This window comes from Streptomyces parvus (assembly GCF_032121415.1).
Lineage (GTDB): Bacteria > Actinomycetota > Actinomycetes > Streptomycetales > Streptomycetaceae > Streptomyces > Streptomyces globisporus_A.
Map to the genome: position 1 here is coordinate 6263544 of NZ_CP135079.1, position 115343 is coordinate 6378886.

The 115343-nt window shown below is 69.7% G+C and carries 90 protein-coding genes, 1 tRNA gene and 8 pseudogenes (2 of these 99 cut by a window edge); 55 read left to right on the forward strand and 44 right to left on the reverse strand.

Annotated features, from left to right (window positions below):
• A protein-coding gene (locus RNL97_RS29155) for a DUF309 domain-containing protein (RefSeq protein ID WP_030582229.1) crosses the window boundary here: on the reverse strand, position 1 shows a 1-nt sliver of it. The gene continues 479 nt to the left of window position 1, outside the view; a 1-nt sliver of its 480-nt coding sequence is all that appears in the window; the start codon is cut by the window's left edge — 1 of its three bases falls inside, at position 1; its stop codon lies beyond the left edge, outside the window.
• Positions 2-111: 110 nt separating this feature from the next.
• On the opposite strand from RNL97_RS29155, the gene RNL97_RS29160 reads away from it, so the two are divergent.
• Entirely contained in the window at positions 112-2763 is a 2652-nt protein-coding gene (locus tag RNL97_RS29160) for an ATP-binding protein (protein WP_030582226.1), read from the forward strand.
• A 50-nt stretch (positions 2764-2813) separates the two neighbouring features.
• Positions 2814-2887, forward strand: a tRNA-Pro gene (locus RNL97_RS29165).
• Positions 2888-2998: 111 nt separating this feature from the next.
• On the opposite strand, the gene RNL97_RS29170 is transcribed toward RNL97_RS29165, so the two are convergent.
• From RNL97_RS29170 to RNL97_RS29180, 3 genes and pseudogenes are all read right to left on the reverse strand, one after another.
• The gene (locus RNL97_RS29170; RefSeq protein ID WP_313751388.1) at positions 2999-3991 is read right to left on the reverse strand and encodes a tyrosine-type recombinase/integrase; all 993 of its coding nucleotides are present in this window, start codon (positions 3989-3991) and stop codon (positions 2999-3001) included.
• Between the two features lie 1559 nt (positions 3992-5550).
• Positions 5551-5813 (reverse strand): annotated as a pseudogene (locus RNL97_RS29175) (IS1380 family transposase); the annotation flags it as partial.
• 177 nt (positions 5814-5990) lie between these two features.
• Entirely contained in the window at positions 5991-7205 is a 1215-nt protein-coding gene (locus RNL97_RS29180) for an MFS transporter (RefSeq protein ID WP_313751389.1), read from the reverse strand.
• Positions 7206-7300: 95 nt separating this feature from the next.
• Here RNL97_RS29180 and RNL97_RS29185 point away from each other — a divergent pair, with 95 nt between their 5' ends.
• The 4 genes and pseudogenes from RNL97_RS29185 (at position 7301) to RNL97_RS29200 (ending at position 11159) form a co-directional block, all read left to right on the forward strand.
• A complete protein-coding gene (locus RNL97_RS29185; RefSeq protein WP_313751390.1) occupies positions 7301-8218 on the forward strand; it encodes a LysR family transcriptional regulator in 918 nt (305 codons plus the stop codon).
• Positions 8219-8341: 123 nt separating this feature from the next.
• Positions 8342-9103: a transposase family protein gene (locus tag RNL97_RS29190; protein WP_313751391.1), complete on the forward strand. Its 762-nt coding sequence runs from the start codon at positions 8342-8344 to the stop codon at positions 9101-9103.
• Between the two features lie 29 nt (positions 9104-9132).
• Positions 9133-9525, forward strand: coding sequence for a hypothetical protein (locus RNL97_RS29195; RefSeq protein WP_313751392.1), 393 nt, complete (start codon positions 9133-9135; stop codon positions 9523-9525).
• Positions 9526-9756: 231 nt separating this feature from the next.
• Positions 9757-11159 (forward strand): annotated as a pseudogene (locus RNL97_RS29200) (IS1380 family transposase).
• 484 nt (positions 11160-11643) lie between these two features.
• Here RNL97_RS29200 and RNL97_RS29205 read toward each other — a convergent pair.
• On the reverse strand, positions 11644-12180 hold the full coding sequence (locus tag RNL97_RS29205) for a hypothetical protein (RefSeq protein ID WP_313751393.1): 537 nt from the start codon (positions 12178-12180) through the stop codon (positions 11644-11646).
• Between the two features lie 463 nt (positions 12181-12643).
• On the opposite strand from RNL97_RS29205, the pseudogene RNL97_RS33140 reads away from it, so the two are divergent.
• Positions 12644-12790: pseudogene (locus RNL97_RS33140) on the forward strand (Tn3 family transposase); the annotation flags it as partial.
• Between the two features lie 189 nt (positions 12791-12979).
• Here the strand turns inward: RNL97_RS33140 and RNL97_RS29215 are convergent.
• Positions 12980-13360 carry a hypothetical protein gene (locus tag RNL97_RS29215; protein WP_050500085.1) on the reverse strand — a complete coding sequence of 127 codons (381 nt, stop codon included), beginning with the start codon at positions 13358-13360 and terminating at the stop codon, positions 12980-12982.
• Positions 13361-13660: 300 nt separating this feature from the next.
• On the opposite strand from RNL97_RS29215, the gene RNL97_RS29220 reads away from it, so the two are divergent.
• Positions 13661-14767 (forward strand): M23 family metallopeptidase, encoded by a 1107-nt coding sequence (locus RNL97_RS29220; RefSeq protein WP_313751395.1) that lies wholly within the window; start codon positions 13661-13663, stop codon positions 14765-14767.
• Positions 14768-14854: 87 nt separating this feature from the next.
• Here the strand turns inward: RNL97_RS29220 and RNL97_RS29225 are convergent, their stop codons facing one another.
• The 6 genes and pseudogenes from RNL97_RS29225 to RNL97_RS29250 form a co-directional block, all read right to left on the reverse strand.
• On the reverse strand, positions 14855-15259 hold the full coding sequence (locus RNL97_RS29225) for an SHOCT domain-containing protein (RefSeq protein ID WP_030584904.1): 405 nt from the start codon (positions 15257-15259) through the stop codon (positions 14855-14857).
• A 51-nt stretch (positions 15260-15310) separates the two neighbouring features.
• Positions 15311-15802, reverse strand: coding sequence for a nucleotide triphosphate diphosphatase NUDT15 (locus RNL97_RS29230; protein ID WP_030584901.1), 492 nt, complete (start codon positions 15800-15802; stop codon positions 15311-15313).
• 96 nt (positions 15803-15898) lie between these two features.
• Entirely contained in the window at positions 15899-16798 is a 900-nt protein-coding gene (locus RNL97_RS29235; protein ID WP_030584899.1) for an inorganic polyphosphate kinase, read from the reverse strand.
• Positions 16795-17808, reverse strand: a complete 1014-nt coding sequence (locus tag RNL97_RS29240) for an SPFH domain-containing protein (protein WP_030584896.1) — start codon at positions 17806-17808, stop codon at positions 16795-16797. Before RNL97_RS29240 ends, RNL97_RS29235 begins: the two co-directional genes overlap by 4 nt.
• A 68-nt stretch (positions 17809-17876) precedes the next feature.
• Positions 17877-18378: pseudogene (locus tag RNL97_RS29245) on the reverse strand (SDR family NAD(P)-dependent oxidoreductase).
• 206 nt (positions 18379-18584) lie between these two features.
• Positions 18585-19214, reverse strand: coding sequence for a TetR/AcrR family transcriptional regulator (locus tag RNL97_RS29250; RefSeq protein ID WP_030584893.1), 630 nt, complete (start codon positions 19212-19214; stop codon positions 18585-18587).
• 163 nt (positions 19215-19377) lie between these two features.
• Between RNL97_RS29250 and RNL97_RS29255 the strand changes: the two genes are divergently transcribed.
• Positions 19378-20250 carry a phosphatase PAP2 family protein gene (locus RNL97_RS29255; protein ID WP_030584890.1) on the forward strand — a complete coding sequence of 291 codons (873 nt, stop codon included), beginning with the start codon at positions 19378-19380 and terminating at the stop codon, positions 20248-20250.
• On the forward strand, positions 20247-21209 hold the full coding sequence (locus tag RNL97_RS29260; RefSeq protein WP_030584887.1) for a DMT family protein: 963 nt from the start codon (positions 20247-20249) through the stop codon (positions 21207-21209). The genes RNL97_RS29255 and RNL97_RS29260 overlap by 4 nt, the downstream gene beginning before the upstream one ends.
• A gap of 63 nt (positions 21210-21272) precedes the next feature.
• On the opposite strand, the gene RNL97_RS29265 is transcribed toward RNL97_RS29260, so the two are convergent.
• Both RNL97_RS29265 and RNL97_RS29270 read right to left on the reverse strand, forming a co-directional pair.
• Positions 21273-21806, reverse strand: coding sequence for a PadR family transcriptional regulator (locus RNL97_RS29265; RefSeq protein ID WP_030584882.1), 534 nt, complete (start codon positions 21804-21806; stop codon positions 21273-21275).
• Positions 21807-21862: 56 nt separating this feature from the next.
• A complete protein-coding gene (locus tag RNL97_RS29270) occupies positions 21863-23878 on the reverse strand; it encodes an NADPH-dependent 2,4-dienoyl-CoA reductase (RefSeq protein WP_030584879.1) in 2016 nt (671 codons plus the stop codon).
• Between the two features lie 216 nt (positions 23879-24094).
• Between RNL97_RS29270 and RNL97_RS29275 the strand changes: the two genes are divergently transcribed.
• Positions 24095-24622: a DoxX family protein gene (locus tag RNL97_RS29275; RefSeq protein ID WP_030584876.1), complete on the forward strand. Its 528-nt coding sequence runs from the start codon at positions 24095-24097 to the stop codon at positions 24620-24622.
• The gene (locus RNL97_RS29280; protein ID WP_199814207.1) at positions 24622-25146 is read left to right on the forward strand and encodes a DUF7144 family membrane protein; all 525 of its coding nucleotides are present in this window, start codon (positions 24622-24624) and stop codon (positions 25144-25146) included. The genes RNL97_RS29275 and RNL97_RS29280 overlap by 1 nt, the downstream gene beginning before the upstream one ends.
• 4 nt (positions 25147-25150) lie before the next feature.
• Here RNL97_RS29280 and RNL97_RS29285 read toward each other — a convergent pair whose 3' ends face one another.
• From RNL97_RS29285 to RNL97_RS29295, 3 genes are all read right to left on the reverse strand, one after another.
• Complete coding sequence (locus RNL97_RS29285) at positions 25151-27238, reverse strand: MMPL family transporter (protein WP_243315919.1); 2088 nt, start codon at positions 27236-27238, stop codon at positions 25151-25153.
• A 122-nt stretch (positions 27239-27360) separates the two neighbouring features.
• Positions 27361-27861, reverse strand: a complete 501-nt coding sequence (locus RNL97_RS29290; protein WP_030584867.1) for a MarR family winged helix-turn-helix transcriptional regulator — start codon at positions 27859-27861, stop codon at positions 27361-27363.
• A 40-nt stretch (positions 27862-27901) separates the two neighbouring features.
• The gene (locus RNL97_RS29295; protein WP_243315920.1) at positions 27902-28483 is read right to left on the reverse strand and encodes a fasciclin domain-containing protein; all 582 of its coding nucleotides are present in this window, start codon (positions 28481-28483) and stop codon (positions 27902-27904) included.
• Positions 28484-28696: 213 nt separating this feature from the next.
• Between RNL97_RS29295 and RNL97_RS29300 the strand changes: the two genes are divergently transcribed.
• A complete protein-coding gene (locus RNL97_RS29300) occupies positions 28697-29539 on the forward strand; it encodes a DUF1206 domain-containing protein (protein ID WP_078652057.1) in 843 nt (280 codons plus the stop codon).
• Here the strand turns inward: RNL97_RS29300 and RNL97_RS29305 are convergent.
• Positions 29524-30066 (reverse strand): DUF4383 domain-containing protein, encoded by a 543-nt coding sequence (locus RNL97_RS29305; protein WP_030584858.1) that lies wholly within the window; start codon positions 30064-30066, stop codon positions 29524-29526. The genes RNL97_RS29300 and RNL97_RS29305 overlap by 16 nt on opposite strands.
• A gap of 112 nt (positions 30067-30178) precedes the next feature.
• Here RNL97_RS29305 and RNL97_RS29310 point away from each other — a divergent pair, with 112 nt between their 5' ends.
• Positions 30179-31252, forward strand: a complete 1074-nt coding sequence (locus RNL97_RS29310; protein WP_050500084.1) for a MerR family transcriptional regulator — start codon at positions 30179-30181, stop codon at positions 31250-31252.
• A gap of 64 nt (positions 31253-31316) precedes the next feature.
• Here the strand turns inward: RNL97_RS29310 and RNL97_RS29315 are convergent, their stop codons facing one another.
• Entirely contained in the window at positions 31317-32528 is a 1212-nt protein-coding gene (locus RNL97_RS29315; protein ID WP_243315922.1) for a cysteine desulfurase-like protein, read from the reverse strand.
• A 552-nt stretch (positions 32529-33080) separates the two neighbouring features.
• Here RNL97_RS29315 and RNL97_RS29320 point away from each other — a divergent pair.
• The 6 genes from RNL97_RS29320 (at position 33081) to RNL97_RS29345 (ending at position 49241) form a co-directional block, all read left to right on the forward strand.
• Complete coding sequence (locus tag RNL97_RS29320; RefSeq protein ID WP_030584850.1) at positions 33081-34022, forward strand: sterol desaturase family protein; 942 nt, start codon at positions 33081-33083, stop codon at positions 34020-34022.
• Between the two features lie 59 nt (positions 34023-34081).
• Positions 34082-43480, forward strand: a complete 9399-nt coding sequence (locus tag RNL97_RS29325) for a non-ribosomal peptide synthetase/type I polyketide synthase (protein WP_313751396.1) — start codon at positions 34082-34084, stop codon at positions 43478-43480.
• On the forward strand, positions 43470-45215 hold the full coding sequence (locus RNL97_RS29330) for a phytoene desaturase family protein (RefSeq protein WP_313751397.1): 1746 nt from the start codon (positions 43470-43472) through the stop codon (positions 45213-45215). Before RNL97_RS29325 ends, RNL97_RS29330 begins: the two co-directional genes overlap by 11 nt.
• The gene (locus RNL97_RS29335; RefSeq protein ID WP_030584840.1) at positions 45212-46939 is read left to right on the forward strand and encodes a phytoene desaturase family protein; all 1728 of its coding nucleotides are present in this window, start codon (positions 45212-45214) and stop codon (positions 46937-46939) included. The genes RNL97_RS29330 and RNL97_RS29335 overlap by 4 nt, the downstream gene beginning before the upstream one ends.
• A complete protein-coding gene (locus RNL97_RS29340; RefSeq protein ID WP_030584837.1) occupies positions 46936-47991 on the forward strand; it encodes an MDR family NADP-dependent oxidoreductase in 1056 nt (351 codons plus the stop codon). The genes RNL97_RS29335 and RNL97_RS29340 overlap by 4 nt, the downstream gene beginning before the upstream one ends.
• Before the next feature lie 98 nt (positions 47992-48089).
• Positions 48090-49241 carry a cytochrome P450 gene (locus RNL97_RS29345; protein WP_050500091.1) on the forward strand — a complete coding sequence of 384 codons (1152 nt, stop codon included), beginning with the start codon at positions 48090-48092 and terminating at the stop codon, positions 49239-49241.
• A gap of 58 nt (positions 49242-49299) precedes the next feature.
• Here the strand turns inward: RNL97_RS29345 and manD are convergent, their stop codons facing one another.
• The 3 genes from manD to RNL97_RS29360 all read right to left on the reverse strand — a co-directional run bounded on the left by manD (position 49300) and on the right by RNL97_RS29360 (position 52401).
• A complete protein-coding gene (gene manD, locus RNL97_RS29350; RefSeq protein ID WP_243315925.1) occupies positions 49300-50514 on the reverse strand; it encodes a D-mannonate dehydratase ManD in 1215 nt (404 codons plus the stop codon).
• Positions 50515-50552: 38 nt separating this feature from the next.
• On the reverse strand, positions 50553-51398 hold the full coding sequence (locus RNL97_RS29355; protein ID WP_030584829.1) for a carbohydrate ABC transporter permease: 846 nt from the start codon (positions 51396-51398) through the stop codon (positions 50553-50555).
• Between the two features lie 130 nt (positions 51399-51528).
• A complete protein-coding gene (locus RNL97_RS29360) occupies positions 51529-52401 on the reverse strand; it encodes a glycoside hydrolase family 19 protein (protein WP_030584826.1) in 873 nt (290 codons plus the stop codon).
• A 622-nt stretch (positions 52402-53023) separates the two neighbouring features.
• Here RNL97_RS29360 and RNL97_RS29365 point away from each other — a divergent pair.
• The 6 genes and pseudogenes from RNL97_RS29365 to RNL97_RS33145 all read left to right on the forward strand — a co-directional run.
• A complete protein-coding gene (locus tag RNL97_RS29365) occupies positions 53024-54223 on the forward strand; it encodes an FUSC family protein (RefSeq protein WP_234313413.1) in 1200 nt (399 codons plus the stop codon).
• 75 nt (positions 54224-54298) lie between these two features.
• Complete coding sequence (locus RNL97_RS29370) at positions 54299-55108, forward strand: SDR family oxidoreductase (protein ID WP_313751398.1); 810 nt, start codon at positions 54299-54301, stop codon at positions 55106-55108.
• 240 nt (positions 55109-55348) lie between these two features.
• A complete protein-coding gene (locus tag RNL97_RS29375) occupies positions 55349-56917 on the forward strand; it encodes an FAD-dependent oxidoreductase (protein WP_313751399.1) in 1569 nt (522 codons plus the stop codon).
• Complete coding sequence (ligD, locus tag RNL97_RS29380) at positions 56914-57363, forward strand: non-homologous end-joining DNA ligase LigD (RefSeq protein WP_313751400.1); 450 nt, start codon at positions 56914-56916, stop codon at positions 57361-57363. The genes RNL97_RS29375 and ligD overlap by 4 nt, the downstream gene beginning before the upstream one ends.
• Positions 57364-57382: 19 nt before the next feature.
• Complete coding sequence (locus RNL97_RS29385; protein WP_313751681.1) at positions 57383-57601, forward strand: Fpg/Nei family DNA glycosylase; 219 nt, start codon at positions 57383-57385, stop codon at positions 57599-57601.
• Between the two features lie 33 nt (positions 57602-57634).
• Positions 57635-57703 (forward strand): annotated as a pseudogene (locus RNL97_RS33145) (hypothetical protein); the annotation flags it as partial.
• Positions 57704-57791: 88 nt separating this feature from the next.
• On the opposite strand, the gene RNL97_RS29390 reads toward RNL97_RS33145, so the two are convergent.
• Complete coding sequence (locus RNL97_RS29390) at positions 57792-58178, reverse strand: ArsR/SmtB family transcription factor (RefSeq protein WP_030584811.1); 387 nt, start codon at positions 58176-58178, stop codon at positions 57792-57794.
• Between the two features lie 95 nt (positions 58179-58273).
• Here RNL97_RS29390 and RNL97_RS29395 point away from each other — a divergent pair, with 95 nt between their 5' ends.
• From RNL97_RS29395 to RNL97_RS29410, 4 genes are all read left to right on the forward strand, one after another.
• Complete coding sequence (locus tag RNL97_RS29395) at positions 58274-60250, forward strand: heavy metal translocating P-type ATPase (protein ID WP_313751401.1); 1977 nt, start codon at positions 58274-58276, stop codon at positions 60248-60250.
• Between the two features lie 165 nt (positions 60251-60415).
• Positions 60416-61048 carry a hypothetical protein gene (locus tag RNL97_RS29400; RefSeq protein WP_313751402.1) on the forward strand — a complete coding sequence of 211 codons (633 nt, stop codon included), beginning with the start codon at positions 60416-60418 and terminating at the stop codon, positions 61046-61048.
• Positions 61049-61100: 52 nt separating this feature from the next.
• The gene (locus RNL97_RS29405) at positions 61101-61748 is read left to right on the forward strand and encodes a class F sortase (protein ID WP_030584805.1); all 648 of its coding nucleotides are present in this window, start codon (positions 61101-61103) and stop codon (positions 61746-61748) included.
• Between the two features lie 482 nt (positions 61749-62230).
• Complete coding sequence (locus RNL97_RS29410; protein WP_199814206.1) at positions 62231-62386, forward strand: DUF6131 family protein; 156 nt, start codon at positions 62231-62233, stop codon at positions 62384-62386.
• Positions 62387-62515: 129 nt separating this feature from the next.
• Here the strand turns inward: RNL97_RS29410 and RNL97_RS29415 are convergent, their stop codons facing one another.
• A complete protein-coding gene (locus tag RNL97_RS29415) occupies positions 62516-62986 on the reverse strand; it encodes an ATP-binding protein (protein ID WP_030584802.1) in 471 nt (156 codons plus the stop codon).
• A gap of 832 nt (positions 62987-63818) precedes the next feature.
• Between RNL97_RS29415 and RNL97_RS29420 the strand changes: the two genes are divergently transcribed.
• The gene (locus RNL97_RS29420; RefSeq protein ID WP_030584788.1) at positions 63819-64109 is read left to right on the forward strand and encodes an FAD-binding oxidoreductase; all 291 of its coding nucleotides are present in this window, start codon (positions 63819-63821) and stop codon (positions 64107-64109) included.
• Positions 64110-64377: 268 nt separating this feature from the next.
• On the opposite strand, the gene RNL97_RS29425 is transcribed toward RNL97_RS29420, so the two are convergent.
• On the reverse strand, positions 64378-64842 hold the full coding sequence (locus tag RNL97_RS29425; RefSeq protein WP_030584785.1) for an MSMEG_6728 family protein: 465 nt from the start codon (positions 64840-64842) through the stop codon (positions 64378-64380).
• A gap of 611 nt (positions 64843-65453) precedes the next feature.
• Between RNL97_RS29425 and RNL97_RS29430 the strand changes: the two genes are divergently transcribed.
• From RNL97_RS29430 to RNL97_RS29445, 4 genes are all read left to right on the forward strand, one after another.
• Positions 65454-66404 carry a HemK2/MTQ2 family protein methyltransferase gene (locus tag RNL97_RS29430; protein ID WP_313751403.1) on the forward strand — a complete coding sequence of 317 codons (951 nt, stop codon included), beginning with the start codon at positions 65454-65456 and terminating at the stop codon, positions 66402-66404.
• A gap of 22 nt (positions 66405-66426) precedes the next feature.
• Positions 66427-66576 carry a hypothetical protein gene (locus RNL97_RS29435; RefSeq protein ID WP_158709133.1) on the forward strand — a complete coding sequence of 50 codons (150 nt, stop codon included), beginning with the start codon at positions 66427-66429 and terminating at the stop codon, positions 66574-66576.
• The gene (locus RNL97_RS29440; RefSeq protein ID WP_030584779.1) at positions 66569-68848 is read left to right on the forward strand and encodes a catalase; all 2280 of its coding nucleotides are present in this window, start codon (positions 66569-66571) and stop codon (positions 68846-68848) included. Before RNL97_RS29435 ends, RNL97_RS29440 begins: the two co-directional genes overlap by 8 nt.
• Positions 68849-68922: 74 nt before the next feature.
• The gene (locus RNL97_RS29445) at positions 68923-70194 is read left to right on the forward strand and encodes a preATP grasp domain-containing protein (RefSeq protein ID WP_030584776.1); all 1272 of its coding nucleotides are present in this window, start codon (positions 68923-68925) and stop codon (positions 70192-70194) included.
• Positions 70195-70388: 194 nt separating this feature from the next.
• Here the strand turns inward: RNL97_RS29445 and RNL97_RS29450 are convergent, their stop codons facing one another.
• The 6 genes from RNL97_RS29450 to RNL97_RS29475 form a co-directional block, all read right to left on the reverse strand.
• Positions 70389-71918 carry a carboxylesterase/lipase family protein gene (locus RNL97_RS29450; RefSeq protein WP_030584774.1) on the reverse strand — a complete coding sequence of 510 codons (1530 nt, stop codon included), beginning with the start codon at positions 71916-71918 and terminating at the stop codon, positions 70389-70391.
• A 727-nt stretch (positions 71919-72645) separates the two neighbouring features.
• On the reverse strand, positions 72646-73695 hold the full coding sequence (locus RNL97_RS29455) for a YihY/virulence factor BrkB family protein (RefSeq protein WP_030584771.1): 1050 nt from the start codon (positions 73693-73695) through the stop codon (positions 72646-72648).
• 160 nt (positions 73696-73855) lie between these two features.
• Positions 73856-74497 carry a DUF3618 domain-containing protein gene (locus RNL97_RS29460; protein ID WP_030584768.1) on the reverse strand — a complete coding sequence of 214 codons (642 nt, stop codon included), beginning with the start codon at positions 74495-74497 and terminating at the stop codon, positions 73856-73858.
• Positions 74473-74925: a phage holin family protein gene (locus tag RNL97_RS29465; protein ID WP_030584765.1), complete on the reverse strand. Its 453-nt coding sequence runs from the start codon at positions 74923-74925 to the stop codon at positions 74473-74475. The genes RNL97_RS29460 and RNL97_RS29465 overlap by 25 nt, the downstream gene beginning before the upstream one ends.
• A 13-nt stretch (positions 74926-74938) precedes the next feature.
• Positions 74939-75649 carry a YtxH domain-containing protein gene (locus RNL97_RS29470; protein ID WP_050500080.1) on the reverse strand — a complete coding sequence of 237 codons (711 nt, stop codon included), beginning with the start codon at positions 75647-75649 and terminating at the stop codon, positions 74939-74941.
• A 312-nt stretch (positions 75650-75961) separates the two neighbouring features.
• Positions 75962-76444, reverse strand: coding sequence for an acyl-CoA-like ligand-binding transcription factor (locus RNL97_RS29475; RefSeq protein ID WP_313751404.1), 483 nt, complete (start codon positions 76442-76444; stop codon positions 75962-75964).
• Positions 76445-76737: 293 nt separating this feature from the next.
• On the opposite strand from RNL97_RS29475, the gene RNL97_RS29480 reads away from it, so the two are divergent.
• The gene (locus tag RNL97_RS29480) at positions 76738-77064 is read left to right on the forward strand and encodes a zinc-binding dehydrogenase (RefSeq protein WP_313751405.1); all 327 of its coding nucleotides are present in this window, start codon (positions 76738-76740) and stop codon (positions 77062-77064) included.
• A 311-nt stretch (positions 77065-77375) separates the two neighbouring features.
• Here the strand turns inward: RNL97_RS29480 and RNL97_RS29485 are convergent, their stop codons facing one another.
• On the reverse strand, positions 77376-77603 hold the full coding sequence (locus tag RNL97_RS29485; RefSeq protein ID WP_030584754.1) for a hypothetical protein: 228 nt from the start codon (positions 77601-77603) through the stop codon (positions 77376-77378).
• 424 nt (positions 77604-78027) lie between these two features.
• Between RNL97_RS29485 and RNL97_RS29490 the strand changes: the two are divergent.
• From RNL97_RS29490 to RNL97_RS29505, 4 genes and pseudogenes are all read left to right on the forward strand, one after another.
• Positions 78028-78325: pseudogene (locus RNL97_RS29490) on the forward strand (site-specific integrase); the annotation flags it as partial.
• Between the two features lie 436 nt (positions 78326-78761).
• Positions 78762-79889 carry an ABC transporter permease gene (locus RNL97_RS29495; protein WP_313751406.1) on the forward strand — a complete coding sequence of 376 codons (1128 nt, stop codon included), beginning with the start codon at positions 78762-78764 and terminating at the stop codon, positions 79887-79889.
• A complete protein-coding gene (locus tag RNL97_RS29500) occupies positions 79886-80602 on the forward strand; it encodes an ABC transporter ATP-binding protein (protein WP_030584744.1) in 717 nt (238 codons plus the stop codon). The genes RNL97_RS29495 and RNL97_RS29500 overlap by 4 nt, the downstream gene beginning before the upstream one ends.
• 62 nt (positions 80603-80664) lie before the next feature.
• Complete coding sequence (locus RNL97_RS29505; protein ID WP_030584741.1) at positions 80665-81246, forward strand: TetR/AcrR family transcriptional regulator; 582 nt, start codon at positions 80665-80667, stop codon at positions 81244-81246.
• A gap of 175 nt (positions 81247-81421) precedes the next feature.
• On the opposite strand, the gene RNL97_RS29510 is transcribed toward RNL97_RS29505, so the two are convergent.
• Genes RNL97_RS29510 through RNL97_RS29520 form a run of 3 tightly spaced genes read right to left on the reverse strand, consistent with a single transcriptional unit; the run spans position 81422 to position 83745 of the window.
• Positions 81422-82276, reverse strand: a complete 855-nt coding sequence (locus RNL97_RS29510) for an IS5 family transposase (protein ID WP_030584739.1) — start codon at positions 82274-82276, stop codon at positions 81422-81424.
• Positions 82277-82335: 59 nt separating this feature from the next.
• On the reverse strand, positions 82336-82764 hold the full coding sequence (locus RNL97_RS29515) for a hypothetical protein (protein ID WP_030584736.1): 429 nt from the start codon (positions 82762-82764) through the stop codon (positions 82336-82338).
• Positions 82765-82767: 3 nt separating this feature from the next.
• Positions 82768-83745, reverse strand: coding sequence for a DUF6192 family protein (locus RNL97_RS29520; protein ID WP_398867037.1), 978 nt, complete (start codon positions 83743-83745; stop codon positions 82768-82770).
• Between the two features lie 941 nt (positions 83746-84686).
• Between RNL97_RS29520 and RNL97_RS29525 the strand changes: the two genes are divergently transcribed.
• Complete coding sequence (locus RNL97_RS29525; RefSeq protein ID WP_243315941.1) at positions 84687-85187, forward strand: cupin domain-containing protein; 501 nt, start codon at positions 84687-84689, stop codon at positions 85185-85187.
• 97 nt (positions 85188-85284) lie between these two features.
• Positions 85285-85466, forward strand: a pseudogene (locus tag RNL97_RS33150) (IS5/IS1182 family transposase); the annotation flags it as partial.
• 194 nt (positions 85467-85660) lie between these two features.
• Here the strand turns inward: RNL97_RS33150 and aztA are convergent.
• Positions 85661-86404: a zinc ABC transporter ATP-binding protein AztA gene (gene aztA / locus RNL97_RS29535; RefSeq protein WP_313751407.1), complete on the reverse strand. Its 744-nt coding sequence runs from the start codon at positions 86402-86404 to the stop codon at positions 85661-85663.
• Between the two features lie 15 nt (positions 86405-86419).
• Between aztA and aztB the strand changes: the two genes are divergently transcribed.
• The 5 genes from aztB to RNL97_RS29560 all read left to right on the forward strand — a co-directional run bounded on the left by aztB (position 86420) and on the right by RNL97_RS29560 (position 92616).
• Positions 86420-87280 carry a zinc ABC transporter permease AztB gene (gene aztB, locus RNL97_RS29540; RefSeq protein ID WP_313751408.1) on the forward strand — a complete coding sequence of 287 codons (861 nt, stop codon included), beginning with the start codon at positions 86420-86422 and terminating at the stop codon, positions 87278-87280.
• A gap of 21 nt (positions 87281-87301) precedes the next feature.
• Positions 87302-88537 (forward strand): hypothetical protein, encoded by a 1236-nt coding sequence (locus tag RNL97_RS29545; RefSeq protein WP_243315944.1) that lies wholly within the window; start codon positions 87302-87304, stop codon positions 88535-88537.
• Positions 88534-89511: a zinc ABC transporter substrate-binding protein AztC gene (gene aztC, locus RNL97_RS29550; RefSeq protein ID WP_243315946.1), complete on the forward strand. Its 978-nt coding sequence runs from the start codon at positions 88534-88536 to the stop codon at positions 89509-89511. Before RNL97_RS29545 ends, aztC begins: the two co-directional genes overlap by 4 nt.
• A 104-nt stretch (positions 89512-89615) precedes the next feature.
• Positions 89616-90818: a zinc metallochaperone AztD gene (gene aztD / locus RNL97_RS29555; protein ID WP_030584713.1), complete on the forward strand. Its 1203-nt coding sequence runs from the start codon at positions 89616-89618 to the stop codon at positions 90816-90818.
• Between the two features lie 685 nt (positions 90819-91503).
• Complete coding sequence (locus tag RNL97_RS29560) at positions 91504-92616, forward strand: tyrosine-type recombinase/integrase (RefSeq protein WP_151510194.1); 1113 nt, start codon at positions 91504-91506, stop codon at positions 92614-92616.
• Between the two features lie 464 nt (positions 92617-93080).
• Here the strand turns inward: RNL97_RS29560 and RNL97_RS29565 are convergent, their stop codons facing one another.
• Positions 93081-93377, reverse strand: a complete 297-nt coding sequence (locus RNL97_RS29565) for a PASTA domain-containing protein (protein ID WP_225994815.1) — start codon at positions 93375-93377, stop codon at positions 93081-93083.
• Between the two features lie 194 nt (positions 93378-93571).
• A complete protein-coding gene (locus RNL97_RS29570) occupies positions 93572-95065 on the reverse strand; it encodes a lipase/acyltransferase domain-containing protein (protein WP_179222318.1) in 1494 nt (497 codons plus the stop codon).
• 43 nt (positions 95066-95108) lie between these two features.
• Here RNL97_RS29570 and RNL97_RS29575 point away from each other — a divergent pair, with 43 nt between their 5' ends.
• Positions 95109-97214, forward strand: coding sequence for an ATP-binding protein (locus RNL97_RS29575; protein ID WP_192806644.1), 2106 nt, complete (start codon positions 95109-95111; stop codon positions 97212-97214).
• Between the two features lie 119 nt (positions 97215-97333).
• Here the strand turns inward: RNL97_RS29575 and RNL97_RS29580 are convergent, their stop codons facing one another.
• Entirely contained in the window at positions 97334-98047 is a 714-nt protein-coding gene (locus RNL97_RS29580; RefSeq protein ID WP_192806643.1) for a hypothetical protein, read from the reverse strand.
• Here RNL97_RS29580 and RNL97_RS33155 point away from each other — a divergent pair.
• Together RNL97_RS33155 and RNL97_RS29585 are read left to right on the forward strand one after the other, a co-directional pair.
• Positions 97928-98554: pseudogene (locus tag RNL97_RS33155) on the forward strand (WD40 repeat domain-containing protein); the annotation flags it as partial. The gene RNL97_RS29580 and the pseudogene RNL97_RS33155 overlap by 120 nt on opposite strands.
• Before the next feature lie 348 nt (positions 98555-98902).
• Positions 98903-99541 carry a WD40 repeat domain-containing protein gene (locus tag RNL97_RS29585; protein ID WP_313751409.1) on the forward strand — a complete coding sequence of 213 codons (639 nt, stop codon included), beginning with the start codon at positions 98903-98905 and terminating at the stop codon, positions 99539-99541.
• 599 nt (positions 99542-100140) lie between these two features.
• On the opposite strand, the gene RNL97_RS29590 is transcribed toward RNL97_RS29585, so the two are convergent.
• Together RNL97_RS29590 and RNL97_RS29595 are read right to left on the reverse strand one after the other, a co-directional pair.
• On the reverse strand, positions 100141-100524 hold the full coding sequence (locus RNL97_RS29590; protein ID WP_151510175.1) for an effector-associated constant component EACC1: 384 nt from the start codon (positions 100522-100524) through the stop codon (positions 100141-100143).
• Positions 100525-100526: 2 nt separating this feature from the next.
• Positions 100527-102173 (reverse strand): caspase family protein, encoded by a 1647-nt coding sequence (locus RNL97_RS29595; protein WP_151510174.1) that lies wholly within the window; start codon positions 102171-102173, stop codon positions 100527-100529.
• A 360-nt stretch (positions 102174-102533) separates the two neighbouring features.
• Between RNL97_RS29595 and RNL97_RS29600 the strand changes: the two genes are divergently transcribed.
• The 3 genes from RNL97_RS29600 to RNL97_RS29610 all read left to right on the forward strand — a co-directional run bounded on the left by RNL97_RS29600 (position 102534) and on the right by RNL97_RS29610 (position 104584).
• Positions 102534-102920, forward strand: coding sequence for a hypothetical protein (locus RNL97_RS29600; RefSeq protein ID WP_128844696.1), 387 nt, complete (start codon positions 102534-102536; stop codon positions 102918-102920).
• Positions 102917-103360 carry a hypothetical protein gene (locus RNL97_RS29605; protein WP_128844695.1) on the forward strand — a complete coding sequence of 148 codons (444 nt, stop codon included), beginning with the start codon at positions 102917-102919 and terminating at the stop codon, positions 103358-103360. Before RNL97_RS29600 ends, RNL97_RS29605 begins: the two co-directional genes overlap by 4 nt.
• Before the next feature lie 513 nt (positions 103361-103873).
• Positions 103874-104584, forward strand: coding sequence for a DUF6308 family protein (locus RNL97_RS29610; RefSeq protein ID WP_128844693.1), 711 nt, complete (start codon positions 103874-103876; stop codon positions 104582-104584).
• 1020 nt (positions 104585-105604) lie between these two features.
• On the opposite strand, the gene RNL97_RS29615 is transcribed toward RNL97_RS29610, so the two are convergent.
• From RNL97_RS29615 to RNL97_RS29625, 3 genes are all read right to left on the reverse strand, one after another.
• A complete protein-coding gene (locus tag RNL97_RS29615; RefSeq protein WP_151510173.1) occupies positions 105605-106921 on the reverse strand; it encodes a hypothetical protein in 1317 nt (438 codons plus the stop codon).
• Positions 106922-107398: 477 nt separating this feature from the next.
• Positions 107399-108529 carry a hypothetical protein gene (locus RNL97_RS29620; protein WP_151510172.1) on the reverse strand — a complete coding sequence of 377 codons (1131 nt, stop codon included), beginning with the start codon at positions 108527-108529 and terminating at the stop codon, positions 107399-107401.
• 1104 nt (positions 108530-109633) lie between these two features.
• A complete protein-coding gene (locus tag RNL97_RS29625; protein WP_151510171.1) occupies positions 109634-111439 on the reverse strand; it encodes a sigma-70 family RNA polymerase sigma factor in 1806 nt (601 codons plus the stop codon).
• Positions 111440-111649: 210 nt separating this feature from the next.
• Here RNL97_RS29625 and RNL97_RS29630 point away from each other — a divergent pair, with 210 nt between their 5' ends.
• On the forward strand, positions 111650-114646 hold the full coding sequence (locus RNL97_RS29630; protein ID WP_151510170.1) for a hypothetical protein: 2997 nt from the start codon (positions 111650-111652) through the stop codon (positions 114644-114646).
• A gap of 81 nt (positions 114647-114727) precedes the next feature.
• A protein-coding gene (locus RNL97_RS29635; protein WP_313751410.1) for a DEAD/DEAH box helicase crosses the window boundary here: on the forward strand, positions 114728-115343 show its start. Its footprint extends 4079 nt past the window's final position; the window shows 616 of its 4695 coding nt (coding positions 1-616); it begins with the start codon at positions 114728-114730; its stop codon lies beyond the right edge, outside the window.

Here is a 115343-nt window from a genome sequence, read left to right on the forward strand (position 1 = left end):
CTACTCGATTGTGCCCCGTACCTGCGGGGAATCGTGCGAACCCTGTCGGCGAGCACCCGCGCACGACTAGGCTCGACCGTCGAGAAGACTGCCTCTGTGGGAAGGGTGGGCATGAAGCCGTCCCGGCCGTTGTACGAGCGTGAACCGGAACTCGCCGCCGCTGCCGAGGCGGTGGACGCCCTGTGCGGGGCGCAGGCCGTCGGTGGACTCCTGGTCTTCAGCGGAGAGGCGGGGCTCGGCAAGACGGCGCTGCTCGCCGAGATCCAGGCGATGGCGGCCGACCGCTGCACCGTGTGGTCCGCCCGGGGAGGCGAGACCGTCACCTCCGTACCGTTCCATGTCGTACGGCAGTTGCTGCAGCCCGCCTTCGACCGGTTCCCGCCCGACGAGACCCGGGCCCTGTTCGGCGACTGGTACGAGACCACCGCCCCGGCCCTCGGTCTCGCCGAGCCGAGCGGCCCGCAGCCCGATCCGCAGGGTGTGCGCGACGGCCTGGACTTCGTCGTCGGCCGGCTCGCTTCCCGGCTCAGCCACCGGCCGTTGCTCCTCATCGTGGACGACGCCCACTGGGCGGACGGCGAATCCCTCGCCTGGCTGGCCTCGTTCACCGCCCGCCTCGGCGAACTGCCCGTCCTGGTGGTGCAGGCCCACCGCCCGCAGGAGCTGGCCGAGCGCGACGCCAACTACATCGCCGACCGGGAGGCCGAACGAGGCGGCAGCCACGGCACCGTGACCCGGGTAGCCCTGCGGGCCCTGACCCCGGACGCCACCGCCGTACTGGTCCGCGCGGGCCTCGGCGAGCATGCCGACGACCCGTTCTGCCGCGAGGTGTGGGCCGTCACCGGAGGCAATCCGTACGAGGCGGTCGAGCTGGTCGCCAAGGTCCAGGACCGCGAACTGCCGCCGGTGGAGGAATCGGCGGGCGAACTGCGCGAACTTGGCGCGTCCGCACGGGGCAGCGGGCTCGTCGCCCGGCTGGAGCGGCTCGGCACGAACGCCAACCGGTTCGCCTGGGCTGCCGCGGTCCTCGGCACCGACATCTCCCAGGAACTGGCCGCCACCCTCGCCGGAATGAGTTCGGCGGAGGCCGCCGACTGCACGGCCCGGCTGCGCGACGCCCGTATCGTCAGCGGCTTCGACCCGCTGGAGTTCGTCCACCCGCTGATCGCGACCGCCGTCTACCGCTCGATCCCGCCGGCCACCCGCACCGCCATGCACGGGCGCGCCGCCTGGGCGATCACCCGTGCCGGCCTCGGTGCCGCCGCGGCCTCCCGGCACCTGCTGGAGGTCCACCCGGACGACGACCAGGAACTGGTCGCGCAGCTGCGGGAAGCCGCCGGCCAGCATCTCGCCGTCGGTGCGCCCGAAGCCGCCCGGCGCTGCCTGGAACGGGCCCTGGAGGAGCCGCCGCGCCCCAAGGACCGGGCCATCCTGCTGTACGAGCTGGGCTGCGCGACGCTGCTGAGTTCCCCGCCCACCACGGTCCAGCACCTGCGCGCCGCGCTCGACATGCCGGGGCTCGACGACGGGCTGCGGGTCGACGCCACGTTCCGGCTCGCCGCCGCCCTCGCCCACAACAACCAGCTCAAGGACGCGGCGCTGTCGCTGGCCGCCGAGGCCGCGCGCACCGCGCCCGGCCCGGGGCTGATGCGTCTGCAGGCGGCGCACTTCATGTGGGAGGGCATGCAGGCCGCGGAGGACGACGGACCGGCCCGCTCCCGTCGGCTCACCCGCAACGCCGACCACCTCAAGGGCCGTGACAACGCGGAGCGCGCCCTGCTCACGCTGCGGGCCTTCGACGCCATGTTGCGCGGGGAGAACGCCCAGCTCATCGTCGACCTCTGCGAACGCGCCCTGGTCGACGGCAGCCCCGCCCGAGGACTCGGCTGGACCGACTCCGAGTGGGGCTTCGAGCTGCCCACCATGGTCGGTATCACCTACACCTTCGTCGACCAGCTGGACCGTGCCGAGAGCCTCTTCGGCGAAGCGGTCCGGGCCTTCGAGATCTCCGGCTGGAGCGGCGCCCATCTGGCGTTCGCCCACACCCTGCTCGGCATGGTCCACCGGCGTCGCGGCCGTCTCGCCGAGGCGGAGGGCTTCCTGCGCGAAGGACTCCGCCTCGCCGACCGTGTCGGCTCCGGACTGCCCGTGCACTGGGACGCGGCCTGCCTGCTCATCGACACCCTGCTGGCCCGCGGCCGCACCGACGAGGCCCGCAAGATCGCCGACCGGTACGACTTCGGCCCGCCCTACCCCAGCGCCATGGTGCTGCCCGACGGACCGTGTGTGCGGGGCCGCCTGCTGCTGGCCGAGGGCCGCAAGGAGGAGGCGATCGCCGAGCTGGAAGCGGCGGGTGCCGCTCTGGAGTCACGCGAACGCTTCAACGGCATCTGGGCTCCGTGGGCCGGTGACCTGGCACGCGCCCTGGCCGAGGACGACCCGGCCCGGGCGGCGCACCTCGCCGCCCGGAACCGCGTCCACGCCGAACGCTTCGGCACGCCCACCGCCCTCGGCGAGGCCCTGCGCTGCGTCGCCCTCTTCGCACCTCCGGAGCGCTCCGCACAACTGCTCGCCGAGGCCGTGGGCCACCTGGAGAAGTCCTCCTCCGCCTACGAGCACGCCCTGGCCCGGGTCGACTACGGCATCGCGATCGGATCGCACCGGGAGCTGGCCCGCGCCCAGAAGCAGGCCATGGCCTGTGGGTCCGAAGGGCTGGCCGCCCGCGCCCAACAGGCACGTGCGTCGATACGGTCCTCGGAGTGAGGTAATGTTTGTCCTGCGCGACCACCGGGAGCAACCGGCGGGAAACGCAGCGGGACGTGGCGCAGCTTGGTAGCGCACTTGACTGGGGGTCAAGGGGTCGCAGGTTCAAATCCTGTCGTCCCGACTGGAGACAGTCGCAGATCAGGGGCCGGTTTCGGGGAAATCCGAAACCGGCCCCTGATCATTTTTGGGGACCAGTTGGGGACCAACTGGAGGTCCGACGTCCTTGACCGTGTCAACGGGTCATGACGACGGGGCCCGGCAGCGAGGGTGGTGCGCGCAGCACGTTGAAGTGGGCGGAGAGCGCCGCCCCGGCGGCCGTGATCTTGTGGACGTCCGGGTGCAGGTAGCGCTGGGTGGTGGTTGGTGAACCGTGGCCGGCGATCCTGCGGAGGACGTGTACTTGGACCCCGGCGTCGGCGAACCAGGTGAGTGCGGTGTGCCGGAGGTCGTGGTGGCGCAGATGCTCGTAGCCGAGCTTGGTGGCCACGTTGTCCCAGTGGGTGGCGTCGCGCAGGACGGCGGTGGAGGTACGTTCGCCGGGCGGGCCTGTGAACAGGTGGGCGTCCGGCTGGGGGTCGGCGGACAGGATGCGCTGGGCGACGAGAGGGCGGATCTCCTCGACGATGGGAACTCTGCGGGCTCGCGTGCCCTTGGTGCCCTTGTCGGTCAGCCCGCCGGGGGCGGGTGTGGTCTGACGGCGCACGGTCCAGATCCACTGGGTGGTGTCGATGTCTCCGATGCGGCAGCCGGAGATCTCGCCGATCCGTGCGGCGGTGCACGCGGCGAAGGCGACCACGTCTCCCCAGCCGCGGTACTGGTCGTGGGAGGCGGCCACGAGTGGGTCGGCCAGTGCGATGAGTGTTTCCCAGTCGGGCAGGGTGAGTGCGCGGGGGTCGAGGAGTTCGTCCTCGGCCTGCTTGTAGAGCTTCTGCCAGCCGGTCACCCGGGCGGGGTTCACTTTGATGATGCCGTCGCGGACTGCCTGCTCCATGACGCGGACCAGGACGGCGATGGTGTTCTTGACCGTTGAGCGGCTGAGCTCGTCGGCGATCCAGTTCTGCACGGTGCGGTCGACAGCACCGCTGGTGATCATCCGGACCGCGAGGTGGCCCAGGGCGGGCACGACGCGCATCCGCCAGCCTGACAGGTAGAGGTCGAGTGTTTTCAACTCCAGGCCGTGCAGGGCGAGGTCCATGTGCGCGTCGCCGTACTCGGCGAGCTTCATGGTGGCGAGCGACGGGGACAGCCCTGCCTCAGCCGCTTCGATGATGGACTGGAGCCACTCCTGCGCTTCGTCCTCGTCCGCCTTTCCTTCCGACAGGGACAGGGCCGCTTCGTAGCGGGGTCGAACCAGCGGACCCGGGGGCGGTAGGGGTGGGGACGATCAGGCCGGTACTCGATGTCCGTCGTGAGTCGGACACCGGTCGGCACAACGGCCTTCTCGGCCATCATGCGTCTCGGCGCGGGACGGTCCGGCGGCTGTGCAGCCATCCCCCAACGTCGACCGCGCTGTACATGACGACGCGGTCCGACACGGCGACGAACGGCGGGCCCTGGGGCGGCCGAGCGGTGCGCCAACGGCGCAGAGTCGAGGTGTCTGCACGCAGGCAGCCGGCGAGGTCGCGCGTCGACAACCAGGCGTTGGCCAGGAGAGACGACCGGCTGTCCTCTTGGACGAAAGGGGCACCATCCTCATTCTTCGTGTGCGTCTGACGGTCTGTGGAGGCTGCTATCGGTGCGATGGGCAAGGGCGTTGGATCTCCGGGGGTATGGGGAGCACCAGAGGGATACAGTGGAAAGCGGTCGGCGACAAGCGACGCGGCCCGCAGGTGGAGAACCGTGGGGTTCTGCATGCACAGAAACGGTGAGTCTCTTCTGTTGGAACTGACCCGCAGTGGTGCTCGGGGCAAACGGTAGACAACAATCGTCTGCAGAAGCGCCGGTTTGGCTAACCGGCGATGTTCGGCTATGTTGCCCTCATTTGCGACGCGGCGAGCATCACGTACTGTGTCGATGAGTGTTTCTCCGTGACGCATCATGTGGAGTGCGTCGCCATTCCGGAACCCGCCGCAAAGGGCGCCTGACCTGCAGGTTTGGGTCGTGTGCGCTATGTGCATTGTGGGCGTTACGGGCGATATCTTGACGCTGAAATGGCGCTCTCCGAGGCATCTTGACGCTCGTTCGGATGGGCCATCAGGTGCATCCCGTCGCTGGTCAGGCGGGCTCCTGACTGTACGGGTGCGGCAAAGTGCCGGGAATTTCGTGGTGCTGAGCGGTCCCGCCCAGTCACCTGCGCAGAGTTCCAGCAAGTTCTTCGGGTGCTGGTGGTACATGCCTCGCATGACTGCTGACCAGCGGAAACGGCTACGATTCGGCTAAGCTGCAACCGGCTGGTCCGTGTATGGCCCGGATCTTGGTCGGCAGGGAGTGGACCCCTGACCGGCGGCCCGGAGGCAATGAGCCGGCACACAAATGAGGGGCGGGCCGACAGATCTCCACGGAGCACGCCCCGACCCAACGCGCTACGAGAGAGGAAATCGCCAGGGCTTGGACCGCGGAGCGGGTAACCCACCAGCTGAAGAACTTCCACGCTGTCACGATCGGCCACGAGGCGTGCGGCTGCATCTCTCCCCCCCCCCCACACTGACTGAGCCCGGCCAGCCGCAGGCTGCGACCCAGCTGCACTAATTAGGCTGCTCCGCTTCACCGCGATCGGACGCAGCCAGTCCGATCGGGGAAAAGAGGGCGCGCGGCCGCTCTGCTCAGCCCGACACGTCTTCCTAGGCGCAGCACGGCCAGATCCCCGCTCGCCTCGCCGCCGTCAGCGAGCATCGCCGCGAGGTCGGCCGCGATCCGGCCCGGGTCATGGCCGGTGCCGCGTGGCCGGAGGGGTCTCAACGCGGTGGCGTCCGCGCTGGTCAGCCCGGTGGCATCGGTGAGATCGGCCAGTAGTCGTGCACCGGCGTGCCCCCCCGGCATACACCGTCAGCGGAGACGCGGAGCTTGGGACGCGAACCAATACCCTGCACGCAGAAAGTGTCTTGCACATGGACCGACAGAACCCCTCGACAAGGTTCATCGTCCCAGCTCAGAAGGCACTTCCGCGTTCCCGGCCCAGCAACCGGTCTCGCGCCAAGTGAACCGGCGAGGCCGTAGGGTCGGCGTGGTCGCCGACCAGCTTGAGCTCGCCACCGTGGTCGAAGCGCGTCGTTCGCGCCTTTGGATCATGGGGTGGCCCGTGTTGCTTGACTTGGCTCGTAGGACGCGTGTCGTGGCGTGAGCGTTGCAGCGAGGAGTTGAAGCAGCGCGAACCCAGCTCCGACCGTGCAGACCCCCGCCCATCCCCATCCCCATCCGCTGGCAGCGATGACCGCAGCGGAGCCGAGGGCTCCTCCCGCGAAGTATGCGGTCATGTATGCCGAGGTGATGCGTGAACGCGCGTCGCCGGGGAGCGCGTAAATCTGGCTTTGGTTCGTGATATGCATCCCCTGGATGGCGGCATCAAGGAAAACAATACCGAGCACGAGCGCTACGAGGTTGAATCCTCCGAAGGCAAGGGCTGCCCAAGACACGAGCATCACAATTGCCGTACCCCAGGTGGTAACTTGTGTGCGCCCAGCGTCTGCGAGTTTGCCCGCGAATCGTGCACCCACTGCCCCAGCTGCACCGATGACGCCGAACAGCCCGATGACGCTTTCGGAGTAGCTGTATGGCTCCCCGGAAAGCAGGCCAGTGAGAGCCGTCCACAGAATGCTGAATTGAGCGAATGCGATCGCGCCGAAGAGCATGCGGATCCGCAACACCTTCTGCTGGCGGACGAGTCCGAACACAGAGCCCAGCAGGTGAAAGTAGTTCCTGGTCGTACCGACGGATTGCTCCGAAGGGAGCCGACGAGCAAGCGCGACAGCAACGCCAAGCATGCTGGCCGCCGCCGCGACGTACACCGCGCGCCAGCCTGCGAGATCGGCGATGAAGCCGGCTGCGGTTCGTGCAAGCAGGATTCCGATGAGGAGACCGCTCATGACGCTTCCGATGACCCTGCCCCGTTGGGCGGGGGCCGTGAGCGAGGCGGCAAGTGCGACAAGTAGCTGGGCTACCACGGCCATCGCGCCAACCACTGGCGCGAGCCACAGCAGCCAGCCGCCGGTTGGTGCGAGGGCCGTGAGCCCGAGTGCCAGCGCGGAGAGGACGCTGAGACCAACGATGAGCCGCCGACGGTTGAGCATGTCTCCGAGCGGGAGGATCAGGAACAGACTGGCGGCGAACCCGAGTTGGGTGAGTGTCACGATCAATGGGGTCACCGAGGCAGGGATGCCGAGATCGCGACCAATCGCTTTGAGCAGAGGCTGACTGTAATAGGCGACGGCGACAGCAGTGGCGGTAGCGATAGCGAGCAGAGCGACGGTCGACCGAGGCAACGGCTGTGCTGAGCCGGTCACTGGCGCATGTCCCGAACTTCTCATAGCTTCAACTCTGCGTGCACGCACGCCACGTGTCGAAGACCCATCGTGAACGAGGCTGATACCTTGAAGGTATGCAGATCGAGTTGCGGTGGCTGCGCTACGTCGTGGCCGTAGTGGATGAGGGCGGCATGCAACGAGCCGCTGCTGCACTCCACATGACGCAACCTCCACTCAGCCGACAGATTCGCGAGCTTGAGCGGCGACTTGGGACCCCCCTCTTCACTCGACGACCCCTGTCCCTCACCCCGGCGGGTGCAGTATTCGTGGCGCATGCGCGGGAAGTGCTCTCATCGGTCGACGAGCTTGTCGTGGCGACGCGCGCTACATCCACAGGAGAGGTAGGCGAACTCGCAGTCGGCTACATCTTGTCCGGGGCGTACGACACCATCCCGCGACTGCGCGAGGCAGCAGAGGCCGCGTTTTCCGGAATGCGACACGATTTCAGGGAACTCTGGCCCGCCCAGCTCGATGCTGACCTGCTGAACGGCGAGCTTGACCTTGTGATCGCACACACCATGCCTGCCCGATCGGAATTCCGTCGCGAAGCACTACGCACCGACCCGTTGGTCGCTGTCACGCGCCCCTCTAATGCCGCGACTTCAAGCGGGGGCCCCGTGATGCTGGGCGAAGCATTCGACAGGCAGACGTTCGTCTTTTACGACCCGAAGTATGCGCCCGAACACTACGCGCTGCTCGCCAAGGCTCTTGACGCTGGCGGCGGATCACATCATGTACGTCTCGATATGACGCCAGGACTACGCAACATCGCCTTACCCGACGACTACAGCTTCACGCTGATCCCTGAGTCCATGGCCCCGTTCCTTCCCCGAACCGTCCGCGAGGTTCCGCTCGACACGAGTAATCTCCCCGCACTGGACGTTGAACTCGTGTGGCACCGAGAACGCGAATCCCCAGTCCTCTTGAAATTCCTCACGATTGCCCGCGAGGTGAGCGCCGACCACGGGTGGCTCCCCGCTCCGCGCCCCTGACTCACCACTGATCCTTTTCCATTCTCCCGCGTGAGATGGCCAGTTGGACTGACAGACGGACGAAAACCCCTGGTAGATGGGTTATCGATCAAGAGAACCGTCTCCACCAGGGGCTTCGCATGCTTGTCCACCCCGTCCGGCGTCGACGTGTCCAGCACTGCCCTGCGCTTCCTCGCCGCCCGTCTGAAGGAACGCCGGCGCACTCTCGGGACCCGGTGGCGGCGCCTGAGCGCGGGCCGACAGGCCCTGCTCGCTCTCGCCCACCTCCGCAACGGCCAGCCCTACGCCCAGCTCGCGGCCGGTTTCGGGATCGGTACCACCACTGTCTACCGGTACATCACCGAGGCCATCGAACTCCTGGCCGCCCTCGCCCCCACGCTCGCCGAAGCAGTAAGGGCCGCGTCGATGAAGGCGTACCTCATCCTGGACGGGACACTTCTGCCGATCGACCGGATCGCCACCGACCGGCCCTTCTTCTCGGGCAAATACCGAAAGCACGGCATGAACGTGCAGGTCATAGCCGATCCGAGGGGCCGACTGCTGTGGGCTTCACCGGCCCTGGCCGGAGCGGTCCACGATGTACGGGCCGCACGCGAGCACGGCATCATCGACACTCTCGCCCAGGCTGGCATCACCTGCTGGGCAGACAAGGGCTACCGGGGCGCAGGCGGGACGGTGCGTCACCCTTTCCGAGGCCGCTGGGAGAAGTTGTCCACTGGCCGGCAGGCCGTCAATCGGTCCCAGGCCAAGATTTGGGCACTGGTCGAACAAGCCATCGCCACCCTCAAGTCCTGGCGGCTCCTCCGCAAACTCCGCTGTTCAACGACCCGGATCACGAACATCGTCCAAGCCGTCCTCACCCTCCAACTGGCCGGCTCAGGCTGAGGCAGTCACCGAACTCATATGATCTCGCGGTGAGGACCTGGACGGAGCACCCTGCCAAGGCGGACGTCGAAGCTGTCGTTCGCCGCTACTTCAGCCTGCTCCGAGCCGGAAGGTTCCCTGAGGCCGAACAGCTCATCGACCACAGCCCGGTCCGTCATGTGCTCAAGTCGCTGTGGACCGGGTCCGTCGAAGCAGGCACCGATGGGGACGAGGCGAGCAGAAGCCCTGCTGCCGACGAGTTGGAGCAGGATCTGTCCTGGCTCGGCGAACTCAATCTCGCAGACTTCCACTGGGGCGACACCGGCAGCCATTTCTACGTTGAGATCACCTACCGCGCACAGATAATCGAGGTGGCATTGAGCTTCTGGGTCAAGCCTGTCGACGCCAGCTGGGTCATCGCGGGACCGGGCACGCTCTGGTAGGACACACGAAAGAGCAGCACGATCCAGGGGGCAGCGCAATCCACCTGCCGGCGGCCCATCACATGCTGTCGATCAAGATCCCGGCCAGCCCGAGCACTCCACCCCGGCCCACGCCAGCCCCGCGACCTGCAACATCAGGTTGAAAAAGGTCCAGTGACTTTCCGTCCCGTGACGCATTGGACAGCTCGACACATGCATGTGTCCTGACGCCCCACGGCGGGACTCGTGCGGGTGACGGCCTCGACTCCCGCCCGGCGTCGGGGCCGTCGTCATTCGGGCGTCGGATCGGTCGGTCGTGGTTGGGCCCCGGCCGGTTCGGCGCGCCCCGCCGTGCCGCTGGGGGTGGTCGAGACGGTCCGCAGGTGTGGTCTGGACACCGCAGTGGCGGCGGCACGGGAGCTTTGGCGCAAGCCACGTTTCGGTGCACGATCCGGGCAAGGTCCTGCTGGACGTCGCACTCGCGGCGGCTCTGGGCGGGGACTGCCTCGCCGATGTCGCCGTGCTGCGGTCCGAGCCCGACGTGTTCGGTCCGGTGGCATCCGACCCGACTGTCTATCGGCTCATCGACGCCCTTGCCGCCGCCGGACCGAAGGCGCTGACCGCGATCCGGGCGGCTCGGGCCGAAGTACGGTGCCGGGTCTGGGAACTGGCCGGGACGGGAAGTCCGGCCGCCGACGGCTCGGTGACCGTGGACATCGACGGCGTGCTCGTACTTGCGCACTCCGAGAAGCAGGATGCCACCGCGACCTGGAAGAAAACCTTCGGCCTTCATCCGCTCGTCGCGCTCGTCGACCACGGCCAGGCCGGATCCGGCGAGCCGGTCGCCGCGCTGCTGCGGCCCGGCAGCGCGGGCTCCAACACCGCGAGCGATCACATCGGAACCACCCGACTCGCTCTGGCCCAACTACCCAAGCACCTGCGGCGGGGCTGCAAGACGCTGATCCGCACCGACTCCGCCGGCGGGACCCATGCCTTCCTCGACCGGCTCTCCCGCCGGGGCCGGTGGCTGTCGTACTCCGTCGGAATAACCATCACCGATGCCATTCACCAGGCCGTCCTGAAGATTTTGAAGAAGGCATGGACGTCGGCCTACGACGCCGGCGGCACCGAGCGGCCCGGCGCCCGGGTCGCAGAGATCACCGACATGCCCGACCTCTCTTCCTGGCCGAAGGGAATGCGACTGATCGTTCGCAAGGAAGGTCCGCACCCCGGCGCCCAGTTGCGATTCACCGACCTCGACCGACTGCGGCTTACCTGCTTCGCGACCAACACAAAGCGCGGCCAGCTCGCCGACCTCGAACTGCGTCACCGCCGACGGGCTCGCTGCGAGGGACCGTATCCGAGACGCCCGAGACACCGGCCTGCGCAACCTGCCTCTGCACGACACCGCGCAGAACCGGATCTGGCTGGAGATCGTCTCCCTCGCACTCGACCTCCTCGCCTGGATGCCGATGCTCGCCCTGACCAGCAAACCCCGACGCTGGGAACGCAAGAAGCTCCGCCTGCGGCTGTTCTCAGCCGCCGCCCAGCTGGTCACCACCGGCCGCCGGCTCCGCTTCACCGCCCGATGGCCCTGGACAGACATCATCCCCCACGCAATCCAACGACTCGCAGCCCTGCCGAACCCCGGCTGACCAGCAACTCCGACCGCCCCGACGAACCACAGCAGTATCCCGGAGCCGTGGAACCCCGGCGCCCACGCGACGCGACAGCCGGGCCACCAACCTGCCCCAGCCCCAAATTCCGTACCTCGCAAGCACAGAGCCCCCGTCAGCGAACCGACGAGGACTCATGAACGATCGAGGCTAGGTTCCGCGGTCTCGTGAGCATTTCCGCGTGATCATGAGCAGCGGTGACGTCCGGTAGCGGTCAGTTGGTGGCTGTCGATGATCTTCTGTATGTGCCCGGAGATGCAGCCCAGTGAGCAGCCAGCGGTGGCTCGTTGATGGTGGTTGGCGCAGCCTGATGGGGACGGTGATGCCCGGAACGCTTCAGGGTTTCGGGCATCACCGCCAGCGGCGGGGGCACCGCATGAGTCAGTTGGAGACGTCAGCAGTGGCGGTCAGGGCCGGGGCGTAGGGCTCCAACTGTGAGGGGCCCGTGCCGCGCGCTCTGTCGTCAGCTGATGTAGTAGGAACTGGCCCTGTCGTTCCAGCTGCCGGCCGGGCAGTCGCCTGTTCCTCCTCCCCCGAGGAAGGAGCACTTGTCGATGTACGGGGTGGAGGCTCCGGTGAAGTTCGTCCCCTCGAAGAACTTGATGTCGCACTGGTTCGCGGTCTGGACGGACGTGATGGAGTCGTTCATGTTCAACCCGTTGGGGTACCAGGTGTTGTCGCCGAGGTTGCCGTCGTAGTACTCCGCCGTGTTGGTCTCCGCCGAACAGGCGTGGCTGCCGGTCAGGACCTTGTAGCCACCTCCCCCCTGGAAGTTGTACCAGTTGTAGAGGTAGACCAGATCCAGCTCCGCTGACGCCGACACGTGCTGCTTCAGGGCGGCTTCGCTCTCGAAGCAGGCGGACCGGCCTGTGCTCAGGCTTGTCGAGCAGTACGACCCGGTCGAGGCCGTCGATGCGGGTTCCGTCCCGGGTGAGGCCGAAGCCGGTGTCGCGACCAGCACGGCGCTGATGACGAACAGACTGCCGATGAGCTTTCTCATGGTTTCCCGTCCTTTGGTTGATGCTCCGTGCGAGGAATCTCGCTTCCTTCCTCGCCTGACCGGCGATCGACCACCGGCCGGGGTCGTGCGGGGCAGGGGCGGCGTGCCCCTGCCCCGCACGACCGGAGCTGGGTGGCGATGTCGATGACCTTCTCGCGTGCCGTCACCATGTCGTCATCACCGCGTCACCACCGGCCGTTGAGGGACCATTTTCCGCGCAGGCCATGCTCCGACGGGTTACCTCGGGTGACGGGGGCGATTCGGGGATGGACTTTCGCGTACTGGGCACGCTTGAGGTCCGGACGGGTCAGGAACGGTTACCGGTGCCGGGAGCGCGGCGGCAGCGGGTTCTGGCCGCGTTGCTGCTGGCACCGAACTCGGTGGCGCCGCTGTCCAGGCTCGCGGACATGGCCTGGGCTGACGAGCCGCCCGTGACGGTTGTGAAGCAGTTGCAGAACTCGGTGTCGGCGCTGCGTTCGCCGAGTACGGGCGCATCGACAAGACCATGCACCTGCTGCCCCTGGTCGACCCGGTGGACAACACCTACCGGCGGCTGATGAACCGAAAGCTCACCGTGCAGGAGTCCCGCCACCGGCTCGCCCGCGCGATGCCGGCCCTTGATCATTTTCGGGGGCCGGTCGGGGTCCGGCGTCCTCGGCCGGGCCGGCGGGTCATGGCGAAGAGGCTCGTCAACCACGAGGCGGCCCCCTGTCGCCTCCGGCGTCGCGCCGCTCAGCGCGCTGTGATCGTGATCCGGCTGCACCGGCGAGGTCGCGGGGGCCCCGGGTGTTGTGCCTGACTACGTCAGGACGAGAGGCACGGTGATGGTGAGGTGTTCATCGGCGGTCGGCAGGGCGGGGGCAAGAGCGTTCATACGAGCTGCTAGGTGGCCGATCACCCGGCTGGTCAGCTCTTCGTCCCACTCCGCTGTGCCTTCCGGCGGCAGGCACATCTCCTCCCTGGCAGGCGGGTTGTCACCGAAATAGCGCGCGGTGTCCATGTTGACGACCCAACAGGCCAGTGCGACCTTCACCTGCCCGGGTGCCGCCCACTGCGCCCGTACGTGGGCGCACATGCTGAAGTCGTCCCCGCCGAATGTGACCGTGGTGGCGAAGGGCCTGCCACGGGGGTATTGCCGTACCAGCTTCAGTACTGCCGGTTCCACAACGGCTCGCGCCATAGGTTCCGTATACACCGTCTGCCCCCCGTCGAGCCTGGCTTTCAGCATCCCAGACGGGGCCTGCCGCGAACAGACCGCCAGCCGGTCCCGACTGTCTCCGCTCCAGGGGAACGCCGGTCCTCCGCGGTTCTCCGCCGGCCGCTCTGTTGTGGTGAGGCGGGATCCCGCTAATCTATGCGCATAGATCTTGACGAAGACATGACACTTATCTGTTGCTGTCCTCCGTCAGGCATGGTCATGCCGTCATGCCTTCGCTCCTGTCGGTCCGGCAGGCACTCCTGCGCAGAAGGGACATCACCCATGCTCTTCAGGCTGTCCGTGAGAACCACCGTCGCCGCTCTCGCCGTTACGGGGCTGCTCGTCACCGCCCCCCAGGTGACGGCCGCCCCCCGGGAGTTCGGCGGGGCATCCGCCGGAGCGGCGGCGGACGCCGCCCCGCCACCGTCCTCCGGCGTCACCGTGAAGATGGCGCCCGCGGCCGCCGACGACCTCGGCGCCTCCCGGCAGGCCCTGGTGGACGCCGTATCCGCCGACGTCCTCGCCCGCTCGGGCGACGCCAAGGGACTCTCGGTGAAAGCCGCCGTCGACAAGCTCGTCGACGAGGGCCGCAAAGTCGTCGTCGACGTCCGCACCGCCACGGACGACTGGGCTCGCGGCGTCGCGTACGTCGAGGCGTCCCGCGCGCACCACGGCGATCCGGAGGGGTGGCTCTACATCGCCCACCGCAAGGCCGGGAAATGGCTCGCGGGCCTCGAAGGCGACCGCGAGTTCACCGACCACGTCGCCACGTCCCCGCTGGTCGGCAGGGCGGAGCGGCGCACCATGACGGCGTATGCGCAGCGCAAGGCGACGCCTCAGCCGGAGGAGCCGTCCGCGGGGGTGAGGGCTGCCAACACCAACGGCCTTCTGCTGCCCTGGATGCCCGACTACTACATGACCCTCACCGGCGGCGCGCACTCCCACACCGGCTCGACCGGCTACTGGAGCAGCCTCGACTTCGCCGGCGGCAACGCCGGCGGGCGGGTCCGTTCGTCACGTGAGGGCACCGCGACCTCCATGTGTGGCGCGGGGGGAGGCTGGACCCGGGTCATCCACCCCGGCGGCTTCTCGACGGACTACTACCACATGTTCAACACCACGTACTACAACGGGACGTCCATCGGCCGAAGTGCCCTGCTGGGCACCATCGGTACGGACACGTGCGCCGGCGGGGCCGCGACCGGAGCCCACGTGCACTGGAGCCTGCGCACGTACGACGCCAACTACAACGGCCAGTACACCTGGCTCAGCGGCCGCACCATCGGCGGCTGGCTGTGGTCGAGCGGCGCCAGTCAGTACTCCGGGTGCGCGACCCGTCTGGGCGTCACCGCCTGCCCCGGCACCGCGATCTACAACCGCACCAGCTGACAGCCGCGTTGCCGCTCCGGCCCGGAGCCCCGTGCCCCGGACAACGCCGCACTCCGGGGCGGCGTTGTCCGGGGCCGGAGTCCGGTCTCAGGCGAGCAGCTTCGCCTTCGCCTGTTCGTACTCCTCGGCGTTGATCGCGCCCCTGTCCTTGAGTTCGGCGAGTTTCGCCAGGTCGTTCACGTGGCCGCTGCCGCCCGAGCCGCCCTCCGTTCCGGCGGCCCGGCGTACGTAGTCACGGAACGCGGCCTCGGAGTCCTTGGCCAGCTTCTCGTCGCGCTCGTGCATGCTGCGTCCGCGGACGATGAGGTAGATCAGTACGCCCACATAGGGCAGCAGGATGACGAGGACCAGCCAGCCCGCCTTGGCCCAGCCGTTCAGCGAGTGGTCCCGGAAGAGGTCCGTGACCACCTTGAACAGCAGGAAGAACCACATGACCCACAGGAACAGGTACAGCATGGTCAGGAAGAGGTTCAACAGCGGGTAATCGTCCATGGGCCTACTCCGATCGCACGGATGGTCCCTTATTCATACAACTGGTCCGATTCATCCGCATCCGGCGATCCGCAGAACGTGCGCGGGCGGGGGGCTGATGCCCAGGTCCGGCCGCCAGGCCGCCAGGATCTGAGCCGACGGATCGAACAGCGGGGCCGGCAGCTCCTCGGGCGCGGTCCACCGCCAGGTGCTGATCAGGTGCGGCTCGGTCACCTCGGGGTCCCCGGCGGCGAGCCGTACGACGGCCGCCATACTGATGCGGTTGATGCCGCCGATCACGTCGTGGACCATCGCGATGACCTCAACGGACGCCTCGTCGACCACCAGGCCCGTCTCCTCGCGCAGCTCCCGGGCGGCCGCCGCGGCGATCGACTCGTGCGTCGCGTCGACCTTCCCGCCCGGAAGCTCCCACGTACCGCTGTGATGCCGCCCCAGCAGGACGCGCCCTTGGCCGTCCTCGACGATCACCCCGACTCCCAGGGCCGCCTGGGCCACGGGCGGGCGGGTGTTGCGGGCGGGCTCGGTGACGGGATCGGCCGACATGGTGCTCGTTCTCCGCTCTCCGGGGCGTGGGCGTGTCCGGTGCGCGTCCGGGGACGCGTGCGGACCACCGTAGCGAAACCGCCGGGCCGGGCACGCTCAGACCACCAGGCGCAGCGACCTCTCCGCGATGCCGAGCCGTACGCTCTGACCCCAGGTCAGCTCCAGGGCATCGGCTTCCATCCCGTCGCCGAAGACCACGATCCGGTCCGACTCCACGGTCAGCCGCAGCCCCTGTCCGCGCCCCAGTTCGCCCGCCACCCGCGACGTCCCGGTCGCCGGCGACGGCCAGGCCTCGCGCACGAACCACAGGAGGCGTGCGTCGCACGGCGCGGGCAGCGGCAGCGCGCTGCCGCGCTCCCGCCACAACGAGCGGAGCCAGCCGGTGGCGCCCGTGCCGGTGCCGACCAGCACCCCGGAGGAGGCCTGGGCCTCGCCGGGAGCGCTCTCGCCGTCTTCGCCCAGGCGGTAGCGGGCCGTCTGGTGGCCGGGTGGCCCGAGGTAGATCTCGTTGAGGGCGATGATGCGCTGCGTGTCGTCGGCGACGGCCTCGACCATGGTCAGCTCATCCGCTCTCCCCCCGGCGGCGGTCGCGGCGCGCAGCAGGGCCGCCGCGTCGGCGTGACGGTGGCGTACCAGGACGCCGGGGTTGCGCCCCGGGGCGGTGTCGATGCCCACCACCGGCTGTCCGGACAGGTACTTCGCGGTGTTGGCGACGAGACCGTCCTGACCCACCACGACCACCACGTCCTCCGGCGCGAACAGGAAGCGGTCCAGGTCCGCCCGCTCCACCCGGGTCGAGCGCCAGGTGAGCGGCACCGCCGCCGCCACCTCGCGCAGCGCCTGCCGGGTGTCCTCGTGGCGGCGGGCCACCTCGTCGATCGAGCGGCCCCGGCTGGACAGGAAGAACGCGGCCTGCCCGTGCGTCCCGTGCCGGGCGAGCAGCTCCTCGTACTCCGTCCGCCGGTGGACGAGCACCGCCCGGGGCGCCAGGCTCATGCGCTCGCTCCGCCTTCCGGGCGGCCGAGCTTGGCGAGCAGCCCGGTGAGGACGTCGGGGGAGAGGGTGAGGCTCTCGATGCGCGGCAGGTTCTCCGCGAGGCGGGTCGCCGCCAGCGCGTGCAGCGTGGCCGGATCGACCTCGCCGTGCACCCGCAGCCAGGCGGCCTGCGCCTCGGCCCGGGCCCCGCCCGTCTCGCGCGCCGCCTCGGCCTCCGCCCGGGCCAGGCGCACCTTGCGGGCCGCCTCCGCCTCGGTCCGTACGCCGTCGGCGGCGGCCTTCTCCTCCGCCTCGCGGCGGGCGTTCGTGCCGCGCTGGTCGACCAGCTGCTCCTCGCGCCGGGCCAGTTCGATCTGGCTGGCCAGCTCGTTCTCGGCGATGGCGCGCTCCCGCTCGACAGCCACGGCCCGCCGTTCGTAGGTGGCCCGGTCCGCCTCCTGCTGGATCTGCTCGCGGGCCGGGGTGCGCAGGGCGCGCTCGACCTCGGCCTCGGGGCGGATCGCGACGACGCGTACGGCCACCACGTCGATGCCGGTGGCCGGGAGGCGGGGCTCGGCGGCGAGACCGGTGGCGACCCGTTCGCGTACGGAGGCGACGCCGTCGACCAGGGCGGCGGCCAGCGGGGTGCGGGCCAGGACGTCCAGGGTGTGCTGCTGTGCGGTCTCGGTAAGGAGGGTGGCGATCTGCTCCAGCGGTGCGCCACGCCAGCTGCCGGTGTCCGGGTCGACGGAGAAGTCGAGCCGGTTCGCCGCCTCGGCCGGATCGCTGATCCGGTAGGTGACGGTGGCCTGGACGGTGACGTCCTGGAAGTCGGCCGTACGGGCGTGGAACGCCATGGCGAGCTCCCGGTCGTCGACCGGCACCTCGGACAGCGCCGCCGACAGCGACCGGTACCAGAAGCTGAGCCCCTGCCCGTCGTGGGCCAGATTGCCGCGCTTGTGGTGGCGGATGTGGGCGGTGGGCGCGGAGCGCAGGTGGCGCCAGCCGAAGCGCCGGGTGATGTCGGCCATGATGAGGACCCCCTTGATTTCGTCATGAAGACGATAAAGGGTGGGCCTGATTAGAGTCAAGGTGACTATTAAAGGGATGTGGGGCGGTGGGTGGCCGTGTACCTGGCCGGGATCTCGCCGCCTCCGTGTACGGCGAGGTCGGCGCCGTTGACGTACGAGGAGAGGTCGCATGCCGGCCAGAGGCAGGCCCGCGCCACATGGGCCCGCCTTGGCGGCGGAGTAGGCGGCGGTGCCCGGCTGCGGGGTGTGGGCGGAGACGCTGCCGATATTGATCACGCTCCCGCCGTCCTGCTGCTCCCGCATCGCCAGGTTCGCCGCCTGGGCCGTGTAGAAGGGGGTGAGGAGGTTGAGCGCGACCACCTTTACCGGATCCCGCAGGTCTGCCACCCGGAAACCGGCCTCGCGCCCGCCCGTCGACGGCAGGGCGGCCGGAGTCGAGCGTCCGCGGACCATGCCGCCCGCGCCGCTCGCCAGGAAGGCTCTCGCGATCGTGGCCCCCGGGCCCCTGGTGCCGCCGGTGACGAGCACGGCCCGTCCGGTGAAGTCCATCGTGTGGGGCTGCTCGTCCATGGTCGGACCTCCTGCGTCGAAATCTACCAAGCGCTTGTTTGGTTTGGCGGAGCGGACGGGGGCCGGGTCGTGACAGGGGGCGGATACACGGCCGGCCGGTGACCTTTGCAGAGGTCACCGGCCGGCCGGGCGGTGCGCCGCCCCCGTCCCCACGGTGCGGCGCGGGTGGACCGTCCCCATCCGCTGGGACAGGCGGTCCACGTCTGTCAGGACTCCGGCGCTCCCGCCCTGAGTCCGAGGCCCGGGAGGATCGCCAGCTCCACGAACCGGGTCAGATACGCGGCGTCGGCGTAACGCCCCTCCAGCAGCGGCCGGGCGCGCAGCACGCCGAGCAGCTGGGCCGCCACGAACTCGGCCGCCGGGAGGTCCGCCGCGATCTCGCCGCGCTCCTGGCCCCGCCGGACCATCGCGTCGATCGCCGCGACCTCCGGCAGGATCAGCGCCTCGCGCAGCGCGCACAGCAGCTCCGGGCTCTGCAGCGCGGCATGGCTGAGGGCGTGCATCAGCGGGGTGTCGCTCCCCGACGCTTCGCCGATCGCCCGCGCGGCCTCCATCAGGTCCCCGGCCAGCGTCCCGGTGTCGATCTTCGGGAGCCGCATCCGCCGGGTGCCGTGGAGCGCGGCCACCACCAGCTCCGGCTTGGAGCCCCACTGCCGGTAGAGCGTCGACTTCCCGCACCGGGTGCGCGAGGCGACGCCCTCCATCGTCAGTGATTCGTAACCGCTCTCCCGCAGCAGTTCCAGCACCGCCGTGTAGAGCTCCTGCGCCCGCTCCGGTGTGATCTTCGACCGGGGGGAGGAGAGGGCTGACTCCGGTACGGAATCGGGCGACGGCATGGGCTGTACCTCCAGCGGCGGTGCGGTGAGGTTCTCGATATGCCAGTGTACCGATACGGCCGTGTACCGATACGCCGACGTATCGGTACACTGGCGTATCGATACGGCGTGGATCGACAGGACCCAGCCGTCCCGCTACCGCTTCGCATCCAAGGGGGCACGGGTGAGACTCGCCCGCACCGAGCCCACGGACCAGGAGCCGGACATACGTGCCCGACCGCCCCTCGTCCGCGAGTTCCTTCTCGTGGCCGGACTCTTCCTGGCCTACAAGTTCGGCCGTCAGGCCGCCAACGGCCATGTCGAGGAGGCGTTCCGCAACGCGGGGAGCGTCTGGGACCTCGAACGTGCCCTGCACCTTCCCGGTGAGGGCGCCGTCCAGGGGCTGCTGCTGCACAGCCAGCCCCTGACCCACGCGGCGAACACCTACTACGCCGCCGTGCACTTCCCGGCCACGGCCCTCTTCCTGGTCTGGCTCTACTGGCGCCGCCCCGCCCACTACGTCCGGTCCCGCCGCGTACTCGCCGCGCTCACCGCCGCGGCCCTGGCACTGCACCTGTTGTTCCCGCTGGCCCCGCCCCGGATGCTCCCGGCCGCCGGGCTCGTCGACACCGGCCAGGTCTACGGGCCGACGGTGTACGGGCAGACGCCCGCGACCGACACGATGGCGAACCAGTTCGCCGCGATGCCCTCGCTGCACGTCGGCTGGGCAGTGATGGTCGCGGTCGGGCTGATCGCCGCCACCCGCTCACGGTGGCGCCGGCTGTGGCTGCTGCACCCGGCGCTCACCCTGTTCGTCGTCGTGGGCACGGCGAACCACTACTGGCTCGACGCGATCGTCGTCGTGGCCCTGCTCGCCGTCGCCCTCGCCGCGTTCCGGCTTCCGCTCCCGGCCCGGACCCTCCCGGCGCGGCTGCCGGAGCCGGGCGCGTGGGGAAGCGGTGACGGGGTTCCGGTGCCCGTGTACGCGAGTGGCGTGCGGTCTGCGATCTCCGAGGTGCCTGTGGCCTCCGGGACGTACGCGGGCGGCGCGCGATGAACGCCACGCTGCTCGCCGTCGCGCTCTCCCTCGTCTCCGCCGGCGCCTACGCGGCCGCCGCCGTCGCCCAGTCCCGGCTCGCCGGGCGTACCGAGCCCGGCACCGGGGTCCTGCGGATGCTGGGCCGGGGTGCATGGTGGTCGGCGGTCGGCCTCAACGCCGCGGGCGCGTTGCTGCACGTCGCCGCGCTCAACTACGGCCCGCTCACCCTGGTCCAGCCCCTGGGTGCGCTCACCCTCGTCGTCGCCGTCCCGCTCGGGGCGCGTGCCGCCGGGCGCCGGGTCGGCCCTACCGAGTGGCGGGGCACCGCCCTGACCCTGCTCGGCCTCGGCGCGCTGCTGCTGACCGCGGGAGGCTCCGCCCCGCACGAGACCCTCAGCCTCCCCGAGGCCCTCGGCGTGGGGGCGGCCACCATGGCGGTCGTCGCCGGGCTCAGCCGGCCCGGGGCCCGGCCGGGGCTGCGGCACGCGGCGGCGTCCGGGATCACCTCCGGTGTCGCCTCCGCGCTCACCCAGACCCTCACGGTCGCCGTCACCGACCACTCCGGCGGCCCGCTGTTCAGCTGGCGGCTGCTGACGGTGGCGCTGCTCGTCTCCGCCTTCGCGATGGGCGGCCTGCTGCTGTCCCAGACCGCGTACCGGGGCGGGCTCGGCGCACCGCTCGCCGTGGTCACCCTCGCCAACCCGGTCGCCGCGGCTGCGATCGGCCTGGCCCTGCTCGGTGAGCGTCTCCAGGGCGGGCCGGTCAGCCTGGTGCCCGCTCTGCTCGGTACGGCGGCGGCCGTGCGCGGGGTGGTCCTCCTCAGTCGGGCCCAGGCGCGGAACGCGGACCCGGGTGAGGCGCCTGGGGGGCCCGCGCCCGTGGCTCCGGTGCCCTCGCGGGTCGTCATCGGCAGCCCTCGTCCCGCGGCCGTCCCGGAACCCCTGGCCGTACGCGCGGGGGGCGCGCCGCACCCGTGACGCCGGGCCGCACCGGGCCCGCACGCGGGACGCCCGGGCCGCACCCCTGAACGCTCCGTGCCCTCAGGCGGTGTCCAGGTCCGCGATCGCCCGGGTCAGCCAGCCGATCCAGAACGTCTCCAGGTCGAGGCCTCCCCGCAGCACGAGATGCCGCAGCCGCCCCTCGTCGGTCGTCGGCGGCGGGGTGAAGTCCCGCTCCTCGATCTCCTCGTACTCCGCCAACTGCCGCTCGTGCAGCGCGAGGTGGCGGCGCAGCTCCGCGCCCATGCCGTGCGTCCCGACGACCGCGGCCGCCCGCATCCGCAGCAGCAGCGGATCGCGGACCGGCCGGGGGTCCTCGGGGTGCGCCACCCAGGCCGCCAGTTCCTCGCGCCCCGCGGGCAGCACCTCGTACTCCTTCTTCTGCCCCCGGGCCGGCGCCGCCGTGGGCAGCGCCCTGATCCGTCCGGCCTGCTCCAGTTTGCCCAGCTCGCGATAGATCTGCTGGTGGGTCGAGGACCAGAAGTAGCCGATCGACCGGTCGAACCTGCGGGTCAGTTCCAGACCCGAGGACGGCTTCTCCAGCAGGGCGGTGAGAATCGCGTGCGGCAGTGACATGACGTGCATCCTAAGGACGGGGGTGCGCGGTGGTACGGGCCCCCGGCGGGGTGGGGTCAGAGCGTGGCGGCCAGCTCCGTGCCCTGGCGGATGGCCCGCTTCGCGTCCAGCTCGGCCGCCACGTCCGCGCCGCCGATCAGATGGACCGGGACGGCCCGCGCGCTCAGCTCCTCGTACAGCTCGCGACGCGGCTCCTGGCCCGCGCACAGCACGACCGTGTCGACCGGCAGCACGCGCCGCTCACCGTCGACGGTGAGGTGGAGGCCCTCGTCGTCGATGAGGTCGTACGAGGCGCCGGCGATCATCTCGACGCCCCGGTGGCGCAGTTCGGTGCGGTGGATCCAGCCGGTCGTCCTGCCGAGCCCCGCGCCGACCTTGGTCGTCCTGCGCTGGACCAGGTGGACCGTGCGCGGCGACTCGGGGCGCTCGGGGGCGCGCAGCCCGCCGCGCTCCGCGTAGGCGGTGTCGACGCCCCACTGCCGGAAGAACGTGTCCGCGTCCAGGCTCGCCGCGTCGCCGCCGTCGGTCAGGAACTCCGCGACGTCGAAGCCGATGCCGCCCGCGCCGACGATCGCGACCCGGTCGCCCACCGGCGCCCCGTCGCGCAGCACGTCCAGGTAGCTCACGACGTTCGGGTGGTCCGTGCCGGGGATCGCCGGGGTACGCGGCTCGACGCCGGTGGCCAGCACGATCTCGTCGAAACCGTCCAGGGTCCCGGTGTCGGCCCGGGTGGAGAGCCGCACGTCGACGTCCAGCTCCGCAAGCCGCGTACGGAAGTAGCGCAGCGTCTCGTCGAACTCCTCCTTGCCCGGCACCCGGCGGGCCACGTTCAGCTGGCCGCCGATCTCGTGCGCCGCGTCGAACAGGGTCACCGCGTGCCCCCGCTCGGCCGCCGTCACCGAGCACGCGAGGCCCGCCGGACCCGCCCCGACCACGGCGACGCGCTTACGGGTCCGGGTCGGGCTGAGCACCAGCTCGGTCTCGTGGCAGGCGCGCGGATTGACCAGACAGGAGGTGATCTTGAGGCTGAAGATGTGGTCCAGGCAGGCCTGGTTGCAGCCGATGCACGTGTTGATCGCGTCCGCCCGGCCCGCCGCGGCCTTCGCGACGAACTCCGGGTCGGCCAGGAACGGGCGGGCCATGGAGACCATGTCCGCCCGGCCCGAGGCGAGGATCTCCTCGGCGACCTCGGGGGTGTTGATGCGGTTGCTCGTCACCAGCGGTACGGAGACCGCGCCGCGGACCTTCTCGGTCACCCAGCTGAACGCGCCGCGGGGTACGGAGGTGGCGATCGTGGGGATCCGCGCCTCGTGCCAGCCGATGCCGGTGTTGATGATCGTCGCGCCCGCCGCCTCGATCTCCCGCGCGAGCGTCACGACCTCGTCCAGCGTCGATCCGCCCGGCACCAGGTCCAGCATGGAGAGCCGGTAGATCAGGATGAAGTCGTCGCCGACCCGCTCACGGACCCGGCGAACGATCTCGATGGGAAGCCGGATGCGGTTCTCGTACGAGCCGCCCCAGCGGTCGGTGCGGTGGTTGGTCGCGGCGACGATGAACTCGTTGATCAGATAGCCCTCGGAGCCCATGATCTCGACGCCGTCGTACCCGGCGAACCGCGCCAGCTCCGCCGCCCGGACGAACTCCTCGATGGTCTCCTCGACCTGCTCGTCGGTGAGCGCGTTCGGGACGAACCCGCTGATCGGGGCCTGGATCGCGCTCGGGGCCACCAGATCCGGGTGGTGCGCGTAGCGGCCGAAGTGCAGGATCTGCATCGCGATCCGGCCGCCCGCCGCGTGCACCGCCGTGGTGATCTCGCGGTGCTGCTCCGCCTCCGCCTCGTCCGTCATCTTGGCCCCGCCGGGGAAGGAACAGGCCCGCTCGCTGGGGGCGATGCCGCCGGTGACCATCAGGCCGACGCCGCCCCGGGCGCGCTCGGCGTAGAAGGCGGCCATCCGCTCGAAGCCGCGCTCGGCCTCCTCCAGACCGATGTGCATCGATCCCATGAGCACCCGGTTGGGCAGGGTGGTGAACCCGAGGTCCAGCGGGCTCAGCAGGGTCGGGTACGGGCTCATCCGGGATCTCCTCCGCAAGGGGTCGTCGCGTCAGTTGTAGACCACGCCGAACCGCTTATGCAACAAGTTGCACAATGATCTGCGTCGCACGCCGGGGCGTGCGGCGTCCGGCCCGTGCCCCGTACGGCGTAGTCGGCCGCGCCCGTCGGCCACCCGCCCACGAGAGTGGGATCCGTATCGGAAATCCCTCGTCACCCCCTCGCCCCGGGAGTCCTCATGGTCTGCTTCAACCGGCGTGATCTCGGTCTGCTCGCCCTGCGCGTCGGCACCGGCGCGGTGCTCGCCGCCCACGGCAGCCAGAAGCTGGCCGGCTGGTTCGGCGGCGGAGGCATCCAGGGCACCACGGCGGCGATGGAGGCGATGGGGTTCCACCCGCCCAAGCACAGCGCCGTGGCCGCCGGGCTCGGCGAGGCGGGTGGCGGTGTGCTGCTGGCGCTGGGGCTCGCCACTCCGGCGGCGGGCGCGGCGGCCGCCGGGGCGATGGCCGGTGCGGTGGCCGTGCACGCACCGGCGGGCTTCTTCGCCCAGGGCGGCGGCTACGAGTACCCGGCGTTCCTCGGGTTCACCGCCGCGGCCATCGGTCTGGCCGGCCCCGGGCGCTACTCCGTGGACCACGTCACCTGCCATGTCTTCGACCGGCCCTGGATGGTCGCGCTGGCCTTCGCGGGCAGCGCGGCCGCGGCCGCCGCGGTGGTCGGCAGGCGGGCGAAGGGACAGGCGGCCCAGAAGCAGGAGACGTCCTGATGAGCGAGGACCCGTCCCGGGCCGCTGATCCGTCCGGCTTCGGGCAGGGGCCCGGTCAGGGCGATACGCCGTGGCAGCGCGGCGACGGTCCGGCCGGGCGCGCTCCCGCGCCCGACCCGGACAGCCTCTGGGTGACCGGCGGTGTGCTCTTCGCCGGGGTGCTGATGCTCTGCCAGGGCGCCGTCGCGGCCCTGGAGGGCATCGCGGCCCTGGCCGACGGTGACGTCTACGGCGACGTCGGCGAGTACGTCTACCGCTTCAGCCTCGACGGCTGGGGCTGGATCCACCTGGTGCTCGGCGTCTGCGTCGCCGTCACCGGGGCGGGACTGCTCAAGGGGGCGCGATGGGCCAGAGTGGCCGGCATCGTCTTCGCCTCCCTGAACCTCTTCGCGCACTTCCTCTTCCTGCCGTACGCGCCCCTCTGGTCGGTGATCGTCATCGCCCTGGACATCTTCGTGATCTGGGCGCTCGCCGCCTACCGGGACCCGGGCCGGGCGCCCGGGGACGCGCTGCGGCGGCCTTGATGCCTCAGGACCTCCCGCGGCTCAGCGCCCCCGGCCACCACGCCTTCGGCCCGATGTCCCGGACCAGCGCCGGGACGAGGAGCGACCGGACGACCAGCGTGTCGAGCAGGACGCCGAAGGCCACGATGAACGCGATCTGGACCAGGAACGCCAGCGGGATCACGCCCAGCGCCGCGAAGGTGGCCGCCAGGACGACACCCGCCGAGGTGATGACCCCGCCGGTCGTGGTCAGCCCGCGCAGGATGCCCTCCCGGGTGCCGTGGCGCAGCGACTCCTCCCGGACCCGGGACATCAGGAAGATGTTGTAGTCGACGCCCAGGGCGACCAGGAACACGAATCCGTACAGCGGAACCGATGAATCCGTGCCGCTGAAGCCGAACACATGGGTGAAGGCCAGCGAGGAAATGCCCAGCGTGGCCAGGAAGTTCAGCGCCACCGTCGCCACGAGCAGCACCGGCATGAGCAGCGACCGCAGCAGGAAGACCAGGATCACCAGGATGATCGCCAGCACCACCGGCACGATCAGCATGCGGTCGTCCTCGGCCGTGCGCTGGGTGTCGTACTGCTGCGCGGTGTAACCGCCGACCAGGGCGTCCGATCCCGGTACCGCGTGGACCGCGGTGCGCAGCGCGGCGACCGCCTCCTTGGCCCCGTCGCTGTCCGCCGCGTCCTCGAGCGTCGCGTCGATGCGGACCTTGCCGTCGACGACGAGAGGTTCGCCGCCCGGCCGCCCGCCCGCGCTCACCGGCACGGCCGAGTCCACCCCGTCGGTACGCTCGGCGGCCTCGGTCACCTCGGGCAGGCGGTCCGCCGCGGCGATGATCACCGCCGGATTGCCCGAGCCGCCGGGGAAGTGCTCGCTCAGCGCCTCCTGGGCGGCCACGGACGGGGCGTCGTTGACGAAGATCTCGTCGAGCGGCACCCCCTTGGAGGTGAGCGTCGGGGCGAAGGCGGCACAGGCGATCAGGGCCGCCAGGGTGATCGCCCAGACCTTGCGGGGCGCCCGGTCGACGAGGGCCGCGACCCTGTGCCAGATGCCGTGGCCACCGGACACCTGGTCCTCGGCGGGCTTGGGCTTCGCCGGCCAGTAGGCGGTCCGGCCGAGCAGGACCAGTGCGGCGGGCAGGAAGGTGAGAGCGCTCAGGACGGAGCAGACGATGCCGATCGCGCCCACGGGGCCGAGGGCCCGGTTGTTGGTGAGGTCGCTCAGCAGCAGCGCGAGCAGACCGGCCGCGACGGTCGCGGCGCTCGCCGTGATCGGACCGAAGGACTCGCGCAGCGCGACCCGCATCGCGGCGAACCGGTCGCCATAAACGGCGAGTTCCTCCCGGAACCGGGCGGTGAGCAGCAGCGCGTAGTCCGTCGCCGCGCCGATCACCAGGATCGACAGGATGCCCTGAACCTGGCCGTCCACGCGCACGATGTCGTGGTCGGCGAGGACGTAGACGATCGCACAGGACAGACCGAGGGCGAAGACCGCGCCGAGGATGATGACGAAGGGCAGCAGCACACTGCGGTAGACCAGCAGCAGGATGACCAGCACCGTGATCAGGGCGACCCCGAGCAGCAGCCCGTCGATGCCCGCGAAGGCGTCGGACAGATCCGCCTGGCTGGCGGCCGGCCCTGCGAGCTGGACCGTCGTACCGGACACGGACGCGCCCGCCTTCTCGACCTCCTCCAGCACCGTCGGCAGCTCGTCCCCGAGGTCCGGGCTCAGCTGCACGATGCCCTGGAGCGCGAGGCCGTCTTCGGCCGGCAGCGCGGGGGAGGGGGTACCGACGACGCCGTCGCTCCCGGCGAGCGAGGCGAGGGCGCCGGTGGCGGCCTCGCGCTGCTCGCCGTCGACCGGGGCGTCCTTCTTCGCCGAGGTCCAGACGAGGATGACCGGCAGGGTCTCGTTCTGCTGGAACGCCTTCTGGGCTTCGATGACTTGCGTGGACTCGGCGTTCTGGGGCAGGAAGGCTGCCTGGTCGTTGGTGGCGACCTCGCCGAGCTTTCCGGCATACGGTCCGAGTCCGCCGCCGATGCCGAGCCAGGCGATCAGCAGGACGACGGGGACCAGCCAGCGGACCGACCGTGCAGGGGTGGGCATGTCTCTCCCGAGGGGTGGAGATGTCTCATCGGTGAACAATCTCAATCGTTGAAATACATTACGCGACGGCTCGCCCGGGAGTTCGTACGGGGGGTGGAGGGGCCCGCGGGCGGGAGGGTTGTTCAGCGACGCGCCGGAGGCACCTCGGCCATTTCCTCGTTCATCGCGGCGAGGAAGCGCAGCACAGTCGTCAGTTCGCCCTCGCTGAACCGTGCTCGGGCCCGTGCCGTGGCCTCGGCGAGCGGCATGAAGTAGTCGCGGGCGACGGTCCGGGCGCTCGGCTCGTAGTACACGTGCACCACCCGGCGGTCGGCGCTCTCCCGGGCCCGGCGGATGTGCCCGGCCCGCTCCAGCCGGTCCAGGCAGGCGGTCACCGCACCGGAGGTGAGGCCCAGATGCTCCCGCAGAGCCCCCGGCGTCAGGGGCGACGGGGCGTCGAGGATGGCCCCGAGCGCGCTCACGTCCGTGGGGTGCAGTCGCTGGTTCACCGCGAACCCGTGGGTCATCCGGTTGATCTCGCCGTTCATCCGGCGCAGCTCGACCGCGAAGGCCTGGAGGTCTGCGAGCGGCGCCTCGGAATCCGAGGCGCCGCTCCGGTTCGGTCGGTCGTCGGCGTGTCTCACGCCTTCAGCGTATAGAACCCCCGTTCAGGTGCCCGCGGTGTCATGAGGACGGCGGCATGAGCACCGTGTCGACCAGGTTCACCGTGGCGTTGGCCGTCGGCACGTTGCCGCAGACGATCTTCGAGGAGTCGTTCACCGTGAACTCGGTGCCGGAGCCCTTCGTCGTGAGGTCGCTTCCTTCCAGCGTCTTGAAGGTGCCGTCCTCCATCTGCTGCGTGGTGACCTTCTCGCCCACCACGTGGTACGTCAGCACCTTGGTGAGCTGGGCCTTGTCGTTCAGGAGTGCCTCCAGATCCGCCTGCGGGATCTTCTCGAAGGCGGCGTTGGTCGGCGCGAACACCGTGATGTCCTTCGCGTTGTTGAGGGTGTCGACCAGACCGGCCTTCTTCACCGCCTCGACGAGAGTGGAGAGCTCGGGGTTGTTGGACGCGGCGGTGGCGACCGGGTCCTTCGCCATGCCTTCCAGGCTGCCCGCACCCTCCTTCGGTACGGAGGCGCATGCGGGCCCGTACGGCTCTGCTGGGGCCTCGGCCTGCGCCTGGGGGGCGAAGAACGCCAGAGAGGCGGGAAAGGCGAGGGCGGCGGCGGCCGCCGCGGTGCGCTGCAGGCGGGTGATCGTCATGATGTCTCCTCCGGCGAGCGAGGGGGCTTCTCCATCGCCCCGTGAGTCTTCTGCGTCCCTTCCACACTGACCCGCGACCTCTCGCCGCGCCTGTCGCGTCGTTTCTGCGTCGAAAGGGCCTCGGGGGACTTCACCGGGTCGGCCCGGGATCCTCACGGCATCGATCCGGGACCTTCACTGCATTGATCCGACGTACGGGGGCAACCGGGTGACATGAATAGCCGTTCAGTAACAGCGCAGGGGCGTGGCCAGGCACGGCGGGCCGCGAACAGTGACGCCATGGAGGCGGCGGGTCGCGCCGGGTTCGTCGCCCGCGGGGTGATCTACGTTCTCGTGGGCCTGCTCGCCCTGCGGATCGCGTTCCCCGGAGGAGATGAGAAGCAGGCCGACCGGGGCGGTGCGGTCGCGGAGATAGCCGAGAAGCCCTTCGGTACGGCCCTGCTGTGGGTGCTGGGCGTAGCCGTGGCGGGCATGGCGCTGTGGCGCCTTTCCGAAGCGCTGTTCGGCGGTGCCGGGCCCGACGAACACAAGCCGCGCAAGCGGGCCATGGCGGCCGGCCGTGCGGTCTTCTACGCCTTCGTCGCCTACTCGGTGCTCTCCTTCGCCGCCGGAAGCTCCGGCAGCGGCGGAGGCTCGTCCGACCAGCAGTCGCAGGACATCACCGCCAAGGCGCTCGGCTGGCCGGGCGGTCAGTGGATCGTCGGGATCGGCGGCGCCGTGGTGGCCGGCGCGGGCCTGTGGATCGCGGTCCGGGCGATCATGCGCAAGTACCGCAAGCACCTGAAGCTGTCGCAGATGTCCCGCCGGGTCCGCCAGGCCGTGGACGTCACGGGGGTGTTCGGCGGAGCGGCCCGCGGCAGTGTCTTCGCCGCGGCGGGGGCGTTCGCCATAGCCGCCGCCATCGAGCACAAGCCCGACAAGTCCAAGGGGATGGACGACACCCTGCGCTCCTTCGCCGACACCCCGGTCGGCCCGTGGCTGCTGGTGCTCATCGCCCTCGGACTGGTCGCCTTCGGCGTGTTCTCCTGGTTCAACGCCCGCTACCGCAAGGTCTGAGCAGACCCGTCACCCAGCGGGCCTCCCGCCGCCGCCCTCCTGCGGGCGGCGGCTTCGCGTGCGGCCTGCTCGGGGTGGCGCCGACGCCAGTACGGGTTGTCGTGCGGGAGGCCGCCGGTCACCCGCCCGTACATCCCGAACGTGAGGATCAGCAGCCCCATCACGAAACTGAAGATGACGTTCGCCATGCTGAAGTCCAGGATGTTCGCGGCCCGGTCCAGGATGAAGATGTGGACGAAGCCGCTGAGCAGGAAGAGCGAGCCGACGGTCATGTTCACCGTGGAGGCGACATTGCCGCCCACCACCGCACCGGTGATCAGCACCGCGCCGACGAGCAGCGAGATCAGGCTGAGAAGCCCGTTGGACGTCATCCCGGCGATCTGGCTGCCATCGGTGTCGAAGAAGCTCAGCTGGTTCGCGAAGCCGAGAGAGCCGAACACCATCAGGATCGCTCCGCAGAGCGCTGCGCCGATCCGGTACACCGCCGCCAGCCGGTGATCGGTGGGCAGCTCGTCGCTCAGTTTCATGGCCGTCTCCCGTTTCCTCGCGCCGCACGGCGGACGTGGTCCGTGATCAACAGCGAACCGCGCGCGTACGCGCTGAGCAACATGCGTCGTTTTTGCGCCGTATGTTTGCTATATGAGTGTATCCACTGGTATGGCTGCGCACGTCTTGTGTAACGGTGGTCTGACCACGGGTGCGGTGGCCCGCCTCCTGGGCGTCGCGCCGACGACGCTGCGCTCGTGGGACCGCCGCTACGGCATCGGGCCGGCCGCACGGGAGGACGGGCGCCACCGCCGCTGGACCGAGGCGGACATCGCCGTGCTGCGGAACATGTGCGCCCTGACGAGCGCCGGTCTGGCCCCGGCCGAGGCCGCCCGTACCGTCCTGGCCGGACCGTCCGGCGCGAGGCCGTCGGACGGCCGCATCGCGGGCGTCCGATCGTCCGGCACGGGACTGCCGGGCACCGGAGCGTCGCCACGGGCACTCTCGGGATCCGGATCGACGGGCGCCGGGTCGTCCGGAGTCCCGGCTGCGCCCCGCCCGGCGCCCGCTTCCCGGCCTCCCGAGCCGCTTCCGGTCGGCCGGGCCCGCCAGGAGTGCCGCGGTCTGGCCCGGGCCGCGGCCCGGCTGGACGCGCCGGCCCTGGACGAGCTGCTCACGGCGGTGCTCGACCGCTACGGACTCCCGGCCGCCTGGGACGAGGTGATGATGCCGGTGCTGCACGCGGTGGGCCGTAAGTGGGAGACGGCGGGGGAGCGGTACATCGAGGTCGAGCATCTGTTGTCGTGGCACGTCTCCGGCGCGCTGCGCGGGGTCGCGGCCGGCCGGGCCCCCGCCCCCGGCGCGGGCCTCGCCCTGCTGGCCTGCGCGCCCGGCGAGACCCATACCCTCGCCCTGGAGGCCCTCGCCGCGACCCTCGCCCAACAGGGCCTGCCGGTCCGCATGTTCGGTGCGGCCCTGCCCGCCGAGGCGCTGGAGGACGCGGTCCGGCGCACCGGCCCCGCCGCGGTGGTGCTCTGGGCGCAGTCCCGGAGGACGGCGAGCCCCGCGCTCGTGGCCCGGTTGGACGCGCTCGAATGGGGCGTGCGGGGCGCGCGCAGGCGTCCCGTCGTCTGCGCGGCCGGACCCGGCTGGGCGGGGCGGCAGCCGCCGGGGGCCCGGCGCCTGTCCGGGCTGGCCGACGCGGTGGACGCCCTGGCCGCGCTCTGAGGGGTCCGGTGGACGCTCCAGCGGACCCGGGGCCTCGCCCCGCCGGACACCCCTGTCCCCGCCGTCAGCCCAGGAAGTCCGACAGGCCCGTCAGGAGCCGCTCCACATCCTCCGCGTCGTTGTACGCCGACAGCCCGACGCGCAGGCCGCCGCTCTCGCCGAGCCCCAGGTGCCGGGATGCCTCCAGGGCGTAGAACGACCCGGCGGGCGCGTGCACCCCGGAGCGGGCGAGGGCACGGTAGGCGTCCCTCGCGTCCCGGCCCTCGAAGGTGAGCAGGAGGGTGGGGGTGCGTTCGGCGGCCCGCGAGCGCACCGTCACCCCGCCCAGATCGCGTACCCCCTTCTCCATGCTCTCCCGCAGCGCGGTCTCGTGGGACTCGATCGCCGCGTACGCCGACAGCAGCCGCTCGCGACGCCCCGCGAGCCCCGTGGCCGCTACGGTGCCCAGCTCCGCGATGAAGTCCACCGCCGCACGGGTCCCCACCATCAACTCGTACGGGAGCGTGCCGAGTTCGAAGCGCTCCGGTACGGCGTCGGTGGACGGCGCAAGCTTCTCCGGGCGGAGGGTGTCGAGCAGTTCCGGCCGAGCGGCCAGCACCCCGTGGTGGGGGCCGAAGAACTTGTACGGGGAGCAGACGAGGAAGTCCGCCCCGAGCCGCTCCAGGTCCACCGCGCGGTGCGCCGTGAGGTGGACCCCGTCCACGTACAGCAACGCGCCTGCCGTGTGGGCGAGTCGGGCGACGGCCGGGATATCGGGCCGGGTGCCGATCAGATTGGAGGCGCCGGTCACCGCGACCAGCCGGGTCCGCCCGGTGATCTGCGCGCCGACGGCCTCCGGAGGCAGTTCGCCGGTCGCCGGGTCGAAGTCTGCCCACCGCACCACCGCCCCCATCCGCTCGGCCGCCTGCACCCACGGGCGGATGTTGGCGTCGTGGTCCAGCCGGCTCACCACCACTTCGTCCCCCGGCTGCCATGTCCGGGCCAGCATGCGCGAGAAGTCGTAGGTGAGCTGGGTGGCGCTCCGGCCGAACACGATCCCGCCCGGATCCGCGCCCAGCAGATCCGCCATCGCCTGCCGGAATTCCCGGACGATCTCCTCCGCGTTGACCTCTCCGGGCAGAGTGGAGCCCCGGTTGGACAGCGGGCGGCTCATCGCCTCGCCGATCGCGGCGACGACGGAGGCCGGGGTCTGGGTGCCGCCGGGGCCGTCGAAGTGCGCCGTACCGGAGCGCAGGGCGGGGAACTGTGCGCGCACCGCGCTGACGTCGTACGACAAGGAGGCTCCTCGGTTCGCTGATGGCTGCCGGATCTCGCCGCGATCATCGCAGGGCGGAGCCCTCCGGCGGAAGGAGCGCGGGGCCATGCCGCCGCGCACGGGCTGGTGAGGAGCGCGCGGCGACACCGTTTGCGCGCGGGCGCGCGGCTCGCCGCTCCGACGTACGCCCGAGCGTGGGAATTCTTCTCCCGGCGCACCGTAATGCGCCGTCTCCCGGCATAGCGATGATCCTACGAAGAAATGTCCCCGAAACGTGACCTCGCTCGGTTGTGCGATCCTTTCCGTATGGCTTCCGGGAACAAAAGCGCCGGTCGATTTATCTCGGTCGGGCGTGGTTAAAGCCATGGGATCGGGAAATAGATGATCTGGGCTGATGGGGTCGGGGGCATCAGTTCACGCCACGGCCGAATTTCATCGGAGCCGGGTGTCTGAAAGGCGTCAGCGCGGGGCCATGGTCGCCCCGGAGTTCACCGAGGCTCTCAGGGCCGCGGCCTGCGCTGATGCGGAACAATTGATCTCTCTCCCAGTTGCGTTCCCTTGTGGGGGTCACGTATGGACGAGCGCGAGTGCGCCGCCGATGGCGAAATCCATTCGGCCGACTATTCGGTTTCCGGGACGGGGGTGGTAAGGAATTCGGCGTCCCGCATTCTCCGTGTCGTCGCCTACCCCGTCCTCCTCCTCGCGGTCGTGGGCGTTGCGGCGTTCGCATTGCGTCTGCGATGGGATCCGGCATGGGTGGGACCGCTTTTCCTCATCGGGGTGATCGCCTATCTGGCGCTCCTGGAGCGCTTGATTCCTTACGACCCGGACTGGCACCCCGGAAAGGACGAGTGGCGCTGGTACGGCATCTACTTCCTGCTCACCATGGCCGGAAGCGGACTGGCGCAGCTGCTGGTCGCTCTGGCCGTCGGCCTGATCTCGCCGGAGGAACCGGCCCGCCACCTCTGGGCCGAGATCCCCGGCGCCCTCCTCACCGGATCGCTGGTGAGCTACGCCGTGCACCGGCTGGGCCATCGGAACGCCCTGCTCTGGCGCCTGCACGGGGTGCATCACGTGCCGGAGAAGGTCAACGTCGCCAACAACGGGGTCAACCACGTGCTGGACATCGTCCTGGCGCAGAGCCTCGTCCAACTGGCCCTGGCCCTCGTCGGCTTCTCGCGCCCCGCCGTCCTGGTGGCCGGCCTCTTCGTCGCCGCGCAGGGCTACTTCGTCCACGCCAACATCGACGTCCGCATCGGCCCGCTCAACCATCTGCTGGCCGGCCCCGAGCAGCACCGCCTGCACCACAGCACCGATCTGTCCGAAGCCGGCCACTACGGCTCCGACCTGTCGTGCTGGGACCACCTCTTCGGCAGCTTCACCTGGCGCCCCGGCCGCGAACCCACCGCCGTCGGCCTGCACGATCCCGCCTCGTTCCCCGAAACCGGCGAGATCCTCGCAGCCCTTCTGCACCCCTGGCGACGCAGACCCGCCCCGCGCCCCGGACCGGAGTGACCGCCGCCCCCGCCTCGTGCTTCACCACGAATCACCGCACCACGACCTGAGGAGTTCGAATGGCCGACGCGAACAGCCGGGCGTTACGGGACAAGGTGGCGATCATCGGGATGGGCTGCCGCCTGCCCGGCGGCGCCTCGGACCACCGCTCGTTCTGGCGGAACCTGGTGGCGGGCAAGGACTGCATCGTCCCCACCCCGCCCGACCGGTACGACGTCCGCACGCTCGGCAGCCGGTTCCGCGACAAACCCGGGCGCCTCGTCGGCGGCCGCGGCGGATACATCGACGGCTTCGACGAGTTCGACCCCGCCTTCTTCGGCATCAGCCCCCGCGAGGCCGACCACATGGACCCGCAGCAGCGGAAGCTCCTCGAAGTGGCCTGGGAGGCGCTGGAGGACGGCGGCCAGCGCCCCGCCGACCTCGCCGGAGGCAACGTCGCCGTCTACGTCGGCGCCTTCACCCTGGACTACAAGATCCTGCAATTCGCCGATCTGGGCTTCACCTCGCTGGCCGCCCACACCGCGACCGGGACCATGATGACGATGGTCTCGAACCGCATCTCGTACTGCTTCGACTTCCGCGGCCCGAGCCTGTCCGTCGACACGGCGTGCAGCTCCTCCCTGGTCGCCGTCCACCTCGCGTGCCAGGCACTGCACAACGGGGAGACCGACCTCGCACTGGCCGGCGGCACCCTGCTGCACATGGCCCCGCAGTACACCGTCGCCGAGACGAAGGGCGGGTTCCTGTCGCCCGAGGGCCGCTCCCGTACGTTCGACGCCGCCGCCGACGGCTACGTACGGGCCGAAGGCGTCGGCCTCGTCGCGCTGAAGCGGCTGGACGACGCCGTACGGGACGGGGACCGGATCCACGCGGTGATCCTGGCCAGCGGCGTCAACCAGGACGGCCACACCAACGGCATCACCGTGCCCAACCCGGACGCCCAGGTCGACCTGATCCGCCGGGTCTGCGCCGAGGCGGGCATCACCCCCGGCGACCTCCAGTACATGGAGGCGCACGGCACCTCCACCCCGGTCGGTGACCCGATCGAGGCGAACGCCCTGGCCCGCGCGCTCGCCGTCGGACGGGCTCCCGGCGCCCGCGCCTATGTCGGCTCGGTCAAGACCAACATCGGCCACACCGAATCCGCGGCCGGGATCGCCGGGCTGATCAAGACCGTGCTGAGCATCGAGCACCGCACGATCCCGCCCCACATCAACCTGGAGAACCTCAACCCCGCCATCGACCCGGCGACCCTGCCCTACGAGATCCCCACCCGGCCCACCGACTGGCCCGCTCACGATGGGCCCGCCCGCGCCGGGGTGAACTCCTTCGGTTTCGGCGGTACCAACGCCCACGTCGTCCTGGAGGAGGCCCCGCCGCAGGTTCCCCCGGCCCCCGGGAGCACCGCGTCTTCCGGGCGGCGCTGGAGCATCCTGCCGCTCAGCGCCCGCCGCCCGGGCGCCCTCGCGGAGATGGCGGCCGGGATCCGGGCCGAGCTGGCGGGCGACAACGGCCCGGCCGTGGCCCTCGACGACCTCGGCCACACCCTGGCCCACCGCCGCCAGCACCTGCCCGAACGGCTGTGTGTCGTCCACTCCTCCCGCGCCTCTCTCGACGAGGCCCTGGCCGCCCACGAGCGGGGCGAGCCGCACCCCCGGGTCGTTCACGGCCGGGCCCGGGACGCCGCCGACCGCAAGCTGGTCTGGGTCTTCACCGGCATGGGCCCCCAGTGGTGGGGCATGGGCCGGCAACTCCTGGAAGCGGAACCGGTCTTCCGGGACGCCGTCACCGCGTGTGACCGCGCGCTGCGGGAGTTCGCCGACTGGTCCCTCGTCGAGGAGCTGACCGCCGACGCATCCCTCTCCCGGATGACCGAGACCTGGCTCGCCCAGCCCGCGAACTTCGCCGTACAGGTCGCCCTGGCCGCCCTGTGGCGGTCCCACGGGGTGCGCCCCGACGCCGTGGTCGGCCACAGCACCGGCGAGATCGCCGCCTTCCACGCGGCAGGCGTCTACTCCCTGCGGGACGCGGCCAGGATCGTCGTGCACCGCAGCCGCCTCCAGCAGACCCTGGCCGGCACGGGCACCATGCTCGCCGTCAGCCTGTCCGAGGACGAGGCGGAGCGCCGGGTGCGCCCCTACCGCGACCGGGTCTCCATCGCCGCCGTCAACAGCCCCACCGCGATCACCCTGGCCGGGGACGAGGCGGCGCTGACCCTGCTGGCCGAAGAGCTGCGGGCCGAGCAGCAGTTCGCGAAGTTCCTCACCGTGGAAGTGCCTTACCACAGCGGAGGCATGGAACGTATCAAGAACGAACTGCTGGCAGAACTAGCACCGTTGGAGCCGCGTCCCACCCAGGTGCCGCTGTATCTCACCGGGGACGAAGGGGTCGCCCGGGGCGAGGAGCTCGACGCCGCCTACTGGTGGAAGAACGTCCGTGACCGGGTCCGCTTCCGCTCGGCGATCGACCGCATCGCCGACGACGGCCACCGCGTCTTCCTGGAGATCGGCCCGCACCCGGTCCTCGGCCACGCGATCCGCGAATGCCTCGACGCGGGCGGGAGGCCCGCGCTCACCCTGCCCTCGATCCGCCGCCGGGAGGACGAGACCGAGCGCTTCGCCGCCTCGCTCGGTACGCTGCACACCCTCGGCGTCCCCATCGACTGGGACCTGCTCCAGCCCACCGGCCGGCCCGTCACCCTGCCCCGCCACCCCTTCCGGCGCGACCGCCACTGGACCGAGCCCCGCCCGGTCGCCCAGGTCCGGCTCGGCCACCGCGACCACCCGCTCCTCGGCCGCCGCACCGATGCCACCGAACCGACCTGGCAGGCCCGCCTGGACACCGAGGCCCTGCCCTACCTCGCCGACCACCGCATCCAGGACACCGTGGTCTTCCCCGCCGCCGGCTACCTGGAGATGGCGGCCCAGGCCGTCCTGCGGCTCACCGGCGGCACCGCGGCCGTCCTCGCCGACATCGACCTGCGCAAGGCGCTCTTCCTGCCCGACGGCGAGGACCGCACCGTGGAGGTGTCGCTCTCCCTGGAGAACGCCGCCTTCACCATCGCCTCCCCGACCGGTGAGGACGGCGAACGGGCCGTCCACGCGAGCGGAGTCGTCCGCACCGGCCAGCGCCGCCGTACCGCTCCACCGCTCGACGCCCCCGCGATCCGGTCCAGGACCCACCGCCACCTCGAAGGCCCCGACTGCTACACCGCTCTCGCCGCCCTCGGCTACCACTACGGGCCCGCCTTCCAGGCCGTGCAGGAGGTCTGGATCGGCGCCGACGAGATCCTCGCCCGGATCCGCCCGCCCCGGGCGATCGGCGACGGCGCCGCCGGCCACCACCTCCACCCCGTCCTCCTCGACGCCTGCTTCCAGGCCCTCCTGACTCCGCTGATCCCGGCGGCACCCGAGGACCGCCCCCCGGCCACCGGGATCAGGCTGCCGCTCTCCCTGGACGAGGTCGCCCTCGAACCCATCGGCGACCAGCCGTTCTGGGCCCACGCCACCCTGCTGCCCGCCGACGCGGACACCACCCTCGGCAACATCGCCCTGTACGCCGACGACGGCACACCCATCGGCCGCATCGAGGGCTTCCGCGCCGCCGACGTCGAGAAGGCCGCCACCGCTGTCGCCCGCACCACGATCGACTCCTGGCTCGCCGAACCCGTCTGGACCGACTGCCCGCCGCTGCCGGCCGAGGACGCCGAAGCCCTGCCGCGGGACGTGGACTGGCTGCTCCTCGCCGATGCCAGAGGCACCGCGGACGCCTTCGCCGCCCTGGCCGGCGCCCGGGGCGAACGCTGCCGCCTGGTGCGCCGGGGGGCGGCCTACACAGCCTCCGCCGACGGCCGCACCTACACCGTCGACCCCGGGTCCGACGCCGACCTGCGACGCCTCTTCGCCGACCTCGACCGCGACGGCGGGCCCTTCCGGGGGACCGTCCTGCACCTGTGGAACCTCGACGCCCCCGCCCTCGCCGCCTGCGACCGGACCGCCCTCGGCGACCACACCGGCGCGGGCGCGTACTCCCTGATCGCGCTGGCCCGGCTGCTGTCCGCCCGGGGCGAGGGAGGCCGCCTGCACATCGTCACCCGGGGCGCCCAGCCCGCCCTGCCCGGCGAAGCACCCGAACCCCTCGGAGCACCCGCCTGGGGCATCGGCCGCGTCCTGCGCCACCAGGAACTGACCGACCACCCCGGTAAGCTCATCGACCTCGACCCGCGGCGACACCCCGGCCCCGACGGCGTCCGGGCCGAGGCCGCCGCACTCCTGGCCGAAGCGCTCAGCGACGACGAAGCGGAGATCGCTCTGCGCGACGGCCGCCGCCGCACCGGCCGCCTCCGCCCCGCCGGGAACCTCACCCGACCGCTGCCGTTGCGCCTGCGAGCCGACGGAAGCTACCTGGTCACCGGTGCGTTCGGCGCGCTCGGACGGCTGCTGTGCCGCACGCTCGTACGCCGGGGAGCCCGGCGGATCGTGCTGGTCGGGCGTGCCCCCGTACCGCCCCGGGAGAAGTGGGCCGGCACCGACCCCGGCACCGTCGAGGGCCGGGCCGTGGCCCTGCTCCGCGAGCTGGAGGCGCTCGGCGCGCAGCCGGTCCCGGCGACGTTCGACATCACCGACGAGGACGCCCTGACCGGCTGGCTCGACGCCCATCGGCGCAGCGGAGCGCCGCCCGTGCGCGGAGTGTTCCACCTCGCCGGCCAGGTCCGCGACACGCTCGTCGCCGATCTCGACCGGGCCGCCTTCGACGCCGTCCACGACCCCAAGACCGTCGGCGCCCATCTCCTGCACCGGCACCTGCGGGACGAACCCCTCGAACACTTCGTGCTGTTCGCCTCGATCGCCTCCCTGCTGACCACGGCGGGCCAGACCAACTACGCCGCAGGGAACGCCTTCCTGGACGCCCTCGCCCACCACCGTCGCGCCCAGGGCCTGCCCGCGCTCAGCCTGGACTGGGGCCCCTGGGCCACCGGCATGATCGAGGAACTCGGCCTGGTCGAGCACTACTTGCACAGCCGGGGCATGAGCTCGCTCTCCCCGGACACGGGCATGGCCGTCCTGGAGCGCGTCATCGGCCAGGACCACGCCCAGCTCGTCGTCGCCACCGTCGTCGACTGGCCGGCCTTCCTCGCCTGGTACCCGTCCCCGCCGCCACTGGTCACCGACCTCGCTGCCGCCGCCGCCCCGCCCATGGACACCACTTCCGGCAACGGGTTCCTCGACACCTTCCGCGCCGCCGGTGACGAGGCCCGACGAGCCCTCGTCGCCGAGCGGTTCGCCGCCCTGGCCGCCAACGTCCTGCGTACCGGCGCCGACCGCATCGACTCCGCCACCGGCCTCGGCGAACTCGGCCTCGACTCGCTCCTCGCCATGGAGCTACGGGCCCGGATCCACGCCGAACTCGGGGTCGCCCTGCCCGTGGTCGCCCTGCTCAGCGGCACCCCGGCCGGGGAACTCGCCGCTCAGCTCCACGACGGACTCACCGCCCTGGCCGCGGCGGAAGACCCCGCAGGGACGGCAGGCACGGTCCAACTCCACAGCGACGAGCGGCAGTACCCGCTGACCCAGAACCAGAAGGCGCTCTGGTTCCTCAAGCACCTCAACCCCGAAGGTTACGCGTACAACATCGGCGGGGCCGTCGAGGTGAACGTCGCCCTCGAACCGGACCTGATGTTCGAGGCCGTCCGCCGGCTCATCGCCCGCCACCCCGCGCTGCGCACCAACTTCCACCTGGAGGACGGGCAGGCCGTGCAGCGGGTCTCCGAGGACGCCAGGACCGACCTCGCCCTCTTCGACGTCCGGGGCGAGGACTGGGAGACCGTCCACGCCACGATCATCGAGGAGTACCGCAAACCCTACGACCTCGCCCACGACCCGCTGATCCGCTTCCGCCTCTTCCAGCGCGGTCCGGACCGCTGGATCATCATGAAGGCCGTCCACCACATCGTCTCCGACGCCATCTCCACGTTCACCTTCATCGAGGAACTCCTGGCCATCTACGAGGCGTTGCGCCGCAACCAGGAGCCCCAGCTCCCGCCGGTCGAAGCCCGCTACCTCGACTTCCTCAACCAGCAGAACACCTTCCTGGCCGGGCCCGAAGCCGCGGGCATGCTCGACTACTGGCGGTCCCATCTGCCGGCCGAGGTCCCGCTCCTGGACCTCCCCGTCGACAAACCGCGCCCGGCGGTCCAGACCCACAACGGGGCCTCGGAGTTCTTCGTCCTCGACGACGCGCTGAGCGCCCGCGTCCACGCCCTGGCCCGGACGCACGGCGTCACCCCGTTCATGGTGCTGCTCAGCGCCTACTACCTCCTGCTGCATCGCTACTCCGGGCAGGACCACATCGTCGTCGGCAGCCCGGTGACCGGTCGTACACGGCAGGACTTCGCCTCCGTCTACGGCTACTTCGTCAACCCGCTCCCCCTGCACGCCGACCTGTCCGAGGACCCGAGCGTCGCCGAACTGCTGCAACAGGTCCGCCGGACCGTGCTCGGCGGCCTGGACAACCAGGAGTACCCCTTCGTCCTCCTCGTCGAGAAACTGGGCCTCCAGCACGACCCCAGCCGCTCCGCCGTCTTCCAGGCGATGTTCATCCTCCTCACCCACAAGGTGGCCACCGAGCAGTACGGCTACCGTTTGGAGTACATCGAACTACCTGAGGAGGAAGGGCAGTTCGACATAACGCTGTCCGCCTACGAGGACGAGGCGGAGGGCCGGTTCCACTGCGTGTTCAAGTACAACACCGACCTCTTCCTCCCCGAGACCATGCGGCGCATGGCCGCCCACTACACCCGGCTCCTCGACCGGATGACCCGCGCACCGGGTAGACAGCCCGCCTCCCGGCTGGCGATGCTCGGCGACCGGGAGCGGGAGCGGCTCGTGGGGGAGTGGAGCCGCCCGGCCCTGCCGTCCACCGCCGGACACCGGGACGACGAGCCGTTCACCCCGGTCCACGCGCTGATCGCCCGCGCCGCCGCCGAACATCCCACGGCCGTCGCCGTCACCACGCCCTCGGCGCACGGTGGAGCGCACCGGCTGACCTACGCGGAACTGGAGCGGCGGGCTGCCGACACCGCAGCCCGTCTGCGGACGCTCGGGATCGGCGAAGGCTCCGTGGTCGTACTCCGCCTGAACAAGTCGCCCGAGCTGATCGTCGCCCTGCTCGCCGTGCTCAAGACCGGCGCCGCCTACCTCCCGGTCCGGCCCGACCAGCCCGGCGACCGGCTCGCCCACCTCGTATCGGCCACCGGAGCGCAGCTCGTCCTCGTCGCCGACGACGCCGGCCCCGGGGCGACCGGAGACCTCGGCGCACTGACCGCGCCCACGCTCACCCTCACCGCCCTCGCCCGCACCGAACCACACCCGGAAGGACCGGCGGTCCAGGCCGCTCCGGACTCGCCCGCGTACGTCGTCACCACCTCAGGGTCCACCGGCCGCCCGAAGGCCGTCCGCGTCAGCCACCGCAACCTCGCCTCCGCACACGCCGCCTGGCAGCAGGCGTACCGGCTGGACACCGACGTGACGACCCACCTCCAGATGGCCGACCCCTCCTTCGACGTGTTCACCGGCGATCTGGTGCGTGCCCTGTGCTCGGGCGGCACGCTCGTCCTGGCCGACCGCGACCTCCTCTTCGACACCACCCGCCTCTACCGCACGATGCGTCAGGAACGCGTGGACTGTGCGGAGTTCGTCCCCGCCGTCGTACGCGGTCTGATGGACCACTGTGCACGGGAGGGGCTGCGGCTGGACTTCCTGCGGCTGCTGGTGGTCGGATCGGACGCCTGGAGTGTGGGGGAGTACCGCAGGCTGGCCGAGCTGTGCGGCCCCGGCACCCGCCTCGTCAACTCCTACGGCCTCACCGAGGCCACCATCGACAGCGCGTATTTCGAGGGGCCCATCGACGACCTGGAATCCGGCGTGATGGTCCCGATCGGCCGCCCCCTGCCCAACAGCACCCTCCACATCCTCGACACCCACGGCGAACCCGTCCCGCCCGGCGTGCCCGGCGAACTCTGCATCGGCGGCGACGGCGTCGCCCTCGGGTACGCCGGGGACCCCGAGCAGACCGGCGAGCGCTTCGTCACCCGTACCCTCTCCAGGGCCCCCGGCGCCCGCGCCGAACGGCTCTACCGCACCGGCGACATCGCCCGCTGGGACGCGCACGGCCGGGTTCATCTGCTCGGCCGGACCGACGGACAGATCAAACTGCGCGGTCACCGCATCGAGATCGGCGAGATCGAGGCGCACCTCGCCCAGTGGCCGCCGATCGCCCGCGCCGTCGTCACCGTACGCACCGACACCGGGGGAGACGCGGCCCTCTGCGCCTACTGCGTACCGCGGGCCGGCGCCGCCCTCGACGTCCGGGCACTGCGCCGCCATCTGGCCCGCTCACTGCCCTCGTACATGATCCCGTCCCACTTCACCGAGGTGCCCGCTCTGCCACACACCGCCAACGGCAAGGTCGACACGGCTGCCCTGCCCGCCCCACGGGCCGGGGCGGGCGACCGGCCGCACGAGGAGCCCGTGACGCTGTACGAGGTGAGCGTCGCCCGGCACTGGAAGACGCTCCTGGGATGTGAACAGGTCGGCCTGGAAGACGACTTCTTCGAACTCGGCGGCAGCTCGATCAAGCTCGTCGAACTCCTCCACCACCTGCGCACCGAGTTCGGCGTCGGCGTCCCCGTCAGCAGGCTCTACCAGGTCACCACCCTGCACGGCATGGCCGCCACGGTGCAGGACGTCCTGCTCGGGGCGAGCGCCGAGGAGCTGCCCAGCCTGACCTTCAACGCCGGACAGCACCCCGTCCTCTTCTGCTTCCCGCCCGCCGGCGGCCACGGGCTCGTCTACCGGGGTCTGGCCGCCCAGCTCCCGGACCACCGCGTCATCGGCTTCAACTACCTCCCCGGAGACGACAAGGTCGCCCGGTACGCCGACCTGATCGAGGCCGACCGGCCCGAAGGTCCCTGCCTGCTCCTCGGCTACTCCCTCGGCGGCAACCTCGCCTTCGAGACCGCCAAGGAGCTGGAGCGGCGCGGTCGCCGCGTCGCCCATGTCGTCATCCTCGACTCCCGCCGCATCCTCACCGCCTACGAACCGGACCCCTCCGGCATCGCCGCCTTCGAGGCCGAACTCGCCGACCACGTACGCAAGCACACCGGATCCGACGCCGTCACCCACGAGACCCTCGCCCATGCCGCCGAATACCTCGCGTTCTGCGGGCGCACCCCCAACACCGGCACGGTCGCCGCGACGGTCACCGTCATCACCGACGAGGAGAAGGCGGCCCTCTACGCCGCCGGGGAGCACGGCACCTGGCACGGCAGCTCCACCGGCGCGACCGCGGTCCTGCGCGGCTCCGGCGTCCATGCCGACATGCTCGACGCCAAACACCTGGTCCGCAATGCCCAGTTGGTCCGGTCGGTCATCGCCGGGGAGGCGGCCCATGTCGGCTGACGACACGACCGGGACCACCGGGGCCACCGACCCCTGCGCCCGCACGGAGTCCTCCGACTCCCGCGATTCCTCCGACTGGACGACCAGGGAACGCACGCCCGGCACCCCGCCCCGCGTCATCGTCGTCGGTGCGGGCGTGGCCGGCCTCTCCACCGGCTGCTACGCGCAGATGAGCGGCGCCAGGACCCGCGTCTTCGAGAAGCACGTACTGCCCGGCGGCTGCTGCACGGCCTGGTCGCGGGACGGCTACCTCTTCGACTACTGCATCGAATGGCTCATCGGCACCGCCCCGGGCAACGACGCACACCAGGTGTGGGCCGAACTCGGCGCGCTGGACGGCAAGTCCGTCACCAACTTCGAGCTGTTCAACAAGGTCGAGGACGAACACGGCCGGTCGGTGACGTTCTACAACGACCCCGACCGCCTGGAGGCCCACCTCCTGGACATCTCGCCCGCCGACGCCCCGCTCATCCGGGCCTTCACCTGGGACCTGCGGCAATTCATCGACATCGAGCTGTATCCGTTCCTGACCGCGCCCGCCCTGCGGACCGTACGGGAACGGGTCGAGACCCTGCGCACGGTGCTCCCGGCCTTCCGGCTGTTCTGGCGGACCGCGGCCACGCCGATGCACGTGTTCGCCGACCGGTTCCAGGACCCCCTGCTCCGCAAGGCGTTCCGCAACATCTTCTTCCAGGACCCGGAGGGCTTCCCGCTGCTGCCGTACCTCTTCAACATGGCCGCAGCCCACCACGGCAACGCCGGTTTCCCTCAAGGGGGTTCGCTCGGCCTCGCCCGGTCGATCGAGGAGCGCTACCGGAACCTGGGCGGCACGATCACCTACCGGGCCCGCGCCGAACGGGTCCTGGTTGAGAACGACCGGGCGATCGGCATCGAACTACGGGGCGGAAAGCGGTATTTCGCCGAGCACGTGGTCTCCGCCTGCGACGGGCACACCACCGTCTACGGACTGCTGGGCGGCCGGTACACCGGCCCCCGCATCGACAAGCTCTACACCGACCTCCTCCACCGGCCCGGCGCCCTCTTCCCCGCCGTCGTCTCCGCCTTCGTCGGCCTGCGCGGCGACCTGGACCCCGACGAGGCGCACAGCACCACCCACCTCCTCGGCCCGGACGACGCGGACCACCTCCCCGGCGCGCTGCAGGACAGCCTCGTCGTCCAGGCCCGCTCCCGCTACTCGGGAGGCTTCGCACCACCCGGCTGCTCCGTCCTGCACTGCACGTACTTCAGCGACTACGCCCACTGGAAGGACCTGCGCACCAGGAACCGCAAGGAATACCGTCGCCGCAAGCGTGAAGTCGCCCACTTCGTCCGAGACTTCCTGGAGCGCCGCACCCCCGGCCTCGCCGACCGCATCGAGATGATCGAGGTCGCCACACCCGCCACGACCCACCGCTACACCGGCAACCTGGGCGGCTCCATCCTCGCCTGGAAGGCCTTCTCCGACGCCGATGACGTGGCGGCGCGTCTGGTCGGCAGGGACCGGATGCGGCTGCCCGGACTGAGCGGCTTCTCCATGGCCGGCCAGTGGGTCGGCATGGGCGGCCTGATCCGTGCCGCCTCCACCGGCCGCTTCGCCGTCCAGTACCTCTGCCGCGAACTGGGGCTGGAATTCCGAGCCTGGGAGAGCAAGGGCGACGAACCGTGGCACCCCGGGAAGCTGGGGCACCTGCCCCAGCTCGACCGGTGGTCGGCGCGGGAGAGCGGGGGCTCATGAGCGGCGACGGGAACCGGCCCCCGCGTGGCGGCGGCGCGCGCGGAACCCGGGAGACGATGATCATCATCGGGGCCGGGCTCGGCGGCCTCTCCACCGGCTGCTACGCCCAGATGAACGGCTACCGCACCCGCATCCTGGAGATGCACGAGATCCCCGGCGGCTGCTGCACCGCCTGGGAGCGCGGGGGCTTCACGCTGGACGCCTGCGTCAGCTGGCTCCTCGGCAGCGGCCCCGGCAACGAGATGCACCAGATCTGGCTGGAGCTCGGTGCCCTCCAGGGCAAGGAGATCCGCCACTTCGACGTCTTCAACATCGTGCGCGGCGCCGACGGCCGGGCCGTCCACTTCTACTCCGACCCCGACCGCCTCGAAGCCCACCTCATCGGCATCTCACCGGCCGACACCCGCCTCGTACGGAAGTTCTGCGGGCAACTGCGCAGCTTCCGCGAGGCGTTGGCCGTCTACCCCTTCCTCAAACCCGTCGGACTGATGGGGCGCCGGGAGCGCTGGCGGATGCTCGCCTCGTTCCTGCCGTACTTCAACGCCGTGCGCACCACGATCACCGTCCTGATGACCGACTTCTCGGCGCGCTTCAAGGACCCGCTGCTGCGGGAGGCCTTCAACTTCATCCTGTACGAGAAGCACCCGGCCTTCCCCGTCCTTCCGTTCCACTTCCAGCTCGCCTCGCACGCCAACCTCTCCGCGGGCGTCCCCGAGGGCGGCTCCCTCGGTCTCGCCGAGTCGATCGAGGCCCGCTACCGGCGGCTCGGCGGCGAGGTCTCGTACAACACGAGGGTCGAGTCGGTGATCGTCGAGGACGACCGGGCGGTGGGTGTCCGGCTCAGCGGCGGCGGCGAACTGCGGGCCGACATCGTCGTCTCGGCCTGCGACGGCTACACCACCACGATGAAGTTCCTGAAGGGCGCCTACCTGGGCGAGGAGTACCGCAAGCTCTACACCGAGACCATCCACGAGCCCGGCATGGTCTTCCCCGGCTACTTCACCCTCTTCCTCGGCCTCTCCCGCCCCTTCCCCGAGGGCGACCCCTGCACGACGCACCTGATCGACGAGTCCCTGGCGGCCGAGCTGACCGGGATCCGGCATCCCAGCATCAACGTCCAGTTCCGCAGCCGCCATTACCCCGAGCTGTCCCCGGACGGCACCAGCGTCGTCTACGCCACCTACTTCTGCGACATCGCCCCCTGGCGCGCCCTGGACGAGGGCCCCGAACAGGTCACCCGTACCCGCGGCGGCCAGGAGCTGCACACCCTGCCCGTACGCCACGGGCGCGGCTACTACGCGGCGAAACGGCGAGCCCGCGAGGCGCTCGTCGGCTTCCTCGAACAGCGCCACCCCGGCCTGCGGGACGCGATCGTCGTCCGGGACGTCTCCAGCCCCCTCACCCAGGTCCGCTACACCGGCAACTACGACGGGACCGTGCTCGGCTGGCAGCCCTTCGTGGAGAGCGGCGAGAAGCTCGAAGAGCTGATCAAGAAGCACGGCCCCGGCCTTCCCGGACTGCGCGACTTCTACCAGTCCGGCGTCTGGGCCACCACCGGCGGCCTCATCCGGGCCGCCGCCGCCGGGCGCCACGTCATGCAGTTCGTCTGCCGCGACGACGGCAAGCCCTTCACCGCGTCGATCGACCTCACCGCACCCCCGCCGACCCACCGGGTGATCCCCGTGCCCGTCCGCCCCGCCACATCGATGGAGAGGAAGCCATGAAGATCGCCACATGGGTGGTCCGCGAGCACATGGAGGGCGTCCCCGACGTGGACCGCGTGTACGAGAAGGTCGTCGAGCACGTCGACGTCACGCTGGCCCCCGACGAGATGCTGTTGCGCACCCTGTACGTCTCCGTCGACCCCTACCTCCAGGGCATCGCCCTCGACACCCCCATCGGCCGGCACATGGGCGCCGACTCGATCATGGAGGTGGTGGAGGCCGGACCACGCGCCGCCCACCGCGTCGGCGACCTCGTCCAGGGCTTCGGCGGCTGGCGTACACATGTGATCTCGACCGGTGTCCCCGAACTCTGGCAGACCGGCACGTTCCCCATGGTCTTCCCGGCGTACCGCAGGCTCGACCCCCGGTGGTACGACGACGCCCTGCCGCTGTCGACCGCCCTCAGCGTGATGGGCGGTCCGGGTATGACCGCGTGGGGGACCCTCTCCAAGTACATGACGATCAACCCTGGCGAGACGCTCGTGGTCAGCGGGGCCTCCGGTGCGGTGGGGGCCCTCGTCGGCCAGCTCGCGGCGCTCGACGGGGCCCGGGTCATCGGCACCACCTCGTCCCCGGAGAAGGCGGACTACCTCACCGGGCTCGGGTTCGACGCGGTGGTCGTCTACCGCCACGGGGACGGCGAGGACACCGTGCGCGAGGCGCTGGCCCGGGCGGCCCCCCACGGCGTCGACCGGTACTTCGACAACCTCGGCGGCACGGTCACCGACGCGGTGTTCTCCCTGCTCAACATCGGCAGCCAGGTGGCGGTGTGCTGGCAGTGGGCGACCCAGGTCGGCAATGACGACACCGGCCCCCGGCTCCTGCCCTGTCTGATGTTCCCGCGCGCCACGGTGCGCGGCATCTTCTCCCTGGAATGGTTCACCGAACGCAACTGGCAGGACCTCCACACCGAGCTGGGCGGCCGGGTCCGGCGCGGGGAGGTCGTCTGCGACCACACCGTGTACCACGGCTTCGACGCCATCCCCGCCGCCTACGCCAGCCTCTACGGCGACCGGGCGGCCAACCGCGGCAAGGTACTCGTCGAACTCTGAGCGCCGCCGCTTCTCTCCCGCCGCTCCAACGCCCCGTCCCAGGAGGCACATTGACCATCGACCCCAAGGAACCGGCCCCGGCCCCGGCCCCGGAGCCGATGCACCGCCTGCGCTTCGAGGAAGCCGGGCCGCCCTGCCGCACCGAGCTCCCGGGCGGCACGCCCGCCTGGCTGGTCAGCCGGTACGCCGACGTCCGCCAGGTGCTCTCCGACCCGCGCTTCGGCCGGGCCCAGCTGTACGCCCCCGATGCCCCGGCCCTCTCCGGCGTACCGGACCTCGTGAACGACCCCGACCTGATGTTCAACCAGGACGGCCCCGCCCATCTGCGCCTGCGCCGCACCCTGCGGCGTGCGTTCACCCCGAGGGCCGTCGCCCGCTGGCGGCCGTGGATCGCCGCGATCGTCGAGGAACTGCTCGACCGGCTGGAGGCACGACCGCAACCGGCGGACATGGTGGCCGAGTTCGCTCTCCCCCTGCCGGTGGCGGTGATCAGCCGGTTGATGGGACTGGACGAGTCCACGGGGGACCGGCTGCGGACCTGGAGCGAACACGCCTTCTCCGACGGCACCCATGAAGGCGAAGAAGTGGCCTCGGTCCTCCGGGAGTTCAGCACGTTCGGCGCGGACCTCCTCGCGGAGCGGCGCCGGGCTCCGGGGGAGGACCTGGTCAGCGGGATCGTCGCGGCGGCCGACGAGGAAGGGGGCGTTCCCGAGGCGCAGTTGGTCAGCCTGGTGTGCGGGCTGGTCGTCGGCGGCCACGACAGCACGATGACCATGCTCGGCAACGCGCTGCTCTACCTCCTCGGCGAACGCCGCGAGACCTGGCCCCGTCTCGGGGCCGACGAGGAGGCCGCCGAGACCGTCGCGGACCGGCTCGTCCACCTCGTACCGCTCGGCGACGACCGGGGCAGTACGCGGCACGCCGCCACGGACGTCGAGGTCGGCGGGGTGACGATCCCGGCCGGCGCGATCGTGCTCGCCGACTGCGGCATGGCCAACCGCGACCCCGAGGTCTTCCCGCCCGCGACGCTCCACGACCTGTTCGCCCCCCTGGAGGCCCCCACGCTCTCCTTCGGCGCCGGGCCCCACTACTGCCTCGGTGCCTGGCTGGCCCGTACGGAACTCCAACTCGCCCTGCACCGCCTGGCCGCCCGTTTCCCGGATCTGCGCCTGGCCGACCCGGCGGACCCGGTCGTGTGGCGCACCGGAACGACCTCCCGCAGCCCCCGCTTTCTGGGCGTCAGGTGGTAGGCCCGCCCCCGGGAGGCCGGGGCGCCGGGAGCGCCGCCGGTACGCGCCGCACCGGGCGTCACCAGTCGTGCACGGTCCCGTCGTGGAGCCGGTTGACCGGCAGATACGCGGCCGCGTACGGGTGGGCGGCGGCCAGCTCCTCGTCCAGTTCCACCCCGATGCCGGGCTCCTCGCCCGGGTGCAGGTGTCCGTCGGAGAAGGTGTAGGCGTGCCGGAACACCTCGTCGGTGAGCGGGGTGTGGCGGGAGTACTCCTGGATGCCGAAGTTGTGCACGGCCAGGTCGAGATGGACGGCCGCGGCCATTCCGACCGGGGAGATGTCCTCGGGGCCGTGGATCGCGCTCTTGATCTGGTACTGCGCGGCGAAGTCGAAGAGCTTCCGCAACGGGGTGACCCCGCCGAAGTGGGTCACGGCGGACCGGACGTAGTCGATCAGCTGCTCGGTGACCAGGGCCTGGTAGTCGTACACCGTGTTGAAGACCTCGCCCACGGCCAGCGGTGTCGTCGTGGACCGGCGGACCAGGCGCAGCGCCTCCTGATTCTCGGCCGGGGTGCAGTCCTCCAGCCAGAACGGCCGGTAGGGCTCCAGGTCCTTGCCGAGCCGGGCGGCCTGGACCGGGGTGAGCCGGTGATGGGAGTCGTGCAGCAGCGGCAGCTCGGCCCCGAACTCCGCGCGCACCGCCTCGAACACGGTCGGCACATGGCGCAGGTAGGCCGCCGTGTCCCAGTCCTCCACCAGGGGGCGGGCCTGCTGGTGGAGGACCGGCGTACCGGTGTCGTCGGTGTCCGACACTCCGTACACCGCCTTGATGCCAGGGATGCCGGACTGGATGCGGACGGCCGGATAGCCTTCGGCGATCCGGGCCCGTACGGAGTCGAGCAGCTCGGGTATGTCCCGCCCGTTGGCGTGACCGTACGTTCCGATCCGCTCCCGGCTCGCGCCGCCCAGCAGCTGGTACAGCGGCAGCCCGGCGGCCTTGGCCTTGATGTCCCACAGCGCCACGTCGACGGCGGCGATGGCGGCCATGGTCACCGGTCCGCGCCTCCAGTAGGCGCCCCGGTACAGGGACTGCCAGGTGTCCTCGATGCGATGCGGGTCGAGCCCGGTCAGCAGCGGGGCGACATGGCCGGTGAGGTAGCTGACGACGGCCAGCTCCCGCCCGTTGAGGGTGGCGTCGCCGAGGCCGGTCAGCCCTTCGTCGGTGGTCAGCTTGAGGGTGACGAAGTTGCGGCCGGGGCTGGTGACGACGACCTTCGCGTCGACGATCTTCATGCGTGAGTGCTCTTTCCGCAGGTGGGGGAGTGGTGGGTTCAGCCCTTGGAGGCGCCGGACGTCAGCCCGGCCACCAGGTACTTCTGGCCGAGGACGGCTGCCAGGACCACGGGCACGGTGATGAGGGCCGCGGCGGCCATCAGACCGCCCCAGTCCGTACTCGCGTAGGAGATGAAGTTGAACAGGGTGACCGGCACGGTCCGGGTCCGGTCGTCGGAGAAGACCAGCGCGAACATGAAGTTGTTCCAGCTGAAGACGAAGGCGAGCAGGGACGCGGTCGCGGTGCCGGGCGCGGCGAGCGGCAGCGAGATCCGCCAGAACGCGCCGAAGGCGCTCAGCCCGTCGGTACGGGCGGCCTCCTCCAGCTCGACCGGCAGCCCGGCGAAGAAGCTGATCATGATCCATATGATCAGCGGGACCGAGACGAACATATGGCTGAGGACGAGCACCGTGTAGGAGCCGACCAGGCCCATCCGCGCGAACAGGTAGTACCACGGCACCAGCAGCGAGATCGCCGGGACGATACGCGCGACGAGGATCACCGAACCGGTGCGCTGCATCGAGAATCGCCCGACCGCCCAGGCGGCCGGCACCGCGATCACCGCGGAGAGCACGGTCGAAACCACCTCGACCAGCAGGGAGTTGCCCATCGAGCGCACGATCTGCCCGGCCTCGACGACGGCACGGAAGTTGTCCAGCGTCGGAGTGAACCACAACCCGACCGACGGATCGGTGACCTGCACGTTGGTCTTGAAGGCGGCGGCGAACATCCACACCACCGGCAGCGCGAAGACGAGTGTCACGACGGTGATGGCGATGCCCCGCAGCCAGGAACCGTGACGCCGGCCGCGCCGGGTCCGCGCGGGGGAGAGGGTGGCACTCATGTGTTCTTCCTTCCGCCCCGGCGGCGCAGCAGTACCACGGCACCGATGATGAACGGGCGCGAGGCACCAGGCGGCGGGGGTGTCGCGGGCCGGAGGTGTCGGCCCCGGCCCGCGACTGCTGTGAAGGGTGTCAGCAGCTCAGGTTGGAACCGGGCGTGGTGCCCAGGATCTGGGTGAACTGCTGGAATTTGGAGATGCGGCTCTGCACCTGGGCGGGGTTGCCGCCGTTGCACTCGATGCTGCCGTTGATGGCGCGGATCGTGTGACCGAAACCCTGGTTGTTGACGATCGCGTTGTGCGCGGTCATCCACCCCGGGCCGTTTTGGGTGTTCCAGTACCAGAGGGCGGTCTTCCAGGAGACGGACGCGTTGTTCTGGACGAGCCAGGGGTTGTTCAGCAGGTCGATGCCGAGTGCGTCGCCCGCGGCCTTGTAGTTGAAGTTCCAGGAGAGCTGGATGGGCCCCTTGCCGTAGTACGCGGCCTGTCCGGCCGGGCAGCCGTAGGGCTGGCTCCAGTCGCAGTAGTGCGGATAGTTGGCGGTGTTCTGCTCCACGATGTGGACGAGGCCGCCGGTCTCGTGGCTGACGTTGGCCAGGAAGGCCGCCGCTTCGCGACGCTTGATCTCGGTGCTGCCCGTGTTGGCGAACGCCGGGTACGCGCTCAGCGCGGAGACGAGTCCGCTGTAGGTGTAGAAGGAGTTCCTGTTCGGGAACATCTGGTCGAACTGCGCTTGGCTGACCGGGAAGCCGGTGGTGGGCGGGTTGCCGCCGCCACAGGTGTAGGGGTCCCAGTACCACGTGCTGATGGTCGGATCGTAGGCCGGGTTGTCGTGCTCGGCGATGTAGTAGGCCCCGTTGAAGCGGACGACGGTCCCCGCCGTGTACCAGGAACCCGCCTGCCAGTTGGGTGCCGTGTCGCACGGACCGGCGACGGCCTTGAGGGGGGCCGCCGAGGCGGCGGGGGCGAACGCCGCCGCGAGCCCGGTCACCAGCAGCAGGGTCATGAGCGTTCTCGCGATGCGATGTCTGAGCACTCGGTCACTCCTCTAAGCGCGACGGCCGCCCGGACCGGGGTGCGCGGCGTCCGGTCACGACCGTGATGGGGGTGTGACCACACTCAAGCGGCTTGGCATGATCCAGTCAAGGTATAGACCAATGGCCGAGTAAGGAGAATGTGGCGGGCATCGGCGCCGGCGCCGGCTCCGGGCCGATCCGGGGCTGCCCCGCCCCGGCCACGCTCGTCCCCGCTCCACTCCGGCTGCCGACGCCGAGGCGGACAGGTTTACTGGGTCCGAGGTGTTTACGTGCCGAGCACACGGGCACGCGAGCCCACGCGCTTCGGACAGCAGGCGCGCCCGTGGGAGTCGCGGGCGGCCCTGTCCAACCTGCGCCCCGCACTCCGACGGCGGCCCAACACATCGTCGACGAGGAGTGGACGCGTATGCAGGCTGCATCCGGCCCCGAACGGCGCCCGGACCAGGGCGAATCGCCCTCGCGGCAGGGATTGCGAAGGCTGCGGGAAACGCCGCCGGGGCGCGGGCGGGAGAGGCCGCGCAGTGAACTCGTCTCGCGCCTGCTCCACCGGTCCCGCCAGCGACTGCGCCACGACGTCCCGCACGAGGGGGTGTGAACGCCATCTCCCCGATCACCTCCTCCGGCCGGCGGACGGAAGCGCGGCGTGCCGAACCCGTCCTCACCCGTGCCACCTCCGTCGTGAAGGCAGCACGCGCCCGCCTCGCCCCTCGTCTGCACCGCCCCGACCGCTACCAGGTGGTGCAGTCCTTGAAGGCGGCCGCCGCGGCCATCATCGCCTGGGCCCTGACCGGGTGGTGGCTGGAGGCGCCCATGGCCCTGATGGCGCCCTGGGCGGCTGTCGCGCTGGTCCAGGGGACCGTCTACCGGTCCCTGCGCACCGCCGTCCAGATCGTCCTCATGATCACGGCCGGTACGCTGCTCGCCGCCGGTGCCGCCGCCCTCACCGGCAACACGATGATCGCCGTGGTCATCGCTCTCCCGCTCACGACGTTGCTGGGCAATCTGGCCCCCGTCGGCGGGCAGGGCCTGTACGCGTCGACCACCGCCCTCTTCGTCCTCGCGTACGGCTCCTACTCGTGGCCGGCCGTCGGGCACCGGCTCCTGGAGACCCTGGTGGGGGCCGCCGTGGGCATCGCCGTCAACGCCCTCGTGCTCCCGCCGGTCCACTCCCACCACGTCAGGAGGCTGGCGTCCGCACTGCCGCGCGACAGCGCACACCTGCTGCGGGACCTGGCCGACGGTATGGAGGACTACGACGCACCGCGCGCGGAGCAGTGGCACCGCAGCGCCAAGGACCTGATGGCCGCGCTCTCGGAGCTGTACGTCGGACGGGGGTGGGACGCCGAGAGCTCCCGGCTCAACCCCGGCCGCCGCCTCCGCCGCTGGACCCCCGCTCCGTCGACCGACTGGGACATCCTCTGGGCCCGGGTGGTGAACCGGCTGCTCGCGCTCACCCTCACGCTCTGGGAGACCGCTTCCGAGGACCGCGGACTGCCCCGCCCCTTGGACCGTGCCCGGCGCGAACTCGGCCGGCTCCTGTCGGCGGCGGCGGAGGTGTGCGAGGCGTACGAGTCCCTCATGGCGGACGGCACGGACCAAGGGCAGCGCGACCGGCGGGACACCGCGCTGGCCGACGCCCGACGGGCCCTCGCCGCCGTGAAGGAGCAGTTGCACGGCCAGGACCCCGACACGGGAGCCGCGCTCGGCAGCCTGATCGCCGACTGCCACGCCCTGCTGGACGACCTCACGCCCGACGCGGAGGACGCCGAAGCCGGTGAACAGCACGTTTGACGCCCGATGACCGCGGTACCCGCAGCACGGCCCGTGTGGGCCCGCCCCCTTCCCCGTACCGCCCCTGGAGGAGAAATGACCGACGCCACCGGGTTGAGCACCCCCGTCGCCCTGGTCACCGGCGCGGACTCGGGTATCGGCAGAGCGGTTGCCGTGAAGCTCGCGCAGCAGGGCATGGACGTGGGCATTACCTACCACCGCGACCGGCGGGGTGGCGAGGACACCGCGGCCGAAGTTCACGGCGTCGGCCGGCGTGCCGCCCTCGCCCGGCTGGATCTCACCGAGCTGCCGGACGCCGCCGAGGTGGTGGACGCCCTGGCGGGCGAGCTGGGCAGGCTCGACGTCCTCGTCAACTGCGCGGGCACCGGAACGTCCACCCGGTTCCTCGACCTGGACCACGCCACGGTCCAGCAGGTCGTCGACGTGGACCTCATCGGGCCGTTCCTCTGCTCGCAGCGTGCGGCCCGCCGCATGATCGCCCAGGGAGACGGTGGGCGCATCGTGAACATCACCTCGGTGCACGAGCACCAACCCCGCGTGGGCGCCGCCCCCTACTGCGCAGCGAAGGGCGGCCTCGGCCTGTTGACACAGGTGATGGCGCTGGAACTGGCCGAGTACGGCATCACGGTGAACGCGGTGGCTCCGGGCGAGATCGCCACGCCGATGACGGGCCAGGAGGACACCGACGTGGAGAGCGTGGACCGGCCGGGCATCCCGCTCGGGCGTCCCGGCGACGCCCGCGAGGTCGCCTCCGTGGTCGCCTTTCTCGCCGGTCCCGAGTCCTCGTACACCACCGGCGCCTCCTGGGCGGTGGACGGCGGAATGCTGCGGATGGGCCCGCAGGCGGGGTCCCACCTGCGCTCCGACGACTGGCGCCGCCCCTGACCTCGCTACCGGCCGACTCACACCCGTACGCGCTGAGGGTGGTCCGGACGCTCCTTTGGCGGAACTCCGCCCCGGGGCCCCCGCCCTTGTCCGTCCGGTGCGCGTGCGCTCCGGGTCCGTGGGGCTTCTCCGGCTGCCGTGCCCTCGTCCCGGCGCTGTCCGGCGGCGTTTGGCGCTCGGCCGCCGTGGTACCCGGCGACAGCAGAACGGCTCGCGCACCCTACGTGGGGAGAACACACCATGGCCGCCGCCCCCCGTTCCTTCTCGGGGCTCGAAGAGTCCTACTGGATGGAGACCGCGCCCATTCCTGATCACCCGCCCCTCACCGAGGACATCGAGGTGGACGTCGCCGTGGTGGGCGGCGGCATCGCCGGCCTGAGCACGGCATGGGAGCTGTCCCGGGCAGGCCGGAGCGTCGCCGTGCTGGAGGCCGACCGCATCGCCTCCGGGGTCACCGGCTACACCACGGCCAAGGTGTCGGCGCTGCACTCGCTCGTCTACGACCGGCTGCGACGGACCCGGGGCGCCGAGGCGGCACGGCTCTACGCAAGGTCGCAACTGGACGCGGTGGAGCGGTTGGTGGCGATCGCCGACGAGCTGGACGTCGACTGCGAACTGGAACGTGTGAGCGCCTACGCCTACGCGGCCGGGCCCGCTTCGCGCGATGCCGTGGAGGCGGAGGCCCGGGCGGCCGCCGACGCGGGCCTGGACGTCTCGTTCGTCACCCGGACGGAGCTTCCCTTCCCGGTCGGGGGCGCGGTCCGGCTCGACGGACAGGCCCAGTTCCACCCGCGTAAATATCTCGCGGCGCTGGCCGAGGACCTGTCGGAGCGGGGCGGCCTCATCCACGAACGCACCCGGGTCACCGGCCTTTCCGAGGGACAGCCGTGCCGACTGACCACGGAGGACGGACGACAGGTGGTCGCCCGCGACGTGGTCATCGCCACGCACTATCCCGTCTTCGACCGCGCCGTGCTCTTCGCACGGCTGTCGCCCCGGCGGGAGCTGGTGGTGGCCGCCCCCGTCGCCGCCGACGAGGCTCCGCGGGGCATGTACATCACCGAGGACGAGGGAAAGCGTTCGGTGCGAACGGCACCTCTCGACGCGGACCGGCGCCTGCTGATCGTCACCGGGGAGAGCTTCACCCCCGGAACGGGCGACCCGCAGAAGGGCTTCGAGCGTCTCGACGCCTGGATGCGCGAACGCTTCCCGGTGGGCCCCACCGCGTACCGGTGGGCGGCACAGGACAACGACCCCAGCGATACGGTGCCTCTCGTGGGCCCCTTCCACGTCGGGGCCCGCCACACGTACGTGGCGACCGGCTTCGGAGGCTGGGGGATGACAGGCGGCATCCTCGCCGGACGCCTGCTCACTTCCCTTATCACCGGCTCCGGCGCCCGTCCGGCCTGGGCGGAGCTGTACGACCCGCGGCGCGTCGCGGACGTGCTGCGCGAGGCTCCCGCGCTCCTGCGGCAGCAGGCCGACGTGGCCAAACACTTCGCGGGTGACCGGATGCGGGTGACGCACGTCGATTCGGTCGACGAGATCCCGCCGGGTACAGGCGCGGTCGTACGGGTCAAGGGGCGGCGCTGCGCCGTCCACCGGAGCCAGGACGGGACGCTGCGGGCCGTATCCGCGCGGTGCACCCACCTCGGCTGCCTGGTGTCCTTCAACGAGGCGGAAACGACCTGGGAGTGCCCGTGCCACGGGTCCCGGTTCGCCACCGACGGCGCGGTGCTCCAAGGGCCGGCGACACGGCCCCTGGAGCAGCTGGACGTCACCGGTGAGCCGGGGGAGGAGACCGCATGAGCGCGGAGGAGCGTCTCCGCGTGGGCCGTCGCACGGTTGTCGTCACCCGCCCCGACAAGGTGCTGTTCCCGGCCGACGGGATCACCAAGTCGGACCTGGCGGACTACTACCGCCTCGCCGCCGACGCGATGGTGCCCCAGCTGCGCGGACGGCCGCTCATGATGGAGCGGTGCCCCGAGGGCATCGAAGGGCAGTCCTTCATGCAGAAGGACGTCCCCGACCATTTCCCGGACTGGTTCCACCGGGTCGAACTGCCCAAGGCCGACGGCACGGTGACCTACGCGGTGGGCGACGAACCCGCCGCGCTCGTGTACCTCGCCGGACAGGCGTGCATCACCCCGCACCGCTTCGTCTCCCGGGCGGACCGGCCGCACCACCCCGGCCGGATGGTGTTCGACCTCGACCCGGCGGACGACGACTTCGGCGCGTCCGCACGGCAGCCCTGAGTCTGCGCGAACGGAGGCGCTGTCCGGTCGGCGGGGCACGGTCAAGGACGCGCTCGTGAACCAGTCCGTCCTCGCGGGCCTCGGGAACCTCCTCAGCGACGAAGTTCTCTGGCGGGCACGGATCGACCCGCGCACACCGGCCCGCCACCTGGACGCCGACGCCGTCCGCACGCTCCACGGGGCGATGAGGCGCACCCTGCGTACGTCCGTCCGTGCCGAGCGCGCCCCTCGTGGCTGACGGGGCGAGCCGGATCCCACGTGTCCTCGTTGCGCTCGGCGGCTGGAAGCGACCCGAAGGTCGGGGCGGCGCACGGTGGGGTGCCCGCACTGCCAGAAATAGCGCTCGAGCATCACCCCGGCGTCCTCGGGCGTGACCAGCCAGTTGAGGGCGGCCAGGGCACGCGCAGGTGCTCGGCCTGACCACCGGATCAGTCGGCGACGGCAGGTTCGGGGGTCTCGGCCGGTGCGTCGCGGACACCGAGCCTCAAGTGCTCGACGTGGTACAGAGCTTGGTCGAGGAGTTCGGCGACGTGGTTGTCGTAGAGCGCGTAGATGATCGACCGTCCGTGACGCTCGCCGGTGACCAGGCCCAGGTTGCGCAGGAGTCGCAACTGGTGCGAGCAGGCGGAGGATTCCATGCCGACCGCCTCGGCTAGGTCGCCGACGGAGCAGGGGCCCTCCTGGAGGCGGGCCAGGATGTGCAGCCTCGAAGGGGTGGCGAGCGCCTGGAGGGTGGCGGCGACATCGGCGGTGCCGACCGCGTCGAGGCGGTCGCGCGTGGTGGCGCTGCTGGGGGTGTCGCTTCCGTGGCCCATGGGACCATCTTACCGACGACACTTGAAGACCTCTTCATATGTTCTTGTATGGTGGAGATGTTGCCCCGCCCCCGCCCGTGAAGGGTCTCTTCGTCATGCCTTCTGCTCTGGACCAGCGGTCCGCGCCGTCCGTCGGTGGTCCGCGCCCGGCCCCGCCCCGGCGCCGTACCCGCGTCCTGGCACTTCCCGAGGCCCGCTGGGCGCTCGCGGCCCTGGTGCTGTTCGTCCTCGCCCTGCCGGTCCACCTGCTGGGCGGTCCGGCCTGGCTGTGGGCGCCGCTGTTCGCCGCGACGTACGTCACCGGCGGATGGGAGCCGGGGTGGGAGGGGCTGAAGGCCCTGCGGGACAAGACGCTGGACGTGGACCTGCTGATGGTCGTGGCGGCGCTCGGCGCCGCCGCGATCGGGCAGGTCCTGGACGGGGCGCTGCTGATCGTCATCTTCGCCACCTCCGGTGCCCTGGAGGCCGTCGCGACCGCCCGTACGGCGGACTCGGTGCGCGGCCTGCTCGACCTCGCCCCCACCACGGCCACCCGGCTCCTGGCCGACGGCACGGAGGAGAGCGTCGACACCGGGCGTCTCGCCGTCGGGGACACGATCCTGGTGCGCCCCGGGGAGCGGGTCGGCGCCGACGGGAAGGTTCTCGACGGGGCGAGCGACGTCGACCAGGCCACCATCACCGGCGAACCCCTGCCGGTGGCCAAGCAGGCGGACGACGAGGTGTTCGCCGGTACGGTCAACGGCACCGGCGCCCTGCGGGTACGCGTGGAGCGGGACCCGGCCGACTCGGTGATCGCCCGGATCGTGAAGTTGGTCGAGGAAGCCTCCGAGACCAAGGCGCCGACCCAGCTGTTCATCGAGAAGATCGAGCAGCGGTACTCGATCGGCATGGTCATCGCGACCCTGGCCGTCTTCGGCGTCCCGCTCGCCTTCGGCGACCCCCTTCAGCCGGCGCTGCTGCGCGCGATGACGTTCATGATCGTCGCCTCACCCTGCGCCGTGGTTCTCTCCACCATGCCGCCGCTGCTGTCCGCCATCGCCAACGCGGGCCGTCACGGTGTCCTCGCGAAGTCCGCCGTCGTCATGGAAAGCCTCGGCCAGATCGACACCGTCGCCCTGGACAAGACCGGCACGCTCACCGAGGGCACCCCGCGCGTCACCGACATCACCCCGCTGCCCGGCGGCGCTCCGGACGAGAACGCTCTCCTGCGGCTGGCGGCCTCCGCCGAGCACGCCAGCGAACACCCGCTGGCCCGCGCGATCGTGCGGGCCGCCCGCGAGCGAGGACTCGCCCTGGCCGAGGCGACCGGGTTCACCTCGGCCCCGGGCGCCGGTGTCACCGCCGCCGTCGGCGGCCGCCCCGTCCGGGTCGGCTCCCCGGCCCACCTCGCCCCCGCCGGCGGCGACGACCTCGACCGCGTGGTCCGGTCGCTGGAGGACAAGGGCCGTACCGCGGTCCTCGTCCTGCGCGACGACGTACCGGTCGGCGTTCTGGGCATCGCGGACCGGCTCCGTAGCCACGCGAAGGCGACGGTCGCCGCGCTCACCGAACTGACCGGCCGCCCGCCGACCCTCCTGACCGGCGACAACGAGCGCGCCGCCCGTCACCTCGCCGCCGAGGTCGGTATCACCGACGTCCGGGCCGGGCTGCTCCCGCAGGACAAGGTGGCCGCCGTACGCGCGTGGGAGGCCGAGGGCCGCCGGGTCCTGGTCGTCGGCGACGGCGTCAACGACGCCCCCGCGTTGGCCGCCGCGCACACCGGGATCGCGATGGGCAAGGCCGGATCCGACCTCGCACTGGAGACCGCCGACGCCGTCGTCGTCCGCGACGAACTCGCCACCGTCCCCGCCGTCATGGCCCTCTCCCGCACCGCCCGCCGCCTCGTCGTCCAGAACCTGACCATCGCCGGGGTGTTCATCACCGCCCTGGTCGCCTGGGACCTCATCGGCACACTCCCGCTGCCGCTCGGCGTCGCCGGCCACGAGGGCTCCACCGTCATCGTCGGCCTCAACGGGCTGCGCCTGCTGCGCGAGCACGCCTGGACCGGCTCCTCGGTGAAGGACATCGCGTGAACAGGCGGAAACCCTCAGTGCGGCCGATTTCCACCCGCGCGCTGTCCGCCGATCAGGGAACTTCTGGTGAGTTCTCGTGTCTTATCTGACTTTTACGACTTTTCATGGCATCTCTTAGGCGATCAGGTGATCAGTACGACAATCATCTCGGCTTAAGGAGCCTTCATGCGTATCTCCAGTTCTGTTCGCTCACGCAGCGTCCGTACGGGCGCTGCGGCGGCCGTCGCGGTCGCGGTCGCCGGTGCCACCCTGGCCGGCGCGCCCGCCGCCTATGCCGCCCCCGGCGACAGCGGCAACATCGATGTCCGCTCGGTCAGCTGGCACTCGAGCAGTGACCGCAAGGGCGTCGAGGTCTGCAAGTTCGTGTTGTCGGCGAGTAACTTCGAGTCGTTCCCCTCGGTCCCCTGGACGATCACCGAGCAGCCTCCGACCGTGCCGCCGGGCACCACCCTGATGGACAGGCTTCCGCTCATCAACGGCAGTGCGCGCAGTGAGACGTACCTGCTCCCGGAGGGCACGTACCAGCTGGTGTGGGTCGTCCCGGCGGGACCGAAGCAGAGGAGCTTCAAGGTCGAGTGCCCCGACCGCGGTCACGGCGGCAGCAAGCCTCACACGCCGCAGAAGCCCATCGGTGCGGTCCCCGCGGGCGGCGGTGGGGTCCCGGACATGGAGCCCATCAGCTCCGAGAGCGACTCGAACGCCGGAACCGTCACCGCACTGGCCGCCGGGGCAGTAGGAGCCGCGGGCCTGATCATGGTGCGCCGTTCCGCACGTCGCCGTGCCCGTGGCGAAGCGTAACGTCCGCTGCCGACGGCGACGAAGAGGCCCGACGCGCGCATGCCGTCTCACCATGACGCTGTGCGTGACGTTCTCTCTGGTGGCCGGCATCGTCTGGGTGTCCTCGGGCTCCGCCGAGGACACCCGGACGGCCACCGCCGCCCGCGGCGGGGACTCCGCGGGCGGCGGGCGGGAGCCGTTCCGGCGGGCACCGCACAAACCGGACAAGCACGTGCCCGCCTCGCACGCCCCCCTGGTGCCCTCCCGCCCACTGAAGGTCGCCATTCCCGCCATCTTCATCGAGGCGAAGGTCACCGGCCTCGGCCTCGACGCGAAGGGCCGGCTCGGAGCCCCGCCGTTGAGCAAGCCCAAACTCACCGGTTGGTACGAGAAGGGTCCGTCGCCCGGCGAGGACGGCACGGCGCTGCTCGTGGGACACCGGGACACCAGGACCGGCCCCGCCATCTTCCTGAACCTCAACGCGCTGCGCCGGGGCGACAAGGTCAACGTGACGCGCGCGGACCGGAAGACCGCGGTGTTCACGGTGGACGCGGTGAAGACGTACACGAAGGACAAGTTCCCCGACGACAAAGTCTACGGAGAGACCGGACGGCCCGAACTCCGGCTGCTGACCTGCGGCGGGCGTTTCGACGAGAAGGCGGGCTACTCGGCGAACGTGGTGGTCTTCGCCCACCTCACGTCCCTGAGGAAGGCGGCCTGAACGCCGCGTTCAGACTCGGCCGGTACCTCGGGGGCGAGGTACCGGCCACTCCCACGAGCGAGACGGGGCCGGCCCACTCGGACCCGCACCGCCCCGAACAGCCGCCCGGACTGCCCGACGTCCGGGCGTTCTCCCGCCCTCCTTCCGAGCGGGTGACACGCGCGTCCGCGCGAGCCGTGCCGGATCACGCCCACCGCTGAGGAACAAGCCGGGCTTCCGGGAGAGGCGGGGAGCTCTGGCGGTCGGCTGCTCCAGGTTCGACACGGCTCACGTCATCGAGTCCGTCGTCGCGGCCTCTCCCGACCCTCGGCTTCGGTCTGGCCCGGGGGAGTGCGCCGAGCCCGAGACCGTCGCGCTCGACGCGACGTATACCCCTGCGCCCGATCAGGGCGCAAAACTGTCGGCGCGGCAGGTTGCCACCGGTTGTGGGCCGAACCCTTCAGCGTGAAACTGATGACAAGGGGCAATGAGTGGGAGGCGTCATGATCATCCTCGGCCTCATTCTTCTGATCATCGGCCTGATTGCCGGTGTCGGGTTTCTGTGGACCATCGGCATCATCCTGGTGGCTGTCGGCGCGGTGCTGTGGGTTCTCGGTGCCCTGGGGCATGCGGTGGGGGGACGACGGCACTACTGGTGACAGGCTCATCCTCGGCGTGCCGCGCGAGGGGTCTGAGCGCGGCGAAAACAGCGTGCCCTGCAATCCGCGGTGTCTTCCCCTTGCCCCTCGCGGGGACCCGCTGCTCGTGATCAGGGCGGGTGGGTCCCGCTAGGCGGTGGAGGCCCCCAGATCGTCGCGAAGAAGGACCTGGACGCGGATGCGCTTGCCGACCGGCTCGCGGTGAATGGCGAAACTCTGACAGACCATGAGGACGAGTTCGAGGCCGTGCTGGCCGATGCGGGTGGGGTCGGCCGAGGAGGCGGTAGGCAGGACGGGGCCGGAGTCCCACATCACGATGTCCAGCAGATCGCCGTCGGTCTCAAGGTCGAGCAGGCAGGGGCCCGGGGCGTACTTGCAGACGTTCGTGGCCAGTTCGCTGACGACCAGTTGAGCGGTCTCCACCGCCCGGGCGGAGACGCGCAGGCCGTGCTGTGACTGCGCGGCGTCGAGGAATTCTCTGACGAATGCGCGGGCGCGCGCTATATCGCCGGATGCCATGTCGTAGCCGGTGCTGCCCCTGACGGTGCCCGTGGCGGCCGCCTCTCGTCGTTCCTGCCCGGTCATGGTCAGCTGCTCCATGAGATTCCCCCCGTTCAACGCGCGTCGCGGCCCGCCGCGACTGCTGGCTCACCTCGCTTACCCGGCCCCGCGCATTTCAGACAGGCCGAAATCGTGGGTGCCGGGTCAAGCGGTTTGGGCGGCTTCGACGGTGGGGTGGATCTGCGGGAAAGGTGTCGGCGCCCACGACGTCGAAGAGGCGGATGACGGTGGAAGAGGGGGCGGCGATGCGCAGGTCGGTCTGTTTCCGGGACGCGCTCGGCAAGCAGCGCGAGGAGTCCGGTCACGGCACGCAGGATGACGCGATCGAGCGCCTGACGCAGCTCTACGCGGAGAACCTGAGGCAGCTTTACACGGAAAGAAGACGACGGTGCCGTCGGTGGCGGCGGCACGTCGGGAACTGGGGCAACAGGCGGTCGAGGAGTGCGCGAAGCAGTGGCGTCCCCGGCAGCGCATGATGACGGACTCTCCACGAAGGAGTATGTCGACGGCTCGATCAAGGTGCAGATCGTGCCGCGTCTGGCGTTACGGAAGCTGAACTCGGTCACGCCGATGGATCTCATTCGCTCGTTGGCCAGGAAGCAGGTTCACCGACTGGAGCCGCGCAGAGACCACCAGCGTGAAGCATCTACTCCCGGTGCCGGCAGCCCGGGAGACGCGATCCGGGCCCGAGCGGGAGGGCTCCTGCTGCACCGCGACCTCCCCACCGACGTCCATCGGGAGAACCGGAGCGCGGAGAGGACGTAGACCCGCCGAGCGTTTCAGCGCCCACACCAGCGGCAGTGTCACCGCAACGTCGCCACCTCGTTCCGTCGCGTCCACCTTCCGCCCAACGCGGCGAAAAGCGCGCGAGGTGTCGGCACCCGGGGCGTCCCGGCTGGAGGTCACCGTCAAGCACACCGACGGCGGCCGCTTCTCAACCCATGTACACCGGAGCCTCCGGGCCGGGGACCGCCTCGCAGTGCGCGGCCCGTCGGGGTCCTTCCACACCGAGCCGCAGCCCCCGGACGAGATCGTGCTCGTCGCGGCAGGCAGCGCCGTGACACCGATGATGAGCATGATCCGCACCCGGCTCGCCGACCGGTCGGGCCGCGACCGTGTCGCGCTGCTCTACAGCAGCCAGCTGTTGCACCATTGCGGTTGAGCGGATGACCCTGGGGCGGAGCCGCTCATCGGCCTCCAACCCCATCGGTGGTGGAACCTCTCGGCGCTGCGCAAGATCGTGCAGGTGCGACACAGGGGGGCGGAGACCGGATGGCTCCACGCGTTCGCGGACCGCCGGCTCCCACCGGGACCGTGCCACCCGACGCCGGGCCCTGCCCGGCCAGTGACGGATGTTCCGAGGGAACGGTGTGAACCGGAACGCGCGGGCAGGTGGCCGCCAGGTCCTGGAGTCCCCGGGTCCCCTTCCGCTAGCCGGAGCGGTCGGAGGCCGGCCACATGTAGGGCAGGTCGTCCGGATCGTCGGGGAACAGAGGAGTGTAGAAATTCGGGTCCTTGCCCCGTAGCGCGGACCGGTGGCTGCGGTGGAAAGCGGGATCCCCCAGCCATGGCGGCAACTCGTGGTGCGCCGCGAGTTGTGCTTGCGTACGCACCCCCTCCGTCCCCTGAGCCGAGAACTCGGTCAGGAGCGAAGCGGCGCACGTATCCGCGCGTCCGGTCGCCGTCCACACGCGGCAGATCTCAAGCCCGTAGCGCACCAGCGCCTCCTGGTAACCCACCCACATGCGCACGGCCGGGTGGTGCCGCCACCCGTAGCCAGGGACCGTCAAGCCGCGCAGCACCTGAAGTGCTTCGACACGCTGTTTGCCCAGACGCCGGGGGTCCAGTGATGCGGCGGAGGCGACGAAGTCGGGATAGGGCAGGAACGTCTGCATGCCGGCCCACCTCTTGAGGTCGATGCCGCCGGTCATGAGGGAACGACTAACGGAATGCCAGGGGCTTCAATCTCGCACATCAAGAGCCACCCAGCACCCGGAGGTCTGGGGAACCCCGGGCTGACTGCCGGGCGTCCCGTAGCGGCCCGCGCGTCCTGCCGGATTACGCCGACCACGTGAGGGATGGGCCGGGACTTTCGGGACAGCCGGAGTAAGCCTCACCGGTTCCGGCAGCACGGAACGCACGAGGACTTGCCGATTCCCGGCGAGAGCAGTGTGAGTCGGCTGCGACGATCTGCGAGAAGGGCGGGCTGAGGACGGTGCTTTCCCTACTGCTCCGCCTACGCCAGGGCTGCGGTCCACGAACAGTGCGTCGGCGGCCGACCAGTCCGTGCCCGTCGAGAGGCTGCTCCGGGCGAGCTGACGACTGCCCGGGCATCGGGGGACGCGAGGTGTTGACCCAACCCGACGTAAGCCCGAATACGTTCCGTAACCGTTTGAATGGCGGTCCTCATTTCAGCAATACATCCTGGACGAGCGGCGGACAGTCGTCGCCACTGAGAGGGCGATCAGCAGACATGGCGGAGAGACTTCGCAGGAGGCCGCAACGGATGCTTGCCTTGCCGGGTGTTTATGCCCCGCAGCATGACACGCACCTCCTGATGCGCGCTGTCGGCAGAGAACTCGCCGATCCATGCAAGCGGGTGCTGGAACTCGGCACGGGCAGTGGAGCCTTGGCGGTACACGCGGCCCGCCTGGGTGCTCGGGTCACGGCTGTGGACATCTCCCGCAGGGCGGTGCTGTGCGCCGGACTGAACGCCGCTCTCCACCGCCGGCGCATCACTGTCCGCTACCGGGATCTGTCCACCCTCGACAGGGGTGGATACGACCTGGTGATCAGTAATCCGCCCTACGTGCCGGCCCCTGCCGCCCTGCCGCCTGTGCGCGGCAAGGCCCGTACGTGGGACGGCGGCCTGGATGGCCGCGCGGTCGTCGACCAGGTCTGTATGACCGCCGCAACCGTTCTGGGGTCGGGCGGAACGTTGCTCATGGTGCATTCGGCGATGTGCCGCGTCGATATCACGATCGATGCTCTCCACAGCCTCGGTTTCGACACGCAGGTCATCGACCGCGAGCTCGTCCCGCTCGGCCCGGTGATGCGCTCCCGGCTGCTGCGGCTGCGCGACCGGGGGCTGATGGACGACGAGCAGCAGGACAAAGAGGAACTGGTGGTCTTCCGTGCGCGACGCCGCCGACTTTCGTCCGGTTTCCGACGGCTCGCGAAGGCGACGCGACGCACGGGCGCCGGACCGGCCGCCGCACGTTCCTACGAGGAGCACGTCGAGGCCGACGCCGTGCGTGAGCAGGTCGTCCGGCATGAGGTGGTCGAACCGCTCCTGGCCACTGAGCCCGGTCCCGAGATCGACGTGGCGTTCGGCATCCACGCCACGGGTCTGCTCGAAGACAGGCTGTGCGAATTCCTGCCGGCAGGCCGGCGAACCGACCGCTCCGCTCTGCGCATACCCCTGGCGACGGCCGCGCAGCCGCAAGGCAGACCGTGACCGCCGCACGGAAGAGACAGAGGTGAGCGAGCGCCCCCTGCCCAGCTCGCTCTCCGGGGCGGAGCTCGTCGCGGTCAACTCCGCGGTCGCCGCCCCGGCATCCCCCTCACCACCTGTCCCGCCCTCGATGACAGACGACATCCTCCGCAACGATGGGAAACTCCATGAGTGAGAAGAAGAACCCCGTGAAGGCCGCCGCTGACAAGGTGGTCGAAAAGGTACAGGACGCCGTCGGGGCCGTGAACGAGATCCCCGGTGCGCCGGGGCCGGTGCCGCCGCCCGTGGAAGAGCCCACCGAGCCGACCGGTCCGCTGCCGCCCAAACCCGACCAGCGGGGCCCGGAGACGTACAGCCCGACCGGACAGGAGACCGGAGTCCCCCGGAAGAAGGTGGCGCAGGGCGGGGACCGCCTGACGACCGCGCAGGGGGCTCGGCTGTACGACACCGACCACTCGCTCAAGGCGGGCCCGCGCGGGCCGGTACTGCTGCAGGACCACCACCTGCGGGAGAAGATCACCCACTTCGACCACGAGCGCATCCCCGAGCGCGTTGTGCACGCCCGGGGCGCAGCAGCGCACGGCGTCTTCCACGGCTATGGCACTGCCGGGCAGATCTGCAAGTCAGCGTTCCTGGCCAAGGACGCCGAGACACCCGTGTTCGTCCGCTTCTCCACCGTTCTCGGTTCGCGGGGTTCGGCCGACACGGTGCGCGACACCCGGGGCTTCGCGACGAAGTTCTACACCGAAGAAGGTGTCTTCGACCTGGTCGGGAACAACATCCCGGTCTTCTTCATCCAGGACGCGATCAAGTTCCCCGACGTCATCCACGCCGGGAAGCCGCACCCGGACCGGGAGATCCCGCAGGCCCAGAGCGCGCACGACACGTTCTGGGACTTCGTCACCCTCCACACGGAGGCGACGCACCACACGCTGTGGAACATGTCCGACCGCGGCATCCCGCGGTCCTACCGGATGATGGAGGGCTTCGGAGTCCACACCTTCCGCCTCGTCAACGCCCAAGGCGAAACGACGCTGGTGAAGTTCCACTGGAAGCCCAAGCTCGGCGTCCATTCCCTGGTGTGGGAGGAGGCGCAGATCACCGCCGGAGTCGACCCGGACTTCCACCGCCGGGACCTCGCCGACGCGATCGAAGCGGGCGCCTTCCCCCAGTGGGAGCTGGGGGTGCAGACTTTCCCGGACACCGAGGACCAGATGTTCGAGGGCATCGACCTGCTGGACCCGACGAAGATCGTGCCCGAGGAGCTGGCGCCGGTGCAGCCGATCGGGCTGATGACTCTGAACGCCAACCCGTCGAACTACTTCGCCGAGACCGAACAGGTCGCCTTCCACCTCGGCCACCTGGTGCCCGGCATCGACGTCACCGACGACCCGCTGCTCCAGGGCCGCCTCTTCTCCTACCTCGACACCCAGCTCACGCGGCTCGGCGGACCCAACTTCGGCCAACTGCCGATCAACCGCACCCACGCACCCGTCAACGACATGCTGCGCGACGGTATGCACCAGACCGCGGTCCACCGCGGTGTTGCGCCGTACCGGCCCAATTCCCTGGACGGCGGCTGCCCGTTCCTTGCCGGGGAGGACACCGGTGCCTACATCGAGGTGCCCGCCGAGGTCCCCGCAGCCCGCAAGGTCCGGGACGCCCCTGCTTCCTTCGACGACCACTTCAGCCAGCCCCGCCTGTTCTGGCTGAGCATGACCCCCACGGAGCGCGAGCACATCGTCGCCGCCTACACCTTCGAACTCGGCAAGTGCTACGAGCAGGCGATCAAGGAACGTGCCCTGCTCGTGCTGGCGAACATCGACAGCGTGCTGTGCGAACAGGTGGCCGCCGGCCTCGGACTGCCCGCCCCGCAGGCAACCGTGTCCCTGGGCGAGCCGGACCCGAGCCCGGCTCTGTCGCAGTTGGGTGACAGGTGGCCGGCGGACGGCCGGATCATCGGCATCGTCACCGCCGGAGATCAGGACCTGGGCGGCGTTCGGTCGGTACGCCAGGCGGTGCTGGACGCCGGAATGGTTCCGCTGGTCATCGCTCCGACCGGGGGAAAGCTCGACCAGGACGGCGAGCCCGTCACCGTGCAACGCACCTTCACCACCGCACGGTCCGTCGAGTTCGACGCCATCCTGCTCGCCGGCGCACCGGCCCCCGGCCCTGACGCGACCGGTGCCCGCGATGCCAAGGTCGATGACGACGCGGTGGTGACCGCCGGCGTCGATCCCCGGGTCCTGCTGCTGATCACCGAGGCATACCGTCACGGCAAGGCCATCGGGGCCTGGGCCGACGGCCTCGACGCTCTGGAGACCGCCGGTATCGCTCCCGACGCTCCCGGCGTGGTCACTGCTGCCGAGCCTGCCGCGGTCCTGGATGGCCTCACCGGAATGCTGGCGCACCACCGAGCCTGGGACCGGTTCAACCCGGCTGTCTGATCCTGCCCGTCGGCTCCGGGCACCTTGCCGGGGGCCGACGGGCCGTGGCCACGTGAGGCGGAAGGCGAAGCACTGTGATCAGCGGGCACGAAGGTCCGGGCACACTTGTCATCCTGGCCAACTTCGTATCCCCGCTGGCAGTCGACCTCGCCGAGGAATCCGTCCTGCGCCAGTGGGCGGAGCAGGCTCCCCGTAAGCTGTGGCTCACCCGCCCCGGCGACGTGCTGATCACCCCCGTCCCTCTCAGCGCGGCCTTCCGACGCTACGTCTTCCACCGGCTCGGCGTGCCGGAGAACTCGGTGGACATCATCACCGTGCCCGACACGTCGCACCTGCCGATGGCCCAGGCGCTGGCCGAACACGGTCTGCTGGAGCCTCTACGCACTCTCGTCGCCGAGCGCCCGGCCGCCCGGTTGCTCCCGACCGCGTTGGACGAAGCGTCCGCCGTCCTCGCTGCGGACTTGCGCATCCCCGTCGTCCCGTACGAAACAGGCGTCCCGAGTACCGGCACCTTGCGGGCGGTCGCTGCCATGAACACGAAGTCGGGGTTCCGTGCGGTCGCTCGGTCCCTCGGGCTGCGCCTGCCGCACGGCCGGGCATGCACCGGTGCGGAACTCGGCCAGGTGACGGACGAACTGTTGGCCTCGCACCCACGGGTGGTTCTCAAGACGGACCGCTCCGCCGGCGGCCACGGCCTGCACTTCGTCAGCCGCGGCGCCCCGTCGCCGCCGTCGCCCCCGCCGCTCCCTGAAAGCCGGTGGGTGGTGGAAGAGTACGTGGAGCACACCCGCGCCGTCAGCGCCCAGGGACACGCCACAGCTACCCGGGCGGAGGTGGCGTACGACGGCGAGATGCGCATGAGCGGCGGCTCCTTCGCCGGATACTGCTCACCCTTGGAAGGTCTGCCCGCCAGGGCTCGCGAGGAGCTGACAGACTGGACCCGAGCGCTGGGAGGTCATCTGGCCGCTGAAGGCTATCGCGGGCCGTACAGCCTCGATCTGGTGTGCTCGCAGGACGGCACGCTGTACGCACTGGAGTGCAACGTACGACGCACCGCCACCACCACAGCCCACGCCATGGTGAGCCGCCTGACCAGCGCGGGCAGCTCGGCCTGGTCCACCGGCACGGCCACCGCCGTCGCACCGGTCTCCTTCGGCGATGCGGACAGGCGCCTGACCGAAGCCGGGCTGGACTTCCAGCCCGGCAGCTCCGAAGGCGTGCTCCTCTACGCCGACCGCCCCCTCGATGGTCGGAACTGGCGGTACGCGGCCCTGGCCCGCACCCACACGCGGCTCGCCGAACTCGAGGTCCGGCTGGCCGCAGCTTTCGGGCGTGAGGAACTCTAGGCCGGATGCCCGGGGTGGCCTACGGGGCGACCGGTCCTACGGGCGCGAGGAGGTCGCACGCGCCAAGGCTGAGCAAGGAGAGCGCGACCCGCGCGGGCATGGCGGCGGGCCTGCTCGCCGGCTCCGGGTAAGCCGGTCACTTCGCTTCTCCGATGTACCCGTCATCGATGAGGCGCGTGAGGCACGGGCCGTGGTCAGGTGCCAGTGATGACGGCATCGCGCAGGTTCTGCCAGAGCAGACGCTCGTCCGGTGACGGGTCCGTGAGCACGGTGGGCGCACCCTCGCCCAGGCGCATGACGGACCGGAGCCCGGAGTAGGCGGGCCAGGACGGCATCGCGCCAGGGGTGGAAGGGCCGGGGCGGCCGGTCCCGGCGAAAGAGATCCATGCCTCGCGCATCTGGTCGGAGAGGTGCTGCGGCGCGTCGGGGCCGGCATGCGGGTCGTCGAGGTGACCGAAAACGAAGCCGATCTCCGCCATGTGGCACGCGCCCAGGGCACCGTCCAGAGCAGGTGAGGAGCGTGCGAACTCGTACACGAAGGTGTCCGCGCCGTGGGCGGCACGCGCCTCGGCCACCCGTAGGGCAGGGATCCGATATGCGTGGTCGGTCATGGCCGCGGACAGCAGATCGCCCGGTGTCGCGCCAGGGTGAGCGGCCGCGTAGACGCTGTGAGCCTTGTCGGCGTCGAGACCGAGACCGGCCAGGAAACCGTGCAGGACTTCGTCCGTGATGCGCGGGGCAATCCCCAGCGGCACGAGGAAGAGGCGGAACTCGTCGCTGGTCGTGCCGGTGAGCAGGTCGATCTCACAGCCGATCCCGCCGGAGAGGGCGTCGATCGGGCGCTCGGGGAGCGTGGCTCCGTCCACGACGGGCAGCACGGTGGTGCCGCCGCCCGCGGATTCGCCCCACTCCCCGGGATCGGCAGCCTGTGCGATCTCCCGGCCCAGAGCGTCGTTGGCGGCGATGAGCCGATGGGGCGGCAAGGCGGCCAGACTCTCGCGGGTCGGCTCGGCACCGGCGAGAGCGGCCAGCCGATCGGTGAGGCGCCGGGCGACATCCTCGGTATGGGTGTGATGTCCGGCACCGCTCTGCGTGATCGCACGGTGGAACAACCCGCGGGCCCGGGGCATGGTCATGAGCGCGGTGATGCTGATGGCCCCGGCGGACTGGCCGAAGACGGTGACGTTGTCCGGGTCGCCGCCGAAGGCGCCGATGTTGTCCTGGACCCATTCCAGCGCGGCAATCTGGTCCAGCAGACCGAGGTTGGAGGTGCCATCGGGCAACAGCAGGAACCCTTCCGCACCCAGCCGGTAGTTGAGCGTGACGCACACGACACCGTCGGCGGCGAGCCGCGCACCGTCATAGGCGGCAAGGGAACCGGAACCGTTACGGAAGGCACCCCCGTGGATCCAGACCATGACCGGGAGCCGCCCCTGGCTGCGGCTCGGCGCAGGCGTCCACACGTTGAGATGGAGACAGTCCTCGCCCGGGTTGACGGCTTCTTCCAGCAACCCGGCCATGACCGGCAGATACCCGGGCTGTGGTGCTGAAGGCCCGGGGACGAGCGCGTCGCGCACACCTGTCCACGGCTGCGGTGCCTCAGGGGGCCTCAGCCGTCGCGGTCCGAACGGTGGTGCCGCGTATCGGATGCCTTTGAACACCGAGATCTGTCCCTCGAGTCGTCCGCGTACGCGGCCTGCCGTGGTGGGGACGGTGATGTGCATGGTTCCTCGCAAAGCTGTTGATCTTTCCCGGCCATCCTCATTACTCCTTCCACAGGCGGGCAACCTGTTTTCCGGAACCTGTCACACCTGCCATGGGAGGATCCGACGCGGGTCGCGCGGCGGACCCTCCGGAGTGGACATCCCGGCAACGGATCCTGATGGTCCAGAGAGGGCTGCGCAGGCGGCTTCGACCCCAGAATGAGCGCGAGCCTCATCGACGCCCCAGGAAAATCCCCAGCCGTTGACCCGGCGACCATGATCGTCGCTGCGCGGTTCGGCGCTCGGCCTCGTCGAGTGCGGCGCGCCGATCAGCGAGCTGCTCGCGCTCCCACTTCTTCACCGTCTTTGGGCTGCGGCCTCCGTCGGCGCCGAGCCGGTGGCAGAGGCCCCGGAGATCAACGACGGCGCCGTGGAGATCAGCGTGTGGGTACGGGACGGCGGGCAAGCGGGGGGCCCGCGGGTGCGAGGGCGTTCGCCATCGGTCGGACCGTACGGAAGGGAGGTGCGGCGCACGTGCGCAGCGCGTGTGACCTCGGCTGCGGCCCGGGCGGAAACCAGCGAGCCGACTTCCGGAGCGGTCGATCGTCGGCCGACTGAGGGACAGAGGGGCCGTATTCCCTTGAACCGGAGCGATGTCGGTGCCCGACAGGTCGGTGATGCGTCCCCACGTCATCCGTCCGTCGTTCCGCCCGGTGCCGAGGCGGGCAAGGAGGGCACCCGCGCCGTCCTATCTGTCGGGGCCGGTGTCGCCCATGGCTCTGCGGTCCTCGTCTGTCCACTTGCGGGTGTCGCGGGGGGCGACGTACGGCTCCTCCGTCTGAGGGTGGCCGCTGATGACGGCTCGCTCACGGGCCATTTCCGCGTCGAACTCCAGACCGAGCAAGATCGCCAGGTTCGTGATCCACAGCCAGACCAGGAAGATGATCACGCCTGCCAGAGCGCCGTAGGTCTTGTTGTACGAACCGAAGTTGGCCACGTAGAAGGCGAAGGCGGCTGATGCCGCCATCCAGATCAGCAGCGCCAGCAGGCTGCCCAGCGACACGAACTTGAAGCCCCGGCCCTTGGCGTTCGGCGCCGCCCAGTACAGGAGCGCCAGCATGATGGTCACCAGCAACACCAGGACGGGCCATTTGGCGATCGACCAAACGGTCATGGCCGTGTCACCGACCCCCAGAGCGGTGCCGATCTGACGGGCGATCCCGCCCGAGAGCACGACGATCAGCGCGCTCACACAGGCCAGCACCATCAACGCGAGCGTCAGGCCGACGCGGACCGGGAGCACCTTCCAGGCCGGGCGGCCCTCGGGCACGTCGTACACGGCGTTCGAGGTGCGGATGAACGCGGCGACGTACCCGGAGGCGGACCACAGCGCGGCCAGCAGACCCACGATGGCCATCACCCAGCCGGTCCCGCTGCTGGACTGCAACTGGGTCACCGCGTTCGTGAGGACGTCACGAGCCGCGCCCGGGGCGAGTTTCTGCATGTTGTCCAGGACGGTCTGCGTGGTCTCCTTGCCCGCGATGCCGAGCAGGGAGACCAGGACCAGCAGGGCCGGGAACAGGGCCAGGATGCCGTAGTACGTCAGCGCTGCGGCCCGGTCGGCCAGCTCGTCCCGCTTGAACTCGCTCAACGTGCGCTTCAGTACCGCGCCCCACGACCCCTTGCCGAGCTTCGCCGGCGATGCGGGCGGGGTGGTGTCTGCCTGCGCACGTGAACCGACGCCCGGCCGGGCCCTCTCCGGGCCCGGGCGCTCTGGATCGTGATGTTCGTTCGCCATGGGAATCACACAACCTCAGCGGTGTACGGCCAGCGACCTCACGGCCGGTCCATGCCGCCGACCGGAGGAGAGACCCGGCAGGCGAGGCCCCGGAAGGAAGGAGGGGCCGCGTCTTTGCCGAACGCTTCTTGCGCTCGGGCCGGTATGAGGAACGGCCGAATCATCTTCCGGCTTCGCGGGCGGCTTCCTGGCCGGCCTCCCGCAACCCCGTCCCCGCCTCTTGCCCGGCGTCCTGTGCTTTCTGCTTGGTGGTCTGTACCGCGTCCTGTGCCGAGCTCTTAACCGCTTCCACGGCTTCCACGGCAGGCTCGCGCATTTCCTCCTTGACGTCCTGCGCGATGCCCTGGGCGGTCTGCTTCACGGGCTCGAGGAGTTCGTCGGAGTGATCGCGCAGATGCGCGCCGACGCGTTCCTCGGCGTCCGTGGTGGGAAGCAACGCGGCTGCGAGCATGCCGGCGCCGAAGGCGATGATGCCCGCCGCGACGGGGCTGCCCTGCGTCTGTTGCGTGATGCGGTCGGGTGCCTGGCGTACGGATCGGCCCACTTGGTCGGCGGTGTTCTTGGCAACCTCGCCCGCCTGCTGCGCAGTGTCCGCGACGCCTTGTGTACCTGCGGCTGTGGTGTCGCTCGCCGTGCCCATCACACGCTCCTTCACGCGGGTGATCCGCTGTTGTGTGGCGGCCGCTTTGCGCCGGGCGACCTTGCCCGGGGTGACCTTGTCCGCTAGGCGGTCCACGTTGTGAGCGAGGTGGGCGCGGGTGTGTTCCACGTCGGACTTCAGCTCGTCGGGTTGCGTGCCCATCGCGCGTCCTCCTTCAGCGTTTCGACAGTGCGTTCGGGTTTCGCGCTGACGGCCTTGAGGCGCCTGCGGCCCACCACGAAGAGAAGAGCCGCCAGGAGTGCCCAGAACCCGGTCACGATGAGCGCGGCCCAGGCCAGGTCGACCACGTGCGCGAGTCCGAAGACGGCCGCCAGGCTGCCCATCAGCACCACCAGGTGACCGGCGTACCCGGAGCCGGCGAGCAGGCCAGCTGCCTTGCCCGCCCGGGTCGCACTTTCCTTGGCCTCGGCCTTGGCGAGAGCGACCTCCTCGCGCACCAACTGTGTGAGGTCTTCGCTGATCTCGCCGACCAGCTCTCCGATGGAGGGGTCCGCCGACGGTGCGCGGGTGGAGCCGGCGGCCTGGGCGTCCGATGGGGCAGTGGTGTGTTCCGAAAATGGTGTGACCACGGCTCGACCTCCCCTACCGCTGCTGCGGATCCGGATACGGGTCGCTCACCGGGGCCGGCCCCCGTGCTGGGTCTCCGCCGTAGGACGGAGTGGGGCTGGGCGAGGGCGGTGCCGGACGGGGGTCGGCGCCCGGGGCTCGCGACGCCTCACGGCCCGTACCGATCCGCGGCGCGTTTCGGACCTTACTGTCCTCCCTCGTGCTCGCAGGCCCCTCTCCTCCGTCTCCGGACTTGGCGCCCTTGGCGAGCCGGGCGGTGGCGAAGCCGGCGAGCGCCGCGCCCGCCAGGAAGGCCCCGGGACGACGACGTGCGAAGTCCTGCAGATCGCTGAGGAGCCCCCCTGGACCCCTGTCTTCCAATCGGGAGGCGGCCTGGTGGCCGCGGTCCGCTATCTGCCTTACCGCGCTCGCGGCGGAGGAGTCGCTGTCGCTGTGGCGGCTCATGTCGTGCAGATCGTCGGCCAGCCGCCGTACGTTGCCTGCCAGACGCTGGGTCTGCGAGCGCGCCTGTTCCTCCAGCTGGCTTCGCAGCTCGCTCACGAGGTCCTGGGCTCGTGCCGTAGCCTCACCCGCCACATCGGCTGTCTGTTCCTTGGCGGTCCCTGCCACATCACCGGCCTTGTCGGTGACCAGATCGGCACTTTCGCTCGCCTTGTCCCGTGCGGTCTGCGCCGCTGTCGTCGTCGTTCCACTGTCCGGACGGCTCAAACTCTCGAAGTCGCTCAAAGCTCCTCCTCGATCGGCCCTGCATTGGGAGGCGGGTCATCCCCAAAGACGTCTCCTCAATGGTTACAAAGGTAGTGAAAAGATGCGATAGGGGACACGTGATCGCCTTCTCGCTCCGCCGGCCACCACCACGACCAAGCTGCTGCACTGGTCCAGTTGGCGCCGGCACCGTCAGCCAGCGGCTCGACGCAGTCACTGCCGACGGCGCTCTCTCAAGGAACCCACCAGATGGACCAGGAAGCCGCACTGAGGTAAGGCCGCTCCCCGGCCAGCCGGATCTACGCTTACCTGCGAGGCATGTTTGCGGCCGACTCAGCCGATCGTCGGAGCTGGCGGCGCGACCACTTCGCGCAGCTCGGCGGCGGCCTGAGCCATGAGCTGAGCGAGGGTGGTGTCCGGCTCGGCCAGCCAGCGGGGCATGGCGCGCCGGTGGATCGCCAGCACCACGTCGATGATGAAGCGTGCTTTTCCGGGCTCGACGCCGCGGCGTTCGAGCGCCGCTGCCAGCACGTCGGCGATGCCTGCGAGCTTGATCAGATCGCGCTCGGCCAGTGCCGGGTTGGCGGCGATCACTCTTCCCCGGCGCCGCAGGAACTCGCGTGGGCGGAAGATCTCCTCCGCGGTTCCCAGCGCGGCCAGCAGCACCTCGATCGGCGTGAGGCCCGGGTCGGCTGCATCGACCTGGTCGACGAGGTGGGCCTCGAGTTCGTTGCCGGCGAAGTTCGGCCCGGCCACCTTCGACGGCCCGACGGCCGGCGCCGCCGAGTACGCGCTGATGCCGGCCTGGGCACGCATTCCCGAAGGCGTATCCGCCGAGCAGGCCGCCGCGCTGCCGATGGCGGCCGAGGCGGCGTGGCGCGCGCTCGACGACCTCGGCGTTCAGCCGGGTGAGCTGCTGCTCGTCCACGGTGCGGGCTCCACCGTGGGTGAGGCGGCGGTGCGCTTCGCGCTGCACCGGGGTATTCGGGTGATCGCCACCGCCGGGCAGACCCGGGCAGCAGCTCTGGATGAGATCGGCGTCCAGGTGGCCGCCTACGGCGAGGGCATGGCCGAACGTGTCAGGGCACTGTCCGGAGGCCACATCGATCGTGCCCTCGACGCGGCGCCGACCGGGGGGCCGGATCGACCGCGCCGACCAGCCCAGCCCGGCCGGCGGCTCGCTACCGCCCCTGATCGAGCTGACCGGGGATCCCGACCGCGTCCTCACCGTCTCGGACTTCGCCGCCGCAGCCGAACTGGGCGTCCGCATCACTACCGAGATCCGCTACGACCGGATGAACGAGTTCGCCGGACTCGCCGGAGAAGGCATCCTGGTCGTACCGGTTGCCCGCACCTACACCCTCGACCAGATCCAGGAAGCGGCCAAGCTCAGCCAGTCCCGCCGCCCCGGCGGCAAACTCGTGCTTGTCGTGTGAGCACCTTGCTGGCGAGGTCAGGCCAAAGGAGTCCACACACCCCGATGACCACACGGTGACCGCACCCGTTCCCGACCAGGGTCCCCACTGCTCCGCTTCGCTGCCACCGCCTCGACCGATGGCGACCGCCCGCCGTCACCGCACCCGGGCATGGGATGTTGGTCAAAGGACGTGCACGGCACCATCCCGCGAAGCGTGCTCCGGCGGCCGGCGCTGTTCGTCGGGGGCATGAGCGAAGGGCCTGTGCCGCAATGGCGCAAGCCCTTCACTCTCATCGGGAACTATGCAGTTGTGTGCGCCAGGTTGCGGGGTCAGCGGACGACCCAGCCGCGCTCCGCGTCGAAGTAGGCTGCCTGTCCCTTGACGGTGGTGATCCCGTACGGGCCGCCGAGGTTCTGGTACTCGCCGCTGGCCCAGCCGGCCTCGATGCCCGCGTGGCCGCCGGCGTGACCGTCCCAGTCGTTCGCGGAAGCCGGGGCCGCGGCGACGAAACCGGCCGCAGCGACAGCTGCCAGGGTGATCGCGATACGACGGATCATGAACGCTCTCCTTGTGTCATAGGCGTATGCGTGCAAAGCCACCCTGACCACAACACCGATCGACGGCACACGCGGCACGCAGAGAATCCAGACAAAGAACCTGATCGGCTGCCTGCGCCCCCGCCCGGACTACGGGTCCAGTGCCCAGGTGTCCGCGGCGAGTAGTTCGTACGCGGCCGCCATGCCGGGTACGAGCTCCAAGAACCGTGAGTGCCTGTGTCTGAACCTCCAGCCGGATTCTTCGCAGGTCAGGATTCGAACAGGGGCGGCTGGGTCCGTTTCGCGGGCAGCTTGAGGTGACCGGATCTTCGGTGCGGAGCCTCGCGGACGTGGAGGAGTGAGCCGGGAGTCCTGCCGCAGGGGAACGTGGTCTGAGGAACATCGGCGTCAGATCGTGCACTGAGCCTCCGTCCGCCCTGGTGGGCGGCTGGGGCCAGGCAAGGTTGCCAGCCCGCCGATGCCCGACCCGGACACCGGGTTCGCCCGGCTGTCGTACGGGCAGGCCCGCGCCCTGCTGGACGAGCACACCGCCGTACGTGGACCTGGAACGCGCTGGGTTCTGCGCGAGTGCCGCCACTCCTCCCTGACCCACCTCGGCGAGCAGGGCGCGTCGTTACTGATGCTGATGGCGAACCGGAGAACGTCCGGCGCTATTCAAGCCGCCCCCAGAGGCAATCGCCGAGCTCACCAGTCTGCTCGCTCCCGCCGGCAGCCGTCGCTGACCGCTGAGCAGGACCTCACCCGCAGCATGCCCGCGGCCTGGTCAGGCGCCGACTGCACGAGGCGGCGTCGGTGCTGTTCTCTTGACGCCGCGGTCCGGCGAGAAGGAACTCTCCGCGACGGCGATCCGCCGATTCCCGGGCCGTGACGGCGGTTTTCTCAGCCCGCTCCGACGTCATGATCAACAGCTCGGTGGCCGGGCCTTGTGAGCGATCCGGCCGGTCGGCGGACCCGGTACAAACCCCAGGCGAAGACAGGCCACACCCGCACAGGGGTGGTCGGGTGGGGAGGATCCGGCCGACGTACGCGACACAACATGCCGACGGGCGCGTCGGCAACATCCGATAAGATGCCGACAGCTGCGTCGTCAAGTTTAGGTAAAGCGGCGACGTGGCCAGTCTGTCGTGTCCTCATTCCCTTCATCGCTCGGAGAGCTCCGTGTTCCTTGCCCTACGCGATCTGCGCTTCGCCCGCGGTCGCTTCGCCATGATGGGCGCGGTGGTCGCGCTCATCGCCGTACTCGGTGTCCTCCTGTCCGGGCTTGCCTCCGGTCTGGCGGACGCCGGCATATCCGGCCTGCGCGCGCTGCCCGTAACCCACCTGGCCTTCGACGAGAAGGCGACCAGCGAGCAGTTCTCCCGCTCGACCGTGGAGCAGGAGGACTGGCAGACATGGTCCAGGGCTCCGGGCGTGGAGCGCGCCGAGCCGTTCGGGAACACCCTGGCCAATGCCCAGGTGACCCAGGGCGCCAAGAAGGGGGAGCAGGTCAATCTCGCCGTCTTCGGCATGACACCGGACTCCCCTCTGGCGCCCAGCCCCAGCACGGGTAAGGGCCTGAAGGAGGGCAGTGCAGGCATCGTGATCACCCAGGAGACCGCCGACCTGGGCGTGGAGATCGGCGACGTGCTGACCGCGGACAAGAGCGAGGTGCGGCTGGCGGTCGTGGGACTGGTCGACGAGACCGTCTCCTATGGCCACATCGGCGTCGTCTACACAGACCTCGACACGTGGCGGCATCTGCACTACGGCCTGCCCGGCGACCTGCCCGATGCCGCGAGCCGCCAGGCCACCGCCGTCGCCCTGACCCTGAAGCCGGGCGCCGACGTCGCCGTGGTCGAAAAGGCAACCGGAACCCTCGCCGAGACCAAGGAGGCCACGTTCAACGCGTCCCCCGGCTACGAGGCCGAGTCGAGCACCATGGCCCTGATCAAGGGGTTCCTGTACGTCATCTCCGCCCTGGTCGTCGGCGCGTTCTTCACCGTCTGGACCGTCCAGCGCAAGCCCGAGATTGCCCTGATGAAGGCGCTGGGCGCCCCGACCGGGTACATCCTGCGCGACGCGCTCACCCAGGTCGTCGCCGTGCTCGTCGCAGCCACGGCCCTCGGCACCGCCGTCGGCCTGGCCCTGGGCAGCGCGATGATCGGCAAGGCCCCCTTCTCCCTCTCCGCACCGGCCATCGCCACCTCCTCCGGCCTCCTCATCGTCCTCGGGACCGTGGGCGCTGGCGTCGCTGTCCGCCGCATCACCGCCGTCGACCCCCTGATCGCTCTGGGAGCCACCCGATGACCACACCCGCCCCCGACCACCAGGCCGCCGCGGACACCGACCGCTCCGGCGGGCTGCGCCTGGACGACGTCACCCTCACCCTCGGCGACGGCGATACCGCCGTCACCGCCCTCGACCACGTCGGCCTGACCGTTGCCCCCGGCGAGTTCGTCGCTGTCGTCGGCCCCTCCGGATCCGGCAAGTCCAGCCTCCTCGCCGTCGCCGGCGGCCTCCAGCGGCCCACCTCGGGCACCGTGCACATCGCCGGCACCGAGCTGACCGCCCTTTCGGACAAGGAACGCACCGCCGCCCGCCGCCGCCACATCGGCTTCGTCTTCCAGCAGTCGAACCTGCTGGCCTCCCTCACTGTGAGGGAACAGCTCCTGCTGCCCCTGCACATCGACGGACGCCTCGACACCACTGCCCGGGCCCGTGCAGACGAACTCATCGAAGCCGTCGGACTGACCCACCGCGCCGGCTCCCGTCCGCATCAGCTGTCGGGCGGCGAGCGCCAGCGCGCGGGCCTGGCCCGCGCCCTGATGACCTCCCCCGCCGTCCTGCTGGTGGACGAACCCACCTCGGCACTGGACCGGGTACGGTCCGCCGAGGCGGTGCGGCTGATCGCCGAGCAGACCCACGAGCGCGGCACGGCCACGGTCATGGTCACCCACGACACGGCGATAATGGACGCTGCCGACCGGGTGTACGAGATGGTCGACGGCCGCCTGTCCTGACGGGGGCCGCCAACCGGCGCCGCATTCCCGGCCCTGTCCACCCTTACAGGAGCCCGCCCCCCATGCCGAAGATCAACGCCTCCACCGTCGCCGAGCACCGCGCCCAGCAACGCGAGGCGCTGATCGGGGCGGCGATCGACATTCTGGTCAACGAGGGCGCCGCCGCCGTCACACCGGCGGCGGTCGGCGCCCGCGCGGGCCTGGCCCGCTCCAGCGTCTACCAGTACTTCGACTCCTCGCCAGCCCTCCTGGCCACCATCACGGAGGAAGCCTTCCGACGCTCCAACGAGGCACTCACCCGCGCCATGGCCACTGCGAAAGGCCCACTGGAACGCGTCGAGGCGTTCTTCGGGGAAAGCCTCCGCCTGGGCGCCGAAGGCGCACACCGGCCCGCCGTCGCCCTCATGAACGCCGGCCTTCCTCCCGCCTGCCAGCAGAGGCTGATGGAACTCCACCTGGACCAGGTCGAACCGTTCCGCGCCGCCGTCCGGGAGCTTGGCGCTCCTGAGCCCGCGCTCACGGCCGACCTCATCGCCGGAATGCTGCACACCGCCCTGGCCGCCGTCGAGAACGGCACCCCCCTCGATACGGTCACACAGCGCACCCTCACCCTCGTACGCCGCTGCCTCAGCGCCTGTGCTTAAAGGTCCGGCGTGTTCCTCGCAGGTTAGGATTCGAACAGGATCAGGTGAGGCCCGGGCGGCGGGCAACTGGATGTCCGGTTCGCCCGCGGTGAGCCGGGCCTGCGTGAGAATGTGGTCGAAGAGCCAGTCGTTGGACGAGTGAGGGTGGCGTTGCTGACCGGCAACGCCGTCTGGATCAGTCCCGGTGGGCTTCGCGGGAGTCGGGTTGGCCGCCGCGGCGGGATGACCGGCGGGTGATTCGCCTGGTCGTAAGCGTGATTGCGGCCCAAGTGATCAGCGATTCCGAATGCTGAATCAACCGCTCGTAGTCTCTCGCGTGGCGGCGCGCGTGCATGATCCAGGCGAGGGACCGCTCGACGACCCAGCGGCGGGGCAGGATCACGAACCCAGGGGTGTTCTTCGGCCGGCTCACCGTTTTCAGCGTGAGTCCGAGATACTTCTCGGCCCAGGTCACGAGCTGTCCGGCATAGCCCGAGTCGGCCCAGGCGATCGTGATCTCAGGGTGCATCAGCCGCAGGCGGAAGAGGACTTCCTTCGCGGCGTCGCGGTCGGTCATGTCGGCCGGGGTGACCATGACGAACAGCGGCAGACCCTTGGTGTCGACCACGAGGTGGCGCTTGCGTCCGTTGATTTTCTTCGCGCCGTCATAGCCACGGGAGTCACGGCCGACGGTCTCGGCGGCCTTGACCGACTGGGAGTCGATCACGGTCGCGACCGCTCCGGGCGACCGGCCGAGGTCGCGGCGGATGCGCTTGCGGAGCTGGTCACGGATCTGTCCGACGACGCCAGCGGCCGCCCATCGGGCCATGAATCCGTAACACGTGCGCCAGGGTGGGAAGTCGCGCGGGAGGGCTCGCCATTTGCAGCCGGTGTCCACGACATAGCGGATCGCGTCGACGATCTCGCGCCGCGGGTGCTTCTCCGGCCGGCCGCCGGTGGGGGTGTCGCAGGCCGGGACAGGCAGCAGCGGTTCGATCAGCGCCCACTCGTCGTCGAAGGTGTCGGAGGGGTAGCACCGTCTGCGCGGCAACGTGGCCCCTCCAGTGGGCGATGGGGTGGTCCTGGCCGCTTCGCGGCCAGGACCACCGGTCAGGCGTCGATGTAGTCAGCGATGACGTCGAGCGTCGATTCGACGCTGCTGAGCTGGGTGTTGAGGTGTTTGATCCACCGTCCTTTCGGCTGGAGGGTTGCGTGGGGGATGACGACGCCGGTGATGAACCGGCGGATCTCGGTGAGCTTGGCGCGGATGACCGCGACCTCGTATGCCTGGAGCTCGGTGGTGTCGGAGCAGAACTGGTAACCGTCGGCGCGGGTCCAGATCAGGGGCGGCCAGCCCTGCTCGGCGATGATGTCGCGCAGGCAGGCCAGCCCGGACCGGGCCTGGTGGGGGGAGAGTTCGCTGGATCTGACCAGCTGGGCGAAGGTCAATCCGGCGGGGCGGGCCTCGAAGAGGACGAAGCGGATGCTGTCAGCATGGCGCTGGGCGGCCGGTGGTCTGCGCGCGGAAGCACGGGGCACTGGCTATTCACCTTGCAGCAGGCGGGCCAGCTCGCCGTCGACGTCGACCTTGCCGGTGTCGACCGCGATCTCGATCCAGTCGAGCGTGGCCCGGACGCGGGCGACGTTCTCGTGGACCAGGACCTTCTCGTCGTTGCTGAGCTGGCGGTCTCGCAGGCCGGGGACAACCCGTCCCGAGGCGGCGACGAACGCGTGGCAGGCGGTGACCAGGTCGAGGAACTCGACCGACCGGTCGATGTTGCGGACCGTCTCGGCGGCGGGGCTGGTGTCCTCGAAGTGCTCGCGGGCCTGGCGGCCGCGCTCGACCTGGGCGTGGTTGACCTGGTGGCGGGCGGTGTCGTCCGACATCGCCTTGAACGCGACGTCGGGCCTGCGGAGCAGGCCGGTGGTGACCTCGGCCGCGACCTGTTCGTCCCGGGTGAGTTCCTCGACCACCCCGACGCGGTCGGCCTGCTTGACCTGGGCGACCACCGCCGGGCGCCGCAACAGGTCGCCGGTCACCGTCGCGGCGACACCCTCGTCGCGGGTCAGTTCGCCAACAGCCCGGACCTTGTCCTCCTTCCTGACCTGGGCGACCACGGTCGGCCGCCGCAGCAAGTCGCCGGTGACGGTGGCTGCGACCTCCTCATCAGCCGCCAGGCTGTGGATCGCGGAGACCTTCTCCTGCAGGGTGACCGGCTTGACGACCTGACGGCCTGCCCGTCGGTTGGCCTCGTCCGGAGTCCACCGGGACTTACCCTTCGGCGGGGTCAGGATCGTCGCGAACCGCTCCTCCTCGTCGGTGATGCTGGCGAAGATGCGGTGGACGGTGAAGGACACCCCAGCGACCCGGCGGTCCTTATCTCGTACGAGCCGGAGCCTCCGAGGACAGCGGCTCCCCGCAGCCCCCACAGAACCGTCTCGAGACTTCCCCGATGCCCTCGGACACCCGGTCAGCCTAGGAGGCAAAGCTACCCAAAACCGAGGTTCAGACACAGGCACTGATGGTGCGCCGGGCTGCCCGGGTCATGTGACCTGAAGGGCGCTGGGGCTCGCGCCGTTGAACTGACCTCCGGCAGGGGGCGACGCCCACCGGCTGCTTCCGGACTGGTCGCCGGTCGCCCTCCGGGTCCGCAGCGACCGCCTGGCGACGCTGCCCCAGCGCAGGGCGGCAGACGCGGCGCTGCTCGGTTCACTGTGGCGGATCTGCAGGAGCAGGCTGAGACGACCCGAGACAGCGAGCGATCATCCTGCGACTGTGGCGGCGTATCCGTGGCCGAGGATGGAGTGGGTGATGGAGTCGTTCCATTGGCCGCCGCGTTGGACGTGCTCGCGGAACCTGGGAGCGCCGCGGCGCGGGCCTCCAGCGACAGCTGACCGTGCCGTGGACCTGCTGATACGCAGCAGCACCCCGAATCGGCGCCCTCATGGCCGAGAGCACCGCCTTGTGATGCGACAGCGGCCTCGGGAGCTGGAGCCCATAACTGATCGATGCTGTGCCTGAACCGGGCCACCAGGACCCGGCGGGCATCGCGGTTGGGCAGCCGCTGCCCGTAGAACCAGGCTTCGGACGTCGGAGCCGTCGGCTCCAGCGTCGCCAGCTGGATGTCCCCATACCGCTCGGCCAGGCGGCGGAGCCTGTCGTCGCGCTGGTCGAGAGTGAGTTGGTGGACGGTGTTCCAGGCGGAGGGGAGGCGTTCCGCGCGCAGGGCGAAGGCGGGGGTGTGCGCTGTTGGTTCGGTGAGGCTGCGGGTGGTGCGGGTGCGGTCGGCGTAGGTGACCACGACTCTCCGGGACGGGCCGCCACGTTGCTCGTAGCATCGGTGGTGTGAGCACCCGGGATAGTTCCCGCCCCCCGCCCTCGCCCGCACGCGATCCACCAACTGAGGACGATCGCGCAGTCGAGTCTTTCGGGGAGCGGCTGTCCGGAGGAGGAGGACTGCATGATCACCGCTGAGCAGTGGATTCAGGCGCTCGGCCTGGAGGAGCACGTGGAGGGCGGGTACTTCCGCCGGACGTTCCAGGCAGATCACCGCCCACGCATCCCCACCCCCGCGGGCGACCGGTACACACTGACGTCGATCCACTACCTGCTGACGCGCTGGTCGCCCGTAGGCCACTGGCATCTCAACCAGTCGGACATCCTGCACTTCCACCACCACGGCGAAGCGATCACGTACCACCTCCTGTACCCCGACGGCCGCCACCACACCGCCGTGCTGGGCCAGGACCCTCGCCGGGGTCAGCTCCTCACGCTCGCCGTCCCTGGCGGAGTCTGGAAGGCGTCCCACCTCACCCAGGGGGACCACGGCCTGATCAGCGAAGCCGTGGCACCCGGCTTCGACTACGCCGACATGGCACTCGGTCAGGAAGGCGACCTCTTGGAGCGCTTTCCCGACCAGGCAGAACTGATCCGCCGCTACTGCCGGCCCGCCGCACCGTGACGGTCTGGAACTCCTAACGAAATGATCTTCGGGGTGGTTGGACCGCTTCGAAAAGAGTTCTTGGCCAAGCTCCCCAGTGAGGATCAGTGAGGATGCCCTTGATGTCTCCCTGGCAGCGGTCGACGGCTCCCACGCCAGAGCGTCAAAAGGGGCTCCAACCCGGGACGAAGCCCTGTCGACCGGGGCGGGACGGGCAGCAAACGCCACTTGATCACTGATGCCACCGGCATCTCGCTCGCCGTCACCCAGACCGGCGGCAACCGCAACGACGTCACCCAGCACCCCTCCCCGGGCAGCCGACGGCCGGCGGTCGCAATGTCACGCGCGCCATGGCCTGCGCGTCCGGCGTGAATGCCCGTCGGACAGGCGGGCGGGCGGGACTCGACCTGCTGGCTGTGCGGGTCGAACACCTGGGCCCTACGCACCGCTCGGCCGCGCCGCCATGGCCGTCGCGGTTGCGTGCGCCGGGCTCCTCAGAGCGTTTGCCAGATACGCGTCAGCGACGACGTGGTGAGGACCTGGTCAGGACGTCCCTGTCCGGCGAGGCGGCCGTCCTGGAGCAGCAGGCAGGCGTCCGCCGTGCGCGCGACCTCAAGGTCGTGTGTGGCCTGGACGATTGTCACCCCGTCGGCTACGAGCGTCGTCAACAGTGCCCCGATCCGGTCCCTCGCCTCCGGATCCAGGCCGGTGGTCGGCTCGTCGAGGAGCAGTAGGTCCGACTCCTGCGCCAGACCCTGGGCGATGAGCGCGCGTTGCCGTTGTCCGCCGGAGAGCTCGCCCAGTTGGCGTGAGGCGAGGTCGCCGATGCCGAGCCGGTCGAGCATCGCGTCCACGGTCGCGTGATCCCGTGCGGTCAGCCGTCGCCACGGACCACGCTCGCCCCAGCGTCCCATTTCCACGGTCTGCCGAACGGTGAGCGGGAGAGTGTCACCGACCGCCCCGCGCTGCGGCACGAAGGCGGGCGGGCGGTCACTGGTGCGGAGGAGGCCGCCGGATGTTGGTTTGATCACACCGGCGAGTACGCCGAGCAGGGTCGACTTGCCGCTGCCGTTCGGGCCGACGAGGGCTGTCGTGGTCAACCCCGTTATTTCTCCGCTGACTTGGTGGAGCACGGGGCGCCCTGGATAGCCGGCGCACAGTTCCGAGAAGCGGAGGGAGGTGGTCCGGCCGAGGGGCGGGGTGGGCGAGAGGTCTGGTGTGTTGAACATGATTTTCATTGTAGTGTCCGGGGCATGGAATGGTTGACGGTCCCGTTCGAGGTGACTTTCGTGCAGCGGGCCCTGTGGGGCGGGATGCTGGTGTCCACTATCTGTGCGCTGGCGGGCACCTGGGTGGTGCTGAGGGGGATGGCCTTTCTCGGTGACGCCATGTCCCACGGGCTGCTGCCGGGCGTCGCGGTCGCCGCGCTCCTCGGGGGCAATCTGATGGTGGGGGCGGTGGTCAGCGCCGCCGTCATGACAGCAGGCGTCACCGCGCTGGGCCGTACGCCGAGGCTGTCGCAGGACACCGGCATCGGGCTGCTGTTCGTCGGCATGCTCTCGCTCGGCGTGATCATCGTGTCGCGCTCGCAGTCCTTCGCGGTCGACCTGACCGGCTTCCTCTTCGGTGACGTCCTCGCCGTCAGGCAGCAGGATCTCCTCGTGCTCGCGGCGGCGTTGCTCGTGGCGCTGGCGGTGTCGGTCTTCGGCCACCGCGCCTTCCTGGCCCTGGCGTTCGACTCTCGCAAGGCCCACACCCTGGGACTGCGGCCGCGCCTGGCCCACGCTGTGCTGCTCGGCCTGCTCGGCCTGGCGATCGTCGCCTCGTTCCACATCGTGGGAACACTGCTCGTCCTCGGACTCCTCATCGCACCGCCGGCGGCCGCTCTGCCCTGGGCCCGCTCCGTGCGCGGCGTCATGGCGCTCGCCGCACTGCTCGGCACCTTGGCCACCTTGGGCGGCCTGCTGCTGTCCTGGCACCTGAGCACCGCAGCCGGCGCGACCGTCGCGGCCCTCGCGGTGAGCCTGTTCTTCGTCTCCCACGTGCTGTCCGGCCTGCGTGACCGTCGTACGCGGCAGATCCACTCCACGGCACCCCTACTCGAAGTCAACTGAAAGAAGCCAGAGGCGATCATCATGACCGTCCGCAGAAACGTCACTCCGTGGGCATCGGCCGCACTGGTGCTCACCGCGCTGTTCACCACGAGTTGCGCGGGGGAGGAGCCCAGCGCCGGACGACCCGAGGCGAAAACCCCGTCCGCCACTCCGCACGGGTACGTCGAGGGAGCGAAGGAGGCCGCCGAGCAGCAGTCCCGGCTCCTCCTGAACGACCCCGACAGCGGGAACACCAGAGTCCTCGATCTCGTCACCGGCAAGGTGCACAGGACGGCCGAGGTGAAGGATGCCGTGCGGGTGGGCATGGACGGCAGGTTCGGCTACCTCCATGCGGCCGGTGGCACCCATGTGCTCGACAGCGGCGCGTGGATGGTGGACCACGGCGACCACGTCCACTACTACAGCGCGTCGACGCGGGACGTGGGTGAGATACCTGCGGGCAGCCAAGCGCAGATACGCAGTGATGTCGCCGTCACCGCGGTGACCGACGAGAACGGCCGCCCCGTCCTCTACGACCGCAGCAAGCTGGAGAAGGGGGAGATCGCAACTCCCCGGACGCTGCGCGGCACTTACACCGGTGCGGTCGTGCCGTACGAGGAACACCTGCTCGCCTTCGCGAACAAGGGCGGCGCCACGGAACTCGTCGTCCTCGACCGCAAGGGCGAACGCGTGGCTTCCCCGGACGTGACGTGCGAAGCCCCCCGAGGAGACGCGGTCACCCGGCGCGGCGTGATTCTCGGCTGTGCCGACGGCGCCCTGCTCGTGCGTGCGCAGGACGGTGCCTTCACTGCCGAGAAGATCCCGTACGGAAAGCACGTCCCGGCGCAGGAACGCGCCACCACCTTCCGTCATCGTCCCGGCAGCGACACCCTCACCGCCCTGGCCGGAGAAGAGGCCGTCTGGGTCCTGGACGTCGCCGAGCGGACCTGGAAGCGGGTGGAGACCGGGGCCGTCGTCGCGGCCAACACGGCCGGAGAGGGATCCCCCCTGCTCGTCCTGGAGACCGACGGCTCCCTACACGGCTATGACATCGCGACCGGAAAGCAGACCGCACGGACCAAGCCGTTGCTGACACCAGGAAAACAGGGCGACTCCGACGGCAACGCACCCGTCATCGAGGTCGACCGCAGCCGCGCCTATGTCAACGACCCCGAGGGCAAGAGGGTGTTCGAGATCGACTACAACGACGGCCTGCGCATCGCGCGCTCCTTCGACCTGGACGTCAGGCCGGTCCTCATGGTGGAGGCCGGTCGATGAGCCGAACCGCGGCGAAGCGTCGAGCGAGGGTGGGCACCACTCGCCCCCGACACCTGATCGCGGGCCTCCTCGCCCTCGTGACAGCGATGTCCGCCACCGCCTGCACCACCGACGACGACCGGCCCAACATCGTCGTCACGACCAACATCCTCGGTGACGTCACCCGCGAGATAGTCGGCGACGAGGCCGACGTCACCGTCCTGATGAAGCCCAACGCCGATCCGCACTCCTTCGGACTGTCGGCCGTTCAGGCCGCCGAGCTGGAACAGGCCGACCTGGTCGTCTACAACGGCCTGGGTCTGGAGGAAAACGTCCTGCGGCACGTGGACGCCGCCCGCGAGTCCGGTGTCGCCACCTTCGCGGCCGGCGAGGCGGCCGACCCGCTCACCTTCCACACCGCCGACAACGGCGGCCCCGAGGGCGAGGAAGGACAGTCCGACCCGCACTTCTGGACCGACCCCGACCGTGTGCACAAGGTCACCGGCCTGATAGCCGACCAGGTCATCGAGCACGTCACGGGCGTGGACCCCGGCACGGTACGGGCCAACGCCGAACGCTACGCGCAGCACCTCGCCGACCTCACCACCTGGATGGAGAAGTCCTTCGGCCGAGTCCCCGCGGACCACCGGGCCCTGGTCACCAACCACCACGTCTTCGGCTACCTCGCCGACCGTTTCGGCTTCGAGGTGATCGGCGCGGTCATCCCCAGCGGCACCACCCTGGCCTCACCCAGCTCCTCGGACCTGCGCTCCCTCACCCAGGCGATGGAGAGGGCCGGGGTACGCACCGTCTTCGCCGACTCCTCCCAGCCCAAACGGCTCGCCGAGGTACTGCGGGCGGAGATGGGCGGCGGGGTTCGCGTCGTCGAACTCCACTCGGAGTCCCTCACCGCCAAGGATGCGGGCGCCGACACCTATCTGCGGATGATGCGCGCCAACACCACCGCCATGGTCACCGGCCTGACCGGCGACTGACCACCAGATCCTGTCCCCCCGGTCCTCCCGGCACACCCGCCCATCGGGCGCCGGCTCGTCGTACCCCCATGCCGCCACAGCGCGGTGCAGAAAGGAACAGACCGATGAACAAGTCGATACGCGGCAGAGCCCTCACGGGCACGGCACTGGCGCTGGCCACCGCCACGGTCCTGACCGCCTGTGGCGGAGAGACCTCCTCCTCCACCGACTCCGCGTCCGGCAAGACCGCCGACGCCACGCCCGCGGTGGCGGTCAAGGAGCCGCTGGTCGCCACCTTCGACGGCGGCCTCTACATCCTCGACGGCGAGAGCCTGAAGCTCGCCAAGACCCTTGACCTGCCTGGCTTCAACCGGGTCAATCCGGCAGGTGACAAGGACCACGTCATGGTCTCCACGGACAGCGGATTCCGTGTCCTGGACGCCTCCGCCCAGGCCCTCACCGACATCGAGTACAAGGGCGCCAAGCCGGGCCACGTAGTCCGTCACGCCGCGAAGACCGTGCTCTTCACCGACGGCACCGGAGAGGTCCACGTCTTCGACCCCACCGCGCTGAGGGGAGGCAAGAAGCCGGCAGGGCGCACCTACACCTCCGCCGAGGCGCACCACGGCGTCGCCATCGAACTGGCCGACGGCAAACTCGTGAGCACCCTGGGCACCGAGGAGAAGCGCACCGGCGCGCTGGTGCTGGACCGGAACAACAAGGAAATCGCACGCAACGAGGACTGCCCCGGTGTCCACGGCGAAGCCGCCGCGAAGGACGAAGCCGTCGGCGTCGGCTGCGAGGACGGCATCCTGATCTACAAGGACGGCAAGTTCACCAAGATCGATTCCCCCGACGACTACGGCCGCATCGGCAACCAGGCCGGCAGCGACGCCTCGCCCGTTCTGCTGGGCGACTACAAGACCGACCCCGACGCCGAGCTGGAACGCCCCACCCGCGTCTCCCTCATCGACACCGAGAAGAAGAAGCTGCGCCTGGTGGATCTGGGCACCAGCTACTCCTTCCGCTCGCTGGCCCGCGGCCCGCACGGCGAGGCCCTGGTCCTCGGAACCGACGGCGCCATCCACGTCATCGACCCGGGCACCGGCAAGATCGAGAAGAAGATCCCCGTCGTGGGCGACTGGCAGGAGCCGCTCGACTGGCAGCAGGCCCGGCCCACCCTGTTCGTGCGCGGGCACGTCGCCTACGTCTCCGAGCCCGGCAAGAAGGCTCTGCACGCCATCGACGTGGAGACGGGGAAGAAGATCACCTCGGTCACCCTGCCGAAGAGCACCAACGAACTGTCGGGCGTCGTCGCCGGACACTGACCACCCTGACCCCGCGTGTGCCCTCGCCGCCGCGGCTCGACGCCGCGGCGGCGAGGGCACACGCATCCATGGCGGTGCGCTTGACCGCAGTCTCAGAGCCTTCTCCCGCAACACAGGACTGCGCTTTGAGGCTGGTTCGAGGTCGATCGCTGTGTCGGGTCGCGTTCGGTTCTCCCCTGCATCGGGCGTGGAGGTACGCCAACCGCTGTCGGCTCGTCGGGGTGATGGTGGTCACTGATACCCACAGGGGAGAGCTGCGTAAGCTTGCGGAGTCGTCCCGGTGGAGTTCGGGAGGTTGAGCGGGCCCTCCCGTTGTCACCTGGCGAAGCATCAGGAAAGTCGGCCAGTGGTCAGCATGAGTCCTGAAAGACCTGGGGAACGCTGCCCGAACATGCGACTCGTTGTAAAGTGAGGATACAGCCTTTGACCTGCAAAAACGCAGGCAGGGAGCCATAAACTCGGGAGCTCTCCGATGATGCGCACCATGTTCAAGTCCAAGATCTAGCTATTTGGCGTTGCCGCAGGTCAGGGGCATCATGTGCCCCCCTCAGGTCAGCAAACGGTCAGCATGCGTCCCGGACGTGTCCCCGCTTGCTGACCTGCGACCTGCAGTGCGGCGCCTGAGCATGATTCTTGGGCCGGAACGGATGGTGCACGACACATGGCCCGACAGCTCGCCCGCGGCATGGGTTCCTTCTTCAAGGACTGCGGCTGCGCGAAGCCCACCCGCTGCCCTCACCCGTACTCGATCCGCTACCGGGACGCGCTCGGCAAGCAGCGTGAGGAGTCCGGATACGCCACGCAGGATGATGCGATGGAGCGTCTTACGCAGGTGTACGCGGAGAAGAAGACCACAGCGCCGACCGTGGCGGCGGCCCGCCGTGAACTGGGTCAGCTGACGGTCGGGGAGTACGCCAAGCAGTGGCGGCCTCGGCAGCGCAAGATGACGGATTACTCCACGGGGGAGCACGTCGACAGCTCGATCAACGTGCACATCGTCCCGCGCCTAGGATCGCGGAAGCTGAACTCGGTCACACCGATCGTGGTCGAACGCTTCCTGGACGAGATGGAGGGCGACGGGGTTGGCCGCGGGAACCAGGTGAACATATTCCGGGTCCTGAAGACGATCCTGCGGGATGCGTATGCCAAGGGGGCCATGGCGGACGACCCGGTGAAAGGAGTCCAGGAACCCGAGTACGTGCGCGAACAGGTCGCCATTCCGTCCCTCGCCTATGTGAAGAAGGCGCTGACGGTCGCCGACGAGGACCTCGCACTGGAGATCGCCATGATGACGGGATGCGGCCTGCGCAACGGCGAGGCGCGGGCGGTGAACGTCAACAACGTCGTGGCCAAGGACGTGTACCGGGTGCGCGAGCAGATCCATTCCAACACGCTGAGGCCGGCGAAGCTGAAGCACCGCAAGACGGGGGAGTTCCGGGAAGTGCCTCTGCCCCGGTCGGTGCGGGAGGCGATTGAACGCTACGCGGAGAAGTACGGCACCACGAAGGACGGCTACCTGCTGCGCGGCCCTAATGGGTATTACACAGAGCCAATGGAGCGGCGGCGAGTGAGGAGGCTCTTCGCTGACCTTCCGCCGGAGGAGGGGGTGGGGATGTACGGCTTCCGGCACTACTTCGCCTCGAACGCGCTCGGCGGTGGCATCCCGATCACCGACGTGGCGGAGTGGATGGGCCATAAGTCCATCGAGGAGACGTACCGGACCTATCGGCACCTGATGCCGGGCAGCATCACCAAGGCTGCCCGGATCCTGGATGCCGGCCTCTGGAAAGCAGCCTGACGAGCGCGTAGGGCCCATGGTCTTACAAGGGCGAGGAGATCTTCTTGAAGTCGTCGTCCTCAGCGGGCTGACCTGCGAAAATTGGCCACTCAGGCGGTCTGACCTGCAGCGATCGACCTTTCCGAGTCTTTCACCCTGCTCCCCGTATATGCAGCCGATTCCCCCCAGCCGCCCCCCAACGAGGCCTCATTCCCCCCAGATTCCCCCAGCGGAGGTAGCTTGCGGCGGCGGGTTGCCGCCGGATGGGATCGTGATCTCGGCGGCGGGGATGGCTACACAACGTAGCAAGAGGGATGGTACGACCTGGCGATCGCCGTCCCTGACTGTCTCCGAGTCTAGGTTGGATGAGGAGGCTGCATCTCTGTGGGCGATGAGTCTGAGCGACTTGTTGCCGCCGCTGTTGTGGTGCACGAGGGGTGCTGTTGGTGCGGCGTCGCATAGCAGAGGGGCACCCGTCCTGACAGCTACCCAGCTAAAGGGCAGGACTCCTCAGTCTTGGCGACGGGGAAGGTCAAGGGCTGGCCGGTGAGTGCGGCGCCGGCCTTCGGGTCCTGCGTACAGACCTTCCAGTTCGACTCCTGGAGGACCCTGCGGCGCTGTACCGCATCCTTCACGGTGATGCTCGCATTTGCCGGGAGCGTGGAGCGGGCGGCCTTCATCCCCTGGCCGACGAAGTTCGGCATGACGTCGCCCGCTGGCTTCGGGGCGGGCGCGTCCGTGGCGGGGCAAGCTTCTTCAAGCTTGACCGCACCGAAGTCCACGGCGGTCTTGGTGTCGATGCCTGCTCCCGGTCCTGGGGTCTGGCTACAGACCTCCCAGTTCCGGTCGAGAGCCTGGAGCCGCTCGCGGCCGAGTGCCTCGTGCTACTTGGGGGCGAGGAAGCCTGCGCGCTGTGCTTTGGCTTCCTCGCTCTCCAAGTTCAGTTGTGGGTAAGCCATAGACTTCCTGCGAACCGTCAGAGGTTCGGCCGTCCCTCCAACTCCGCCCCGAATACGAGCAGGAGCTGGGTGACCGATCGTGTACCCGCTACTTGAACCCGGACGCGGTACAGACCGGGCTCCGTCAGTGTCACGCTGGCAGTCAGACAGTCCTCCTTGGTGGACAGGCGTGGCGTTGCCACAACGGCACCCGTCTCGGTGTTTATGACCTCGCACCTGACCCCGACCGGTCGGTCGCGACCGGTCACTCGCAACTGCCAAGCTCGACCTGCGATGGCTCCCTCGCCGGGCAGGTCTAGTCCGACTTCGCCAGGCCCCATCGGTGGGCCCGCGTAAGCGCTCTTCTCGGTCAGCACGCCATGGACATATCGGAGTGCAACGTCGTCCTTGGCCAGGGAGCCGTGTTGCACTGGCAGGTAGACCGGCTTTTCGGCGCCGTGTGTGGCTGCGTCGCGGTACACCGTTCCGTCTCCCCATCGGTCCAACCGCTCCGGGATACCGTGCTCGTTGCGCCTCAGGTCCCCGTGCTCTCCAGCAATGAACGACGTGTACTGCGGCTGGACCACGCCGGCCTCGATGCGGACGCTCTGCGCAGTCGGCTGCGCGACACCTACGACGGCCCGGTGAGCCGGAATGGCCTCCATGTGGTCGAGGCGCATCTTCAGTTGAAAGCGCATCGAGGCCTCTGCGAGGTAGGGGTCACCTCCGATCCTGGCCACCGTCTGCGGCGTGAGGCGGGCGACTTCCAAGCCCTCGTCGACGCAACGGTAGTCCGGAAGCAGGTCGTAGATACCTGGAAGGGTCACGGTCAGGCGCTGCAGACGATCCAGGACCATGCCGCTGATGCCCCCGGTCCGCCGCCCACCGTTCAGCATCATGGCGGCCTTCGCCGATCCAAGAAACGGTGTCCCCAGGGTGACGACAGCACGGGTGTCCCCGTGCAAATCGGGCTGTTGGTAGATGGCAGCCCGGGCAACCAGGCCGCCCATCGAGTGTGCCACGAAGACCAACTGTGGCATCCGCTCCTCGCACAGCGCACGCAGCGCAGGGGTGGCCAGAACGGTCGCGGTCCAACCCTCCAGGTGCCGACGTGCCGCGTCAGCGAGCAACTGCCCGTTGTACTCGACCGGGAGTCTCCAGTCGTAGGGAAACGGCAGAACCGCAGCTGGCGTAGGGACCGTGTCGCGCACCATCGTGAGGAGGTCGTGGTAAGGCTCGATGCCATGGATTAGAGGTACCCACGCTGGAATCTGTAGAAGGGCCGACGGCAGCACCCGGGTCCGCCCAGACCCGTCCAGCTCGGCCTCGGTCGCCCGAAGCGCATCGAGGCCGCCGCTGTGTCCGAACGCCCGGCCCAGCATGGCTGGCTTCAGCCCCCAAAGCAGCTTGCCCGTCTCCGTCTCTATGAGTTCGCTGCCCATGATTCCCGGAACGACAATGACCGCGTCGGGGGTGACGTCCCGGCTCTGTCGTGCTCCTGGGTACCAGATACCACTGGTTGCCTCTCGCATGCCTCTGCTCCCCCTCCTGTCCGCCGTCCTGCAGACTAGCGTCATGGACAGTGACAGGAGTGCCGCTCATCCGACGGCCGGTGGTGCTCGTCGTCGGCTGCTGGCTGTCTCAGTCCAGGGCTACGCAAATGAGGACCCAGAGTTCAGCGAGGGTATGAAGGAGCAGCTCCAGGTTCTGGAGGGCTGGTGGTGCGACCCGGGGCTCGGTGAGCGGAGCTTCACTCGCGAGGAGGTACCCGACCTGCAGCAGCGCCAGCACGTGGAGGCGTTTCTGAATGAATCCGAACTCCGGGATGCCCCCGCCGACGATGCCATCCTCTTCTTCGTTGCAGGGCACGGTGAGGCCAGTCCCGCCGGGAGCCATTTCCTGATGTTGCCGGGGACTGACCCCCAACGGCTGCTCGCCACTGCCTACCGCACTTCCGACTTGATCGCAGCAGCCCTGGACTCCGAGGCCAAACACGTGCTTGTCATCGTCAATACGTGCTACTCCCGCGCAGTCAATATAGGCCTTGCACAACTGACCCACGATCTGAACCAGCCTCGGTCCAACAGCCCCACTCTGGCTGTGCTCGCCGCCACTGACGTCGGCACTACGGTCGGAGTCCGCGAGCTGAGTGCACTCCTGGCCCAGGTACACAAGCAGTTGAGCACCTCGGCCGAACTGACGAGTGAGCACCTGACCTTCGTCGAGTTCATGGAACAGCTGCACGATGCGTCCGAGGCCACCGGATATAAGTCGCCGCATGCGCTGCTGGGCATGAACGGCTCCCGTACACCACACCTCTGCCTTCCCAACCCTGGCTACCAGCCCACCACGCGGCTCGTCGCACCGCAGCGCAGCCAGGTCGCCGCGACGGAGGAGGACCTGCGCTACTGGATCAACCGGGCCAGCGGTCGGCCAAACCGAGCGGATCCGGGATGGTACTTCTCAGGGCGCCGGCCCCTCACCAACGTACTTGCGAGCTTCCTTGAAGCCGGACCGCCATCGGGGTTCGCGCCCTCGCTGATCGTCACCGGTACGGCAGGAAGTGGAAAGTCTGCGGTGATCGCCCGCGCCGTGACGTTGAGCGACGCCGGCTTCCGTGCCAACCCGGCCTACTCCGGCGCAATCGCCGACTCGCCCCCTGACACGGTTCCCCCGGCAGGCTCCATCGACGTCGCGCTTCTCGCCCGCCAGCGCACAGCCGAGCAGGTCGTCGCTGCGTTCCTTGACGGCCTCGGCCAAGAAGCCCCGGAACCAGAGCCCGGCACTGACCGCCTCACCGACATGCGTGGACACCTGCTGAAGGTCCTGCGTGAGCTTGCGAGCAGCGGTCGCACCACCACGTTCGTCGTCGACGGTTTGGATGAGGCCGACGACCCCTACCTCCTGGTCAGCCAGGTTGTCGCGCCGCTGGCCCAGGCGGGGCAGGCCGCGCTCCGGCTGGTGATCGGTGTCCGCAGCCACCTCACGAGCGCCGCACCCGGTGTGCCAAGCACGGGGGAGCCCGTTCAAGATGTCGCTCTCCTCGACCACGTGAGACAGGCCCTGACTCTGGCAACCGGCACCTCGCGTACCCAGATCCCACCGATGCAGCTGCGCACGGATGGCCCGGAAACGACCGCCGACGTTCAGGAGTATCTGCAAGCCTTGCTCGACGACATCCCTGATGCCGCGTTTGACGCCGCGGACGTCGCACGCCGGATCACTGCGAGGATCCCGAATGTCTCCTTCCTCGATGCTCGTATTGCCGGTGGGCAGCTTCGCGAACACGAGTCACCCGCAGACTTGCTCACCGACCCACTATGGTGGGACTCCCTCGGCGGGGGACTGGTCGGGATGCTTCGTCGAGATTTGCGTGAGCTGAGCACCCCGCGACTCACGTCCGAAACAGCCTTGGCTCTGCTCAGAGCAGCTGCATTCGCCCAGGGGGCCGGAATCCCCTGGGGACCGATCTGGCCGGCCCTCGCCGAAGCCGTCCTGGACCGGCCGCTGCCAGACTCCGAGTCCGCCATTGTCGGCCTCAGGGCCAGTCGGTTGGTCGGATACCTGGCCCAGGACACAGAGGACGGCCGCACGGTGCATCGCCTTGCTCACGAGCGTCTCGCCGAGGTTCTGCGCAGCGAGCCCCATCTCCTGCACACCTCGGCAATGGAGTCGCAGTGATGACCTCAGCACCTCAGCCGGACTCGCAGGTCGAGATCCATCGCCGCATCGCTCATCGTCTCGCCGAACTGGTCCACAGCGAGCCTGGCGTCCCACTTCACCCCTACATCCGCCGGCACCTATCCCAGCACGCAGACCTCGGCCACGTCCTGAACGATGCAGCTCTTCCTGCGGCATTCCTTCCTTGGGACACTGACGGCAGGCTCCGGGGCCGCCTCGGACTGCCAATCGCCCCGCGGCCAGACCAGCATGCTGTGGCGGCTTGGGCTGAGATTGAGCCATTCCTGGACGGTGCGGACCAGCGGACGCGTCAGGTCAGCCTCGAATTCGCTCTCGCCACACGGGGTGTACAGCTCGGCGAGAATGTCACCGTCCGCCCCCGACTCGCCCGTTGGCAGACGCCAAACAACGTGGTGGCGGATGCCGGGACAGTACTTACATGTCTCGCAGTGATTCGAGGAGCGGACGGCCGCACGTACCTCGCTGCAGGCGGCCGAGACGGCGTTTTGGTAGTAGATCCGATCAAGGGAACCCAGGTTGGAGAACGACTGGCCGTCGAAGGCGGAGTTCGGGCTGTGGTGGCGTTCCCCGGACCCCAAGGTCGAGCACTGCTCGCAACTGGCGGCAAGAACGGGTTGGTCCGACTCTGGGATCCCTTGACCGGGGCCGAGGTTGCCAGGCCATTGCGTGCGCACCAGCACGCCGTGTCGTCGATGGTGGCATTCCCCGGGAGCCCTGGCCGTCCACTGCTCGTCACGGCCGGCACCGACGGAGGCGTCCGTCTGTGGGATCCCCTGGCTGGCATTGAGGTTGCCAGGCCATTGCGTGCGCACCAGCACACCGTGTCGTCGATGGTGACACTCTCCGGGAGCCCTGGCCGTCCACTGCTCGTCACGGCCGGCACCGACGGCGACGTCCGCGTGTGGGATCCCCTGGCCGAGACTCAGCTCGTCAGAGCCTTTCATGCTCACAAATTGGGTGCGATGGCCTTGGCGACGTTCCCCGGCCCCGAGGGCCGTACCTTGCTCGCTACTGGCGGCAAGGGGTCGAAGGGCCGAGCTGTCCGGGTGTGGGAACCGTTGTCCGGTACCGAGGTCAGCAAGCTTTCGCGTGGCCGTGGGAGCTTCGCGAGGGCCATGGCCTCGTTCGACGGGGCTGATGGTACGCACTTGCTCGCCACGGGGGGAACGGACGGGGTCGTTCGCCTCTGGGATCCTCGGACGGGCGAGCTGGTCTCCGAGCTGATGCACGGTTACGAGGGCTCCGTGTTGGCGCTTGTGACGTTCCCCGGTTCACACGGAGCGCGACTGTTGGCCACGTGTGGCAGGGATGGAGTGGTGCGGGTATGGGACCCGCTGAGAGTCCAAGGCGGTGAGGTCGAGCGCGGCCACAAGGCCGGGGTACGGGCCCTTGTGGCATCCGGTGGGCAGAGAGATCAGCCACTCCTCGCCACGGCCGGTCATGACACGGTGGTGCGGGTGTGGACCCCGCTGACCGACAGCGATGCCGCTAGGCAGCTTCAGAGCCCCGAGAGTGTGGTGCGGGCCCTGGCGGCGTTCACCGGTCCTAATGGCCGGCCACTTCTTGCCGTCGGCGGGAGCGACGGGGCAGTGTGCGTTTGGGATCCGCAGGCTGGGAAGATGACGGGTCGCCTCCTCCGGGACAAGCAGAGCTCAGTGGCTGCCCTAGTGACGTTCGGTGACTCGGAGGACCGACCACTGCTTGCTGCGGGCTACCGGGACGGAGCCATTCTGGTGTGGGATCCGTTGACCCAAGGCAGGCTCTGTGAACTGGTGGGTGAGCGCCGTGTCGAGGTGACGGCTCTGGCTGCCTTCTACCGGACGGAAGGCCAGCTTCTGCTCGCAGCCAGCGGCAAGGACGGCGCGGTACGTGTCTGGGATGCCGAAACCGGCGATCCGGCCGGACAGCCGATTCAGAGCTTTCAAGGCGAGGTACGAGCCTTGGCCGCGTTCGACGGGCCCGCGCATCGTTCGCTGCTTGCCATCGGGGGGAGCGACGGGGTCGTCACCGTTTGGGATCCGCTGACCGGTGAACCAGCGGGAGAGCCGCTTCAGGGCCATCGAAGCGCAGTAACTTCTCTGATCACCTTCGTGGGTCCACAGGGCCAATTGCTGATGGCTACCGGAAGCAAGGACCGCAACCTTCGGGTTTGGGATGCCCGAACGCGCCGCTGTCTACTCCGCATCGTCACAGCGAGTCCCCTCCATGCCCTGTTCCCGGTCCGGGGTGACCGTGCGGGAGCATCAGGCCTTCTGGTCGGTGCCACGGCCGGATTCGCTTTCGTTGATATCGATATGGCCGAGTGAGCGTCGATCACGCCTCAAGTGGGTGAGTGGAACCTTGCCCTCGCTGCGGTAGCTCTCGCAGGCGCGGTGGATTGCCAGCCGGAGCTGTTCACCGGCTGGTCGCGGTTGAGGGGGATGCCGATGGACGGGGCGACTCCACCGTCGGCAAGGCCGAATTCCCAGGGGTCTGGTGCAGGTCCGGGGGACAGGTTCGGTCACGCGGCCTGAACCTGCCCCTGGTGGATCGGTTCGGTCGTTGTGACGGGGTGATCTCTCGGATGAGGAATGGGCTGGGCTGCATCTGGCGCGGGGCGGGTGGGCGGTGGTAGCCCCCCTTGCGGCCAGCTATCCGCCCGGCCCGCAGTCTCGCGGCGCCGGGCGGCTGTGCTTTGAACGGTCGGCGGCCGTGAGTATCGGTGAGAGAGCGGGGCCGGTCTCACGCACGCGTGGGGACGCGGGACCGGCCGTGGGCGCCCGTCCTCCAGGGGATCCGTGACGACTGTACGGCGGCGCGGAGTGGGGTGTGCAGGTCCGGGTCCGCTGTCAGAGGTCTATTGGCCGCCAGGATGAGGTACGTCAGCTCACCGAGGATCCCTCAGCCGCCTGGCGAGAGTTAGGCATCAAGAGCCGTCCCCTGACGATGCCGTGTCCTGGGGATAGGCCGCTTTCAGGACGTCAGCGAGGCGCCGGATTTCTGCCTGGTCCTCCGTTCCCGACACGGCGATCTTTGCCGTACCCAACTTGATTTCGACCGCCGCTGATGCCTCGCCGCGCGATTTGAACCAGGTGGAGATGACTTGGACGAATCCAGGAAGTGCCAGCGTCCCGGAGATCGCGAGGGTCAGTACATCGAGGCCGTCCCCGAGAGTGCCGGCCGCCGGTTCGGTGTTCCTCAGCTGGAACCTTCCCATCGTGCGCGTGCTGGGATCGCGTACGAGGAACCTCTTGAGGTCCTCAAGCTGTCGCCCTCCGTCGGCCTGACGGATCTCGATGGTTTCAGTCATTATTACCCCCATCTATTGGCCATGATTTCTACTTTGTCACCGTCGCCGCCGATCTGGCGTCCGGGTGTGGGAATTCCGCGAGCCTTTGCGACGCGCTCAATATAGCGGAACAGTGTATCGGCGTTGATCACTGGCGGGCCTTGAGGAATGCCGTTGCGCAGCGCGTTGACGAGGTGTCCGGTGAAGGTGGTGAAACGCTCGCCGGCGGGTGCGAGCGCTGGTGTAGTGGCGTTCGCCGACGTCAAGACGTAGGTGCCGTCTATGGCGGCTGCGCTAGCGAGGTCTTCGGGTTGCCCGAGGATGTCCAGTGCGGCGCCGCTGTAGCAGCTGTCGAGGATCACGATTCTTTTGCCGATCTGGCTGTCGGCGATTTGATTCCGTAGCTCGTTGAAATTGAGTGCGGACCATGAGCGTGCCTTTGAGGATCGGACAAGACCAAGCAGAAGCCTCCCGCGGGCGTCGGTCCAGCCGTGCCCGGCGAAGTATACGAGCAGGGCGCCGCCTGTCGGGTCGGCGGCCTCGGACGCCAGATCGATGGCTTCGTGCACTTCTGAATCAAATTCCGGGTTCTTCACTGCGAAGACGTTTTCGCTGGGGATCCCCATGCTGCCGATCATGATCTCTTGAAGGGAATCAATGTTGTTTGCGATGGACGGCACAGGGGGCAATTTCTGGTAGTCGGAAACGCCGATCAATACCGCCGCACCCTTCTGCCAGCAGGGAAGAGCCCGCTGCGTTGAATCACCTCTAGCTTGAGTGCCCTTCGTGACGTTCTGCGTAAGCGGCACGTATAGGGTGCCGCCGTTGCGTCGCAGCATTTCGAGTTGCTCTTGTGCCCGCCAGATCTGCATTTCTCCGGCGGCTTCTGCTGTGTTTTCGGGTGCGCCTGCGGGGCCAAGGAGGCTGGGGCTGACTGGTTCGTGCTCATACGACATGTATGCGAGGGTGTTTGATGGATGCGCGTACAGATTGCTGTCAGCGACTCCTCTGCCGATGTATCTACCGCTGGTCAGGTTGGCGTACTGGGCCGCGTTGGTTTCGACGATTTTGCAGGTGAGGTCGAGGTAGTCGTGGATGGTGTCTGCGTCGCGGTACTGGAGGACGCTGCGGGTGATCTCGCGTTTCCACTCGCTGGCGGAGGTGGTGCTGCCGTTGCCGGTGTTGATGGCGGGTTCGTAGGACAGCAGGTCGGGCAGGGCGGTGACGAATGGTGGGCGCAAGTCCAGTTGTGAGGCGAGCTTCTTGGAGCTGAGGTATGCCTTGCCGGGGTCGCTGGGGGTGACGGGCTTGGTGTCCCAGAGGTCGATCATGTGCTTGAGGACGCGGATGAAGGGCTTGCCTGCCCATCCCGCCATGTCGGGTATGGCGTAGCAGGCGGCGAGGGTGAGCCGGATGGTGTCGTTCTCGTCTATGGGGCGGTGGTCGGCGACGGCGGTGGTGTAGCCGTAGCCGGCGCCGAAGGGAGTGTGGTTGCCGATGCGAGGGAGGGCGCGCAGGAGGGCCTCAGCGTCGGTTCTGCGTTTGGTGTCGAAGTAGTGCTGCACGTAGCCCCAGAGGGGCCACTGGCCCTTCTCGTGCCAGGAGCTTCCCAAAAGCATGAGAAGGAGCCGCTGATCGCTGGTGATTTCCGCGTCGCGAAGTGCGTTCAAGGGGACCTCTTCTAGGGTGCCGGGCGGGTGGCTTCCCGGCCCGTATCCGGGGTGCGGGCACTCTATCGATACGCCCCAAGTCCGGTGATCGAACTTTACGGAACAGGCAAGCCGTCCTCAGCCCACCACGCACCGCAGGATGCGGGACCCCGCCCCGCGCTCCCGCATTTTCCCCTCGACCCCAGCCCGAGGCGGCAGGAGGGTCGAGGTAGGTTGCCTGTTCCGTAAAGTTAAAGATCTCGATCACGAAGCTCTTCGCGCCTGGCCGCGCTGCGCAGCGGGGGAGTGGTGGGAGTCGTCCGGATGCGCTGCGCCAGCCGCAGCCGGACAGTGGAGACATCCGCACCATCGGGAGCCGCCATGTACAAGGGCTTGCAGCCTCCCAGTACCGACCTCGACGACGTCGGCGACGACACCGAGCTCAGCCAGTACGGCGACGTCATCTACTTCAAGGACGCTCCACACGCCGGATCCGACGTGTGGTGGGGCCTGAGCCTCTGGACTGACCACCTCAGCGTCGACGAACTCGCCCGCCGCGTACGCAGAAGGCGGGCGAACGGAGCTGACCGGGCTCGCTACACCACCGCCGGCGCTCTACGCGAGGCCCAGTTCTGCATCTACCACAGCCGGGACGAGGGCCACGTCACCGTCATGCGCAAAGCCGCCGCCGTACCCTGGACGCAGGAAGACCGCGACGCGTTCAACGCCGCCTTTACTGAACCCGAACCGGCAGGAGGCACCCCGTGAACTACATCGCCCGGTGGCTCCTCAAGCCGCACACAACTATCACCACCCTCGACGCCTGGGACGCCGGCCCCGCCGCCGCCCTGCTCAAACACGACGATGACCGGACCGAACTCCTCTGGAAGGTCTGGGACCTGCCCGAAAACGAGGTCTGGCTCCGCACCCCCCTCCCCGACCACCTCGCCCGCGACGTCAAGAAGAACCCCGACCTCCTCATCCCCGAAGTGCTGAACCAGACGCCAAGCGCCGAGGGCGTCATCGAGGTCTACTCCACCCACTCCCGGGCCGTCATCATCACCCTCCCGTACGCGTCAGGCAGAACCGCCTCACCTGAGGTCGAGATCGCCACGCATGTTGCGGAGTACGCCACCCAGTACCCCGCCATCGCTCTCCACATGGCCCAGCTCGCCGCCGCATCACCGCTGTTCCGACGCACCTTCTGACTGTGACGCAGGTCATCGCTCATCCGTGGCGCCGGCCGAAGCAGGCGCAGATTCCTGTTGAGGCGTTCGAGCGTGATCTCGACCTGGCTGGTGATCGGTGACGTCGGGCGAGGACGAGCTAGGCCGGGTCGTGGCCCTGCTGGCTCGCCTCTCGGACAAGCAACGTGATCGGATGCTGCATGCTCTGGACGGTCCGTCCCGGCGGGAGCCTTCGTGAGTGCCCCACGGTTCGTGCCCCTGCCGACCAGAGCGGGTTCGTCCTCGGTTGTCGTCCATACATGCATCGTGGATACCTGAGATGTACCCAAAGAGGCCTCACCGGTTCGCTGGCGGGCTTCTTCTTCGCCTTCGTCGGCTCGCTCGGGTGCAGCTGGATCAGGGTCTTGCCGCGGTGCGAGGCTCGGGGTGAGGTTGGAGGACGAAGGCGGTCCTTCATGTCATGCCAGCGCGGATACGAGCGTAGAGGGAGTGGTCGAACGGGTCTGCCGCATGTGCAGCACGGTGAGGGGGGACATGAGCGGGCAGACCGTGAGTGTCGGCGGCCGAAGCGTGGCGCTGGACCAAGCCACGCAGTGGATATGGCAGTACTTCGACGCTGAGGCGAACCGGGCGGCTGCTGTCGCCGCGAAGGGCAGACCGTATGCGTTCCCCGTCTACGATCGGATGGACACCGGAAGCGGGCCAAACGAACTCAACGACGGGGACCTGCTGGCACCGGTGTTGCTGAACGTCACGCCGAAGCTACATGCCGTCCTGAACCTCCAAGCTGTGCGCCCCGACCTGGAGGCAGTGCTCGCGGCGATCCCACCAAAGCTCACGCTGCAAGATGCGGTCGCCTCCGGCACGCACACGGAGCCGTTGCACCGCATCGGCGGCCTGCTCGACGGTCCGGCCCCGCTCCGCGGGGTGGGCGGAACGATTCTGATGAAGATCATGCACCGCAAGCGTCCACTGTTCCTGCCGCTCTACGACACCCAGGTCTATGCCTGCTACTGCGGGCCCGGTGCGCGGTATCCGATCAAGAAGTCTCCCCAGCGCACCTGGGCACAGTTCCTCCGACCTCTCGGCGATGCCATGGCGCGCGACCTAGACGAGCAGCCGGATACGTGGAAGACGCTGATGGGATGTGCTCCGGACGGTGTGAGCGTGCTGCGCGTCTTGGACGTCGTCGCATGGAATTTCGGTGGCGATCCCGAGAGCATCCAGCTGAGTCATCTGACCTGAACGATGGCCAGGAGAGCCTGACCGATCGGTGCACCCGCCGTCATGGCTGACTGTCGTTGGCTGGGGCTCAGCTGAGAGCGCTGAGGCGGCCTGACGCTCGGTGCGCCGGCGTGCCCACTTCTTCAGCAGTTCGTCGTCCTGCATCCGGGCGCATCGTGGCCGAGGGGTAGGCATGTCCCGCGACCTTGTCTCCCGCGAGGGCTCTCAAGTATCGCGAGGAGCGTCCAACCGGTGCGTAGGTGTGCTCCCGGTCACCGCCGCGGCGGTGGCGGTCGCGGTACGGCGAGCGGTGGGTGCTGCGGGGGCGGGTGTGGGTGCGGCAACGAGGGTTGTGGCGGTGGAGGTGAGTTCGGCGAGACGGTCTCCGCCCGCGGCGGAGGAGCCGATTGTCCAGGTCGCTCGGTCAAGGTCTTCTCCGTCGTACAGCGCCCATCGGTCGGCTGCGGCATGCGGCGTGGACTTGAAACGATGGTCCGGTCTGGTGCTGCCCAGGTGGTGCGGGCGGGGCGGTGACCACGTGCCAGGTAGCGTCGTGTAGGACATCGTTCGGGTGGCTCACGGTGGTGAGGGGCGGGGGCGTCGAGGTGCTGGACATCGCCCGGATGAGAGGCACGGGGGTGTTGGCGGTGAGGGTGGTGCCAGAGGTGCTCTCCGAGGCCGTCGTAATTCGCGATGGTCTAGACGAGGTCGGTATGGTGGCGTGCTTCGTCGAACTCGACTCGTACGGTGAGGGATTTGTGGGAGGCGATGGTCGTCTCGTCGCATGGGCGGTACGAAGCGCTTTCGACCCTTCCCTAGGTGCTCAGGGCCAGCCGTGTTGCTCCTCGTCAGACTTCGACTCTCCCGAATGACGACGCGGAGAAACACGGCCACACGGCGAGAAGGAGCGCCGACGATTGGCACATCGTCATGCCTTGCACCAATCGTGCCAGGCGCGCCTTCTGTGGTCGTGACGCAGTCACGACCACGTCCGATGGACTGGTTTTGTTGGCGGCCACCCTTCTCCTCGTGGTGTGCCGCTCACGGTCGGTTGGGCCAGAAGGTCGACGAGGGGAGCCGTACAGAGGGCAGGTGTACTGCCCGGATCGGCCCGAGAGCGACTGCAGCAGCTCGGTGGGCCTCGTCGTAGGTGCCGGAGCCTAGGAACTCAGCGGAGCAGGCAGGACAGTCTCCGGGGCGGCGGGTGTGACCGGCGCTGCGATCTCCGGAGCCTCTTACGTGCGCGAAGGCGTCATCGGGAAAGTCAGCGCGCACGGCATGCCAGACCCCGGCGCGCTCGTCGTCGGGCAGCCCAGCCGCTACCGCCGGCCGCATCGGCGGCAGAAGGCGCCCGTGGTCCTGGACGAGAAATACCCGGTCGGTGAAGTCGACGCTGTCCCCGTCGGGGCGCTCCTGCTCCAGCCAGGCCCGGGCCTCCTCGCGCGTGCCTGGCCCCCACAGGTACTCCGTAGGGAAACGCGTGGTCTCGTAGCGGGAGTCGAACTCCGCCCAGTAAGCATCGTTCCAGCGACTGCCTGGGATGAACGGAATGGCTCGCACGACGACGTGCTGGTACTCGTCGTCGCTCTCCTGATCTTCCACGGGGTCGGGGACAGTGAGGGCGCTGGCGGGCTCCATCCGTGTCCGCCCCGAACCGTTCCAGCTCAGCACGACGATCTCCCGACGCAGAGGCGCCGGGTACAGGCGCCCATCGGGAGTGGCCTGCCCCCACAGCTGGTTGATCAGCTCCGCCAGGTCACGCACCGTCCGGGCCGCCCCGACAGGGGTGTCGACATGGTGGCCGGACGGATGGGCAACGTAGTTACGCAGCTTGGCCAGCGCGTCTTCGACCGCACGGCTGCGTCGCCCGCGGAGCAGACCCGCCGTACGTGCCCACAGCCGGAGCCCGTGCAGCATCCCGTTGAACTCGATGGCCTGGTCGGCGACGACCAGCTTCGCACGTTGCCGTGTCATCCTGCCCGCCCGCTTCTTGACGTCGTCGTACGACGTGACGGTGTAGGAGACGTCGGGGGCCCGGGAAAGACGAAAGGTGACGGTGCCGGCGCACCACTCCATGAAGCGGTCGCGCAACGCCTGCTCGTAGATGGGCAGCGCCTGGTCGCCGACCACGGTGTACACGTCGTAACACAGCACACCGTAGGCGAAGACGGTGCGCAGCCGCTCGAAGGAGTCGCGAGTCCCTGCAGCGACACCTTCTGCAAGGTCGCAGTCGGCGATCTGCTGCTGCTGAAACTCTGCGGCGTCCTCCGGCCTCATTCGGCTGCCGAGCCCATAGGGGTTGAACGCCAACGACAGATCGTCCGCGGCGCGCAACTCCTCAAGCGTCTGGATCTCCAAGTGGTTCTCCTCAAGGTGGGAAACAGACCAGTATTCACCCCAGGGCCCCTTGGCGGCCACTCCTTTCCCTTTGGGGCCCACCACCCCAGTTGTCCCTCGTCGCCCAAGCGAGGCGTTCGACGGCGAGCCCAGCCGGGTCGCCGTCTCTGGGAGTCCCTCTGCGTCCTGCTACTCCGCCCTGACCTGCGGGGGAGCAGTTCGCAAGCCGGGCTCTGAACGAGGCGGACTAAACCCAAGTAGCGGCCGTCTCGGTATGGCGGTGAGTGCAGCTATGGCGACTGAATCAGCGGAACGCTTGTTCGATGCCGAAGAGGAGTGGGTGGGCTTGGGGCCATCCGGCTTCGATGAAGATGTCGCACCCTCGAGGCAGCGACTCCGCAGGACATCAGCCGCAACGACGATGCCCAGCACCTCATGCGACCGCAGGGCCTCCAAGCCCGGGAGGAGCGCTGGCGGCTCCTGAAGGCTTGCTCGACCTCACGCCCATGGGACGGGCTTGGTCTCGCCGACCCATCTGTTGGTCCTGGATAGGTCTTGGTAGGAGCCTCGGTAGCCGATGGAGTGAAGAACCAGCAGCGCGAGGTAGTGGCGGGTCAGGAGCCAGGTGTCGGTGACCAGTCCCTTGACTCCGTAGACGGGCTCTTGTGTCTCCTTGGGATGCACGAGACGGTTGCGAACTCGGGTGACGACGTCGGCGCCGTCCGCCAGCCGAGTGCCGTCTACCTGCTGTCTGGCCGCATAGGCAGCGGCTGCCGGCAGACGGTCTGCGCGCACCCTCAGTTCGATCCCGGACTCCGTCAGAACCGTACGCAGCTTGTCATGAGCCGGTCTTGCGCGGGATGTGTACTCGGCTTCCGTGAGCCGCCCGCTGAGCACGAGTTCCTGCCATATCACATGCTCCAGTCCGGCAGCTCCGCTCATGATCCGCTGCTCAACGAACCCTCGATCCACTATGGCAGTGATCGCGTACTGCATCTGCAGGCGAAGCGCCTGCCCCTTGCCGGGATCGCGGAAGGTGGGCAGGAGGCAGGCCAGCAGATCTGCCAAGGACTTCTGGTCTTCGGGGTACCACCAGCCGGAGCTGATGCGGCGTGCCGGGTCGCAGAGCATCGGGCCCCATTGGCCCCACACTGTATGTTCCTGGTTATTCAGGCCGACGGGCAGGGCCGGAGCGACCCACCGGCCGAGCGCGAAGGACAGTCCGACGTGCAGCGCGCTGAGGACCGGGGTGACCTCGGCGGCCGTGAACGTGGCTCCGTCCAACCGCCGGATCTCCACCACATGAGTCATGACGTAGACGTCGGCCTGGCGCACATCAGAGAAGGCGGCCTTGTGGTCGGGGCGGACGTCGAGCGTGATCCTCCACCCGTCCGCCTCATACACGCTGCGTCCGGCCGACACCACTCGCGGGGTCCCATCAGCAGCATGAGCCTCGAGGTGGGCTGATCCACGCCATCGCGGCAGGTTGAACCAATGGGCCACTACACGGTCGAGCGGCGCGGTGGGGTCTCCGTAGGAAGTACCGTTGGACCAGCCGCTCACAGCGTCGCGGGCGGACACCGGGAGTTCGATGCCGAGGTCGAGCAGACTCAGCTCAGTCCTGTCCATACATGTGGGGTCATAGTCCTCGGTACACAACCTCCAAGAGATCCCGGGCTTCGGGGAGCAGTCGTACTGGACAACCCCGGGCACCCCAGCCCCGGCCGGTCCAATGGGTCCGTCGTAGAGGGTGATGGGCTTCCCTGGCGCATTGAAGGGGTACACCGGCGCCAGAGGCTCCTCAGCCTTGAGCCCAGTTGACGAAGCAGACATGTGCCGGACTCTAGACGCTGCCACCGACATTTGCCGCGAAACGTGCTCCCTGGCGCCGGAACTGGTCCTGAGCGAATACAAGGCTGGCTGCCTCCGTACCCTGGGGGCCTCGCGCCGGTGTCATTCCTTCATATGTTGCAGGTCGGGCTGCCCGGTAGTCACTTACGGACGCCAGCCCGTCGACGAGGCGAGGTCACCGTGCGATCTGGTCCGATGTCCTGGCATCACGTGAGTGAAACGTCCGGTGCCAGTCGGGGAGGTACCAGCACCTGGTCGCGGCGATACCTTGGTTGCCGTCGATCAGTCGTTCCGCCCGGCATTGTGCCGGGCCGGATGGTGGCCGGGCCTCTCTCGTCAACGTCTCCGACAGCACGCGCCCAGTATCACCCCCAGGTCATAACTCGGCAGGGGGACACAGTTGCGCCGGGCCCGGTTGCCAGCGGTCCCACTGCAGGTTCGCGAAAACCAAAGCGATGGGTGCTGGCGTGCTCGTGATCGCCCGCAGCGGGTGTCCACGTTGAAGGTCGTCTGGCCCGGGTGCCTGCGGGAGGTCTCCGGTTCGGCTGCGCATGTCGCGAGGGTCCGCCTAGCGTTTTTCGCCATGAACGCCGCAGGTCTGTACGAATGCGGGAACGTTGGGGGCTCCAACGGAGCACTACTCCCGGAGCGAGCTGGTCGCGCTCGCCGTCAATTGCGCCCTCGGCGGGACCATCCCGGAGGCGTACGCTAACTGTCCGTCAGGCAGTCTTAGATGGGGTCGGCCGGGAGCGGATCCATGCTGACGTGGGTCGAAGCTGCGGCGTCCGGGGCTGTCGGTGGCCTGATCGCTGAAGGGGACGCCTGCTGTTCGTCGCCTGTACCCGGGCGCGGGAGGTGCTTGCGCGTCGTAGAGCGGGCAGGTCAATGAGTTACTCGTGGCGTGATGCCGAGCGGGGCTCCCGCGCTGCCTGAGTCCGGAGCCCCATGGATCTTACCGACTCCCGTGCGGCGGCGACGCACCGTCGTGATCTCACGCCCGTCATACACCACTCGGAGCCACTCGTCCGCCACGAGGACAGTGACGGCTCTCGCGTGCCACTGCAGGCCGACGTGGATAGTCTGATGGCCGACCACTATGATCCCGGGCCGGTAGACCTTTCGACGCACACAGGGGACGTTGGGAGCGAACTCGACGGGAGGCCCGTCCACTTCGCTGGGTTGCCCGTCCACGTCGCTCGGTGCAGCGCGGGAGCGCTCGCGGAGCGGACGTGCGGCGCGGATGCGGTTTTCGTAGACCCGCCCCCGAAGCTTGCTCAAAGCCTTGGACTCGATCTGGCGGATCCGCTCTCGGGTTAGGCTCAACTTCGCTCCGATCGCTTCGAGGGTGAGCTCGGGGCCGTCGTCAAGCCCGAGTCGGAGGGTCATCACCTGGCGCTCTCGTTCGGTGAGGCAGCTGAACACATCATGGACTTCCTCTGGGGACAGGTCGCCGTAGTAGAAGTCCGGTTCGGTCCAGTGCGGTCCCTGAATGCTCCGGTCCGCTTCCTCGTGCAAGGCGTCGTCACCGACGGTCTCGGTCAGGTCTTCCAGGGGGAGTGTTCGACGGACCCGGGCGAGCAGGACGTGCGCCTCGTCAACGGTGACACTCGCGCGGGCGGCCACCGTGGGGAGAGCGTCGGTAGGTGACTCGTGCCCCAACTCTCGTGCCGCCTTCCGTAGCGCGGTCAGGGTTTCGTGCGCGTGGGCGGGGATCCGTATCGTGCGGCCTTTGTTTGCCAGGGCCCGTGTGATCGCCTGCCGGATCCACGAGACGGCATACGTCGAAAATTTGTTCCCCTTGAGGTGGTCGAACTTCTCGATGGCGCGCAGCAGGCCGAGGTTGCCCTCCTGGATCAGATCCATGAGGTCCAACCCGCGGCCCGTGTACCAGGTGGCCATGCTGGCAACCAGCCGGAGGTTCGCCTGGGCGAAGTCCGTGAACGCCAGTTCCCCGAGCCGGACCAGCTGTTCCAGCTCACGCCGCAGCTTAGGAGCGATCTTCCGGCCAGCCTCGTCCAACTTCTCGCGAGCCAGCAGTCCCGCCTCGATGACTTGGGCCAGTTCCGTCTCCTCTTGCCGGGAGAGCAGCGGGAACCTGCTGATCTCCTTGCGGTAGTGCGTGAAAGAGTCGCCCACGGCCTCACGTGAGGAAGCATCCTCCTCCGGGGACTCGGCGACGGGCTCGGGGCGGGGGTGTGGCATAGGCGGCATGGTGAGTGCGGTTGTAGGACCGGCGGGCGTCTCGTACGGCTTCTCGGCCCGCAGGGGCGGTCGGGACGCGGAGGGAACGCCGGGACTGAGCGCTTGCACGGTCAACGCGGAAAGGTCCAGCCTGCTGTCCCGCTGCAGCTCAAGGTTGAAGCACGGTGGTCGGTGTGGTTCCGGCTCCGGCCCCGCCGGAACGCTGCGTTCATCCTGGGTGTCGTTCAACGGCTCGGCCGTTGTGGGAAGCTCTGGCGCGGCCGGGGCCGGCGAACCGCCTTCCAGACCGAACGCGGCCACCGCGGCCGGAGGCAGTGCGACGCCCTCCGCCATCACCCGGCCCAGCACCTCGACCACCACCGCGGTATCCACGCCGACCAGCAGTCCCCGCAAGGCCACCGGGGTCAGGGCTCGCTGTGGCCCCGCGGCAGTCACCAGCGCCTCATGCAGCACGGCCGGCGTCCCGGCCTCGGTTTCCGTCGTCATCAGCGTGCCCCCATGTGCCGTACTGCGGTGCGACGAGCCTCTCGCATTGCACCACCCGCCACTGACAATCAGTCACCCCCCTGGGGAGTACGCACCGTTCACCTGCGGATTCCCCATGCTCCTTATGTGAAGGAATGGTAGATGGTAGAACGTACAACGATGGTTGGTCCCGGGCGAGATCGGTACTTCCGAGACGGGGAGGGGCGGGGCATGCTGGTCGATCCCACGGAGTTGCTGGACGACTGCGAGCGGGCCTGGCGCGAGGCGGGGGAGCCGTCTGCCGGGGCGGTGGAGCCGGTCGCTGCCGTACGGACCGCGCTCGTCTTGGAAGCGCTGGTGGCGTACCGGCTGCTCGCGGACCACTCCGACCTCCCGCGCGACAGGGTCTTCGCACGCTGGCCCGCCTGCGCGGTCCACACCGTGGCGCTGGCCGACGGGCCGAAACTCCCGCGCCTGGTAGTCAAAGCCCGCGCGCGCGTGCTCGCGGAGCGCCCCGACCTGGGGTCACGCGGAGCCTCCCCGGAGAGCGCCGACGAATGGATTCGCGCCGCGCAGGAGGCCGCCCGCTCGCTGGGCTGGACATGGCACGTGCCGACCGCGGCGGAGGACGGCTCGGGCACCCCGCCCCGCGGCGCTACCTCCGCTCCCGAGGTCCGTCTCGGGCCCGGCGCGGGCAGCGTGCTCCTGACCCTGCCAGGCGAGCCGGACGCGGGGGACTGGCAACTGGCCGCCGACGGTGAGGTGTTCGCAGCCCTGCCGCCCTATTGGGTACTGCCGGGCCCCGTGCGCCGTGTCGAGGCGACAGATCCGACGGGAACCACCCATGTCTCGGCGATCGTGGACCCAGACGACGCCCTCCTGGCCTTCGGCGCCGACGGCCACCGCGTCCCCCAGGACGAGCCCCTGCCCGCAGCCGAGATCTGCCTTCTCCATGCCGGCACCCTGCAGACCGAGGGCGCCGCCCCCGGCATCGTGGAACTGCCCACCCCGTACGGCTGGAACGGCTGGACGCTGAGCAGGGTGTCACTGACCGGGGTGACGCGGGTGCGGGCCGCCGCCGCGGTTCCGGGAAACTGGCTGGACGTAGCCGCCGGACGGCCGCTCGGGTGGGAGGGCGGTGCGACGCTGCCGTGGATCGCGGGCGACGACGGGGCACCCGTGTGGCACCGTCCGCCCGCTCTCCGGCTTCCGCGGCGCGCCGGTGAGCCGGACGCGCGACTCTGGCAGGCCGAAGTGCGCCGCCGCGGCCACGAGGAGCCTCTCGCCCGGCAGACCGGTGCTCCCGGGGCGCTCCTCGATCCTTGGAAGGACGTACCCCGCCCGCTTCTGGGACCGTACGAAATCCTCGTCCACCGCGTCGGCTCCCGGCGCAGCCGCCGGCTGGCGGCCTTCCTCGCCGAGGGCACCACGGCCGAACCGACTGCCGAGTGGCGTCTGCTTGCCCCGCACGGAGGCCTGGCCCCTGCTCGGCTGACTCTCCGCACCGGCGGACCGGTCACCGCCTCCGAGCGCGTTGTCGCGTTCTCCCCGTACGAGATCACCAAGGGGCTGGTGCTGGGCGACGGGATCCGTCAGTTCACCGTCGAGATGTGCATTCCGCACTCCGAGGTCCGCCTCGAACTCGGCGGTCACCCCCTGACCTGGTCCATCCGGCCGCTCGACATCGACGCCGCTGACCTGGCCGGCGAGAGCGCCCTGACCGTCCGCCTGCCGGAACAGGCGGTGGCGTTGACACCTCTGCTGGCACTGGTCGTCGAAGGGGCGAACCTGCTCACGCTGCGTCCAGAACGCCGCACTCGCACGCGCAGAGGAGACCTCCGGTACTCACTGGCGGCCCTGGCGGACACCGTGCGCGACTGCGTGAAGGCCGACATACGGCTGCTGGTCGCGGGGGAGAGCGTCCATGTCGCGACCGTGCGCACCCAGCCCATCGCGGAAAACGTCGTACCCGACGGCGGCGGACTGCTGCTGCGGGGGCTGAGCCACCCGGGCGAACTGATTGCCCGCCTGTACGCCGTCTTCGCCCCGTGGGAACAGCCGTTGACGGCCACCGTCGACCAGTCCGGCCGTATCCCGCTGCCAGCGGCCTGGCGGTCGCTCGGCCCCCTGATCGTGCACCTGAAGGCGGGCGCCCTCACACCCACAGCTCCCGGATGGCCCCGCCTGCGCGATCGCGACACCCTCGTGCTGCGCCGCTCCCCGTGGACTTCCGCCGCCGGCCGCGGATCCGGCGCCAGGGTCTCGGAGTACCTGGCTGGGCACGGCGCGCTGCCGCGCGACACCGACGCGATCCCCTACCAGTGGATCGTGGCCGCCCGCGGACGCGACCTGCAGGCGTGCGGAGCCAGAGAGACGGCACCGGCGGAATGCCGCAGCGCCCTCGTGGACGCCGGGCCCACCGCCCTCACGGGAGCGGCCGACAGCGCGCTGCGCTCCGGCGAACTCGCCTCCGTGCTCGCGGGCAGCGGTCTCGCCGCCCTGCGGATACGGGAGGTGGCGGACCCTGTCACCGTACGTCGCGTCTGGCGGCAGGCTCCTTTGTGTGCGCTGCTACTCACGGCCCCGTTGCTGCCGTATCTCTCTGGTCACCCCGCTTATGACGTCGGCGAGCTCTACCCGGAGGAGGCGGAACTCCTCGGCGAGGTCGGCCAGTTTCTGGGCGACGCCAGCGCGGCGTTGCTGGCCGGGCAGGCAGATCCGAGCGGCGCGGTCGGCCGGTTCGACGCCCAGACCCGTGCCCTCGACCAGCTCCCTGAACTCCAGCAGCAGGCCGTGTGGCGCAGCGCCCGTGTCGTCCCTCGGGGCCTTCTGGACCCCGACACTCGTGCCGACGCCGCCTGGCAGGCGTTCCGTGCCCGCAAGGACCTCCAGTACCACGCCACGCGTGAGGAGTTCTCCGAAGCACTCGACGCCGTATCGATCTTCCTGGACGACGGACACCCCGACCTGGCCCAGGCCTTCCGCGGACGGGACCCAGGGCGGTTGCACGGGCCGGGCGAAGCCTGGATGCGGGTCCCTCACCTGTCTCTGGGATGCGCGCTGATCGCGAGGCTCGCCGCCGCCGGCGACGCCCGTGCCGCCGGCCTGGAACGGGGACTTCGCCACCTGTGGACGCCCATCGCGTCCCACGCACCGGATCTCACCGCCGTCGACATCGCCCTCTCGGAATGCCTGGTCACCGCAGAGGCCGTGCACAGCACCGGCTGACCACCGGTTCCCGTCCATCCCGTACCGCACCGGTACCCCCCCACCGCTCGTCCGAAGCCGACCGTCACATCGGAGCCTCCCGTGCACAGCCTCGACCCGCTCGCCACCGCCCGCATGATCAGCGACACCTACCGCCGCTACCTGCGTTCCCTGCTGCCCCTGTGCGAGCCCCGCCTGGCCGAGGCCCTCGCCCACGCCATCGACACCAGCCCGCTGCTCACCAAGGGGCCCCTGCTGGAGGCCACCCCCGCCTACGCGCCGGGCGCCACCCTGAACGAGCTCGTCGCAGAGGGCGTACTCGACCCCGCGTTCCAGCAGCTGACCGGCCCCGCACTGCCCGCCGACCGTCCCCTGTACCGGCATCAGGAACAGGCGCTGCGCAAGGCCGTCGCCGGACACAACCTCGTCGTGGCCACCGGCACCGGCTCCGGCAAGACCGAGAGCTTCCTCCTGCCCGTCCTCAACGCCCTTGCCGCCGAACACGCCCGCGGCACCCTTGAACCCGGTGTTCGCGCCCTGCTGCTCTACCCGATGAACGCCCTGGCCAACGACCAGATGAAGCGACTGCGCCGACTTCTCGCCGACGCCCCCCACATCACCTTCGGCCGCTACACCGGCGACACCAAGGACGATCCGCAGCGCGCCGCCGACACCTTCGAGCAGCTCAACCCCGGCGAACCGCGCCTGCCCAACGAAC

Coding starts and splice junctions, on each gene's coding strand:
- RNL97_RS29160 (WP_030582226.1), top strand. CDS start 112: ATGAAGCCGTCCCGGCCGTTGTACGAGCGTGAACCGGAACTCGCCGCC.
- RNL97_RS29170 (WP_313751388.1), bottom strand. CDS start 3,991: ATGAAGCTCGCCGAGTACGGCGACGCGCACATGGACCTCGCCCTGCAC.
- RNL97_RS29185 (WP_313751390.1), top strand. CDS start 7,301: ATGCAGATCGAGTTGCGGTGGCTGCGCTACGTCGTGGCCGTAGTGGAT.
- RNL97_RS29205 (WP_313751393.1), bottom strand. CDS start 12,180: ATGAGAAAGCTCATCGGCAGTCTGTTCGTCATCAGCGCCGTGCTGGTC.
- RNL97_RS29215 (WP_050500085.1), bottom strand. CDS start 13,360: ATGGCGCGAGCCGTTGTGGAACCGGCAGTACTGAAGCTGGTACGGCAA.
- RNL97_RS29220 (WP_313751395.1), top strand. CDS start 13,661: ATGCTCTTCAGGCTGTCCGTGAGAACCACCGTCGCCGCTCTCGCCGTT.
- RNL97_RS29225 (WP_030584904.1), bottom strand. CDS start 15,259: ATGGACGATTACCCGCTGTTGAACCTCTTCCTGACCATGCTGTACCTG.
- RNL97_RS29230 (WP_030584901.1), bottom strand. CDS start 15,802: ATGTCGGCCGATCCCGTCACCGAGCCCGCCCGCAACACCCGCCCGCCC.
- RNL97_RS29235 (WP_030584899.1), bottom strand. CDS start 16,798: ATGAGCCTGGCGCCCCGGGCGGTGCTCGTCCACCGGCGGACGGAGTAC.
- RNL97_RS29240 (WP_030584896.1), bottom strand. CDS start 17,808: ATGGCCGACATCACCCGGCGCTTCGGCTGGCGCCACCTGCGCTCCGCG.
- RNL97_RS29250 (WP_030584893.1), bottom strand. CDS start 19,214: ATGCCGTCGCCCGATTCCGTACCGGAGTCAGCCCTCTCCTCCCCCCGG.
- RNL97_RS29260 (WP_030584887.1), top strand. CDS start 20,247: ATGAACGCCACGCTGCTCGCCGTCGCGCTCTCCCTCGTCTCCGCCGGC.
- RNL97_RS29265 (WP_030584882.1), bottom strand. CDS start 21,806: ATGTCACTGCCGCACGCGATTCTCACCGCCCTGCTGGAGAAGCCGTCC.
- RNL97_RS29270 (WP_030584879.1), bottom strand. CDS start 23,878: ATGAGCCCGTACCCGACCCTGCTGAGCCCGCTGGACCTCGGGTTCACC.
- RNL97_RS29275 (WP_030584876.1), top strand. CDS start 24,095: ATGGTCTGCTTCAACCGGCGTGATCTCGGTCTGCTCGCCCTGCGCGTC.
- RNL97_RS29280 (WP_199814207.1), top strand. CDS start 24,622: ATGAGCGAGGACCCGTCCCGGGCCGCTGATCCGTCCGGCTTCGGGCAG.
- RNL97_RS29285 (WP_243315919.1), bottom strand. CDS start 27,238: ATGCCCACCCCTGCACGGTCGGTCCGCTGGCTGGTCCCCGTCGTCCTG.
- RNL97_RS29295 (WP_243315920.1), bottom strand. CDS start 28,483: ATGACGATCACCCGCCTGCAGCGCACCGCGGCGGCCGCCGCCGCCCTC.
- RNL97_RS29300 (WP_078652057.1), top strand. CDS start 28,697: ATGAATAGCCGTTCAGTAACAGCGCAGGGGCGTGGCCAGGCACGGCGG.
- RNL97_RS29305 (WP_030584858.1), bottom strand. CDS start 30,066: ATGAAACTGAGCGACGAGCTGCCCACCGATCACCGGCTGGCGGCGGTG.
- RNL97_RS29310 (WP_050500084.1), top strand. CDS start 30,179: ATGAGTGTATCCACTGGTATGGCTGCGCACGTCTTGTGTAACGGTGGT.
- RNL97_RS29320 (WP_030584850.1), top strand. CDS start 33,081: ATGGACGAGCGCGAGTGCGCCGCCGATGGCGAAATCCATTCGGCCGAC.
- RNL97_RS29325 (WP_313751396.1), top strand. CDS start 34,082: ATGGCCGACGCGAACAGCCGGGCGTTACGGGACAAGGTGGCGATCATC.
- RNL97_RS29330 (WP_313751397.1), top strand. CDS start 43,470: ATGTCGGCTGACGACACGACCGGGACCACCGGGGCCACCGACCCCTGC.
- RNL97_RS29335 (WP_030584840.1), top strand. CDS start 45,212: ATGAGCGGCGACGGGAACCGGCCCCCGCGTGGCGGCGGCGCGCGCGGA.
- RNL97_RS29340 (WP_030584837.1), top strand. CDS start 46,936: ATGAAGATCGCCACATGGGTGGTCCGCGAGCACATGGAGGGCGTCCCC.
- RNL97_RS29345 (WP_050500091.1), top strand. CDS start 48,090: ATGCACCGCCTGCGCTTCGAGGAAGCCGGGCCGCCCTGCCGCACCGAG.
- manD (WP_243315925.1), bottom strand. CDS start 50,514: ATGAAGATCGTCGACGCGAAGGTCGTCGTCACCAGCCCCGGCCGCAAC.
- RNL97_RS29355 (WP_030584829.1), bottom strand. CDS start 51,398: ATGAGTGCCACCCTCTCCCCCGCGCGGACCCGGCGCGGCCGGCGTCAC.
- RNL97_RS29360 (WP_030584826.1), bottom strand. CDS start 52,401: ATGACCCTGCTGCTGGTGACCGGGCTCGCGGCGGCGTTCGCCCCCGCC.
- RNL97_RS29370 (WP_313751398.1), top strand. CDS start 54,299: ATGACCGACGCCACCGGGTTGAGCACCCCCGTCGCCCTGGTCACCGGC.
- RNL97_RS29375 (WP_313751399.1), top strand. CDS start 55,349: ATGGCCGCCGCCCCCCGTTCCTTCTCGGGGCTCGAAGAGTCCTACTGG.
- ligD (WP_313751400.1), top strand. CDS start 56,914: ATGAGCGCGGAGGAGCGTCTCCGCGTGGGCCGTCGCACGGTTGTCGTC.
- RNL97_RS29390 (WP_030584811.1), bottom strand. CDS start 58,178: ATGGGCCACGGAAGCGACACCCCCAGCAGCGCCACCACGCGCGACCGC.
- RNL97_RS29395 (WP_313751401.1), top strand. CDS start 58,274: ATGCCTTCTGCTCTGGACCAGCGGTCCGCGCCGTCCGTCGGTGGTCCG.
- RNL97_RS29400 (WP_313751402.1), top strand. CDS start 60,416: ATGCGTATCTCCAGTTCTGTTCGCTCACGCAGCGTCCGTACGGGCGCT.
- RNL97_RS29405 (WP_030584805.1), top strand. CDS start 61,101: ATGACGCTGTGCGTGACGTTCTCTCTGGTGGCCGGCATCGTCTGGGTG.
- RNL97_RS29410 (WP_199814206.1), top strand. CDS start 62,231: ATGATCATCCTCGGCCTCATTCTTCTGATCATCGGCCTGATTGCCGGT.
- RNL97_RS29415 (WP_030584802.1), bottom strand. CDS start 62,986: ATGGAGCAGCTGACCATGACCGGGCAGGAACGACGAGAGGCGGCCGCC.
- RNL97_RS29425 (WP_030584785.1), bottom strand. CDS start 64,842: ATGCAGACGTTCCTGCCCTATCCCGACTTCGTCGCCTCCGCCGCATCA.
- RNL97_RS29430 (WP_313751403.1), top strand. CDS start 65,454: ATGCTTGCCTTGCCGGGTGTTTATGCCCCGCAGCATGACACGCACCTC.
- RNL97_RS29440 (WP_030584779.1), top strand. CDS start 66,569: ATGAGTGAGAAGAAGAACCCCGTGAAGGCCGCCGCTGACAAGGTGGTC.
- RNL97_RS29450 (WP_030584774.1), bottom strand. CDS start 71,918: ATGCACATCACCGTCCCCACCACGGCAGGCCGCGTACGCGGACGACTC.
- RNL97_RS29455 (WP_030584771.1), bottom strand. CDS start 73,695: ATGGCGAACGAACATCACGATCCAGAGCGCCCGGGCCCGGAGAGGGCC.
- RNL97_RS29460 (WP_030584768.1), bottom strand. CDS start 74,497: ATGGGCACGCAACCCGACGAGCTGAAGTCCGACGTGGAACACACCCGC.
- RNL97_RS29475 (WP_313751404.1), bottom strand. CDS start 76,444: ATGCGTGCCCAGGCCGGCATCAGCGCGTACTCGGCGGCGCCGGCCGTC.
- RNL97_RS29485 (WP_030584754.1), bottom strand. CDS start 77,603: ATGATCCGTCGTATCGCGATCACCCTGGCAGCTGTCGCTGCGGCCGGT.
- RNL97_RS29500 (WP_030584744.1), top strand. CDS start 79,886: ATGACCACACCCGCCCCCGACCACCAGGCCGCCGCGGACACCGACCGC.
- RNL97_RS29505 (WP_030584741.1), top strand. CDS start 80,665: ATGCCGAAGATCAACGCCTCCACCGTCGCCGAGCACCGCGCCCAGCAA.
- RNL97_RS29525 (WP_243315941.1), top strand. CDS start 84,687: ATGATCACCGCTGAGCAGTGGATTCAGGCGCTCGGCCTGGAGGAGCAC.
- aztA (WP_313751407.1), bottom strand. CDS start 86,404: ATGAAAATCATGTTCAACACACCAGACCTCTCGCCCACCCCGCCCCTC.
- aztB (WP_313751408.1), top strand. CDS start 86,420: ATGGAATGGTTGACGGTCCCGTTCGAGGTGACTTTCGTGCAGCGGGCC.
- RNL97_RS29545 (WP_243315944.1), top strand. CDS start 87,302: ATGACCGTCCGCAGAAACGTCACTCCGTGGGCATCGGCCGCACTGGTG.
- aztC (WP_243315946.1), top strand. CDS start 88,534: ATGAGCCGAACCGCGGCGAAGCGTCGAGCGAGGGTGGGCACCACTCGC.
- aztD (WP_030584713.1), top strand. CDS start 89,616: ATGAACAAGTCGATACGCGGCAGAGCCCTCACGGGCACGGCACTGGCG.
- RNL97_RS29560 (WP_151510194.1), top strand. CDS start 91,504: ATGGGTTCCTTCTTCAAGGACTGCGGCTGCGCGAAGCCCACCCGCTGC.
- RNL97_RS29570 (WP_179222318.1), bottom strand. CDS start 95,065: ATGCGAGAGGCAACCAGTGGTATCTGGTACCCAGGAGCACGACAGAGC.
- RNL97_RS29575 (WP_192806644.1), top strand. CDS start 95,109: ATGGACAGTGACAGGAGTGCCGCTCATCCGACGGCCGGTGGTGCTCGT.
- RNL97_RS29590 (WP_151510175.1), bottom strand. CDS start 100,524: ATGACTGAAACCATCGAGATCCGTCAGGCCGACGGAGGGCGACAGCTT.
- RNL97_RS29600 (WP_128844696.1), top strand. CDS start 102,534: ATGTACAAGGGCTTGCAGCCTCCCAGTACCGACCTCGACGACGTCGGC.
- RNL97_RS29610 (WP_128844693.1), top strand. CDS start 103,874: ATGAGCGGGCAGACCGTGAGTGTCGGCGGCCGAAGCGTGGCGCTGGAC.
- RNL97_RS29620 (WP_151510172.1), bottom strand. CDS start 108,529: ATGGACAGGACTGAGCTGAGTCTGCTCGACCTCGGCATCGAACTCCCG.
- RNL97_RS29625 (WP_151510171.1), bottom strand. CDS start 111,439: ATGACGACGGAAACCGAGGCCGGGACGCCGGCCGTGCTGCATGAGGCG.
- RNL97_RS29630 (WP_151510170.1), top strand. CDS start 111,650: ATGCTGGTCGATCCCACGGAGTTGCTGGACGACTGCGAGCGGGCCTGG.